General features: G+C 39.9%; 102 protein-coding genes and 4 tRNA genes (2 of these 106 running past the window's edge). 42 read left to right on the forward strand and 64 right to left on the reverse strand.

Annotated features, from left to right (window positions below):
• The 9 genes from J9318_RS12810 to J9318_RS12850 form a co-directional block, all read left to right on the forward strand.
• Window positions 1-680 carry the 3' portion of an HDOD domain-containing protein gene (locus J9318_RS12810; RefSeq protein ID WP_210560279.1) on the forward strand. 466 nt of this gene lie to the left of the window's left edge, so the window shows 680 of its 1,146 coding nt (coding positions 467-1,146); the start codon falls outside the window, past its left edge; it ends in the stop codon at window positions 678-680.
• 353 nt (window positions 681-1,033) lie between these two features.
• Entirely contained in the window at window positions 1,034-2,239 is a 1,206-nt protein-coding gene (locus J9318_RS12815; protein ID WP_210560280.1) for an aspartate aminotransferase family protein, read from the forward strand.
• 66 nt (window positions 2,240-2,305) lie between these two features.
• The gene (gene astA / locus J9318_RS12820) at window positions 2,306-3,331 is read left to right on the forward strand and encodes an arginine N-succinyltransferase (protein WP_210562458.1); all 1,026 of its coding nucleotides are present in this window, start codon (window positions 2,306-2,308) and stop codon (window positions 3,329-3,331) included.
• 9 nt (window positions 3,332-3,340) lie between these two features.
• Entirely contained in the window at window positions 3,341-4,834 is a 1,494-nt protein-coding gene (gene astD / locus J9318_RS12825; protein WP_210560281.1) for a succinylglutamate-semialdehyde dehydrogenase, read from the forward strand.
• A gap of 81 nt (window positions 4,835-4,915) precedes the next feature.
• A complete protein-coding gene (locus J9318_RS12830) occupies window positions 4,916-5,722 on the forward strand; it encodes a DUF1338 domain-containing protein (protein ID WP_210560282.1) in 807 nt (268 codons plus the stop codon).
• A gap of 34 nt (window positions 5,723-5,756) precedes the next feature.
• On the forward strand, window positions 5,757-6,107 hold the full coding sequence (locus tag J9318_RS12835; RefSeq protein WP_210560283.1) for a DUF3802 family protein: 351 nt from the start codon (window positions 5,757-5,759) through the stop codon (window positions 6,105-6,107).
• Window positions 6,108-6,118: 11 nt separating this feature from the next.
• A complete protein-coding gene (locus J9318_RS12840) occupies window positions 6,119-6,523 on the forward strand; it encodes an OsmC family protein (protein WP_210560284.1) in 405 nt (134 codons plus the stop codon).
• Window positions 6,524-6,667: 144 nt separating this feature from the next.
• Window positions 6,668-7,462 (forward strand): adenosylmethionine decarboxylase, encoded by a 795-nt coding sequence (gene speD, locus J9318_RS12845; protein ID WP_210560285.1) that lies wholly within the window; start codon window positions 6,668-6,670, stop codon window positions 7,460-7,462.
• Window positions 7,463-7,523: 61 nt separating this feature from the next.
• Window positions 7,524-7,937: an acyl-CoA thioesterase gene (locus J9318_RS12850; RefSeq protein WP_210560286.1), complete on the forward strand. Its 414-nt coding sequence runs from the start codon at window positions 7,524-7,526 to the stop codon at window positions 7,935-7,937.
• Here the strand turns inward: J9318_RS12850 and J9318_RS12855 are convergent.
• The 5 genes from J9318_RS12855 to J9318_RS12875 form a co-directional block, all read right to left on the reverse strand.
• Window positions 7,926-10,178, reverse strand: coding sequence for a putative bifunctional diguanylate cyclase/phosphodiesterase (locus J9318_RS12855; protein ID WP_210560287.1), 2,253 nt, complete (start codon window positions 10,176-10,178; stop codon window positions 7,926-7,928). The two genes, J9318_RS12850 and J9318_RS12855, sit on opposite strands and share 12 nt — an antisense overlap.
• A gap of 69 nt (window positions 10,179-10,247) precedes the next feature.
• Window positions 10,248-10,661, reverse strand: a complete 414-nt coding sequence (locus J9318_RS12860; protein ID WP_210560288.1) for a hypothetical protein — start codon at window positions 10,659-10,661, stop codon at window positions 10,248-10,250.
• 1 nt (window position 10,662) lies between these two features.
• On the reverse strand, window positions 10,663-11,823 hold the full coding sequence (locus J9318_RS12865) for an MFS transporter (RefSeq protein WP_210562459.1): 1,161 nt from the start codon (window positions 11,821-11,823) through the stop codon (window positions 10,663-10,665).
• 132 nt (window positions 11,824-11,955) lie between these two features.
• Entirely contained in the window at window positions 11,956-12,879 is a 924-nt protein-coding gene (locus J9318_RS12870; protein ID WP_210560289.1) for a manganese-dependent inorganic pyrophosphatase, read from the reverse strand.
• Window positions 12,880-13,061: 182 nt separating this feature from the next.
• Window positions 13,062-14,042 (reverse strand): class 1 fructose-bisphosphatase, encoded by a 981-nt coding sequence (locus J9318_RS12875; protein WP_210560290.1) that lies wholly within the window; start codon window positions 14,040-14,042, stop codon window positions 13,062-13,064.
• 297 nt (window positions 14,043-14,339) lie between these two features.
• Here J9318_RS12875 and J9318_RS12880 point away from each other — a divergent pair, with 297 nt between their 5' ends.
• The 10 genes from J9318_RS12880 (at window position 14,340) to J9318_RS12925 (ending at window position 28,026) form a co-directional block, all read left to right on the forward strand.
• Window positions 14,340-16,736: a zinc-dependent metalloprotease gene (locus tag J9318_RS12880; RefSeq protein ID WP_210560291.1), complete on the forward strand. Its 2,397-nt coding sequence runs from the start codon at window positions 14,340-14,342 to the stop codon at window positions 16,734-16,736.
• 16 nt (window positions 16,737-16,752) lie between these two features.
• On the forward strand, window positions 16,753-18,138 hold the full coding sequence (gene mpl / locus J9318_RS12885; protein ID WP_210560292.1) for a UDP-N-acetylmuramate:L-alanyl-gamma-D-glutamyl-meso-diaminopimelate ligase: 1,386 nt from the start codon (window positions 16,753-16,755) through the stop codon (window positions 18,136-18,138).
• 7 nt (window positions 18,139-18,145) lie between these two features.
• Window positions 18,146-18,793 carry a flavin prenyltransferase UbiX gene (locus J9318_RS12890; protein WP_244731708.1) on the forward strand — a complete coding sequence of 216 codons (648 nt, stop codon included), beginning with the start codon at window positions 18,146-18,148 and terminating at the stop codon, window positions 18,791-18,793.
• 27 nt (window positions 18,794-18,820) lie between these two features.
• Entirely contained in the window at window positions 18,821-19,756 is a 936-nt protein-coding gene (locus J9318_RS12895; protein ID WP_210560293.1) for an ABC transporter ATP-binding protein, read from the forward strand.
• Window positions 19,756-20,523, forward strand: coding sequence for an ABC transporter permease (locus J9318_RS12900; RefSeq protein ID WP_210560294.1), 768 nt, complete (start codon window positions 19,756-19,758; stop codon window positions 20,521-20,523). The genes J9318_RS12895 and J9318_RS12900 overlap by 1 nt, the downstream gene beginning before the upstream one ends.
• A 176-nt stretch (window positions 20,524-20,699) precedes the next feature.
• Window positions 20,700-22,319, forward strand: coding sequence for a methyl-accepting chemotaxis protein (locus J9318_RS12905; protein WP_210560295.1), 1,620 nt, complete (start codon window positions 20,700-20,702; stop codon window positions 22,317-22,319).
• 123 nt (window positions 22,320-22,442) lie between these two features.
• On the forward strand, window positions 22,443-23,546 hold the full coding sequence (locus J9318_RS12910) for a phosphoribosylaminoimidazolesuccinocarboxamide synthase (RefSeq protein WP_210560296.1): 1,104 nt from the start codon (window positions 22,443-22,445) through the stop codon (window positions 23,544-23,546).
• A 155-nt stretch (window positions 23,547-23,701) separates the two neighbouring features.
• Complete coding sequence (locus tag J9318_RS12915; protein ID WP_210560297.1) at window positions 23,702-24,382, forward strand: methylamine utilization protein; 681 nt, start codon at window positions 23,702-23,704, stop codon at window positions 24,380-24,382.
• The gene (locus tag J9318_RS12920; protein WP_210560298.1) at window positions 24,369-26,783 is read left to right on the forward strand and encodes a bifunctional diguanylate cyclase/phosphodiesterase; all 2,415 of its coding nucleotides are present in this window, start codon (window positions 24,369-24,371) and stop codon (window positions 26,781-26,783) included. Before J9318_RS12915 ends, J9318_RS12920 begins: the two co-directional genes overlap by 14 nt.
• Window positions 26,776-28,026, forward strand: a complete 1,251-nt coding sequence (locus J9318_RS12925; RefSeq protein WP_210560299.1) for a hypothetical protein — start codon at window positions 26,776-26,778, stop codon at window positions 28,024-28,026. Before J9318_RS12920 ends, J9318_RS12925 begins: the two co-directional genes overlap by 8 nt.
• Before the next feature lie 134 nt (window positions 28,027-28,160).
• On the opposite strand, the gene recA is transcribed toward J9318_RS12925, so the two are convergent.
• On the reverse strand, window positions 28,161-29,201 hold the full coding sequence (recA, locus tag J9318_RS12930) for a recombinase RecA (RefSeq protein WP_210560300.1): 1,041 nt from the start codon (window positions 29,199-29,201) through the stop codon (window positions 28,161-28,163).
• Window positions 29,202-29,309: 108 nt separating this feature from the next.
• Window positions 29,310-29,810, reverse strand: coding sequence for a CinA family protein (locus tag J9318_RS12935; protein WP_210560301.1), 501 nt, complete (start codon window positions 29,808-29,810; stop codon window positions 29,310-29,312).
• Window positions 29,811-29,913: 103 nt separating this feature from the next.
• Here J9318_RS12935 and mutS point away from each other — a divergent pair, with 103 nt between their 5' ends.
• Window positions 29,914-32,529, forward strand: a complete 2,616-nt coding sequence (gene mutS / locus J9318_RS12940; RefSeq protein WP_244731711.1) for a DNA mismatch repair protein MutS — start codon at window positions 29,914-29,916, stop codon at window positions 32,527-32,529.
• Window position 32,530: 1 nt separating this feature from the next.
• Here mutS and J9318_RS12945 read toward each other — a convergent pair whose 3' ends face one another.
• From J9318_RS12945 to J9318_RS13065, 25 genes are all read right to left on the reverse strand, one after another.
• Window positions 32,531-33,955, reverse strand: coding sequence for a hypothetical protein (locus tag J9318_RS12945; RefSeq protein WP_210560302.1), 1,425 nt, complete (start codon window positions 33,953-33,955; stop codon window positions 32,531-32,533).
• 170 nt (window positions 33,956-34,125) lie between these two features.
• Window positions 34,126-35,100, reverse strand: coding sequence for an RNA polymerase sigma factor RpoS (gene rpoS / locus J9318_RS12950; RefSeq protein ID WP_210560303.1), 975 nt, complete (start codon window positions 35,098-35,100; stop codon window positions 34,126-34,128).
• A gap of 56 nt (window positions 35,101-35,156) precedes the next feature.
• On the reverse strand, window positions 35,157-36,005 hold the full coding sequence (locus J9318_RS12955) for a peptidoglycan DD-metalloendopeptidase family protein (protein ID WP_210560304.1): 849 nt from the start codon (window positions 36,003-36,005) through the stop codon (window positions 35,157-35,159).
• A gap of 2 nt (window positions 36,006-36,007) precedes the next feature.
• A complete protein-coding gene (locus tag J9318_RS12960; protein WP_210560305.1) occupies window positions 36,008-36,589 on the reverse strand; it encodes a YqaA family protein in 582 nt (193 codons plus the stop codon).
• The gene (locus J9318_RS12965) at window positions 36,589-37,224 is read right to left on the reverse strand and encodes a protein-L-isoaspartate(D-aspartate) O-methyltransferase (protein ID WP_210560306.1); all 636 of its coding nucleotides are present in this window, start codon (window positions 37,222-37,224) and stop codon (window positions 36,589-36,591) included. Before J9318_RS12965 ends, J9318_RS12960 begins: the two co-directional genes overlap by 1 nt.
• A gap of 4 nt (window positions 37,225-37,228) precedes the next feature.
• Window positions 37,229-37,978, reverse strand: a complete 750-nt coding sequence (gene surE / locus J9318_RS12970) for a 5'/3'-nucleotidase SurE (RefSeq protein WP_210560307.1) — start codon at window positions 37,976-37,978, stop codon at window positions 37,229-37,231.
• Window positions 37,959-39,023, reverse strand: a complete 1,065-nt coding sequence (gene truD, locus J9318_RS12975) for a tRNA pseudouridine(13) synthase TruD (RefSeq protein ID WP_210560308.1) — start codon at window positions 39,021-39,023, stop codon at window positions 37,959-37,961. Before truD ends, surE begins: the two co-directional genes overlap by 20 nt.
• On the reverse strand, window positions 39,024-39,503 hold the full coding sequence (ispF, locus tag J9318_RS12980) for a 2-C-methyl-D-erythritol 2,4-cyclodiphosphate synthase (protein WP_210560309.1): 480 nt from the start codon (window positions 39,501-39,503) through the stop codon (window positions 39,024-39,026). It abuts the gene before it with no gap.
• Window positions 39,493-40,227, reverse strand: a complete 735-nt coding sequence (gene ispD, locus J9318_RS12985; protein WP_210560310.1) for a 2-C-methyl-D-erythritol 4-phosphate cytidylyltransferase — start codon at window positions 40,225-40,227, stop codon at window positions 39,493-39,495. The genes ispF and ispD overlap by 11 nt, the downstream gene beginning before the upstream one ends.
• Window positions 40,224-40,511 (reverse strand): septum formation initiator family protein, encoded by a 288-nt coding sequence (locus tag J9318_RS12990; protein ID WP_244731714.1) that lies wholly within the window; start codon window positions 40,509-40,511, stop codon window positions 40,224-40,226. The genes ispD and J9318_RS12990 overlap by 4 nt, the downstream gene beginning before the upstream one ends.
• A 78-nt stretch (window positions 40,512-40,589) precedes the next feature.
• Complete coding sequence (locus J9318_RS12995) at window positions 40,590-41,237, reverse strand: hypothetical protein (protein WP_244731717.1); 648 nt, start codon at window positions 41,235-41,237, stop codon at window positions 40,590-40,592.
• 125 nt (window positions 41,238-41,362) lie between these two features.
• Window positions 41,363-42,655 (reverse strand): phosphopyruvate hydratase, encoded by a 1,293-nt coding sequence (gene eno / locus J9318_RS13000; RefSeq protein ID WP_210560311.1) that lies wholly within the window; start codon window positions 42,653-42,655, stop codon window positions 41,363-41,365.
• A gap of 57 nt (window positions 42,656-42,712) precedes the next feature.
• Complete coding sequence (locus J9318_RS13005; RefSeq protein ID WP_210560312.1) at window positions 42,713-44,344, reverse strand: CTP synthase; 1,632 nt, start codon at window positions 44,342-44,344, stop codon at window positions 42,713-42,715.
• A 256-nt stretch (window positions 44,345-44,600) separates the two neighbouring features.
• The gene (locus J9318_RS13010; protein ID WP_210560313.1) at window positions 44,601-45,731 is read right to left on the reverse strand and encodes a sodium ion-translocating decarboxylase subunit beta; all 1,131 of its coding nucleotides are present in this window, start codon (window positions 45,729-45,731) and stop codon (window positions 44,601-44,603) included.
• 4 nt (window positions 45,732-45,735) lie between these two features.
• Window positions 45,736-47,526 carry a sodium-extruding oxaloacetate decarboxylase subunit alpha gene (gene oadA, locus J9318_RS13015; protein ID WP_210560314.1) on the reverse strand — a complete coding sequence of 597 codons (1,791 nt, stop codon included), beginning with the start codon at window positions 47,524-47,526 and terminating at the stop codon, window positions 45,736-45,738.
• Between the two features lie 11 nt (window positions 47,527-47,537).
• Window positions 47,538-47,777, reverse strand: coding sequence for an OadG family protein (locus J9318_RS13020; protein WP_210560315.1), 240 nt, complete (start codon window positions 47,775-47,777; stop codon window positions 47,538-47,540).
• Window positions 47,778-48,501: 724 nt separating this feature from the next.
• A tRNA-Arg gene (locus J9318_RS13025) sits at window positions 48,502-48,578 on the reverse strand.
• Window positions 48,579-48,663: 85 nt separating this feature from the next.
• A tRNA-Arg gene (locus J9318_RS13030) sits at window positions 48,664-48,740 on the reverse strand.
• Window positions 48,741-48,762: 22 nt separating this feature from the next.
• Window positions 48,763-48,839: transfer RNA gene (locus J9318_RS13035), tRNA-Arg, on the reverse strand.
• Between the two features lie 21 nt (window positions 48,840-48,860).
• A tRNA-Ser gene (locus tag J9318_RS13040) sits at window positions 48,861-48,953 on the reverse strand.
• Between the two features lie 189 nt (window positions 48,954-49,142).
• The gene (gene csrA / locus J9318_RS13045; protein WP_155696319.1) at window positions 49,143-49,334 is read right to left on the reverse strand and encodes a carbon storage regulator CsrA; all 192 of its coding nucleotides are present in this window, start codon (window positions 49,332-49,334) and stop codon (window positions 49,143-49,145) included.
• 118 nt (window positions 49,335-49,452) lie between these two features.
• Window positions 49,453-50,712, reverse strand: a complete 1,260-nt coding sequence (locus J9318_RS13050; protein ID WP_210560316.1) for an aspartate kinase — start codon at window positions 50,710-50,712, stop codon at window positions 49,453-49,455.
• Window positions 50,713-50,723: 11 nt separating this feature from the next.
• Window positions 50,724-53,348 carry an alanine--tRNA ligase gene (gene alaS / locus J9318_RS13055; protein WP_210560317.1) on the reverse strand — a complete coding sequence of 875 codons (2,625 nt, stop codon included), beginning with the start codon at window positions 53,346-53,348 and terminating at the stop codon, window positions 50,724-50,726.
• A 30-nt stretch (window positions 53,349-53,378) separates the two neighbouring features.
• The gene (locus J9318_RS13060; protein WP_210560318.1) at window positions 53,379-53,861 is read right to left on the reverse strand and encodes a regulatory protein RecX; all 483 of its coding nucleotides are present in this window, start codon (window positions 53,859-53,861) and stop codon (window positions 53,379-53,381) included.
• Window positions 53,862-54,605, reverse strand: coding sequence for a hypothetical protein (locus J9318_RS13065; protein ID WP_210560319.1), 744 nt, complete (start codon window positions 54,603-54,605; stop codon window positions 53,862-53,864).
• A 134-nt stretch (window positions 54,606-54,739) separates the two neighbouring features.
• Between J9318_RS13065 and J9318_RS13070 the strand changes: the two genes are divergently transcribed.
• A complete protein-coding gene (locus tag J9318_RS13070) occupies window positions 54,740-55,951 on the forward strand; it encodes a GNAT family N-acetyltransferase (protein WP_210560320.1) in 1,212 nt (403 codons plus the stop codon).
• A gap of 42 nt (window positions 55,952-55,993) precedes the next feature.
• On the opposite strand, the gene J9318_RS13075 is transcribed toward J9318_RS13070, so the two are convergent.
• A complete protein-coding gene (locus tag J9318_RS13075; protein ID WP_210560321.1) occupies window positions 55,994-56,890 on the reverse strand; it encodes a methyl-accepting chemotaxis protein in 897 nt (298 codons plus the stop codon).
• Between the two features lie 339 nt (window positions 56,891-57,229).
• Here J9318_RS13075 and J9318_RS13080 point away from each other — a divergent pair, with 339 nt between their 5' ends.
• Window positions 57,230-58,462, forward strand: a complete 1,233-nt coding sequence (locus J9318_RS13080) for an EAL and HDOD domain-containing protein (protein WP_210560322.1) — start codon at window positions 57,230-57,232, stop codon at window positions 58,460-58,462.
• Here J9318_RS13080 and J9318_RS13085 read toward each other — a convergent pair.
• Window positions 58,459-58,797 (reverse strand): ComEA family DNA-binding protein, encoded by a 339-nt coding sequence (locus tag J9318_RS13085; protein WP_210560323.1) that lies wholly within the window; start codon window positions 58,795-58,797, stop codon window positions 58,459-58,461. The two genes, J9318_RS13080 and J9318_RS13085, sit on opposite strands and share 4 nt — an antisense overlap.
• Window positions 58,798-58,890: 93 nt before the next feature.
• The gene (locus J9318_RS13090) at window positions 58,891-59,760 is read right to left on the reverse strand and encodes a hydrogen peroxide-inducible genes activator (protein ID WP_210560324.1); all 870 of its coding nucleotides are present in this window, start codon (window positions 59,758-59,760) and stop codon (window positions 58,891-58,893) included.
• Between the two features lie 162 nt (window positions 59,761-59,922).
• Between J9318_RS13090 and J9318_RS13095 the strand changes: the two genes are divergently transcribed.
• Window positions 59,923-60,195: a hypothetical protein gene (locus J9318_RS13095; RefSeq protein ID WP_210560325.1), complete on the forward strand. Its 273-nt coding sequence runs from the start codon at window positions 59,923-59,925 to the stop codon at window positions 60,193-60,195.
• Window positions 60,196-60,201: 6 nt separating this feature from the next.
• Entirely contained in the window at window positions 60,202-60,381 is a 180-nt protein-coding gene (locus J9318_RS13100) for a DUF2970 domain-containing protein (RefSeq protein WP_210560326.1), read from the forward strand.
• Between the two features lie 26 nt (window positions 60,382-60,407).
• Here the strand turns inward: J9318_RS13100 and J9318_RS13105 are convergent, their stop codons facing one another.
• From J9318_RS13105 to J9318_RS13145, 9 genes are all read right to left on the reverse strand, one after another.
• Window positions 60,408-61,235, reverse strand: a complete 828-nt coding sequence (locus tag J9318_RS13105) for a Dam family site-specific DNA-(adenine-N6)-methyltransferase (RefSeq protein WP_210560327.1) — start codon at window positions 61,233-61,235, stop codon at window positions 60,408-60,410.
• A gap of 8 nt (window positions 61,236-61,243) precedes the next feature.
• On the reverse strand, window positions 61,244-62,731 hold the full coding sequence (locus J9318_RS13110; protein WP_210560328.1) for an AAA family ATPase: 1,488 nt from the start codon (window positions 62,729-62,731) through the stop codon (window positions 61,244-61,246).
• On the reverse strand, window positions 62,728-63,795 hold the full coding sequence (gene aroB / locus J9318_RS13115) for a 3-dehydroquinate synthase (protein ID WP_210560329.1): 1,068 nt from the start codon (window positions 63,793-63,795) through the stop codon (window positions 62,728-62,730). Before aroB ends, J9318_RS13110 begins: the two co-directional genes overlap by 4 nt.
• 20 nt (window positions 63,796-63,815) lie before the next feature.
• On the reverse strand, window positions 63,816-64,334 hold the full coding sequence (aroK, locus tag J9318_RS13120) for a shikimate kinase AroK (protein ID WP_155696334.1): 519 nt from the start codon (window positions 64,332-64,334) through the stop codon (window positions 63,816-63,818).
• Between the two features lie 135 nt (window positions 64,335-64,469).
• Window positions 64,470-66,530 (reverse strand): type IV pilus secretin PilQ, encoded by a 2,061-nt coding sequence (locus J9318_RS13125; RefSeq protein WP_210560330.1) that lies wholly within the window; start codon window positions 66,528-66,530, stop codon window positions 64,470-64,472.
• Window positions 66,531-66,560: 30 nt separating this feature from the next.
• The gene (locus tag J9318_RS13130) at window positions 66,561-67,088 is read right to left on the reverse strand and encodes a pilus assembly protein PilP (protein WP_210560331.1); all 528 of its coding nucleotides are present in this window, start codon (window positions 67,086-67,088) and stop codon (window positions 66,561-66,563) included.
• The gene (locus J9318_RS13135; protein WP_210560332.1) at window positions 67,085-67,693 is read right to left on the reverse strand and encodes a type IV pilus inner membrane component PilO; all 609 of its coding nucleotides are present in this window, start codon (window positions 67,691-67,693) and stop codon (window positions 67,085-67,087) included. Before J9318_RS13135 ends, J9318_RS13130 begins: the two co-directional genes overlap by 4 nt.
• Window positions 67,690-68,259: a PilN domain-containing protein gene (locus J9318_RS13140; protein WP_210560333.1), complete on the reverse strand. Its 570-nt coding sequence runs from the start codon at window positions 68,257-68,259 to the stop codon at window positions 67,690-67,692. The genes J9318_RS13135 and J9318_RS13140 overlap by 4 nt, the downstream gene beginning before the upstream one ends.
• Complete coding sequence (locus tag J9318_RS13145) at window positions 68,247-69,290, reverse strand: pilus assembly protein PilM (RefSeq protein ID WP_244731721.1); 1,044 nt, start codon at window positions 69,288-69,290, stop codon at window positions 68,247-68,249. Before J9318_RS13145 ends, J9318_RS13140 begins: the two co-directional genes overlap by 13 nt.
• Before the next feature lie 189 nt (window positions 69,291-69,479).
• On the opposite strand from J9318_RS13145, the gene J9318_RS13150 reads away from it, so the two are divergent.
• Together J9318_RS13150 and J9318_RS13155 are read left to right on the forward strand one after the other, a co-directional pair.
• Entirely contained in the window at window positions 69,480-71,996 is a 2,517-nt protein-coding gene (locus tag J9318_RS13150) for a penicillin-binding protein 1A (protein WP_210560335.1), read from the forward strand.
• Window positions 71,996-72,175, forward strand: a complete 180-nt coding sequence (locus J9318_RS13155; RefSeq protein WP_210560336.1) for a hypothetical protein — start codon at window positions 71,996-71,998, stop codon at window positions 72,173-72,175. Before J9318_RS13150 ends, J9318_RS13155 begins: the two co-directional genes overlap by 1 nt.
• On the opposite strand, the gene J9318_RS13160 is transcribed toward J9318_RS13155, so the two are convergent.
• From J9318_RS13160 to J9318_RS13175, 4 genes are all read right to left on the reverse strand, one after another.
• Window positions 72,168-75,287: an efflux RND transporter permease subunit gene (locus J9318_RS13160; protein ID WP_210560337.1), complete on the reverse strand. Its 3,120-nt coding sequence runs from the start codon at window positions 75,285-75,287 to the stop codon at window positions 72,168-72,170. The genes J9318_RS13155 and J9318_RS13160 overlap by 8 nt on opposite strands.
• Window positions 75,288-75,290: 3 nt before the next feature.
• On the reverse strand, window positions 75,291-76,388 hold the full coding sequence (locus tag J9318_RS13165) for an efflux RND transporter periplasmic adaptor subunit (protein ID WP_210560338.1): 1,098 nt from the start codon (window positions 76,386-76,388) through the stop codon (window positions 75,291-75,293).
• 139 nt (window positions 76,389-76,527) lie between these two features.
• Window positions 76,528-76,902: an iron-sulfur cluster insertion protein ErpA gene (gene erpA / locus J9318_RS13170; protein ID WP_210560339.1), complete on the reverse strand. Its 375-nt coding sequence runs from the start codon at window positions 76,900-76,902 to the stop codon at window positions 76,528-76,530.
• Window positions 76,903-76,971: 69 nt separating this feature from the next.
• Window positions 76,972-77,586, reverse strand: coding sequence for a DUF6776 family protein (locus J9318_RS13175; protein ID WP_210560340.1), 615 nt, complete (start codon window positions 77,584-77,586; stop codon window positions 76,972-76,974).
• A gap of 233 nt (window positions 77,587-77,819) precedes the next feature.
• On the opposite strand from J9318_RS13175, the gene J9318_RS13180 reads away from it, so the two are divergent.
• The 4 genes from J9318_RS13180 to hemL all read left to right on the forward strand — a co-directional run bounded on the left by J9318_RS13180 (window position 77,820) and on the right by hemL (window position 82,415).
• Window positions 77,820-79,511, forward strand: a complete 1,692-nt coding sequence (locus J9318_RS13180) for a chloride channel protein (protein WP_210560341.1) — start codon at window positions 77,820-77,822, stop codon at window positions 79,509-79,511.
• Window positions 79,508-80,020 carry a CopD family protein gene (locus J9318_RS13185; protein WP_210560342.1) on the forward strand — a complete coding sequence of 171 codons (513 nt, stop codon included), beginning with the start codon at window positions 79,508-79,510 and terminating at the stop codon, window positions 80,018-80,020. Before J9318_RS13180 ends, J9318_RS13185 begins: the two co-directional genes overlap by 4 nt.
• A gap of 76 nt (window positions 80,021-80,096) precedes the next feature.
• Window positions 80,097-81,101 carry an aspartate carbamoyltransferase gene (locus J9318_RS13190; RefSeq protein WP_210560343.1) on the forward strand — a complete coding sequence of 335 codons (1,005 nt, stop codon included), beginning with the start codon at window positions 80,097-80,099 and terminating at the stop codon, window positions 81,099-81,101.
• Between the two features lie 24 nt (window positions 81,102-81,125).
• Complete coding sequence (gene hemL, locus J9318_RS13195; RefSeq protein WP_210560344.1) at window positions 81,126-82,415, forward strand: glutamate-1-semialdehyde 2,1-aminomutase; 1,290 nt, start codon at window positions 81,126-81,128, stop codon at window positions 82,413-82,415.
• Between the two features lie 49 nt (window positions 82,416-82,464).
• Here the strand turns inward: hemL and mrcB are convergent, their stop codons facing one another.
• The 8 genes from mrcB to J9318_RS13235 all read right to left on the reverse strand — a co-directional run bounded on the left by mrcB (window position 82,465) and on the right by J9318_RS13235 (window position 94,675).
• Window positions 82,465-84,729, reverse strand: coding sequence for a penicillin-binding protein 1B (gene mrcB / locus J9318_RS13200; protein WP_210560345.1), 2,265 nt, complete (start codon window positions 84,727-84,729; stop codon window positions 82,465-82,467).
• 87 nt (window positions 84,730-84,816) lie between these two features.
• Complete coding sequence (gene hrpB / locus J9318_RS13205) at window positions 84,817-87,330, reverse strand: ATP-dependent helicase HrpB (protein ID WP_210560346.1); 2,514 nt, start codon at window positions 87,328-87,330, stop codon at window positions 84,817-84,819.
• Between the two features lie 81 nt (window positions 87,331-87,411).
• Window positions 87,412-88,470, reverse strand: coding sequence for an MJ1255/VC2487 family glycosyltransferase (locus tag J9318_RS13210; RefSeq protein WP_210560347.1), 1,059 nt, complete (start codon window positions 88,468-88,470; stop codon window positions 87,412-87,414).
• A gap of 13 nt (window positions 88,471-88,483) precedes the next feature.
• Complete coding sequence (locus J9318_RS13215; RefSeq protein ID WP_210560348.1) at window positions 88,484-89,017, reverse strand: phosphatase PAP2 family protein; 534 nt, start codon at window positions 89,015-89,017, stop codon at window positions 88,484-88,486.
• 126 nt (window positions 89,018-89,143) lie between these two features.
• A complete protein-coding gene (locus tag J9318_RS13220) occupies window positions 89,144-90,106 on the reverse strand; it encodes a Ppx/GppA family phosphatase (protein WP_210560349.1) in 963 nt (320 codons plus the stop codon).
• Between the two features lie 44 nt (window positions 90,107-90,150).
• Window positions 90,151-90,984 (reverse strand): UDP-2,3-diacylglucosamine diphosphatase, encoded by an 834-nt coding sequence (locus tag J9318_RS13225; RefSeq protein WP_244731724.1) that lies wholly within the window; start codon window positions 90,982-90,984, stop codon window positions 90,151-90,153.
• 8 nt (window positions 90,985-90,992) lie between these two features.
• Entirely contained in the window at window positions 90,993-92,705 is a 1,713-nt protein-coding gene (gene olsF, locus J9318_RS13230; RefSeq protein ID WP_210560350.1) for a bifunctional ornithine lipid synthase OlsF, read from the reverse strand.
• Window positions 92,706-93,079: 374 nt separating this feature from the next.
• Window positions 93,080-94,675, reverse strand: a complete 1,596-nt coding sequence (locus tag J9318_RS13235) for an isocitrate lyase (protein WP_210560351.1) — start codon at window positions 94,673-94,675, stop codon at window positions 93,080-93,082.
• 138 nt (window positions 94,676-94,813) lie between these two features.
• Between J9318_RS13235 and J9318_RS13240 the strand changes: the two genes are divergently transcribed.
• Both J9318_RS13240 and J9318_RS13245 read left to right on the forward strand, forming a co-directional pair.
• Window positions 94,814-95,746 (forward strand): LysR family transcriptional regulator, encoded by a 933-nt coding sequence (locus J9318_RS13240; RefSeq protein WP_210560352.1) that lies wholly within the window; start codon window positions 94,814-94,816, stop codon window positions 95,744-95,746.
• A 108-nt stretch (window positions 95,747-95,854) separates the two neighbouring features.
• On the forward strand, window positions 95,855-98,086 hold the full coding sequence (locus J9318_RS13245; RefSeq protein WP_210560353.1) for a malate synthase G: 2,232 nt from the start codon (window positions 95,855-95,857) through the stop codon (window positions 98,084-98,086).
• A gap of 82 nt (window positions 98,087-98,168) precedes the next feature.
• On the opposite strand, the gene pepB is transcribed toward J9318_RS13245, so the two are convergent.
• Window positions 98,169-99,455, reverse strand: a complete 1,287-nt coding sequence (pepB, locus tag J9318_RS13250) for an aminopeptidase PepB (protein ID WP_210560354.1) — start codon at window positions 99,453-99,455, stop codon at window positions 98,169-98,171.
• Between the two features lie 199 nt (window positions 99,456-99,654).
• Here pepB and J9318_RS13255 point away from each other — a divergent pair, with 199 nt between their 5' ends.
• From J9318_RS13255 to panC, 8 genes are all read left to right on the forward strand, one after another.
• On the forward strand, window positions 99,655-100,596 hold the full coding sequence (locus J9318_RS13255) for a DUF808 domain-containing protein (protein ID WP_210560355.1): 942 nt from the start codon (window positions 99,655-99,657) through the stop codon (window positions 100,594-100,596).
• 4 nt (window positions 100,597-100,600) lie between these two features.
• Complete coding sequence (gene sfsA, locus J9318_RS13260) at window positions 100,601-101,344, forward strand: DNA/RNA nuclease SfsA (RefSeq protein ID WP_210560356.1); 744 nt, start codon at window positions 100,601-100,603, stop codon at window positions 101,342-101,344.
• 133 nt (window positions 101,345-101,477) lie between these two features.
• Entirely contained in the window at window positions 101,478-101,918 is a 441-nt protein-coding gene (gene dksA / locus J9318_RS13265) for an RNA polymerase-binding protein DksA (RefSeq protein ID WP_210560357.1), read from the forward strand.
• A 30-nt stretch (window positions 101,919-101,948) separates the two neighbouring features.
• The gene (gluQRS, locus tag J9318_RS13270) at window positions 101,949-102,908 is read left to right on the forward strand and encodes a tRNA glutamyl-Q(34) synthetase GluQRS (RefSeq protein WP_244731727.1); all 960 of its coding nucleotides are present in this window, start codon (window positions 101,949-101,951) and stop codon (window positions 102,906-102,908) included.
• Window positions 102,909-103,200: 292 nt separating this feature from the next.
• Window positions 103,201-104,595: a polynucleotide adenylyltransferase PcnB gene (gene pcnB, locus J9318_RS13275; protein ID WP_210562466.1), complete on the forward strand. Its 1,395-nt coding sequence runs from the start codon at window positions 103,201-103,203 to the stop codon at window positions 104,593-104,595.
• A gap of 3 nt (window positions 104,596-104,598) precedes the next feature.
• A complete protein-coding gene (folK, locus tag J9318_RS13280) occupies window positions 104,599-105,081 on the forward strand; it encodes a 2-amino-4-hydroxy-6-hydroxymethyldihydropteridine diphosphokinase (RefSeq protein WP_210560358.1) in 483 nt (160 codons plus the stop codon).
• 21 nt (window positions 105,082-105,102) lie between these two features.
• Complete coding sequence (panB, locus tag J9318_RS13285; RefSeq protein ID WP_210560359.1) at window positions 105,103-105,897, forward strand: 3-methyl-2-oxobutanoate hydroxymethyltransferase; 795 nt, start codon at window positions 105,103-105,105, stop codon at window positions 105,895-105,897.
• A 20-nt stretch (window positions 105,898-105,917) separates the two neighbouring features.
• Entirely contained in the window at window positions 105,918-106,775 is an 858-nt protein-coding gene (panC, locus tag J9318_RS13290; RefSeq protein ID WP_425314339.1) for a pantoate--beta-alanine ligase, read from the forward strand.
• Window positions 106,776-106,808: 33 nt separating this feature from the next.
• On the opposite strand, the gene panP is transcribed toward panC, so the two are convergent.
• The 4 genes from panP to J9318_RS13310 all read right to left on the reverse strand — a co-directional run bounded on the left by panP (window position 106,809) and on the right by J9318_RS13310 (window position 110,339).
• Window positions 106,809-108,461, reverse strand: a complete 1,653-nt coding sequence (panP, locus tag J9318_RS13295) for a pyridoxal-dependent aspartate 1-decarboxylase PanP (protein ID WP_210560361.1) — start codon at window positions 108,459-108,461, stop codon at window positions 106,809-106,811.
• A gap of 96 nt (window positions 108,462-108,557) precedes the next feature.
• The gene (trmB, locus tag J9318_RS13300; RefSeq protein WP_425314340.1) at window positions 108,558-109,244 is read right to left on the reverse strand and encodes a tRNA (guanine(46)-N(7))-methyltransferase TrmB; all 687 of its coding nucleotides are present in this window, start codon (window positions 109,242-109,244) and stop codon (window positions 108,558-108,560) included.
• Window positions 109,244-109,825, reverse strand: a complete 582-nt coding sequence (locus tag J9318_RS13305; RefSeq protein WP_210560363.1) for a PhnA domain-containing protein — start codon at window positions 109,823-109,825, stop codon at window positions 109,244-109,246. The genes trmB and J9318_RS13305 overlap by 1 nt, the downstream gene beginning before the upstream one ends.
• 85 nt (window positions 109,826-109,910) lie before the next feature.
• Window positions 109,911-110,339 (reverse strand): DUF5665 domain-containing protein, encoded by a 429-nt coding sequence (locus J9318_RS13310; protein WP_210560364.1) that lies wholly within the window; start codon window positions 110,337-110,339, stop codon window positions 109,911-109,913.
• A gap of 225 nt (window positions 110,340-110,564) precedes the next feature.
• On the opposite strand from J9318_RS13310, the gene metJ reads away from it, so the two are divergent.
• Window positions 110,565-110,882, forward strand: coding sequence for a met regulon transcriptional regulator MetJ (gene metJ, locus J9318_RS13315; RefSeq protein WP_210560365.1), 318 nt, complete (start codon window positions 110,565-110,567; stop codon window positions 110,880-110,882).
• A 65-nt stretch (window positions 110,883-110,947) separates the two neighbouring features.
• Here the strand turns inward: metJ and J9318_RS13320 are convergent, their stop codons facing one another.
• The 3 genes from J9318_RS13320 to J9318_RS13330 all read right to left on the reverse strand — a co-directional run bounded on the left by J9318_RS13320 (window position 110,948) and on the right by J9318_RS13330 (window position 113,271).
• The gene (locus tag J9318_RS13320) at window positions 110,948-112,186 is read right to left on the reverse strand and encodes a malic enzyme-like NAD(P)-binding protein (RefSeq protein ID WP_210560366.1); all 1,239 of its coding nucleotides are present in this window, start codon (window positions 112,184-112,186) and stop codon (window positions 110,948-110,950) included.
• Between the two features lie 377 nt (window positions 112,187-112,563).
• Window positions 112,564-112,776, reverse strand: coding sequence for a 50S ribosomal protein L31 (rpmE, locus tag J9318_RS13325; protein ID WP_210560367.1), 213 nt, complete (start codon window positions 112,774-112,776; stop codon window positions 112,564-112,566).
• A 153-nt stretch (window positions 112,777-112,929) separates the two neighbouring features.
• Window positions 112,930-113,271 (reverse strand): hypothetical protein, encoded by a 342-nt coding sequence (locus J9318_RS13330; RefSeq protein ID WP_210560368.1) that lies wholly within the window; start codon window positions 113,269-113,271, stop codon window positions 112,930-112,932.
• A 138-nt stretch (window positions 113,272-113,409) separates the two neighbouring features.
• Here J9318_RS13330 and priA point away from each other — a divergent pair, with 138 nt between their 5' ends.
• On the forward strand, window positions 113,410-115,343 hold the 5' portion of the coding sequence (gene priA, locus J9318_RS13335; protein ID WP_210560369.1) for a primosomal protein N'. It continues 292 nt past the right edge of the window; only the first 1,934 of its 2,226 coding nucleotides appear in the window; its start codon is at window positions 113,410-113,412; its stop codon lies beyond the right edge, outside the window.

Consider the following 115,343-nt stretch of genomic DNA (forward strand, 5'->3'; position numbering starts at 1 on the left):
ATGTTGGTTTAGCCATTAGGTATGTTGGAATTGACAATATAAAAGCGCCACTGCTGGCGATAATTGCAAAACAGTGGTTGCCACACAGCACAGATCCTTTTTCAGACTTTAAACTAAAATTGTGGCAATACTCCATTGCAACAGCAAATTGTATGGAAACCTTGGCACCACGTTTTAATGTGAACCCTCTTCACGCTTTCACTCTTGGTCTCTTGCATAGTTTTGGGTATGGTTTAGTGATGAGAATGTACCTTAGGGCTTTTGATAAAATTAGGCTTGAAGAAATGCACAAGGCGCGAAACTCTGGTCGTAGTGATATTGAAAAGGTTTTAAACTCTTTAGTATTAGATGGTGAGTTTGCGAGTCAATTGGTGCTTAACCATGGGTTAGATGTGAGTCTTTTACTACTGCAACACTTAGAATTAAAATTTGCTCCACTAGCTCCAGCAATGGAGCAAATTGTTAATAATGAAGCGATTGATTCGCTTACGCCGATAGCGTCTCTATTATTGAAATCAAAGACTTATTCTCAATACAAGTTATTGCAAAAAGCTAGACTGATTGAATTACCAGAAGCAAAACGCTTTCTTACTGGCTGTAAAATCAATAATGACTTTGTCACTATCCTTAATAAAATAAATCTAACAAAACTGAATTTATCGAATAGAACTAGCCAATAATTGCAAAAAACACATAAAAATCCCTCTAATCTAAAATTTTGTTGATTTTTTTTATGACAATCTATTCATCGGTAATTTTGCACCACTATGAGGCAATAATTAGACATTTTATAGTTAATGTCTAATTTTAAAAGCGTGCAGATAGGCACAATAATTCCCCTTTAAAAATCGTACTAAATAAATATTCACTAATTATTCATAACTTGGCTATCCAGCCCTAATAGCAACTCCTCAGATGTTTGAAATGGAGACATTTGCGTCTAAATCTGCAATAATTGGCGGGTATTTACTTTTAAAATCCTGTTTTGAAATTCTTCGATTTGTCGAGATAGGTTTAACACAAGGAAACAAAAATGACTGTAACACGCGCTTTATTTGATGACGTAATGGTACCTAACTATTCTCCTGCGGCTGTGATTCCTGTTAGAGGACAAGGCTCTCGCGTTTGGGACCAAAACGATAAAGAATACATCGATTTTGCCGGAGGCATTGCGGTCAACTGCCTTGGTCATTGTCACCCAGCTTTAGTTGGTGCATTAAAAGAGCAAGGCGAAAAAATTTGGCATCTAAGTAACGTAATGACAAATGAGCCAGCACTGCGTTTAGCGAAAAAACTAACTGATGCTACTTTTGCTGAAAAAGTCTACTTTGCCAACTCAGGCGCAGAAGCAAACGAAGCGGCGCTAAAACTAGCACGTCGCTGGGCTATTGATGTTCACGGTGAGCACAAAACGCAAATCATCTCATTCAAAAAAGGTTTCCACGGTCGTACGTTCTTTACGGTAACTGTTGGTGGTCAACCGGCGTACTCAGACGGTTTTGGACCTAAACCAGGCGATATCGTTCATGCTGAATACAACAACTTAGAAAGTTTAAAAGAAATCATTTCAGATAAAACTTGTGCGGTAATGCTAGAGCCGATTCAAGGTGAAGGCGGAATTATTCCACCAACAAAAGAATTTATTGAAGGCGTTCGTCAGCTTTGTGATGATAACAATGCCTTGTTAATATTTGATGAAGTTCAATCTGGCGCGGGTCGCACAGGTGAGTTATATGCGTACATGGGTCTAGGCGTCACTCCAGACATCCTAGCTTCAGCGAAAGGCCTTGGTGGTGGTTTCCCTATCGGCGCAATGTTAACAACTACAGAGTTAGCTAAACATCTTAAGATTGGTACTCACGGTTCAACATATGGCGGTAACCCGCTAGCCTGTGCTGTTGCTGAAGCAGCATTAGATACTATTAATACTCCAGAAGTATTAAATGGCGTTAAAGAACGTGAAGCTATCTTCAAAGCGAAACTTGAAGAAATTAATAACAAATATAACGTGTTTAAAGATATTCGTGGCCAAGGCATGTTAGTAGGTGCAGAACTTACAGATGCTTTTGAAGGTCGCGCAAAAGAGTTCGTAAACGCAGCGTTAGAGCACGGCACTATGATTTTAGTTGCAGGCGCAAACGTAATTCGTTTCACACCTTCTTTAATCGTTCCTCTAAAAGATATTGATCAAGGCATGGCTCAGTTTGAACAAGCCGTTGCAAGCATCGTAAACGCTTAATTTAGCGCTCGTTAAGTATAAATAGCCAATTTTTTATTGGCTATTTTTATAAAGGAAGAAGATGTGATGTTTGTAATTCGTCCAATCCAAGAAAAAGACTTCCCTGAACTTCTGAAAATTGCAGAAGAGTCAGGGCATGGTTTTACATCGTTACCGGTTAATGATGAGCTAATTGCCAAAAAAATCCAGCGCGCAGAAGCGTCATTTAAGTCAAAAGTGTCTGACAAAAAAGAAGAACACGGGTTTCTCTTTGTTATGGAAGACGTGGCGTCGGGTAAAATAATGGGCACTAGTGGCATTGAGTCATATGTAGGACTTGATGATGCCTTTTACCATTATCATTTAGGTAAGGTTGTTCATAATAGTCGACAGCTCAATATTTATAACACAGCGGATATATTAACCTTGTGTAATGACTATACGGGTGCGAGTGAATTATGCACATTATTCTTAAGAGAAGAGTTCCGTAAAGGCTGTACAGGTCGTATTTTAAGTAAGTTTAGGTTCTTATTTTTAGCTCAACACCAAGAGCGCTTTTCCAATACCGTTATCGCAGAAATGCGCGGTGTTTCTGATGAAAATGGCGACTCACCATTTTGGAAGTGGTTAGAAGAGCACTTTTTCTCAATGGACTTTCCTACGGCTGACTACCTTACGGGTATAGGCCAAAAAGTATTTATTGCTGAACTTATGCCTAAATACCCAGTTTATGTAAATCTTTTGTCAAAAGAAGCGCAAGCGGTCATAGGTAAAGTTCATAAAAATACAGAGCCTGCACTAAAATTACTTAAATCTGAAGGCTTTACTTATAAGCAGTACGTAGACATTTTTGATGGTGGCCCTACTGTAGAAGCGGATATATCTCAAATCCATACTGTTCAAAACAGCGATTTATTTACAGTGAACATTGTAGAAAAGCTTGAATCCGACAAAAACGTCATCATTGCTAACTTATCTGTTGAAGAGTTTAGAGCAACTGGAATAAAAACCACGTTAGATCATGAAAATATGACGGTTCTATTAACTTCGGATTATGCTGATTTATTAAATGTGAAAGCCGGCGATCAAGTACGCGCTGCCCTTTTAAAATAGGATTATTTTATGTCAAATAGTGAAAACAAATATATTAATGGCCAATTTATAAACGGCGAATGGGTTGCTGGCGAAGGACACCTAATTGGTTCTCTTAACCCTGCAACTGACGAATTGCTATGGGAGTCGTTAACCGCAACTGAAGAGCAAGTAGACCAAGCGGTTAAGGCTGCACGAGCGGCATTTTTACCATGGGCAGACAAAACCGTAGAAGAACGTTTAACTATTATCAAACGTTTTGCTGAATTACTTGGTGAATATAAAGAGCCAGTAGCACTTGCAATTGCCAAAGAAACGGGCAAACCGTTATGGGAAACTCGCACTGAAGTTGGCGCCATGATTGGTAAAATCGCCATCTCGGAAAAAGCGTACAATGAACGTACTGGTACAACAGAAAACCCAATGCCTCAAGGCCGCGCTATGTTACGTCACCGTCCACATGGTGTTGTTGCAGTTTATGGACCTTACAACTTCCCAGGCCACTTGCCAAATGGTCATATTGTCCCTGCCCTAATTGCCGGTAACACGGTTATCTTTAAGCCAAGTGAACTAACACCAATGGTTGCTCAAATTACTGTTGAGTTATGGCAAAAAGCTGGCTTACCAGCAGGCGTATTGAATTTAGTTCAAGGCGAAGTAGAGACTGGCAAAGCATTAGCAAACCATCCACAAATTGATGGCTTATTCTTCACGGGTAGCTCTGGTACAGGCCATTTGTTGCATAAGCAATTTGCTGCACAACCAGGCAAAATTTTAGCGTTGGAAATGGGCGGTAATAACCCACTAATTATCCAAGACGCAAAAAATACCGATGCCGTTGTTCATGACATTATTCAGTCCGCATTTATATCTTCAGGTCAACGTTGTACATGTGCAAGAAAGTTACTTCTACCTAAAGGTGCTGAAGGTGACGTAGTACTTGCTAAGTTAATTGAAGCAACAAACTCAATTGTTGTTGGCGACTCTTTAGATGAAGCTTCTGAGCAACCGTTCATGGGATCAATGATTTCTGACAAAGCAGCGCTTGGCATGGTTGCAGCACAGCAACAGCTAGTTGAATTAGGCGGTAAGGTTCTTGTTGAACTTACTCACTTAAAAGAAGATACCGGTTTTGTATCACCAGGTATTATCGACTGTACTGATATTGCTGACTTCCCAGATGATGAACATTTTGGTCCGTTATTAAAAGTTTTCCGTTTTGATGATTTTGATCAAGCAATTGAAATCGCAAATAATACAAACTACGGCTTATCAGCTGGTCTACTAAGTGATGATCAAGAACTTTACAACAAGTTCTTAAGTCGAATTAGAGCAGGTATTGTTAACTGGAATCGACCAATTACAGGAGCAAGCAGCGCTGCGCCATTTGGTGGTATTGGTCAATCTGGTAATCACAGAGCAAGTGCATACTATGCCGCTGATTATTGTGCATACCCTGTTGCATCGGTTGAGCTTGAACAAGTCACCATGCCAGAAACCTTAAGCCCTGGCCTAAGTATTTAAAATAAAGAAGCGGCTTAGCCGCTTTTTTTAAACAACAAATTTGTTTTATCAACATCAAGTAAAAAGATTCAAGGAATTGTCATGCATACAAATGTAAACGCTCTTTTTGATAACATGTGGGAAAAATATCTAACCGTTACTCCTTCAGCAAAACAAATCCACGCTTTATTGGGTGAAGGGAATGGCAAAGACGTTATCAATGATCATATTGCATTACGCACATTTAATTTAGAAAAAGTGAGCTTAGATAAACTCGCACAACACTTTTTATCACTTGGTTACAAAGACGGTGGTGACTATGATTTTGAGGCGAAGAAATTAAAAGCGAAACACTTCGAACACGCAGATCCAACTTTGCCAAAAGTGTTTATTAGTGAGCTATTAGTAGAAGAGTTTTCTGAAAATACCCAGCGTATTATTAAGGACTTGGTTGAACAGATTGATGAGTCTTCTGTGACTGCAGATAACTTCTTGTACTCAGGTACGCAATGGAAAGTTAGTTCTAATGACTACAAAGTGTTACTAGAAGAAAGTGAGTATGCGGCTTGGATGGCAGCTTGGGGATATATTCCGAACCACTTTACCGTAAGTGTAAATCAATTAACAAAATTTGAAACTCTTGAGCAAGTAAACCAAAAGCTTAAAGATGCAGGTTTTGTTTTAAATGCGTCTGGTGGCGAAATAAAAGGTTCTGCGGAAGTATTATTAGAGCAGTCTTCAACTATGGCTGATAAAGCTACAGTTTCTTTTATCGATGGTGATGAGTTAGTGCCAAGTTGTTTTTATGAGTTCGCAAAGCGTTACGAAGTAAAACCTGGCGAGCTTTATTCAGGATTTGTTGCAGCTTCTGCTGATAAGATCTTTGAAAGTACTAACGTAAAAGGTTAAATTTATGCTTTGAGTTGTAAAAAAGGAAATTTTTATGGTCACAGACAAAACCGCCTACGTAGAACTAATGAACTATCTTACAAGTAGTAAAGATATTTTTGTTCAATCAGAGAGTGAAACTCTTTCTGATATTACATTAGAGGTGTTAGTTGAAAATGAAATTTCCACTCAAATTATAAACCTTTGTAGCCAGCATGAAGACCTAGAAACTAACCATAGGTCTATCATAGTTCGTGAAGTAGACGGCATAGTTTATGACATGCAACAAGTGCTGGCTGAATACTGGGATAAACCAGTAAATCAAACACAGATAGAATTCATTACCGAATTTACCTCTCTTATTAAAAATGTATTCGACAGCGCTATCGCTGACCTACTCGATTAATGGAATTAGCAATGAAAGCAAATGTATCATGGCGTGAAGGTATGGCCTTTGAAGGTCAAACGGAGTCAGGACACAAAATAGTGTTAGACGGCAGTAACCCTGGTAGTGGTCCAAGTCCGATGGAAATGGTGCTATTGTCAGCGGCAACTTGTAGCGCGATTGATGTTGTGTCTATTCTTGAAAAAGCACGTCAAACTTTCAAAAATGTTGAAGTTGAAGTCGATGCTGAACGAGCGGAAACCGTTCCTAAGGTATTCACTAAAATTCACCTTAAATTTATTGTGACAGGCACTGCGGTTGCAGAAAGCCATGTAGAACGAGCAGTTCGTTTATCTGCTGATAAATATTGCTCAGTTGCGAAGATGCTTGAGGCTAGCGTCGCTATTTCGCATGACTATGAAATAAAAGAGCTTTAAGCTTTTTGATTAAGAAATATTAACGATATCTATGTTGATATTTCTTAATTCCCTTCTATATTTTGAAAAATAATTTTGTGAATGGGTCGGATTGATTTATCATCCGCCCTTTCGTTAATCTATTTTGTTTTGAGGAATTGTTAGTTGCAATCTAAACTTAAACTTCACGGTTTTAACAACTTAACAAAGAGCTTAGGCTTTTGTATTTATGACGTCTGTTATGCCCAAACCGAGGCTCAACGCCAACAGTATATCGAATATATCGATGAGCAATACAATGCTGATCGTTTAACAGATATTCTTACTGAAGTGTGCGACATCATAGGTGCAAACATCTTAAATGTTGCTCGTCAAGATTATGATCCTCAAGGTGCTTCGGTTACTATTTTAGTAAGTGAAGAAGAAATTAAGTCTCCAGATGAAGTGGATCAAAGTGAAACGCCAGGACCTATCCCAGAGAGTGTCGTAAGCCATTTAGATAAGAGCCATATTTGTGTCCATACTTATCCTGAAATTCACCCTCACGATGGTATTTGTACCTTTAGAGCTGACATAGAAGTATCAACTTGTGGCGTTATCTCTCCACTTAAAGCCTTGAACTATCTAATTCATGCATTAGAGTCAGACATTGTTACTTTAGACTACCGTGTGCGCGGTTTTACCCGTGATACGGAAGGCAACAAACATTATATTGATCATGAAATAAACTCTATTCAAAACTTTATCGGTGATGACATTCTTGACCAATACAACATGATCGACGTAAATGTATATCAAGAGAATATGTTCCACACCAAAATGATGATCAACAATAACGACTTAAACAACTATCTATTTGGTTTAAGTACAGATGATTTGAGTGAAGAAGAACAACAAGAAATACGTGATAAATTACAACGAGAGATGCAAGAGATCTTCTACGGTCGTAATATATATTAATCTACAGTTCACAATATAAAACGGCTTAAGTGCCGTTTTTTTTTGAGCCTAAGGAAGTTAAATGTTTGCTATAAAAATCCAACCCCGATTTCAAGAGACGGACGCACTAGCACATATCAATAACACTGTGATACCCGTTTGGTTTGAAAGTGCACGCCCTGGTATATTTAAAATTTTTAATCCAACGCAAGACTTAGATAATTGGAATTTAATTATTGCCAAAATTGAGGTTAATTACGTAGCACAGATTCATTACAAACATGAAGTCGAGATACGGACTCATGTCAGTAAAATAGGCCGTTCTTCATTAAATATTTTGCAAGAAGTGTGGCAACAAGGCTCGCGAGTCGCTTGGGGTGAATGTGTAATGGTCAAGTTTGACTATAAGACCAACACATCGTCAGCTATCACAGACAACGAACGAGACCAATTAACCGAACATTTAGTAGATAAAGATGAGTTGTTAAAAAGCTAATAAATTGTTCTTATGCCACTGTACGTAGTCTTCAAACTGCAGTGGCTTAGAAAAATAATAACCCTGCAGAATATCAACATCTCTTCCTTTTAGTACAGCGACTTGTTTTTCATCCTCAACACCTTCAGCAACCACACGCATCTCTAAGTTTTTTGCTAGGCTAATGATGGTTTCGACTATGCTCAAACCAGAACTATCTAATATTCGATCGACAAATGATTTATCTATTTTCAGCTCTTGAACCGGATAAGCATGTAAATTCGATAAGTTTGAATAACCCGTGCCAAAATCATCAATTGAAAATGTAAAACCTGTTCTAGCGATTTCATTCATTTGTTGAACTGTTTGTGAAATATCATGAGAAAGCATGCTCTCTGTGATTTCAAGAGTGATAAAGCTAGGATCCACATTAAATTTATCTAATGTATCCATTAACAAACGTCTGAAATTTGTCGACTTGAATTGTGAGTGGCTAATATTTATTGAAACCTTAAAGTCTTGAGGAAGAATAGCTTCCACTTCTAGGGTTTTAATTAGCTTACATATATCTTCAAGAACAATATCTTGTAAACTTTGTATCAAGCCAAATTGTTCTGCTACTGAAATAAACTCATCTGGAGGAATCATGCCTTTGTCAGGGTGAAGCCACCTTATAAGCGCCTCTGCACCGCATAATTTGCCATAACGGTCGACTTGAGGTTGAAAAAAGGCACAAAATTGTCGATTTTCAATAGCAGAAACAATGTCAGATTCGAAGGTTAACTGCCTATCTAGTAGCGTTTGTTTTTGAGGATCATAATAACTATAACTATTCCCCCCTTGCCGTTTTGAGTTATACATCGCGGTATCGGCAAATTTCATAATGTTTTGCGCGTTTGTTGTGCCATCGATAACGCAAATGCCAATACTACAAGATACTTGAAAGACTAATTCTTCAATTTCAAACTTAGCTGTAAAAGCGTCTTGAACTTTATTTGCAACAATTGATATTTCTAACTGCGCCTGTTCGAGTGTTTTTCCGACATTCTCTACCAAAATAACAAACTCATCACCACCAATGCGGGCTAAGATGTCGCTTTTTCTTAATGTAGAACGCAATCGCTCGGATACATCTTTTAGCAGCTTATCACCCGCTGAGTGCCCTAACGAGTCGTTAATGCGCTTAAATTCATCTAAGTCTAAAAACAAAATAGCCCCAAACTCTTGCGACATCGCTTTGCTATCAACGGTAAGCTCTAAACGTTCATTAAACATTCTACGATTTGGTAGCTGCGTCAGAGGATCAAAATAAGCTAATTGCTTTACTTTCTTTTGTGTTTTTTTTGCCTCAGTTACGTCTCTGGCCATCCAAAGCACATGCTTGGCTTTTTCTGACTCATCGGTATTATAATGAATGGGCGTAATACGACCTTCAAATATAGCTACTCCAGAGTCACCTTGAATGGAGTATTCATATTCTTGGGTTTTGTCTGTGGCTAATGCAGCACCTATAACTGACATTATTTTTTCCGCGTCTGCTGGCGGAAAAATATCATTTACATTTTGGTTAATAATCTCTGTAGCGGAAATATAAACTAAGTTATCTGGCGAGCCGTGAACATCTTCGTACAAACCAGTTTCGTCAATGATCAAAGCTAAGTCTGGCATTACTTTGGTGAATGCTCGAAATTTTTCATTACTCTTTTTTAACGCTTCAATTTTTAGTTCGTTGTCTCTCGATGCAGTTATAGCCGTTAGTATCGCTGATGTAAAATGGCTAAAAAACTTTAAAAACTCTACTTGCCTTCGATTAACAGCTAGCTCCTGATTAGAAAAAAGAACCATAAGTCCAATCAAACAATTGTCATCATTAATAATAGGCACGCCAACAGTATGTAAAATGTTTGTTGGAGAAGAAGGTGTTGCAGTTGGCTCACTCGGAGTCTGTATATTAGACTCAAGTTCAAAGGAGCGGTATTTCAAGTCGAAAGACGCTGGCCTATCAGGTTTATACCCAAAATAAGAAAGAGGGACTTCATCAATGTCATTTAATCTTTCGATTTTATTGCTCGGAGCGGCTATAAAATAAAAGTTGTCGCCTATTTTCTCAAAAATTGCACACTGTGCATTCGGAATAGAAATCGTATTCTCTAAATCCAGGCACACTTGATCCAATTGTTCGTGACTAGCTTGACCACTTGCAATTGACGATAGTGTATTTGCCTTTTCAAATAGCAGTTTGTTCAGATGTTCTATATTCACGATCTAACCGCGGTTCCGCTCCCTGTAATCGTTATCTGATTGTAAGTAACTGAAAGCTTGTGTCAATGCTTAAAAACGAGCATTGTCTATTTGTTCGCTTGTACCTATTTCTAGAGCTAATGTTCGTTCTTCTTCTGTTAGAATCCCTACACAAGGCGTTCTACGACGATATTTTCGCATTTGAGGAGAGTCTTCTAACATGCCCTTAATAAAATCATCAGAGTTGCCAATTATTTCTAATAGACTTTGCCATGTTAGGTATTCGCCATATTTCATTCGACCTTCATCACGGCGTTTATTCATCGTTTCTAACATTTTAATTTCATATTGATGATCACCTTGCTGATGACATGCCACTAACTTTTTCGCAATTGCTTGATGAATGATTAGTACTTGCTGGTCGACTAACGCTTCACGTAACCCCCCCTTCTTAACCATATAGTTTTTGTTTCGTCTGAAGCCTAAGCCTTGTCGTTTAAACATTTTACTTTGCATTAAAGTCTATTGGTTTTGGTTTTGGGCTTGTGCTAAATCTAAATGGTTTATCCTCACTAGGTTGATCTGGGATCAACTGACTAATAATAAGGCTACAGATTGCAAAAGACGCTCCAATCATAAACACTAAAGTACTTGAATATAACCATACTAAACCTAACATCACGGGTATTATTACTGCCGCAATATGGTTAATTGTAAAGCTAACAGAGGCTGTAGCGGCTATATCCTTTTGATCAGCAATTTTTTGAAAGTACGTTTTTATGGCAATGGCCAACGCGAAAAACATATGATCAATGACATACAAGGCTGCGGCAATTTCTGCGGTTTCGACTAATGCATAGCCGACAAATACAAATATAAGTCCAACATATTCAAAGGTTAACGCTCGACGCTCACCGATTTTTCCAACCCACTGCCCTATTTTACTGGCAAATAACAAGTTAAATATGTAGTTGACGCCAAACAGCAAACTAATTTCACCAACACTGTAACCAAACTTTTCAACCATCATAAAGCCGGCAAAGACCATAAAGATTTGTCTTCGAGCGCCACTTAGAAAAGTTAACGCGTAGTAAAGCATGTAGTTCTTTTTAAGCACTATTTTTTTAGTTTGCACATGAGGTTGTTCGTACATAGGAAAGCCAAAAAATAGCAATAATGCCACCGCAAAACCAACACCACCTGCAATTAAGTAAGTCGTTTTGTAGGTTACCTCAAGCCATTCCATTAACACCCAAATGCCGCCAAAAGCCAGTAATGATGCAAATGACTTCATCGCTAAGGCTTGTCCTAAAAAATGTGCAGACTCTTTTTTATCGACCCATTGCAAAGTGAGGCTCTGCTGCGTTGTTTCGTAATAATGAAAGCCGATAGACATTATAAAGGTCGTCACGTACAAACCGTACTCAGTAGGGAAATAACCGGTAAATGCGACGCCTATACTCAATACCGCTATTGAATATATTGCAAATCGTTGCTCTTTTATAAAAAGCAAAATATAAATAGCCGTGAACGCTAAAAATCCTGGTATCTCTCGGATTGACTGCAACATACCAATCTCGGCACCGGTAAAAGCCGCTTTTTCAATGACGAAGTTATTGAGCAAGGTAGCCCAAACCGCAAAAACAAACGGTAAAATAAAGGCCATCGCTAGTAAAAAAACCTTAGGACTCAAACGCGTCACATCTACACTCCAAATTATTTGTTTTATTAAACAAAAAAGCCGCGATAACAATCACGGCTTAATGTTTTACGTAAGACCAAATCTTACACTAGGAAACTAAGCAACAAAGCTATCTTGTAATGGTGGCACTACCTGTTTTTTACGGCTTAGAACGCCGTCAATCCACACACGATTGTTAACCAAAGTTACATCAAATGCTTTTTCTATTACGCTTGGATCGTCTGAAACGACTAAAAGTTCTGAACCTTCTTTCATAATATCTGTTAGCAATAAAATTACGGAATGACGATTGCCTTCCTCTTTTAATGCTTGAAGGTCAGCATGTAAGTCGTCTTTCATTTCATCTAGCATGGCAAGGTCAATCACTTCTAACTGACCAATACCAACCAACTGTCCTTTCATGTTAAAGTCTTTAAAATCACGAAGCACAAGGTCACGTGCAGGCGTACCTTCTACGTCAGATTTTACTTTAAACATTTCCATGCCTAAATCCATGTAATCTTCAACACCTGCAATTTCCGCTAGTGCTTCAACGCATTTTATATCTGCAGTTGTACACGTTGGCGATTTAAATAAAACAGTATCACTTAAAATAGCCATCATCATTGCACCAGCTATATCTTTAGGGATAGCGATGCCTTCGAAGTCATACATCATTTTAATGATAGTATTTGTACAACCAACCGGACGAATCCAACACTCTAATGGTGTAGATGTGGTGATGTCGCCAAGTTTGTGGTGATCAATAATGCCTAAGATAGTCGCATCGTCGATATCGTCTGGACCTTGTACACGATCTGAGTGATCAACAATATAAAGGCTTTCTCCAGCATAGCTTAATTTAAGCTCAGGTTGCTCAAAGCCAAAACGATTTAAAATGAACATAGTTTCAGGTGACAACTCACCTAAACGTGCAGGCACAGTTTCTTGACCAAGTTCAGTTTTTAAATAAGACAACGCGATGGCAGAACAAATAGAGTCTGAATCTGGAACCTTATGGCCCACTACATAATTTGGCATATCACACCTTTGATAAATTAATTTGGCTACGTACCTAGGCACGTTTATAAATAGTAAAAATGATGGCGTGAATTATAACCAAATCAATTAAAAATTCGAGCAACAAATATCGATAATAAACAAATGAATAGTACGAGGAGAAGGTGCGCCACATTCAATGATGAACATGACGCTGATATTACTTATTGATTGTGGTAATCAAGGCAGATTTTAACTTCTTGTTTGGAGCCTAAAATAACCGGTACTCGTTGATGAAGTTCCGTAGGCTGAATATCCAAAATATTCTGCTCGCCCGTCGAAATCAGGCCACCAGCTTGCTCAACTAATAAACCCATAGGGTTTGCTTCGTATAATAAACGTAATTTGTTTGGCTTGTCAGGATTGTCAGTATGGCGAGGATAAGTAAAGATGCCTCCACGACATAAAATTCGATGTACGTCACCAACCATGCAAGCTATCCAGCGCATATTAAAGTTTTTGCCTCGAATACCCGCCTTGCCATCAAGGATGTCACGAATATAACGCTGCATTGGGATATCCCATTTATGCTGATTAGAACTGTTTATGGCAAACTCTTGCGTTTCTTCAGGTATTGCGATGTCTTCGCGTGTTTTCAAAAACGAGCCATGGGTTTTATCTAACGTATAAAAATGTACACCTTTGCCAGTAGTCAGCGCTAAAATTGTAGATGGGCCATACATAACATAACCCGCAGCAACCTGATTACGTCCCGGCTGTAAAAAGTCTTGTTCGGTAATTGGCGCTCCATCTAACTTATCTTCTGGTACCGGAAGAATTGAAAATATCGTACCAGTTAAGCTATTTACATCTATATTAGAACTGCCATCTAACGGGTCAAATGCTACTAAAAACCGACCACCATGCTGACCTTCAACAATGTAATCTTCCTCTTCTGACGCGATCGCCCTTACAAAACCAGACTCTAACAACATATCTTTGAGAAGTTGATTAGACAATATATCTAGTTTTTTCTGTGTTTCACCTTGAATGTTTTCATTTAAGGTAGAGCCTAATACACCAGACAAATCCGCTTGCCCTACTCGAAAAGAGATATCTTTACACGCCGCTAATATGGTTCTAATTAAAGAAATCAGGTCTAGTTCAACGCCTTCTTTTCGTAACTCAGGAGCTAGTCTTTTCATTGTATTTAAAGCCTTTTATGGATTTGATCAGTTAACAAGCCAAACTTATCAACAATTAAGTCAATATCGTGCCTGGACAAAATCAATAAATCCAAGCGTAACTTTTAGATGGCGCTATTCTAACCATTTTTTTACGTGAGTTGCAGTTTTTTGGAATTATTTTATGAAAACTTTCAACCTCACTTTCATAATGGTTTTCAGTTGTGAGTTATTGGTTCACATAATTCATAAACTACGGCACACTTAAACGTAAATTTTGCCAACCTTCTAAAAACTATAAAAGTTTAAGGATGACCAATGAGAATGAGTCGCTACCTACTTAGTATAATCACTTTGTTTGCTTTTTTTATGACAAGCGTGACATTTGCTGAGATTAAGTCCGTTAAGGATTTCACATCCGGCATGTTGAAAGTTGAAGGATACTTCACATTTTTCTACGATAAAAAAAGTGACAAAATTTATTTACAAATTGAAGAGCAAAAAGAACCATTCCTGTTTCAAAGTAGCTTGCCTCATGGCTTAGGCTCAAACGATATTGGTCTTGACCGAGGCCAACTGGGTGACACACGAGTAGTGCAGTTCGAAAGTTACGGCAATAAGGTTTTACTGACGCAACTTAATACAGATTACCGAGCAAATAGTGATAACCGCGCAGAGCAAAAAAGTGTTGAAGAGGCCTTTGCTAAGTCTGTTATTTTTGGATTTGAAATAATCGCCAAAGACAGAGGCACGTCTCTCATCGACTACACGCCATTCTTATTAAGTGATATTCACGGCGTTGCGCGTAAATTAAAAGCACAAAAGCAAGGTAATTACTCGGTTGTTAAAAACCGCAGCGCTGTAAATTTTGCTCGAAGTAAGTCATTTCCTAAAAATACAGAACTAGAGTCCATTGTTTCATTTAGTGGGAGTTCACCAGGCCAATACGTTCGTCAAGTTGCTCCTGATGCGCATAATATTACCGTCCATATGCATCATTCTTTGGTTAAACTTCCAGATGATAACTATCAGGCACGCGCATTTCATCCGTTTAGCGGTTACTGGAGCATTAGCCACAAAGATTATGCGGCCTCATTAGATAACAGCATGAATGTAAAAGTTATCCCACGCCATCGACTTAATGATAAAGAACCTATCGTTTATTACCTTGATCCAGGTACACCTGAACCAGTTCGCACGGCTTTACTCGAAGGCGCGAGATGGTGGACAGAAGCATTTGAAGCAGCCGGCTTTAAAAACGGTTTTCAGGTTAAAATGTTACCCGAACGAGCGGATCCAATGGATGTCCGTTATAACACAATTCAGTGGGTACACAGAGCAACTCGTGGTTGGAGTTATGGCGCATCAGTCATAGATCCTAGAACTGGCGAAATAATAAAGGGACACGTTACGCTAGGTTCATTGCGCGTTAGACATGATTACCTGCTAGCACAAGGGTTAACTGGACCATTTAAGAACTCTGTAGATAACGATACCAGTAAAATAAAAGACATGGCCTTAGCTCGAATTCGCCAACTTGCGGCTCATGAAATTGGTCACACTCTCGGTATTGCCCATAACTTTGCTGCGTCAGCAAATAATAGAGCCTCGGTAATGGACTATCCGCATCCTTATGTAAAGATAGTAGATGACAAAATAGATTTGTCTGATGCCTATTCCGAAGGCATTGGCGAGTGGGACAAATATGTTATTAAGTACGGTTATCAACAGTTTTCATCCAAAGAAGAAGAAACCACAGCGCTTAGTGAGTTAATTTCAAAAACAAGAGCGCAAGGTTTGCTTTATATGTCTGACTCTGATGCTCGACCGTTAAGTGGCGCGCACCCTAGTGGACACTTATGGGACAACGGAAAAAACCCGGCTGCAGAACTAGATAGAGTAATGGCAATACGTAAGCTTGCGCTTGCGAAATTTGGTCTAGATAACTTAGCTCCTAACCAACCCATATCGGATCTTGAAGAAATATTAATGCCTATTTATTACTTCCATCGTTATCAAACAACAGCTGCAGTGAAGTTAATTGGTGGGCTTGAATATAATTATGCGATAAAAGAGCCAAATAGTGTTTCCGATGTAAGTCCGGTAAATGTTGAGCAACAATCACAAGCCTTAGCGTCGTTACTGAAGACTCTACATGCTAAAACTCTGACATTACCAACCTCTATTATTGATGTCATTCCGCCTAAAGCATACGGTAGTTATCGTAATAGGGAGAGCGGCCCAAATAAAACTGGGCTAGCATTTGACCCCGTAACCCTAGCTGCGGCGAGTGCAAACCACACCTTGTCTGGATTGTTACAGCCGGCTCGTCTTGCAAGAATTGCCCAGCAAGCAAATCTAAATAGCGGATACCTAACGGTAGGTGAGTACCTACAAACAATAATTGCAACTACAGTTAAAAGCAAAGCTTCTGTAGGTCTAGAGTCTGCTGTTCAACAGAGAGTTGGCGCACTAACAATTGAAATATTAGTCTCTACTCTTAACTCAGATAAAACCCCTGTTGAAGTGAAAGCCGATTTGTTTAATGAATTATCACAGCTTAATAGTTGGTTAAAACAAGTCTCTTTCGATGTTAGCTCAGGTCAGCGAGGCTATTATCGTTTGTTAAGTCATCACTTGTCTTGGTATTTTGAACACAGAAAGTGGCTACCACTAGTGGATATCAGTAAACTACCTCCTGGCTCTCCAATTTAACGAACAGATTTTATTTATGCATATACATATTCTAGGCATTTGTGGCACCTTCATGGGCGGTATTGCAGCTATTGCTAAACAACTGGGTCATCACGTGACTGGTTCAGATTTAAATGTTTATCCACCCATGTCTACACAGCTAGAGCAGTTAGGTATTGCTTTAACGACGGGTTGGGATGAACAACAGTTTAAGCCAGAGCCGGATCTCGTTATTATCGGTAATGCAATGTCGAGAGGCAATCCCGCTGTCGAATATGTATTAGCTCGTAATTTGCCTTATACCTCCGGACCAGAATGGTTGAAACGAGAAGTCCTCCAACATCGATGGGTAGTTGCAGCCTCTGGTACTCATGGGAAAACTACTACCGCCGGTATGGTTGCATGGCTGTTAGAGTCTTGCGGAATGAACCCTGGTTATTTAATTGGTGGAGTGCCTGGAAATTTTGACGTGTCAGCGCGCTTGGGCGACAGTCCATTTTTTGTTATCGAAGCTGACGAATACGACACGGCATTTTTCGACAAACGCAGTAAATTTGTTCATTACCTTCCTAAAACACTTATTATCAATAACTTAGAATTTGACCACGCAGACATATTTAAAGACATTGATGCCATAAAAACTCAGTTCCATCATCTCGTGCGCATTTTACCAAATAATGGTTTATTGATTTCTAACCCAGACGAAACACACATTGAGTCTGCACTAAAATTAGGATGTTGGAGCCCTCGAGAAACCATTAGCACTTCAGGTTTGTCCACCAACGGTGACTCCGATTGGCAAGTTTCGATAAAGCCAAATGCACTAGATTTATATGACGGTAGTAAGTTCGAGGTATACCTTAAAAGCGAATTAATTGGGACGGTTGAATGGCAGCTCACCGGCCTACATAATGTTCACAACGGTCTCGCTGCACTTGCTGCGGCTAGGCACTGTGGTATGGATATTAGCGCCTGCATCAAGGCTTTAAGCTCGTTTACCAATGCTAAGCGCCGTATGGAAGTGTTGATGCAACACAATAACATAACCTTGTATGACGATTTCGCTCATCACCCTACTGCAATTAAAACAACACTTGCTGGGCTTCGAGCCAACGTTGGCAATCAACGTATTATCGCCATTCTAGAGCCAAGATCTAATACCATGAAAATGGGCGTGCATAATCATACTCTCGCGTCCTCTTGGCAGGATGCTGATGAAGTATTGATATTTAACAGTGATAGCACTTGGCAGTTAGATCAGTCGCTAAATCATACACCAACCAAAATCTTCAGTAGTATTGATGCTATTATTGAACGTGTGGTTGAACTAATTAAACCCAATGACCATATAGTGGTGATGAGTAACGGCGGTTTTGGTGGTATTCACCAACAATTAAAACAAGTGATAACGCAAAAGGGTTAATTTTTTCATGTCTCAAAATAATGCTGAATCCTATATGGATAATTCTTTCAAACGACGAATTACCATTGCTATGACAGGTGCGTCCGGTGCGCCATATGCAATAGAGCTTATTCAGCAATTAATTAATCAAGATATTAAAGTATTTTTACTGTTATCGTCCGCAGCCAAGGTCGTTTTAAAGACCGAAATGGAACTCGATATTCCAGGTAGCCCAAGTCAAGCAACCGAATGGTGTACAAGCTATTTTTCAGCTAAGCAACATCAAATTGAAGTTTTAGGCAAGGAGCAATGGTTTAGTCCTCCTGCATCTGGTTCAGCTGCTCCTAAGCAAATGGTAGTATTGCCCTGTTCAACCGGCACATTATCGGCTATCGCAACAGGTAGCTCAGATAACCTCATTGAACGTGCGGCTGATGTTGTAATTAAAGAACGCGGACAACTAATTTTGGTACCAAGGGAAACACCTTTCTCTTCTATCCATCTAGAAAACATGCTTAAGCTGTCTAACATGGGCGTCACTATTATGCCCGCAGCTCCAGGCTTTTATCATCACCCTAAAAGCATCAATGATCTTGTACAATTTATGGTTGCTAGGGTGTTAGACCACTTACAAATCGAACAAACATTAGTGCCTCGTTGGGGCTATACTCATTAATCGACAATATTGAGAATAATTACGTCTATGTACGCATTAGAAATTAAAGATTTAAAAAAGACTTACCACTCGAAAAATCGAACCGTTGAAGCGTTAAAGGGCATTACACTAAATGTCCAAGAAGGTGATTTTTTCGCACTGCTTGGACCAAACGGAGCGGGTAAATCAACCACCATTGGTGTCATCAGTTCATTAGTCAATAAGTCTTCAGGTACGGTTAAAGTATTTGGCCATGATATTGATTCAGAGCTTGAACTTGCAAAATCTCATATTGGCTTAGTACCGCAAGAGTTTAATTTTAATCAGTTTGAAACGGTTTTGCAGATTGTTGTTAATCAAGCAGGTTATTATGGAGTAGAACGAAAAATAGCTCTGGAACGTGCTGAGAAATATTTGAAGCAAACTGATCTTTGGGAAAAACGTGACTCTCAAGCCCGAGCGTTATCGGGAGGCATGAAGCGACGCTTAATGATAGCCCGTGCACTCATGCACGAACCAAAACTTTTAATATTAGATGAGCCGACCGCTGGCGTGGATATTGAAATTCGCCGCAGTATGTGGGAAGCCTTACAACAGTTAAACGATGAAGGCATAACTATTATTCTAACCACACATTATCTGGAAGAAGCGGAAATGTTGTGTCGTAATATCGCCATTATTGATAAAGGCGTTATTGGTGAAAATACATCAATGAAAAACTTACTCGCCAAACTTAATGTTGAAACCTTTGTATTAGATACATCTGAGTTTAATGACGCACCAACTATTGAAGGTTTTACTTCAAAAACAAAAGACAACCACACCATCGAAGTTGATGTTATGAAAGGGCAAGGCTTAAATAGTGTATTTACGCAACTGACAGAACAAGGCATTCAAGTATTAAGTATGAGAAACAAAGCCAATCGTTTAGAAGAGCTATTTGTACGACTAGTGGAAGATGGTAAAAAAGGAGCGAACGCATAATGGGCAGTTATTCAGTTGCATTAAAGGCAATTTTAATAAAAGAGTGCACTCGATTTTTACGTATTTGGGTTCAAACTTTAGTGCCACCGGCCATTACTATGACCCTTTACTTTGTTATTTTCGGTAATTTAATTGGATCTAGAATTGGCGAAATGGGTGGGTATGATTACATGTCATTCATTGTCCCGGGCCTTATTATGATGTCGGTAATAACCAATTCGTATTCCAATGTCGCTAGTTCATTTTTTAGTGCTAAATTTCAGCGCAATATCGAAGAAATGCTTGTAGCACCAGTGCCTAACTTCGTTATTGTATTGGGCTTTATTGGCGGCGGCATGCTACGCGGCTTGCTCGTTGGCTTAATTGTTACCTGCGTGTCCTTATTGTTTGTAGATATTCAAATTCACAGCATCCCGATTCTAATTATTACCGTATTAATGACTTCTATGGTGTTTTCATTGGCTGGATTAATAAACGCAATATTCGCAAATTCGTTTGATGACATTTCAATTATTCCAACCTTTATTTTAACGCCGCTAACTTATTTAGGCGGCGTATTTTACAGCTTAAGTCTACTACCAGACGTTTGGCAAACTGTTTCCAAAGCTAATCCAATTGTTTATATGGTTAACGCTTTTAGGTATGGCTTTTTAGGCGTGTCTGATGTCAATCTATCTGTTGCGATAAGTATGATTGTTATTTTTGTAATTATATTTTTTACTGTCGCAATGACATTGATTAATAAAGGCATTGGCATTCGAAGTTAGATATTTATTTGCAGTTTGCCTTGTTAGATCAAATTCTTTGTCTAAACTTAAGTCGTTACAAGCAGTTATGGTCAAATTATAACCATAGAAACATTATTCAGCTCTTTATTGTTAAAGAGCTGGCGGCTTAAGCCGATATATTTAATGCTTTCGATAAATCTATAGGTAGATTAAGTGTGAATAAATTCCAAAATCTCAGTGTTTTCATAAAGATCAATGTTATTACCTTGATCGCGCTAATCGCTCTGATCGTCGTTATTGTTTTAAATGCGCTCGCTAGCCAAGAAAATAATAAAAATATTGACGACCTAAAAGACCGTCGTTATCAAATAGCAAAAATCTCTACGGCTAATTCATTTATCATCAACAGAATTGACGAATTTTATAGCCAAGCCGTCTCCTTCGGTGACGAAGAGCTTATCAGCAAAGCTGACGCGGAATATGAGATATTAAAAAAGAACATTGAAAGCATTCTTAAACTAGATAAAGCAAATCGTTCTAAATTAGAACAATTCGAGCAAACGTTAGAAAAATACAACATTACAGCAAAAGAAATAGTAACCACGTTCTTAAGTGGCGATGCTGATTTTTCAGTTATTCAACAAAAGTCTTCTGAAAAAGCTGAGTTGTTCAAGCAACTAAATGACAACCTCGAGCAATACAAGTCTCAGTCAGATCGTGAGTACGTAGAACTCGCTGAAAATGCGAAAGCACGTTCTGAAAACACCATCATGCAAAGTATTATCGTATCGGTTGTGCTGGTTATTTTAATCGTTATTCTTGGTGTCTTTATTGGTAGAGTCATTCGCCAAGCCGCGTCGGATGCGGCCGAGACTCTTGGTGAGCTTGCTAAGGGCGACGGCGATTTAAACTCGACCCTGAATGTGACAAGCGAAGACGAAATTGGTCAAATGTCGAAGAACTTCAATGGCTTCATGGAAGTCTTACGTGCGGCCATTAGTGATGTTATGGCGGTTGTTCAACCTCTGCTTGATAACTCAACACGCCTGATTCAACGTATGGAAGTTGCTGAGTCTGCGATGCATAAGCAAAGCGAAGACTCAGAAATGGTTAAACAGTCCATGGAAGAGATGAATCAAAGCGTAAATGAAATATCTAACTCTGCAAACGAAGCAGCGGTTGCTACAGAAAACGCAGAGAAAGAAGCGAACCAAAGCTTAGACATTCTTAACCAGTCTATGGCAGTTTCTCAAGCATTGAACAGTGAAATAAAGGGCGCATCTTCAGTTATCCATAAATTGGCTCAAGATACTCAAAACGTTAATCAAATTCTTGACGTTATTACTTCTATTGCTGAACAGACTAACCTGTTGGCATTGAATGCGGCAATTGAAGCAGCACGTGCTGGCGAACAAGGCCGTGGTTTCGCAGTTGTTGCCGACGAAGTTCGAGAGCTTGCATCAAGAACATCAAAATCAACTACTGAAATCCGAGAGTTGTTAAACGCGCTAACAGAAGCTGCTACCGCCTCTGTTGACTCAATGGAAAGTGCTAGCGCCCAAGCGGAGCGAAACGAAGAGTATGCCGCTCAAACGGGTGAGTCTGTTAACAAAATCGCAGGCCATATCAACACAATTAATGGCCTTAACACTCAGATTGCTACGGCAACCGAAGAACAAACCTCAGTTGCTAATACTGTAATGATGAATGTTAATGACATGAATAAATCAATCGGCAGTTCATTAGAGGCACTTGATGGCATACGTGATGTCTCGAAAAGCCTACATACATTATCTGATGACTTACTTGAGGCCGCTTCTAAATTTAAACTTTAAGCGACACCAAGATAAATATATGAAAAAGGTCGATTATCGGCCTTTTTTATTTTCTATTTCTTGACGCATTTTGCTAAACTTTAAAGCCAAATTTGCTTCCTCACCTAAATGGAAACTATTCCAATGAATTTGGCTCAATCAGTATTAGCGGTAAACGATGATCTTCCTATAAAAACCAATCTTCCTGTCCATAGTGGAAAAGTGCGCTCTGTGTACTGGCTTACGGCCGAAGATAGTAGCCGATTAATTAGAGATAAAGGATACGACGTAGCCGAAGACACGCCATTAGCTATTATGGTAATAAGTGATCGTATTTCTGCCTTTGACTGTGTATGGCATGGAGAAAACGGACTAAATGGTGTGCCTGGTAAAGGTGCCGCTCTTAATGCGATTTCTAATCATTGGTTTAAATTATTCAAAGAGAATGGGTTAGCTGATAGTCATATTTTGGATATTCCCCATCCATTTGTTTGGATTGTGCAAAAAGCTAAGCCCGTTATGATTGAAGCAATCGCTCGCCAATACATAACCGGCTCAATGTGGCGCAGCTACGAAAAAGGTGAACGAGAGTTTTGTGGCATCACCTTACCTGAAGGCCTCACCAAAGACCAAAAACTAGATCAAATTTTAATAACACCTTCTACTAAAGGCATACTTAAGGGTATTCCAAACGTACCTGAAGCGGATGATGCGAATATTAGCAATGCAGATATAGTTAATAATTACTCATCTTTTAATTTTAAAAGTATTGAAGATGTGTCTTTATACCAAACGCTTTTAAAAGATGGATTTTCATTAATTACTGATGAGCTTGCTAAAATTGGACAAATATTTATCGATACGAAGTTTGAATTCGGTTACGTAAAAGATTCACAGCAACAAGAAAAGCTTATATATATGGATGAAGTTGGCACGCCAGATTCATCTCGCATTTGGGATGGGGAGGCATATCGCAATGGCAAGGTTGTTGAAAACTCCAAAGAAGGTTTTCGTCAGGTATTGCTAAATTATTTCCCTGATGCAGACATCCTGTTAAACAAAAATAGAATGGATGAACGTAACGCTCTTGCTAGAAATAATTCACTACCTACCAGTGTACTAATGGACGTGTCGAAAACTTACCTAAATATTGCCGAAAAAATTACTGGAACAAAGCTGATATTGAGCAATAACCCCAAACAAGAAATCATAGATATACTTCGGGAAAGTTACGACCTTATTGTGTAAACGCAGTTTAATCATATTACTCAAACTAGATAAAGGCATGTTTTAATTAATAATAAAATTTAAATCGTGCCTTAACATATTTCATATCAATTATTTTTTGCCTATCGTAAACAATATCCGTACACTGAAATTATTGCTTTTTTGATGAGGTCATCATGTCGTTCAACTCTTTTTCCTATAAATGTATAGTGCTTGCGACAAGTGTATTTATAATTTTATTAGCGACAACTTTTAGCAGTAATACTTTTGCTAATAAGGTTGATATTTTAGTACTGTCTAATAAACACCAGTCTGTTCCAAACGTTGGAGTTTCCTTAACATTATTAGGTAAAAATCACGACAAAGACAAAGAACCAGTGCCTCAGGTAATGAATCAAATTGATACACAATTTTCGCCTCACATCTTAATGGCGCAAAAAGGTGCGAACATCAGTTTTCCTAATTCAGACAATGTTAAACACCATGTTTATTCGTTCTCTGAAGCTAAGACATTTGAGCTAAAACTGTATAAAGACCAAAAACCTGAGCCTCTGCCATTTGAACAAGCGGGCACAGTTACGCTAGGCTGTAATATCCACGACTGGATGCTAGGCTATGTATATGTTGTTGATACTCCGTACTTTTCTAAAACAAACGAGTCTGGTTTTTTACAACTTGAATTGCCAGACGGTGATTATGAAGTTCGTCTCTATAATCCTTTGCTACAAAAAAGTGATCTACAAAGGGTTGATAAAGTATCCATATCTGGAAATAAAAACATCACCATTCAATTAAAACATGCAATGTTAAATGCTACCGATAGTTTTGAAGAAGGCGACGAATTTGACGCGTATTAACTTTCGTTCTTTACAAAATCGCAATTTTTTTCTTTTTTTATTCGCACTTATTGTTACCGTCAGTGCTGTACTTGCGGTTACGTTAAAACAAACATACGGTCACTCTACCAAGCAAATTGATAATCAATTTGAGAGCTCATACTCGGTACTGTTATACCGATTAGAAGCCGAAGCGTTAAACTTAGATGGCGGACTTGAGACGGCGAGTAAAAACTTTAATTTAAAAAGTCTAATACTAGGCGGTAAAAAAGATCCTAACTCGCTTAAACTAGCTTTAACAAACTACCAGACACGGCTAGGCTCCGATTTTATTTCGGTATTAGACCAAGATAAAACTCCGGTTGTTAGTACCCTGCCATTAAATGAAGAGATAGTGACTGGATCAAAAAGCGGAAAATTGCGATTTGGTTTAATTAATCAACAGTTATATTTAATTTCGATTAAAGGAATTAAAGAGGTTGAAAGAATACCTAAGCCCAACGCATATATTGTTACTGGCATAAATGTATCTCGTCTTTTTTCTGCTGATATTAGAAAAATAACTAACTTTGAAGTCAGTATTCGATTTAACAAAAGAGTAATGGCTAGCAGCATTGAAGGGCTCACCGCAGAGCAGCTAGACCAAGGATTTTCAAGTGTTCCTTCTATAGAGGAAGAGCAAAAACGTAAGCTTCAACAACTTATAGTTCTAGATAACCAAAAATATATAAGTTATCAAGCCTTCTTGTCTCATATCAACCAGCAACCAATAAACGTTTTTTTTACATTGCTAGAATCAGAGGCACATTTAAATTACGACAACTTAATACTTCAACTGTCGGTGGCTATTGCCGTCATTATGATCCTTATTTCATTTTTGACGTTTTCATTTTCTAAAAGTATTGCTAAACCTCTTCGTATTCTCGCTGATGTCGCCAACGAAATTAGAAAAGGCAAGTACCCTGATATTCAACATGATAAAACACTCTACGAAGTAGAAACATTATCGTTAGCATTAGGAGGCATGCAAAGTGCGATTCAAAAAAGGGAAAAGGAAAATCATCAACTTGCGTACTTCAGTTCATTAACAGGTCTTCCAAACAGAACCTACTTTATGTCGCAGGTTAAAAAGCAAATAGCACAGCATGAAGCGCAACGCTTTGCCGTATTGTGGATGGACGTGGATCGATTTAAAGACATAAATGATACATTAGGTCACGAATTTGGCGACGACGTCATCAAAGCGATTGCTCACCGTCTCGAGGATAATGCCCAGCGAAACACATTTATTGCCTACCTAGATGGTGATGAATTTGCGGCTTATATCAATGTGAATAATGAACAGGAAGCGATGCTTGCCGCAGGCCAAATTGAAAACTTATTTGAACAACCATTCCTAGTTAATGAAATAGCGCTAGATGTATCAATCAGCATAGGTATCTCTTTGTACCCCGATGATACAAAACTAGCAGAACAGTTAATGCAATATGCAGACATCGCTTTGTATGAATCGAAGGAACAACACCACAGTATTGCTCGTTATATCGCATCTAATAATAAATATTCTGTTGTTCGTTTAAGCTTAATGACTGAGCTCAAAAATGCCATAGAAGAAGGACAACTCACTTTAAATTACCAACCTAAAATAGATATAGCGTCAGGTAAAGTTGTTAGTGTTGAGTCGCTTGTTCGTTGGCGTCACCCAGAGCATGGTTTCATTTTTCCTGATGACTTTATTCCTTTGGCTGAGCAAACAGGTAACATTCGTCATTTAACACACTGGGCAATTGAGCAAGCACTAATCGAGCACGTTCGTTTAAAACAGCTTGGGTATGACATCAAAATGGCCGTAAACATATCGGCTGTAGATTTGTCTGACTTAGAGTTACCTCCTTTTGTTGGCTTACTGTTGGCAAAGTATAAGGTGACACCTACGTCGCTCATTTTAGAAGTTACTGAAAGCGCCATTATGGCTGACGCTGATAAAGCAATGAAAGCGCTAAACATGCTAAAAAGTATGTCTATTAAATTATCCATTGATGATTTTGGAACGGGCTACTCATCAATGGAGCAACTTAAACGTGCGCCAGTTGATGAACTTAAGATAGACAAGTCCTTTGTATTAGACCTAGCTAGCAACAAAGATGACTTTATCATTGTAAAATCTATAACAAGTTTGGCACACAACCTTGGAATGACTATAGTTGCCGAGGGTGTTGAAGATTTAGGTAGCTTAATGAAATTAAAGCAACTAAATATAGAAACAGCACAAGGGTATTTTATTAGTAAACCCGTTGATTCTTTAACTTTAGAAACTTGGTTAGATGAAAATAAAGGAATTTACGCCCCACTCCATAATGTCGACATGCAAGTAACTACTACCGAAGATAAACTTGGTAACGGCAAGAGTGACGGTGATTAAAATTAAGCAACTATTCGCTATTAAAACGGCATTATTGATCAGTCTTCTTTTCAATAACGTCGCGAACGCTGGTTTAACAACCAAGGGTGTTATAGACGCAAGCATACTTTACAACGAAACACCTGAGTCTTGGTTAAAGCCATGGTTTGAAAATGGTGTTGGTGTACACAGATACGACGATGAAATAACCGCGCGCCTTAATCATGCCTTGCTTGAAATCGACTATGAATTAACTAATGACTTATCGTTTTTTGCTGTTGCTCAATACACCCCAGATGGCGATACACACCTTGGTGTAAATGAAGCCTACATAAAATATAAGCCTCTAACAAACAAGATTAAACACGAGTTAAAGGTTGGTTATTTTTATCCACAACTTTCACTAGAGAACTCAGATATTGGCTGGACTAGTCCTTATACCTTTAACTTTTCGTCGATTAACAGCTGGGTTGCAGAAGAAGTAAGACCTTTAGGTATAGAATGGCAAGTCAAGCGGCCAGGTCGAGCACACAACAGCAATTTTACCTATACGGGTGTTGTCTCTGCCTACGCTCAAAATGACGGCATAGCATCACTATTAGCTTGGCGCGGTTGGGCCATTCATAACCGTCAGACACTTATCGGGGAGAAAGTTCGGTTTGCCAATTACTTTCAGTTTCAACCTGTTGAGGCACCCAACCCGACCTACGTCGACATTAATGACGAAACCGATCATAGGGTAGGTTATTATGTTGGCCTTCACGTTCAGTACCAAAGAAAAACGGATCTCCGTGCTTATTACTACGATAACAATGCCGATCCGCTATCTATTGAATCAGATATGCAATATGGTTGGGATACACAGTTCTTCTCTTTGGCTTTGCTACATAAGTTTAATCGTGAGTTTAGACTTCTTGCGCAAGTAATGACTGGTAAAACTAAAATGGGCGATATTGAAAACGGCGTTTTTAACGACTTTAGAGCCTGGTACGTCATGCTAAATTATAAACTCGCACAACATAGATATTCTATTCGCCACGACGCTTTTAGAGTTTTAGACAAAGATAATAATGAATTTGATCCAAATAGTAGCGACGGCAAAAGCGTAACGTTAAGTTATCGCTATGAATACAGCGATAATTGGCAGCTAGGTACGGAGCTAACCATTACAACTAGTGATAATACAAACAGAACACTTTGGCTGAACTGGACACCTAAACACACACAGAAGTCTTTTGCGTTAACCGCGCAGTATCGTTTTTAGTCAGTGTCACATTGTTATGTGGCGTTAGTCGTAAATAGTGGTTAATTAATACTACTTTTTATTTACATAAAAAAAGCCGCCTTGAACTGAGGCGACTTTAACAGGGTCAATCTTACTAAATGAAAACCTAAGAACTAACCTTCTAAGGTCGCGTCTTTATCTTCTGGTTCTTCATCTTTTATTGTTGCTTGTAACAACAACATATCTCTTAATTTTGTTTCAATTTCTTCCGCAATATCGGTATTTTCTTTTAAGAACTTAATACAGTTTGCTTTACCTTGGCCAATTTTGCTGCCGTTGTATGCATACCAAGCACCTGCTTTATCAACCACGTTATTTTTAACGCCAAGATCGATAAGTTCGCCTTCTTTAGAAATACCTTTACCGTACATGATAATAAATTCAGCTTGTTTAAACGGAGGTGCAACCTTGTTTTTAACAACTTTAACCCGAGTTTCGTTACCAATAATCTCGTCGCCTTCTTTAACCGAACCGATACGACGGATATCTAAGCGAACTGATGCGTAGAATTTTAATGCATTACCACCAGTAGTGGTTTCTGGATTACCAAACATAACACCAATTTTCATACGAATTTGGTTAATGAAAATACAAAGTGTGTTTGAACGCTTAATATTACCTGTTAGTTTACGAAGCGCTTGAGACATTAAACGAGCTTGTAGACCCATGTGCGAGTCACCCATGTCACCTTCAATTTCAGCTTTTGGCGTTAACGCGGCTACAGAGTCGACAATAAGAACGTCTACAGCACCTGAACGAACTAGCATATCGGTAATTTCTAAAGCTTGTTCACCTGTGTCTGGCTGTGAAACTAATAACTCATCAACATTAACACCTAATGCAGCTGCATAAATTGGGTCAAGTGCGTGCTCAGCATCAACGAAAGCACAAGTTTTACCTTGCTTCTGTGCTTGCGCTATAACTTGTAGCGTTAATGTTGTTTTACCAGAAGATTCAGGACCGTAAATTTCGATAATACGACCACAAGGTAATCCGCCTATGCCTAATGCAATATCTAATCCTAGCGAACCTGTGCTCACTGATTCTATATCTAGTGCTTTGCTATCGCCTAGCTTCATAATTGAACCTTTACCAAATTGGCGTTCAATTTGTTGCAACGCTGCACCAAGTGCCTTTTCTTTATTTGCGTCCATTTAACTCTCCGGAATGACTTTGTTTGGGCTTCCACCAAAATTTATGGAATGAGTATACTGTATAATTAAACAGTATCAATACTGTATAGAATCTTTTTTATATTATTTTTATAATAAAATCGTAACCAATTGATTTAATGAGAATTGCACTGCCTTATTTCTTACTGCAAGTCGATCTCCATCGAACTGTTGTCTGTGAGTGTATACCGTAATTTCCTTATTATTTTTAGTTACAGACACTGCAAATGCAAACCAAACTGTTCCAACTGGTTTAGATTCTGTACCGCCACCTGGTCCAGCTATTCCACTCACCGCAATTGCTATATTTGCATCGGCGGCTTTTAAAGCGCCTGTCGCCATTTCTGCAACCGTTTCTTCCGAGACCGCTCCATAAGTATCCAATGTATTCCTACTTACGCCCAATAAACGATGTTTCGCCTCATTACTATAGGTAACGTAAGCCTCGTTAAAATATGCCGAGCTACCTGCTAAATCTGTAATTGCCGAAGACACCCCACCAGCAGTGCATGACTCGGCCGTAGTGATGGTCCATCCGTTTTCCAATAAATGCTCTGCTAGTAAACGTCTAGCGTTGGTAAAGCCGTTCATTTTTCACTCCTCAAGCCGCTAAAATCAATTTTTACAAGACACTCGTTAACTGATCTGTGACAATATACGATATTAATAGTCAACCGTCAGTCCATACTTTGTAATGATAGATTTATACAGCGATGCAAGCATTGCAGCTCAAACGCCAATGATGCAGCAATTTTTAAAACTGAAAAAAGACCATCAAAATGTGCTTTTATTTTATCGAATGGGCGACTTTTATGAGTTGTTCTTTGATGATGCTAAGCGCGCCTCTGAACTTTTAGATATATCACTTACAAAGCGAGGCACAGCACATGGTCAACCCATCCCTATGGCGGGTGTACCGTATCATGCGGTAGATAATTATTTATCAAGGCTGGTGCAAATGGGGCAGTCGGTTGCAATCTGTGAACAAGTAGGTGATCCGGCCACGAGTAAAGGCCCTGTTGATCGTAAAGTAGTTAGAATTGTTACGCCCGGCACGGTAACTGATGAAAATTTGTTACCTGACCGACAAGATAATTTAATTGCGTCTGTATTCGAGAAAAATGGCAAAACAGGGGTTTTGTTTGGACTTGCATATTTAGACATAAATAGTGGTCGTTTTTTACTTAACGAGTTTGAACAACTCGCAGACTTACAAGCAACGTTAACAAGAATATCACCTGCCGAACTACTATACCCAGAGTCGTTTTCACATACGTCTTTTATAGATCGAGATAAAGGCGCTCGCCGTAGACCCGATTGGGAGTTTGATCTGCAAAGTGCGCATCGTGTATTGAACCAACAGTTTAATACTAAAGAGCTAACTGGTTTTGGCGTAGTAAATTATTCAGCCGGTTTATCAGCTGCAGGTTGCTTAATGCAATATGTAAAAGATACCCAGCGTACTGCATTGCCTCACATTCGTAATATTACTATCGAGTCGTTACACACTACTATTTTGATCGATTCGGCTACTCGTAAAAACTTAGAGCTAACTCATAATTTATCTGGTGGTAACGACAACACTTTAGCGAGTGTACTTGATAAAACATCAACGCCGATGGGATCCCGATTATTGAAACGATGGATCCATATGCCCAGTCGCGAGCAACTTGAAGTTTCAGCACGTCTAGATGCAGTAGATGCACTGATGCAAGGCGGTATTTTTGAAGATGGTCAAAACTATTTAAAACAAATCGGTGATATTGAACGAATTGTCGCTAGGCTTGCATTACGTTCGGCAAGACCTCGAGATCTAGCTCGTTTAAGAAATTCATTAGCCGTCATCCCTTTACTGAAAGCTTCTCTGAATCTGGCAAAAGCAAGTCGCCTTAGTGCACTGATAAACCAAGTCGAAGATTTGCCAACTATTGTTGAATTATTAAATAGTGCAATTATTGAAAACCCTCCTGTCTTAATCCGAGACGGTGGTGTCATTCGAGAAGGGTTCAGCCCAGAACTTGATGAGTTAAGAGAGCTAAGTGCAGGTGCTACTCGGTTTGTTGAAGAGCTTGAAGCTAGAGAGCGCGAACAAACTGGTATAGCAACGTTAAAAGTAGGGTATAACCGGGTACATGGCTTTTACATCGATGTAAGCAAAGCAAACTCGGCACAAGTACCAGAGCATTATATTAGACGTCAAACACTAAAAAACAACGAACGCTATATTGTTCCAGAGTTAAAAGAACATGAAGAAAAAGTATTAACGAGTCAAAGTCGTTCGCTAGCCCTTGAGAAGAAGTTATATGACGAACTTCTCACTTCGTTAATTGAAGTGATTCAACCTCTGCAACGCACCGCCGAAGCAATCGCGCAATTAGATGTATTATGTAACTTTGCAGAACGTGCAGAGTCATTAAATTACAATAAACCAACTTTAGTTCGCGGTAGAGTCATAAATATTACTGAAGGTCGTCATCCTGTTGTTGAGCAAGTCATGTCAGAGCCATTCATCTCAAATCCGGTTGATTTGCGTGACGAGCGACGTTTGGCAATCATAACTGGACCAAATATGGGCGGTAAGTCGACGTACATGCGTCAGATTGCCCTAATTACTTTAATGGCAAATATTGGCTCATTTGTACCCGCGAGCCAGGCTGAGATTGGTGAAATTGACAAAATCTTTACTCGAATTGGGGCGTCTGATGATCTGGCGTCTGGTCGTTCAACCTTTATGGTAGAAATGACAGAAACAGCAAACATAATGCACAATGCGACACCAAACTCTCTAGTTTTGATGGATGAAATAGGACGAGGAACCAGTACTTATGATGGTTTAAGCCTGGCATGGGCAAGTGCTGAATATTTAGCGACAAAACTACGGTCGCTTACGCTTTTTGCAACCCACTACTTTGAGCTAACCGAGTTTGCACATACACTTGAAGGTGTGATTAACGTCCATCTTAATGCTCAAGAGCACCAAGACGACATTATTTTTATGCACGCCGTACAAGATGGTGCAGCAAGCAAGAGTTTTGGTATTCAGGTGGCAAAACTCGCGGGTCTGCCGCAAGAAGTGTTGAGTTTTGCGAAACAAAAGTTAGTCCAATTAGAGTCCCACGGCGAGCTACCAAATGGCCCTAGCGATAGCTTACGCAGTGCCACTGTCAATAACTCAGTAACACCTGTAATGTCGTTATTAGAAATGTCTAAGTTACAAGCTGCTGATATTATTGCGAGCACCGACCTAGATGAACTTTCACCAAGGCAGGCATGGGATTTACTTAATCAATTAAAGAATATGATTCGTTAAATTAAAGAGGTTTTATCCGAGCATGCTTATAGTCTTCAAGTGAGATGAAATGCTTGGATAACTTATTTTTTCTGCTCGCTTCTTCAATACCCTTATCAAACTCCATCTTTAACCATCGACCTTTATCGTTATTTTGAAACATGATAAATAACGGTAACGACTCGTAAAACTCCATCGATGGGTACTGATCAAAAAATGACGAGACGTTGTAAGGATATTCCACAATCACATCAACACGTTTTTGTAAAAACAATTGTTCACATAGAAAAAAGTCCGCTCGGTAGATTAATGCCTTGTCAGATAGCTGTTTTTTTACTAATTCATAGGTTTCTGCTGCGCAAATATTTAGTTCTAAATCGTTATTTTTTAAACGGTTAAGTGTTTCTAAATCTTGGGTTAAAGCAACAACTGACGCCTCGTAGTCTATATGATACTTTGATGTCAAATAGCCCTTTGGCATACCCATATATGTACCCACTAATATGTCAGCTTTGTTTGACTTAAATTGTCGCGTTGCACGAAGCCATGAACTAGCCTCTTTCTGTAGCATAATGGATTTAGGCAAGCCTTCCTCTAAAAGCCCCCAATAAACACCGGTGCCATCTGTCTCGGTATAAGCTTCCCAATGACCACTAACAGCCTTAACTGTTAAGTCTTTCGGTTGCTTAGCGACTTGTTCTTGAAAGTCATGAATACCAAATTGTGCTTTTAATTTTTCTAACTCACCACTCTCTTTTAAACGCCGGAGTTCTCTTTCAATTAAGGGCTTCAAAAAAGCATTTTGCGGAGATAAATAATGATAGTCGGGCCGAACATCCAATACATGCTTAACAATATGTGGGCTTGAATCTAAGTTCGCAGAATAATCAATGTTCACCGTTAAAAACGCAGGCAGACGTTTTTTTAATACCACCTCTTCTACATCATGGGTATTAGTCAACGCAATAACATTGGGTTTATTAAAAAATCGCTCTATTATACTGTCAAAGACCACTAAGCCTCTTGGGTAACCGACAGAAGTAATATTTTCTGGTAAGCAAAAGCCACACTCCCTTCTATCTCCGACCAAAATAACCTGATATTCAAGCAGGGAAATATCGACTCTAACCAGATCAGGAAATGAAGATTCAACCACTCTATCTCTTGCTAATACACCCGATAAATTTGAAGCTGCCGCTAGTTGTAATTCCCTGACTCCCGGGGTATTTATAAACGATACTTCGTAGCCGAGCTTGTTATAAATGATAGTTAACACTTCTGATAAGTAGTAACCTTGAGCGTTAGCTGGCGGGGTTCTTAATGTAATTATTTTGCCTGGTTCAGACGCTATACCCAGCACTTCTTTTTTATACGCGACACCGTATGCACTAGTGAAAGTGAGGCAAAATATAATTAATAAAGCTATGCGTTTGGGTAGAATTTTCAAATGGCTATGTCTTTATTGTGGCAATGTTTTAAATTACTAACGAACTCTATTTTATGCAGATTTGTAAATAAATTACTACCAAATATTGAAACAAAAAAAGCCAGTAATCTACTGGCTTTTCTATCTATTCAAAATAAAAGTTATAAAACTTAAATTTGTTGTATGACTCGTTAATGCTCTTCAACCTGAAATAAAGATTCCATGTTCAAACCTTCATGTAGCGCCATGTCTTTTAGTCTACGTAAGGCCTCTACTTGTATTTGTCTTACTCGTTCTCTGGTAAGTCCTATTTCTGTTCCTACATTTTCAAGCGTAGAAGGCTCATACCCTAATAAACCGAAACGTCTTGCTAATACTTCGCGCTGTTTAGGGTTTAGCTGCTCTAACCAATGCACTATGTTGTCATTAATGTCATCATTTGTGGTCTTAAGCTCAGGTCCTTTCATTCGGTCATCAGCGATGACATCAAGTAAAACTTTATCTGAGTCTCCGCCAATTGGTGTATCTACCGAGCTAATACGTTCGTTTAGACGTAGCATTTTCGATACATCCTCAACTGGACGATCAAGTTTTGCGGCAATCTCTTCAGCTGTTGGTTCGTGATCAAGTTGCTGTGCTAATTCTCTAGCCGTTCGCAAGTAAACGTTTAATTCTTTAACCACATGAATAGGTAGACGTATCGTGCGGGTTTGATTCATTATCGCACGTTCAATGGTTTGTCTAATCCACCAAGTCGCATAGGTAGAAAATCGGAAGCCTCGCTCTGGGTCAAACTTTTCTACAGCTCGGATTAAGCCTAGATTGCCCTCTTCTATTAAATCTAGCAGAGCAAGACCTCTGTTGTTATATCGACGCGCTATTTTTACTACTAATCGCAGATTGCTTTCAATCATTCGTTTGCGTGAAGCATCACAACCTTTGAGAGATTTACGAGCGAAGAACACTTCTTCTTCCGCGGTAAGCAGAGGAGAAAAGCCAATTTCGCTTAAGTATATTTGCGTAGCGTCAAGATTTTTCGGTTGTTCCGCTTTTAGAACAACCTCATCTTCCTCAACGGTATCATCTGAATCGTCTAGTTGCGCTTCAATAAGCTCAACATCGTCTTTTGCGTTTTCTTCAGCTTCAGATATCAGTTCTTGACCCATAGTGTGACTCCTATCGACGTTGTATTAACAACGTTTTTCAGGTTAACAATCTATGCTTATCGCTTTTTAGGTAGGTATTTAAGAGGATTAACAGTACGGCCGCGAAATCGAATTTCAAAATGAAGTTTGACTTTATCGGTTCCAGAGCTGCCCATTTCCGCAATAACTTGACCCGCCTTTACCCAATCTTGCTCTTTAACCAACAAAGCACGATTGTGAGCATAAGCACTCAAATAATCATTGTTGTGTTTGACGATAATTAAATTGCCAAACCCTCTTAGCGCACTACCTGCGTAAACTACTTTGCCGTCTGCTGCAGCAATAATAGGGTCGCCGGGTCTTCCTCCGAAATCGATGCCTCTGTTACCGTTTTCCTTGGTGGAATAGGTATCGATAATTTTACCATCACTAGGGTATTGCCATTTGCGTACCTTGTGAGGAAACGAATCATTGTCACTCTTTTTAATTGGTTCTTTTTGAACTTGTTTTTTTACTTTTTGATTCGTCTGTTTTTTACCGTACTCCTCTGAATTTTCTTTTGCAATAGTTTTTTTATTATTTTTTTGTGTTGTATTTATTATGGTAACAGGCTGTTTTTGCGATCGATTCTTATTATCAATAACTGTGTTTTTCGTTAACGCTAACTGCTGCCCTGGAAAAATATCATAGGGCTCAGAAATGTTGTTTATTTGAGCGAGCAATCGATAGTCGATTCCGGCGCGCCAAGATATGGAATATAAAGTTTCACCCTTTTGAACCTCATAAACACTTTGTGTTAATGAGGCTTTGTTTCGTTCTGTATATGACGATCCAGCTTGGTCAATTTGCACAATAGGGGCTGGATATTTTCGAGTTGCACACCCGAATAATATAAAACACAACAAAATAGTAGAAAGTAACTTCATATTTAAAATTGCTTATATCCTACATAAAACACAATGAGGCCAATAACGAGCCAACCCAATACATCAACATACTGGCGAATTTTTTGTTCCATTTTCTCTCCGCCAAAATATAAGATACCGGCCACTAAGAAAAAGCGCATTCCTCGCCCAACTCCTGAGGCTAAAACAAACGGCCAAAACGTCATAGACAGCATGCCCGCACTAACAGTAAATAACTTATACGGAATTGGGGTAAATCCGGCAAGGAAAACGATCCAAACACCATATTTATCAAAATAGCCCACAATTGTTGCGAACTTATCTTGATAGTTCATCATTTCGATGAAAGGTAAGACAACTGGCTCGTATAAGTATGCTCCAAGCATATAACCGACAATCCCGCCAATAACAGAGCTTATTGTGGTAATTAGAGCTAATGTCCATGCTTTTTCGCGCTGACTAATTACCATAGGCGCTAACATAACGTCTGGTGGAATAGGAAAAAATATAGACTCAGAAAAGGTAAGTAGTGCCAGGTAATAAGTGGCGTATTTATGTTTAGCCCATCGGATACAAGCATCGTATAGCTTTGTAAACAACTTCATTATGCTGTATCTCCCGACACTAAAGGTACGAATTTAACGGCCTCGTGATGAACTTCTAAATATTCATCTCCTTGCCTTGTTACTGTCACTAATGTTTGATTTTCTGTTCCTAAAGGCAATACTAAAATGCCGCCATCTTTAAGTTGTTCTTTTAGCGCTGCAGGTATAGAACTTGGCGCTGCTGTAACAATAATAGCGTCAAAGGGAGCTTTAGACTCCCACCCTAACCAGCCATCACCATGCTTCATTTGTACGTTGTAAATGTCCAACTTTTGAAGGCGACGTTTAGCAATAAGTTGAAGCTGACGTATACGCTCAACAGAAAATACATTTTTAAATACGCGCCCTAAAATAGCAGCTTGATAACCTGAGCCTGTGCCGATTTCCAGTACATTGGATGTAACTCCATGCTCAACCAATATCTGAGTCATTTTACCGACTATGTACGGCTGAGAAATTGTTTGTCCTTGGCCAATTGGTAAAGCTGTATTTTCATAAGCTTTGTGAGCTAACACTTGTTCGACAAAAAGGTGGCGTGGAATTGATGCTAGTGCATCTAGTACAACAGGGTTCGTAATGCCCAGTCCTTTGACCTGATTAGCAAGCGCAGCTCCGCTACGAGTAAATTGATTCATATCACTACTTAATTTTATCAACCCAAGAGGACACCGTTTCCAAACTTGAATATGCGGTCATATCAATTTTTAACGGTGTAATTGATACTTCATTATTGTTTACTGCAAAGAAGTCTGTACCTTCACCGGCATCGAGTTCTTTTCCTAAGGTACCATACCAATATATCTCGCGTCCCCAAGGATCTTTTTGTTTCGTCATCATTTCCGCTTTGTGACGTTTTCCTAGTCTTGTTACTGAAAAACCATTTAGCGCCTCAAATGATACATCGGGAACGTTTACGTTTAATATTTGATCTGACTCAATAGGATGGGCTATTAAATGCTCTACCACCTTTTTCGCCACTTGTGCTGCACAAGATAAATTAGTTTCAGACCGACTCGCTAATGACATCGCAATGGCCGGGAGGCCAAGATGACGCCCTTCTGCAGCCGCAGACACAGTTCCAGAGTAAAATGTATCATCACCTAAATTGGCGCCATGGTTTATTCCTGCCACAACAATATCTGGTGGCTCTGGCATCAATTGATTAATTGCCAAATGCACGCAGTCTGTCGGCGTACCGTTAACACTATAAAATCCGTTTTTATGTTGCTGCAATCTTAAGGGATTTGTTAATGTGAGTGCACTACTCGCGCCGCTCAAGTTTCTATCTGGTGCAACAACAGTAACCTCAGCAATAGTGCTCAGCGCATCATATAAAGCCTCTAAGCCTGGTGCAAATACCCCATCGTCATTACTTATTAGTATTTTCAAATTGTTGCTCCCTAAAGTTTACACACTCTCTTAAAACCGATGTTGCAAATGCTCCACTGGGGAGTTCAAACTTTACCACCAAGTCGTCGTCCTGAGCCTGACAAATCAGATTTTGTGGAGTTAGATGTATTACTCTTCTTTGTTGCTCTAAACCTTGCTCAGCCAATAACGATAACCAACTTTTATGCTTGGCAACAATCGGATCTTCAAACTCTGCCGCTGATGCAATAGAAATAGACTGCCCTTTACCTATCATTGGTGCTGACAGCATTATGTCTTTCTCAGCCAAACGAGTGTCTATCGAGTCATCTAATACTGCGGTAAAGTAGGAGTTACTTCCCGCTAAAACAAATACATCTCCGTCAACTGGAGTCGAAAAGATTCCTTTTTCGATACGGGCACTAACTACTTCATTAAATACGTATGATCTTGCCGCCGATAACGCAAAGCCTTTGATCTTTTTATCTCGAATAGACTCGCCATCTGCCCAGCGATTTGCCCAATTTAAGTTGTTGCCTTTAAAGCCAAAACGTTGCAACCCAAAATAATTTGGAACCCCTAGTTCAGCTACCGTTTTTAGCCTGTTGGAGAGTTCTTCAATATTTGAAACATTACGTAACCTAATTGAAAAGTGGTTTCCTTTTAACGCACCTACTTTTAACTTTTTTTGGTGACGTTTGGTCTTAACAATTCTAACTTGGTCAGTATCTACACCGCTAAGATCTAGTTCTTGTGTGACATTTGACTGGACCGAGAACCATTGTTGACTTACTGACTGCTTATCTTTAAGACCCGCATAACCTACGTCTCGTAAACGTTTGCCCAATACTTTTGCTAAATGTTGACATACTTGTTGGGTATTTAATTCACGCTTCTCAATCAACATGTACAAGTTTTCGCCATCACCTGTTAGCTCAAACGGTAAGCTTTCTGTAACAACAAAGTCTTCTGGATATAACTTAAAATCGGCTTCACCTAGCGGTTTACCATGTAAATACTGCCAATGAGATAAATCCCAGTCTTGAAAAAAGTTCGATTCGCTCATTTATTTGCCTTGTAATAAAACGACTGCTTGCACGGATATACCTTCTTTACGGCCTTCAAAACCTAACTTTTCTGTTGTTGTTGCTTTCACAGAGACATAACTAGGATCTATTTCTAGGTCGTTTGCTAGTGTTTCTCTCATAGTTAAGATATGCGGAGCCATTTTTGGAGCTTGAGCGATAATAGTTAAATCACAGTTACTTACTACATAACCTTTTTCAGCAATTAGTTTATTAACATGGCGTAATAAAATTCTGCTATCGATATTTTCAAACTCATCGGCATTATCTGGGAAATGCTGACCAATATCACCCATCGCCAAGGCACCTAGCATAGCGTCGCATAACGCATGAATAGCTACATCGCCATCAGAGTGCGCAATAAAACCCTGCTCAAAAGGGATCTTTACACCCGCTAGTGACAATGGTCCAACGCCACCAAACTTATGGACGTCATAGCCCATACCAATTCTAATATTCATTTTTCTCACTTCTCAAATAAAATGATGCCAATTCGATATCATCTTGATGGGTTACTTTTATATTTCGAGCACTAGATTCAATGATATCTACATTAAACCCAGCTAACTCCAGCGCTGATGCCTCATCTGTAACTAACTTGCTGACTAAACCGTCCACTCCAATTTGAGCTGATAACGCCTGTATTAAGTCGTCTGTTTTACAGCACTGTGGCGTAAAAGCATGCCATAAGTCATCGCGGCTAACTGTAGACTTTATGATATTACTAGCGCTAAGTGTCCGTTTCATCGTATCGCGGACTTTACTACCAAGTATTGTGGCTTGCTGGGTTAAAAGCGCACTCTTGTAAAGAACTTCAATGTCTTGTGTGAGAACACATGGGCGAGCGGCGTCATGAACCATGACCCAGTCAAAACCAAGTTCCGTTGCGACCTTTAAACCGTTGAGTACAGAATCAGCACGCTCTTTACCGCCAATGACAACTTGTATATTTGCATGCTTAGAAATGGCTAAAGACGAAAACCATTCATCATTATTTGCTATCACAACAATGATCTTAGATACAAAAGGCAGGTTTATGAATTTTTCAATTGTGTGCGCTAAAATGGGTTGACCAAGCAGTGGGATGTATTGTTTAGGGATCGAAGCGCCAACTCGGCTACCAACACCTGACGCTGGTATAACTACCGCTAGTTTTGGTAAGGCTACTTGTTCATTCAAGTTCATCGTTTCTCTTCAGTATTTGGTACTAGTCGGAAGAAGGTTTCATTTTGTCGAATCATACCAAGCTCATTTCTTGCCCTTTCTTCAATTCCTTCCAGACCTACCTTGAGATCTTTTACGTCAGCGGCCAATAGTTCGTTGCGTTTTATTAATTCATCGTTGTCACGTTTTAAACTATTCACTTCAGCTCTATTGTCGGCATAGAATTGCATACCGTTATGTCCAGCTATTAAACGAACAAGCAATAGCACTGAACAAATTACCATTAATATATTGAGCGGCTTCACGTGATTTCCTTCCAAATTAATACATGGTTATATTATGCAAATCTCCAACTCATAGATAAAGGAGAATCTTAGAATTTACTACTTTGCTGCAACTAATTTTGAAAAATTATGCCAATTAACGCGTGTCGCTAACAGCAGTTCACGAAGACTGAGTGCTCTTGCACTGTTTTTTTGAAGATTTTTCCACTGATGCCCGCAACATGCCGCCGACATAACTGGTTTACCTGGTTTTAACAATAATTTCCTTTCACCACTTATTGGATCTAGCTCGCTACCATCGTAATTAAACCAACCGTGTTGATTGCAGTGTACCCTGTTATTTTTAACATCGATTTCATCAATACTATCTAATACAACACATTCAATCCCGTAAATATCAATAGAGATAGGAACAACTAGCGCTATTTGGCTGGAGTTTTGGTAAAACTCAACTGTTTTTTCAGCATTAGCTTTCACACTAAAGGGTTGTGGTGATTGACGACTTAACCAACTTGCGTTGCTACTATCCAAGTCAAGAGGTGAGTAAGTATTAACTACATTTTCTGCTGCTCGCCCTATATAAAACGGTAACGAAAGCATTGTCCTCTTTAATTTTACCAAGGTTATGTCTGGGTCTTTAGCTAATCGCGCCAATTCACGTTCGTACAAAACATTACACAGCTCTGCCTTTATTTGCAGATTGTCTCGTTGTTGCCAGAGTGTGTTTTGTAAATCATTTTGTGACATGGCGTTAACTTATTTAATCAATATCAAAAATTAGTAACTGCAACTTTTTGTATAAAAAAGGAGCGTTTATTCGCTCCTTTTGTTTATACACTTTTTAATCAATTAATTCATTAAAAGTACAGAAATTAAGCCTGACCTTTAATTTCAGCTCGACCTCGATAAGCAACTTCACCAAGTTGCTCTTCAATACGTAACAATTGATTATATTTAGCTACGCGATCTGAGCGACATAAAGAACCTGTTTTAATCTGGCCGGCTGCAGTACCAACTGCTAAGTCGGCAATTGTTGAGTCTTCTGTTTCACCACTGCGGTGTGATATTACAACCGTATAGCCCGCTTCTTTAGCCATACGAATCGCTTCTAATGTTTCCGTTAACGATCCAATTTGGTTAAATTTGATAAGGATTGAGTTACCCACACCCTTCTCAATTCCTTGGCGAAGAATTTTTGTGTTAGTAACGAATAAGTCATCACCAACAAGCTGAACTTTGTTACCAATTTTATCAGTAAGCAGCTTCCAGCCATCCCAGTCTGACTCGTCTAAGCCGTCTTCAATAGAAACAATTGGGTAGCGCGTCGATAAGTCTGCTAGGTAATCAACAAAACCAGCTGAGTCAAACTCTTTGCCTTCGCCTTTAAGGTTATACACACCATCACTGTAAAATTCAGATGCCGCGCAATCTAGTGCCAAAGTAATATCTTCATTTAGTTTGTAACCAGCACGCTCAACTGCAATTTCAATCACAGATAATGCTTCTTCGTTTGAAGCTAAGTTCGGAGCAAAACCACCTTCATCACCAACAGCAGTACTTAGGCCTTTTTCACTTAATACTTTTTTCAAGCTATGGAATATTTCTGCACCCATACGTAGCGCTTCTTTAAAGTTTGGCGCTGATACCGGCTGAATCATGAACTCTTGAATATCAACATTATTGTCAGCATGCTCGCCACCATTCAAGATATTCATCATAGGTACAGGCATAGAGAACTCACCCTTAGTACCATTTAAATTTGCTATGTGTTGGAATAAAGCAATACCATTTTCAAGTGCAGCTGCTTTTGCATTGGCAAGTGACACAGCTAAAATCGCATTTGCACCAAGCTCGGTTTTATTTTCAGTGCCGTCTAAATCTAGCATTGTTTGGTCGATCAAAACTTGTAATTGTGCGTCTTTACCAAGTAAAGCTGGTGCAATTTTATCGTTAATATTTGCAACAGCCTTTAAAACGCCTTTACCTAAGTAACGAGCTTTATCTCCGTCTCGTAATTCAAGTGCTTCACGAGAACCGGTAGATGCACCAGAAGGCGCTACCGCTCGACCAAATGCACCTGACTCTAAGTAAACGTCAGCTTCTACTGTAGGGTTACCTCGTGAATCCATGATTTCACGACCAATTATTTTTACAATTTGAGACATTCTCAATTCCTTATTTTAAATATAAAAACGCAGCCATAAGCTGCGTTTAAACTAATTTTATTTATTTTTATGATATTGGCCAGCTGCACCGACAAAACCAGAAAATAGAGGATGGCCATCTCGCGGCGTTGAGGTGAACTCCGGATGGAATTGACCAGCAACAAACCAAGGATGTCCCGGTATCTCTATCATTTCGACCAGTTTTTTATCCGCTGATAAACCACCAAATACAAGGCCGGCTTTCTCAAGTTGGTCTATGTAGTTATTATTTACTTCATAACGATGGCGATGGCGCTCTGTAATCCACTCACTGCCATAAACCTCTTTCGCTTTAGAGTTCGGTTTTAAGTAGCATTGCTGTGCACCTAAACGCATTGTCCCACCAAGGTCAGAGCTTGCATTACGCATTTCAACCTGACCATCTTCGTCAAGCCATTCAGTAATTAAACCAACAACAGGGTGAGGCGTATTAGCATCAAATTCGGTTGAATGGGCATTTTCTAATCCCGCCACATTTCTAGCAAATTCAATCAACGCGACTTGCATACCAAGGCAAATACCAAGATATGGCACTTTATTTTCTCGAGCATACTGCGCAGCAATAATTTTTCCATCTGTACCGCGTTCACCAAACCCGCCAGGTACCAATATCGCGTCTAAGTCTGCTAGTATTTCCGTTCCCTTAATCTCTAAGTCTTGCGCATCAACATACTGAATATTGACAGTTAAACGGTTTTTCAATCCTGCATGTTTTAAAGCTTCATTTACCGATTTATAGGCGTCGGGTAATTCAACATATTTACCAACCATACCAATTGTAACTTCGCCTATCGGATTGGACTCTTCATAAAGAACCTGTTCCCACTCACTCAAATCCGCTTCAGGCGGATCAATGTGGAAACGACGACAAATAAGCTCATCGAGGCCTTGTGATTTTAATAACGCTGGGATTTGATAGATTGAGCTAACATCTTTAAGACCAATAACTGCTTTTTCTTCTACGTTTGTAAACAATGCAATTTTTGCTCTTTCATTAGCTGGAATAGAACGATCAGAACGACAAACAAGAATGTCTGGTTGAATGCCTATTGAGCGAAGCTCTTTAACTGAATGCTGAGTTGGTTTTGTTTTAATTTCACCTGCAGCACCTAAATACGGAACTAAAGTTAAATGCATATACATTGCATTTTCACGACCTAACTCAGTACCTAACTGACGCAAGGCCTCAAGAAACGGTTGTGATTCAATATCACCCACTGTGCCACCAACTTCAACAATCGCCACGTCATGCCCTTGCGCACCTTCTATTACTCGACGCTTTATATCATTTGTAATGTGAGGAATGACCTGAATTGTAGCGCCTAAATAATCCCCTCGTCGTTCGCGAGACAATACGTCTTGGTAGACACGACCTTGAGTGAAGTTGTTTTTCTTAGTCATTTTGGTGCGAATAAATCGCTCATAGTGACCTAAGTCTAAATCGGTTTCTGCACCGTCTTCTGTAACAAATACTTCCCCGTGTTGAATTGGACTCATGGTACCAGGATCAACATTTATATATGGGTCGAGTTTAAGAATGGTCACGTCTAATCCACGTGCCTCTAGAATTGCTGCTAAAGAAGCCGCCGCTATGCCTTTACCTAGTGAAGAAACTACACCACCGGTGACAAAAATATATCGAGTCGTCATACAAACCTTTACAAGTTAGATTGCTATTCGTGGTTACATACAGTGCCAACACAATACAAAAACCTTCGCTAATAGGAACTACAGCAAAGTGAGTGTTAAAAAATTAAATTGGATGTACATAGGACGGGATAAAAGTATAACAAACGAACACTATTCCAACAATGAAGATGTGATAGTTTATTTGCAAAAAAAAAGCCCATTCATTTTTCAATAAATAGGCTTTTGTTTTTATAATGTTACGATTTTATCCAGGCACCTAGCCAACGAGAGCTAAAAGAATACCTGCTGCCACTGCTGAGCCCAATACACCCGCAACATTTGGTCCCATCGCATGCATTAACAAGAAGTTATGCGGATTTGCTTCCAGACCAACTTTATTGACGACTCGCGCTGCCATTGGAACTGCTGAAACTCCAGCGGCACCAAGAAGTGGGTTGATCGGTTTGTCGCTAAATTTAGACATCACCTTAGCCATTAAGACTCCAGTACCGGTACCAATACTAAAGGCGACAGCACCAAGCCCTAATATACCTAGCGTTTCTAGCGTTAAAAATTGTTCTGCACTAAGTTTAGAACCAACCGCTAATCCTAAAAAGATGGTCACTATGTTGATGAGTTCATTTTGTGCTGTGTTACTTAAACGATCTACTACTCCCGACTCTTTCATCAAATTACCTAAACAGAACATGCCGACTAACGGAGTTGCTGCTGGTAAAAATAGAATTGTTAACATAAGAACGGCTAGCGGAAAAAGGATTTTCTCTTTTTTGCTGACAACTCGAAGTTGCTCCATTTTTATTTGTCGTTCTTCCGGTGTAGTTAGCGCTTTCATAATAGGCGGTTGAATAATAGGAACCAAAGCCATATATGAATACGCCGCAACAGCAATCGCCCCTAATAAGTCCGGGGCAAGTTTAGAGGCAAGAAAGATAGCTGTTGGACCATCTGCACCGCCTATGATGGCTATTGCCGATGCGTCCTTTAACGTGAATTCAAACCCTGGTACCAAATTCAGTGCAATGGCGCCAAATAAAGTGGCAAATATCCCAAACTGCGCGGCAGCACCAAGAAGCAACATTCTTGGATTAGCTATAAGCGCACTAAAGTCCGTCATTGCACCTACGCCCATGAATATGAGTAATGGGAATACTCCAGTTTCTATACCCACATAATAGATATAATAAAGCACACCACCTGGCTCTGTGAAACCCGCAAGCGGAATGTTTGCTAATATCGCGCCAAAACCAATCGGCAATAACAATAGCGGCTCAAAACCTTTTTTAATCGCCAAAAATAACAGTAAACAGCCAACCAACATCATTATAATTTGACCAATTTCAAAGTTAGCCAATGCGGTTGACGCCCACAAAATTTGTAAGCCTTCCATATAATTATCCTATGCTTAACAATACGTCGCCGGTTGACACTGCATCGCCTTCTTTACATTCAACCGATACAACCTCGCCAGCATGCTGCGCCCGAACTTCTGTTTCCATTTTCATTGCCTCTAAGATAATAACTACATCGCCCTCTTGAACGACGTGCCCAGGCTTAACTAGTACTTTAAATATATTACCGGCCAATGGCGCTTCTAACGGCGTAGAGGAAGCTGGGCTTGTAGCTTGAGCTGGCGATGCCTGCTTAGATGAAGATGGTGCAGGCTGTATGCTTGCTATAGTGCCTGACGGTGCGACAACAACCTCGTAGGCCTTGCCGTCTACAGATACTGAATAAGCTTCAACCTCATTACCTTTAGATTTGCTATCTGCTGGTTCCGATGATTTAGTTTCAAGTCCCGTCGGCGCTGGTTCAAACGCATCTGGGTTATTTCGATTCTCTAAAAACTTCAAGCCGATTTGTGGAAATAGTGCATAAGTCAGTACGTCGTCAACAACATCTGTTGCCAATTCAATACTATTCTCTTTGGCTTTAGCCGCTAATTCTTCAGTAAGCTTTTCGAGTTCGTCGTCTAAAACGTCTGCTGGTCTACAGGTAATCGCCTCGGCACCATCAAGAACCTTGGCTTGTAGCTCTGAATTCACCGGCGCTGCAGTTGCGCCGTATTCACCTTTTAATACACCGGCAGTTTCTTTAGTAATAGATTTGTATCGCTCGCCAGTTAATACATTAAGAACCGCTTGTGTTCCTACAATTTGTGACGTTGGTGTAACTAAAGGTATGTAACCAAGATCTTTTCGAACAATTGGAATTTCTTTTAATACATCATCAAGTTTATCTTCTGCGCCTTGCTCTCGTAACTGATTTTCCATATTAGTTAACATTCCGCCTGGCACTTGCGCTAGCAATATACGTGAATCAACGCCCTTTAAGCTACCTTCAAACTTTGCATATTTCTTACGAACATCACGGAAGTAGGCAGCGATTTCTGCTAACAACTCTAAATCTAAACCAGTATCGCGATCGGTTCCTTCAACAATAGCAACCATAGTTTCAGTTGCACTGTGACCATAAGTCATACTCATTGAAGAAACAGCGGTATCGAGCATATCTATGCCTGCATCGATCGCTTTTTGATAAGTCGCTGTTGATAAGCCGGTTGTTGCATGACATTGCATCGCTATCGGTAGATCAACTGTTGCCTTTAATTCTGTAATTAACTCTTCACATTCGTATGGTCTTAGTAGACCAGCCATATCTTTAATACATATCGAGTGACTACCCATGTCTTCAAGTCTTTTCGCCATGTCTAACCAAGTATTTAGGTTATGAACTGGCGATACGGTGTAAGAAATCGTGCCTTGCGCATGTGCCCCGACATCAACCGCCGATTTAATTGCGGTCTCTAAGTTTCGGATATCATTCATAGCGTCAAAGATTCTAAAAACATCAACTCCATTATGGTGGGCACGTTCTACAAACTTTCGTACTACATCATCGGCATAATGACGATAACCTAATAAATTTTGTCCTCTCAACAACATTTGTTGTTTTGTATTTGGCATTGCCTTTTTTAGTTCTCGAATACGGTGCCAAGGGTCTTCACCTAAATAACGAATACATGAATCAAACGTCGCCCCTCCCCAAGATTCCATTGACCAATACCCAACTTTATCGAGCTTATCAGCAATAGGGAGCATATCTTCAAGTCGAAGACGGGTAGCGAGAAGAGATTGGTGGGCGTCACGTAATACTAATTCTGTTAGTAATAAGGGCTTTTTCATTTGACAGTCCTTTACTTTTTATTTTGTTTATATTGATAGATGGCGGCACTGATTGCGGCGATAACAGGCTCTGGTGCATTTAATTTAGTGCGCGGTGCAGAATCTGGAGCTTTTAAGTTTGATGTATCACCAACCGCAAATTTTGATAACAATTTTGTTGCAAAAATTAGCAAGGTCAAAAACACAAATACGACAACCATGCCTACTAACATTAAAATAGCAGCTTCGTACAATAACTCTGATACAGACATTACTTTTCCTTACTTAATACAAGCTTTTGAATATAAAACCAAGAAATTGGAATTAAAATACATGAGCTTTTTTCTCTTACTTTTAGAGCTTTAACTCTTAATTAACATAAAACACTATAAAAACAAAAGTTTTATGAAGATTTTGCAACGGCATTTTGTAAACAAATACAGTTAGAACAAAACAAGTTTATGAATAAAATTGTTTTGAGGTGCGTTTTTGTTGCTGGGTAAGTTTAGGATATAAAAGAACTAAAAGATAATATTCAAGTCTGAAAACGGAGGTTCTCATCCGACCCGACCCGAGTCTGACTTTTATGACGATATTTATTTAAGTTTTTAGATTGTTTGTTTTGAAAGAATGGCGCGCTCGGGAGGATTACTTCGTACATCCTGTACTTCGCCCTTCGGGCCGCCTAAAGGCGTTTAATTTTGTTCCATACAAAATTATCGAACCTAACGGAGGTTCTCATCCGACCCGAGTCGAGTCTGACTTTTATGACGATATTTATTTGAGTTTTTAGATTGTTTGTTTTGAAAGAATGGCGCGCTCGGGAGGATTACTTCGTACATCCTGTACTTCGCCCTTCGGGCCGCCTAAAGGCGTTTAATTTTGTTCCATACAAAATTATCGAACCTAGCGGAGGTTCTCATCCGATCCGAGCCAAGTCTGACTTTTATGACGATATTTATTTAAGTTTTTAGATTGTTTGTTTTGAAGAAAGAATGGCGCGCTCGGGAGGATTCGAACCTCCGACCGCCTGGTTCGTAGCCAGGTACTCTATCCAGCTGAGCTACGAGCGCGCAATAATCTTTAGAAACTAGTTAAACCTAGATTAAAATTCCGTTTTTGCAGGGTTTATTTTGAATAATTTTGAGGGTATTTAAATGGCGCGCTCGGGAGGATTCGAACCTCCGACCGCCTGGTTCGTAGCCAGGTACTCTATCCAGCTGAGCTACGAGCGCGCAATATTTAAAATTTTATGAATGGCGCGCTCGGGAGGATTCGAACCTCCGACCGCCTGGTTCGTAGCCAGGTACTCTATCCAGCTGAGCTACGAGCGCGCAATACATAAACACAAAGAATGGCGGAGAAGGGGGGATTCGAACCCCCGATAGGGCTACAAACCCTATACTCCCTTAGCAGGGGAGCGCCTTCAGCCACTCGGCCACCTCTCCAATCAATGCGGGGTGTATAGTAATGATCTACAAATATAAGTCAAACAAAAATTTGTAAATTCGCGTTTGTTTGCGTTGATTTTGACCAATTTAAATTAAACAGGATCAAATTTAAGCATTACTAAATTATAAATATAACTATCAGATAAAAAATAAACATAAAAAAACCGGCGCTAGGCCGGCTGCTACTTACTCAGCTTCCGAAGGCGCTCCGCCTTTTTCTGCTTGAATTCGCATATAAATTTCTTCACGATGAACCGCTACCTCTTTAGGGGCATTAACACCAATTCTTACTTGGTTGCCTTTCACTCCTAAGACAGTCACGGTAACTTCATCACCGATCATTAACGTTTCACCAACACGACGAGTTAGTATAAGCATTCTAAGCTCCTTAATATGCTTACTTAGGTTTCTTTCATAAAGTGAAAGCTACATACCAGCACAAGGCTGATCTTTGCTATTCTACCTACAGTTAAAGCATCTTACAATTGAATTGATTTTACATGTGTAATTCAAAGGCATTATGAAGTGCCCTTACACCAAGTTCCGTATACCTTTGATCAATCAGTACTGAAATTTTAATCTCAGAGGTGGAAATCAACAACACAGGAATATGTTCTTTAGCTAATGTCGATAATACTTTTGATGCAACACCAGCATGAGTTCTCATTCCGATTCCAACTACAGAAATCTTAGCAACAGTTTCACTACCTTGCATACTTTCAGAACAAATATTTTCATTTTTTTCAACATATTGCCGTAAAAGGGACATAGTCGCCTTAAAATCGTCTAGTCCTACAGTAAATGCAAAGTCAATTTCTTTGTTGTCAAGCTTAGAATCCAAGCTCTGATTAATCATATCCACTTCGATTGACTTATCGGATAACAAAGATAAAACATCTGCACCACTAAAGAAATCTACGCTAACATTTGAGAAAGAGATCATTGCTTCATCTTTTGTCGCTGCAATTCCCGAAATTAACAACTCTTCCAATTCACTCTCCTCGTAGGTAATTAATGTGCCTTGATCGGACGTATCTTTGTTAAATGGTATAAAACTAGACAGAACTCTAAGTTTGACATTAAATCGCCCAGCTAGCTCAACCGATCGCTTTTGCAATACTTTTGCACCTAAACTGGCCAATTCAATCATTTCTTCAAACGCAATCGTTTTAAGTAATTTTGCATTCGGTTCAAGTCTTGGATCTGTAGTGTAAACACCCTCAACGTCTGTAAATATTTGGCATTCATCGGCATTTATTGCTGCAGCTATTGCAACAGCTGACGTGTCTGTTCCACCGCGTCCCAACGTTGTAATATTGTTTTCTTCGTCACGTCCTTGAAAGCCAGCCGCTATAACAATTCGACCATGCTGTAAGTGTTCTCGCAAAATATCAGCTTGAATTGAGACGATACGGGCCTTACCAAAAGCAGATGTAGTTCGAATACCAACTTGATCGGCTAATAAAGAAATTGCGGAAAAGCCTCTCGAAACGAGAGCAATAGATAAAAGTGACGCACTAACTTGCTCACCTGAAGACATTAAAACATCAAGCTCGCGACTTGCCGAGCTCGCAGAGTCCGGTGCGACTTGATGGGCTAAATTGATAAGCCGGTTTGTTTCTCCGCTCATTGCGGAAACCACAACCACGACTTGATGTCCTTGTTGGACCGTATGAATTATTCGATCAGCGACAGCATTGATACGTTCAATAGAACCTACCGATGTGCCGCCATATTTTTGTACGAATAGTGCCAATGCACAAATGCCTAGCTAAGTTTATTTTGTAAAAACTCATCCGCAGCTTTAATCGCATGCTCAACGTTGTCTGGTTGTGAACCACCAGCTTGGGCCATATCAGGACGACCACCACCTTTACCACCAACCTCAGCAGCTGCAACGTTAACTAGCTCGCCAGCTTTAACTTTACCAACAAGGTCTTTGGTTACACCAGCAATTAAACTTACTTTGCCATTTGCCGTAGCAGCAAGCAATAACGCTACAGAGCCAATTTTATTCTTTAAATCATCGACTAGACCGCGCAATGACTTAGGATCTGCCTCGCCTAAATTAACAAGCAAAACATTAACGCCATTTACAACTTTAATTTGCTCAGACAAGTTACTACCTTGCGCACTTGCCATTTTATCTTGTAACCCACGGAGCTCTTTTTCTAACGTTTTAGTGCGTAAAATTGACTGCTCAACTTTTTCTACCAGCGCACTTGGTTCCGACTTCAGAGCAGCTGCAGCGTTTGCAATTACAGACTCTAAACCATGAACATGCTCGATCGCAGCTAAACCGGTCACCGCTTCAATCCGGCGAACACCAGCAGCAATACCTGCTTCACTAATAATTTTGAACAACCCGATGTCACCTGTACGACTAACATGCGTACCACCACAAAGCTCAATGGAATAATCGCCCATTGTGACTACTCGAACTTCGTCGTCATACTTTTCGCCGAACAACGCCATAGCGCCCTTTTCTTTAGCTGCATCAATCGCCATTACTTCAGTATTAAGTGGCAGGTTGCGTTGTATTTGTAAGTTTACTTGTAACTCAACTTCTTTAAGTTGTTCAGCTGTCACGCCTTCATAATGCGAGAAATCAAAACGAAACTTATCCGCTTCAACTAATGAGCCTTTCTGTCCAACATGCTCACCTAAAACATTTCTTAATGCCGCATGTATTAGATGTGTCGCTGAGTGATTTTTCTTTATCGCATTTCGGCGTGTCGCATCAATTTTACTGCTAACGTCGTCGCCTATTTTAATGCTGCCATTTGCAGTGCCGTAGTGCGCTACTGCATTACCTAATTTTTGCGTATCAGCAACAACAAAAGTACCACCAGAAACTTGAATTTCGCCCTTGTCACCAGACTGACCACCAGACTCAGCATAAAAAGGAGTGCTGTCCAATATTACTATGCCTTGATGACCATCAGTAAGTTCATTGACAGAAGCACCGTTTGCAAACAGTTCAACGACTTTGCCGGCAAATTCTTCGTTGTCGTAACCAGTAAACTCACTCTGTTGTTGTGATGTTAATTGGTTATTGTAGTCAGCTTTAAATGATGAAGCGGCTTGTGATTTTTTACGTTGCTCTAACATGTGAGCTTCAAAACCCGATTCATCAATTGTTAGTTCTTTTTCTCTCGCAATGTCTGCAGTCAAGTCAGCAGGGAAACCATAAGTATCGTAAAGACTGAATACTACCGAACCTGGGATTTCACTACCTTCAAGAGTCAATAACTGCGACTCTAACATTGCTAAACCTCGCTCTAAGGTTTTTGCAAACTGCTCTTCTTCAATTCTCAACATTTTTTCTACTACAGCTTGTTTTTGAGCAAGCTCTGGATAAGCATCGCCCATTTGCTCTACAAGCGTTGAGACTAATTTATTGAAAAACAGTCCATTAGCACCTAATTGATGTCCATGTCTTACCGCTCTTCGAATAATTCGGCGTAGAACATATCCACGCCCTTCATTCGATGGCATGACACCATCCACGATTAGAAATGAACATGAACGAATGTGATCAGCAATTACTCGCAAAGACTTATTTTCTAAATCTTCTACGTTTAACAACGTCGCTGTCGCTTTGATTAAATTTTGGAAAATATCAATTTCATAGTTTGAGTGAACGCCCTGTAATATTGCGGCAATTCGCTCAATGCCCATACCTGTATCAACAGAAGGCTTAGGCAATTTAGCCATTTCACCATCAGCAGATCGGTTAAACTGCATAAATACAATATTCCAAATCTCGATAAAACGGTCACCATCCTCTTCTGGAGATCCTGGAGGACCGCCCCAAATATGCTCACCGTGATCGTAGAAGATTTCTGAACATGGTCCACAAGGACCCGTATCACCCATAGACCAAAAGTTGTCTGACTCGTATTTTTTATCTGCAGACTTATCACCAATGCGAATTATTTTTTCTGCTGGAACACCTATTTTTTTGTTCCAAATTTCAAATGCTTCATCATCCGTTTCATAGACAGTCACTAATAATTTATCTGCCGGTAGGCCAAGTACTTGGGTTAGAAACTCCCAAGCATACTGAATTGCATCATGCTTAAAATAGTCACCAAAACTAAAATTACCTAGCATTTCAAAGAAAGTATGGTGGCGAGCGGTGTAGCCTACATTTTCTAAATCATTATGTTTACCACCCGCTCTAACACAACGCTGAGAACTAGTCGCTCGAGTATAAGGACGCTGTTCCGCACCTAAAAACACATCTTTAAATGGCACCATACCCGCATTGGTAAATAATAGTGTTGGATCGTTACCTGGCACTAATGAACTTGAGGCCACCACTTGGTGTTGCTTTGAGGCAAAAAAATCTAAAAAAGCCGTTCTTAAACTGGCAGTTGTATTGTACATGTGCGTTACCTAAAAAGTTGTATTGGCCGCTCAATCTTCATTTGGCGACATTGCATAATTGATTTGATCAATCGAAAAGCCTCGATACTGCATATATCGGAAACGTTTCGCTCGTTCTTTATATTCTTCGATGGTGGTTTCACCATATTTTCTCTTGTACGTTGCTTTGGCTTGTTCAAACCAGTCTACAGACTGCTCCTCAATACAAGCTTTAGCATCGCTGTCCTTAATTCCATGCTGTTTCAAGTCATTAATAATTCTAAACGCACCCAATCCAGTGGATATTTTGCTTCGAACAAATGCTGCGACGTAACGTTTTTCACTTAACCAGTCATTTTCAATTAAACGTACAATTAAGTCGTCTTTCATTTCTTGTATAAGACAAACTTTATCCAGCTTTTTTGAAAAGTCTGCGATCGAATAATCTCTTTTCGACAACCAGTAAAGTGCTCTGTTGTAGAGCTTTTTGGGATCTGTTATTGGATCGTATTGTACCGGTTGTTTAAAACTCATTTATTGTTCTATATCACTATCCGATTTTGATGAAACAGTATTTTCTACAAACGCGTCATCCATTGCAGGTTTCACCGGCTGGTAAATATCTAAAAATGCCTGTAAAAATGCAACTGTTGTGATCGAATAGGCGATTAACCAACCAAAAATGATTAACGGCATACTCACCATTACAATTAACAACACGACTAAACCAAATACAGTCAGTGGCATTGCATTTATCCAACAAGCTTTAAAACTATTTTTTAAAATAGTAGACAAAGGTGTTTCAGGCGCAACCCATGCAGTAGGGGCCGCAAACGCCGTTATCATTGCGTTAATAAAAAATAATATAGCCAATAGCAATACATCAGAAAATGACGGTAACTTTTGCTCTGCAAATAACAACTGCATATCGCTCGCTACCATGGTAATCGGTATAGATAATATTAAGGTTACCGCTGCAATTCTTAATAACACGGCATATTTAGGTATCTGCCCTAAATACTGAAATATATCTTGCACATCTGTTGGTTCGTTGTGCTCTATATTTGATGTTACTTGATAAAATCCTAGTGTTATAAACGGCATTAAGAACAATACTAAAAAATTAGCATATGGAATAAATGCAGGAAGAATTGAAATAACTATAATAATGGCGCTCATCGCCATAAAAACCGCTGGTTTTAGAGTAAAGATCTTCCAAGCCTGTTTTATCCAAGTGAATCCGGCAAAGGCTTTAGCTCTTGTTACTTCTAATTGCATATTTTAAAGTCTACTCTAGATAGTGGGTTTAAAAATTTAATTTACAGATTATATAAAATTAAGCATCAATAATACCCTAATCAATATCTATTTCCATCAACTAAACTACGAATAACATGACATTGAGGCAATTTGTGCAAGAAGTTAAAGCTAATGAAAATTTAATATTGCCCAAATCCTGGCGTGTCTTGTCTTCAATCAACGATTTAACAGCAAATCAAAGGCATATTCTATTTGCTGGTGTGACCTGCCCTTTTCACTCTTTTGAATTTTTAGCCGCATTAGAAAATAGTGGTAGCATCGGTCAAGGTACAGGATGGATTCCAGAATATTTATTGTGCGAAGAAAGCGACGATAAATATGGTTTACTAATCGGCTATCAAAAGACTGATTCCTATGGTGAATACGTTTTTGATTGGGCATGGGCAGATGCTTTTCATCGAAATGGTATTCATTACTATCCCAAATATACTATTGGCATCCCCTTTTCTCCTATTCCTTGCCGCAAACTTATTGGCAACTTAACGCTAAGTATAAATGAAGCTTTATGCATTGCGCTCCAACACGCTGAGTCAAATCAATATTCCGGTGTTCACTTATTATTCGCAGAGGAAAAAGTAAATGTTGCGAAGAACTTTATTACCCGTAAAGGCCATCAGTTCCATTGGTTCAATAATAGGAATATCGCGAAGTTAGATTCAATTGATGAGTGTTTAATGCAAAACGAAACCAATCAATTTGAAAGCTTCACAGACTTTTTATCGATATTGACCGCTCGCAAGCGAAAAATGATTTTAAAAGAGAGAGGTAAAGTTAAAAGTCATTTTTCATTTAGTTGGAAAAGCGGCGAACAAATTACTAGTGACGAGTTAAATGCATTTTATTTGAGTTATCAAAGTACTTATATCAAACGTGGTCGTTCAGGCTATCTTTCACTTGCCTTTTTTCAAGAGATATTCAAATCATTAGCAACAAAAGTTAGACTACTCCTGTGTTTTAAAGAAGACGAAATCGTTGCAACGGCCCTTTACTTCGTAGATGAAGATACACTGTATGGGCGTTATTGGGGAGCGTTGGCGGAGTTTGATTATTTGCACTTTGAAGCTTGTTACTATCAAGGCATTGAGTATTGTATAAAACACAAAATAAAACGTTTTAACCCCGGCACTCAAGGTGAGCACAAGATCGCTCGGGGATTTAAACCGGTTGAGACAACTTCGTTGCACTCAATTTTTCTACAACCTTTTCACGACGCGATAGAACGATTTTGTAATGAGGAGTCTGTCCACAACGAGGCTTATATTAGCGCTTGTAGTGAAAGACTCCCTTATAAACTAGATTTATAAACGGCATCGTCAACAATCAATTGGCATTAAATAAAGTTCTTTTTACTTATTTTTTAACGATTCAATTAACTGAGTGCTTAACGCTAAGTTTTGCGAGGAGCCAGAAACGGTTTGCTCTGTTTCTTCTCTTATTTGCGCTAAATGATTCAGTATGTCTTGTGAGGACGTTAATTGATGCTGCACCATAGTGATAGTTTGTTCAACCGATGACTTGCTGGTTTCAGCAAGTTCCGCTAAAGCGCTAAGGCGAGATGTGGTTTCATCTGCAATGCTAACAGAGGTATCCATTAAGTTTTCAACTTCAGACTGTTTAGTAATAATGGATGAAGATATATCCATGATTTTTTTCATTTCAGTTTGAATTTGGTCTGCCGAACTATTGGCGGTATTTGCTAAAGAACGAACCTCATCTGCAACGACCGCAAAACCACGCCCATGTTCACCCGCTCGCGCGGCTTCGATGGCGGCATTTAGTGCTAACAAGTTAGTTTGTTCCGCGATACCTTTGATCGATTCAACTAAATGGTCAATATTTTTACTGTTTTCGTCTAATGACGATAATAACTGCGTGAATTCTGAGATAAAAGTTGCAGAGCTTTTAATGGTATTTACCAAACTCGCTAACTGTTCAATGGACTCTTGGCTCATTTGATAAGTTTCATTGGCACTTTCTTGAGAGCTTGAAGAGTTGATTTCTATTTCATTACTCTGGTCTAGAAACGCAGTAATTTCCTGAAATCCGGCATCTATTGAATGCAGCTTTTCTTCCGCTACCTCGTTTACACTTTTGGCAGTTTCATGAATTTTATGGGCAATTTCTAACGAGTTACTATTAGAGATACTGTCATAAGCAAGCGCTTTCTCTTTAAGTTCGTTTAATTCTCGTATACTTACCGTTGTGTGTCCGTCAGGGATAGACGGTTTCAAGAAATTCAACATTAGTGTAAACCTTTGGTTTTTTATCTAATTAAAGTGTAAAACAACAAACTGACTAACCTTAGTAGAAAATTTATTGCTATTCATTAGTAATTTTAGTTTAGACGTTATCGGACAAAATCGAAAAATCTTTATCTTTTACTAGTAACTTCGACTAATTATAGTATGTAATCAAAAAGTTATTAAAAATATATTTATGAATCTTCTAAAAATTTAAAAACAATCAAAATGAACCGCTAGCAACATGAATTTATTCATAAATAAGGTGAGTTTTTGTTAGATTACGTCTAAAATCAAACCAGCTAATGATTGAACTCCCCAACTAATTTCGGTGAATTTTTAATGTATTTTTACGCGGCGCGCCAACCCATTTTGGATGCTGACAAAAACCTTTATGCTTATGAGCTTCTTTTTCGGGACGGCGTAGACAACGTATTTCCTGATGTTGATGGAGACATGGCTACCTCAAGAATTATTGAGGGCGCGCAAATAAATTTTGGTTTAGAAGATTTAACCGACGGCAAACCTGCTTTTATCAACTTCACCCTAGAGACAATAGTCAAAAAATACCCCAGTATGATGTCTCCCAACTCGCTTGTTGTTGAACTGCTAGAGACTATTCAGCCGGGTAAAAAACTACTCGCGGAAGTTCAAAAGTTACACGAGTTAGGCTACACCATCGCACTAGATGATTATGAGCACAAACCCGTTTGGAAGCACTTTTATCCTTATATACAAATGATAAAAATTGATCTTCGTAGTATGCCTCAAAACGAAATTTTACAAGTTCTTGACGATCTTAAAGCATACCCAGAAATTATAATGCTAGCGGAAAAAGTAGAAACCCTGGAAGAATTTGAGTGGTGCAAAAGAGCCGGTTTTACTTATTTTCAAGGCTTTTTCTTTTCAAAACCTGAAATGGTAAAAACAAAAAATCTTTCACCGGCACAAATGACGTTAGCTGAATTATTATATGAAACTTCAAACGAAGACGTAAATATCCCTAAAATTACACAAGTATTTGAACGAGATATTAACCTTTCGTACAAACTGCTAAGATACGCAAATTCCGCCGCATTCTCAAGAGTTAGTGAAATATCAACGATTAAGCAAGCTATTATCGCTTTGGGTCATTTAGAGCTTAAGAAGTTTATCTCTCTGCTTTTTTCTACGCAGGTAAATAGCTCAAAGCCTGATGAACTGTTAAAAATGTCTATGGTCAGAGCGCGATTCTGTGAACAACTTGCTCTAGCAGAAAAAAGTCAGGATATAGGCAAAGCGTTTTTAACTGGAATGATGTCACTAATTGACGCAATTTTAGATGAAACAATTGAAAAGGTAATGGAACAGTTACCTTTAGCTAATGAAATCAAGGTCGCCCTAATTAATAATGAAGGTAAGTTAGCTGAATTTCTTAAACTGGCTAAAGCTTATGAGAGAGGCGATTGGGAGTCAGAGTCTGAAGCGGAAAAGGCGTTAGGTCTTGTGGGTGTGCAAGTGCCTGAGATTTACTCAAGTGCGCTAAATTGGGCGGATGAGCAAATCTCAGTACTTCAGAGCAATAGTGAACTCTAAACCTTTAATACAAGTTTAAGTTTGGCCAATGCTTTTTGGCCAATACCTTTCACTTCTATAAGCTCGTCAATTGTTTTAAACCCACCTATTTCACGTCTGTATTGAATGATAGCAGCAGCTTTTGATGGTCCTATACCTTTTACCGCAACAAGTTGCTCTGCCGTTGCTTCATTTACGTCTAGCTTTGAATTTGTAGACTGTTCCGCAACTTGTGTTTTTTGATCGATACCCTGCAACTGAACAGCTCTGTTTTCAGTAGATACTTCAGTTGAATGTACAAACTGAGCACCGAAAATACCAGCAAATATAAGCGATACAATAATTAAAATTTTCATAATTTCTCCTTGAGTGGGACTTATTTCCCACCCTAAGGTTTAACTAAGAACGTTTAATTTTCGAGTGCAGTTCAGTTCAGTTTTAAGTCCAGTTTACAGTAACTTATTATCTACCACAGCTTTAAACATAGAGCTTACAGCCACGTAAAACTCACGACGCTGACTAGTTTTTCGCCACACTAAGCTGAGGTTTCTAGCTGCATTTTCATATCGTAAAGGCTCTGAAACTAACTCAGAGTGATTCAATACGCCTGAGTTTATGGCAAGTTTTGGTAGGTACGTTTCTCCTTTATGTCCCTCAACCATAGCTAAAAGAGAATTTAGGCTACTTGCTTGAAATGGATGTATATGAGAGTTGTCAGTCAAATGACAGCCTGAAATTGCGTGATCAGATAAGCAATGCTCACTCTCCAATAAGTATATTTGTCCATTCGTGTTATCGGGATGTGAAACCTTAAAAAATGGGTCTCTAGCTAAGGTAAGCTCAACAAATTCCGTAGTGTCGTATGGTGTTGCTAACAGCACCATATCTAGTTGCCCACTGCGAAGCAGCGCTAAACTGTTCTCAGATGTGTCTTCGCGCAAAAAGAGCTTTAAGTTAGGGTAAGTTTTACTACTGTGACGGATTAGCTCAGATAACACAAACGGGGCAATTGTTGGGATAATACCAACGTGTAACTCACCTACAAACTCATCGCCATTGGAGGTAGACGTTGCAACAAGGTCTGAACTTAATTCAATTATTTTTCGCGCTTTGAGAACAACATCTTGACCTAACGCAGTGAAAACAAATGTTTTATGATCTCGCTCAACCAGTTGTGAGTCTAACTGCTCTTCCAACGCCTGAATTGCACTTGATAATGTAGATTGAGAAACAAAACACTTCTTAGCAGCCTGACCAAAATGACCAGTATCATGCAGTGCAACTAAATATTTTAGTTGTTGTAGTTTAGGCAATTTCATATGTTTACAAATCCCGTAAAATTATCTGTGCATAATAACACATATGAAAAATTAACTTTTTTCATATTTACCTCAAAAAGTTGGTGATTTATCGCACTAGTCATGTAAAGTAGCAAATTAACATTATGCTTATTACTCAAACTTGTTTAGGGAGGCAGTCAAATGATTAAACCCTTAAAATTTGTTGCCGCTTCGCTGTTTTTCGTCGGAATAGGATTATCAGTCAATGCTGACGGTATTTCGTGCCTGACTGAAAAAGAAGAAGTAACTGAGTGCTCACCTGTAGTTGTAAAAAAACCAACATGGTGGGGCTGGATTACTGACATCAATACAACACAGTTTCATTTTTTTGATTTAATAGAATTGATGTATGGTGAAGAGACCAACAAATACCCTGAGTTCTCTGACAACACCCCGAGTAAAAGCATAAGGTAATTCAATTTGAATTTAATTCAGGCGTTTAAAAGCGTAGCAGCGGCTTTCTTTGGCGTGCAAAAATCTGAGACACATAAAAAAGACTTTGCCACCGACACTCCTTTTCCTTTTATATTAGCCGGCGTTATATTAGCCGTGGGGCTGGTTTTATTACTCATCACTATCGTAAATCTGGTGCTATCTTGATCTGTTAAAACGCATGGCGTTTAAAATCAATCTGATTTAGCCGCGTAAAACGCAAAAATCTCACTGACTTTTTGTCTTCCCGCTCCATTTTGACTTATGCTTCTTGCTACCTTTACAAAACTTTGATCGCCTTGATCATATAACTTTCTCGTCAACTCAGTATCATGGTTACTTATTAAAACTGGTATATTTCTTTTAAATGCCGCTCTTTCCGCAACCTGAGCTAACTTAGCTTGTTCGTTGGCATCAAATCCACCAGTTGCGTAACTAGTGAAGTTGGCTGTGGAAGACAGAGGTGCATATGGAGGATCACAATAGATTACTGAGCCCTTACGTGCTCTAGAGAACGTCTTTTTGTAGTCTTCACAAACAAATTTTGCTTTTTTAGCCTTTTCGGAAAAAGCGAAAATTTCGTCTTCAGGAAAGTAGGGTTTGCCATAATCGCCAAATGGGACGTTAAAACCACCTTTTAAATTATAACGACACAAACCATTAAAGCCGTGGCGATTTAAATACAGGAACAACAAAGATCTTAGATAAGGATCGTTTGTTTCATTAAACTCTTTTCTAAGTCCGTAATACGCGACTTTATCGTTATTTTTAGGAACGAATAGCTTTTTTGCGTCTTTAACAAATGTAACAGGTCTAGCTTTTACATACTTATACAAAGTGATTAAATCTGGATTTACGTCGTTTAATAAGTAGTTGTCATAATCTGAGTTTAAAAATACTGAACCGGCGCCAACAAACGGCTCAATCAACTTTTTACCTTCCGGCAAACGGCTGTTTATTTGTTCTACCAAGCTATATTTTCCACCGGCCCACTTTAAAAAGGCTCTCGTTTTCTTTTTCATCTATAACTCTATTGGCTTATGGATTCATTAAATGACTTTATTTGTTGCTGTATGGCATCAACTGACTTTGCCCAAGCATTATTATCTATCTTCTTTGCTGTTTCCCTTGCTGAAGATATGGTATCAAAAACACCATAAGTCACGACTAACCAATCTGAATTATTTCTACTAATTTTATATATTCGAGTCTGAGTTGAATCTAAATTTCGGGCTTTTAAATAACTTTCTAACGTTGACTCTTGACTCACTGCAGTTAACTGCAACACGTATTTTGATGACGGTAAGCTCATCATTTGACTATTATTAATTTCATAACCTGCAACTTTTAATACTTCAATCGGAGGCAATACATCTGACGATTGTTTAGGTCCATTTTCGGGTTCGATAGTTTTGTTTTCTGTACTATCAATCGCAGCTTCAGAGACTTGAGTAAGGATTTGTGAGCCTTCATTTACCGGATTATTTTCACGATTTAGATGCTCTATACTATCAGGTGTATCTTCGGCAAAACTTGTATCAATAGGCGCAATAACCGCCTCTTTAACTGGCGTCTCTGGCTGCATCGACACTTGCAAGGCCGACACTATATCTTGCCGAGTTGCTTTATCAACGATGCCATCTTTTAGTTTAGCTTGATTTACTTGTTTCTTAACCTTAGCGCTGGACCAGTCTGAAACTATGGGCTCTGGAATAGATTTAACCGTGCTTTCTGATAACGGCTTAGGTAGCGTTTGCGAAGATGTTAAATATTGACGATAAACATATACACCAATTGCAAGAAGCAAGCTAACAAGCACTAAGCTAGACACCCAAAGCTTTAAGTTCATCTGTAAAGGGCTAACTACTTTAAAGCTGTCTGATGTATCAAAACCAAGTAGTTGAATAGGATTACCTTGAGAATTCTCAATCCATCGCTTTACTTTTGTACTATCTGCAGAGGGTAAATTTTCAAAGGACTGTTTTAATAAGGTATAGCTTTCTTTTTCATTGAAGCGTGGAATAGCCAATACACTTATCATAGCCGAAGTAATGCTAGCTAGCGTTTTTGATATTTGTTTGTCAAATGCGATTAGTACCGAAATGTTTAGACCACGCTTTTTAAACTCCGCGACAACTTGTAACAGCTCACCGACTAGCTGACCCGATAAAAAATGACCATTATCAATGGCAAGTAGTATCTGACTGTCACCAGAAAATTCTAGAAAGGCGTTTAACAATGGTTTTTCAGGATCAAATAAAACGTTTCCAAACAGCTGCTCGATAATGCGACTTCTTACTTGAATATCATTTAATGAGTTAGTAGCTGTTAAATAACATTTATTCGCGTTAGGAAGTGCTGACGTCAGTAACTCTTCAAGCAAGGTGGTTTTACCTATGCCCACAGCACCTTCCATCGCCACAATTCCCGTCTGAGCTAATAGCTCTTGAACAGTTTCCAAAAATTGAAGACGTGAAGGAGGAATATAAAAGCCGTTTGCTAATGTATTATTCGTCATTCCAGTATTTTTTGTAGTTCTTTTTCGCTGACATCTGAAACCAGTATCGCTTGACCAAGTGATTTGGGCAATATAAATCTGATCGTTTGAGATAGTACCTTTTTGTCTTTTTTCATATGCTTAAGATACGAGGCAAGGTTCATGTTGGCTGGACCTTCAACTGGTAAATTAAACAACTTTAACAAGTTAACGACTCTAGTGACGTCATCCTGAGATAACCAGCCTCGAGCTTTCGCAAGCGTTGCCGCTTGGACCATTCCTACAGCAACAGCCTCACCATGAAGCCAGTTGCCATACCCTTGCTCAGCCTCGATAGCGTGACCAAATGTATGGCCTAAATTTAATAGAGCTCTTACACCCTGCTCTTTTTCGTCTTGACTAACAATATCAGCTTTCAGTTGACAGCATTTTGCAATGACATATGACAGCACACCCTTATCTAATGACATTATGTGAGCTGCATTTGCTTCTAAATACTCAAAGAAGTCTCTATCACCTAATATGCCGTATTTTACTACTTCAGCTAACCCTGCTGATAATTCTCTTGCGGGCAAAGTTGATAGCGACTCGACATCTATAATCACCGCTTTAGGCTGATAAAAGGCCCCTATCATATTTTTACCAAGTGAGTGATTTACTGCAGTTTTGCCGCCAACAGATGAATCAACTTGGGACAATAAAGTCGTTGGTATTTGTATAAAATCGACGCCACGCATGAAGGTAGCAGCTACAAAACCGGTAATATCGCCAACAACACCACCACCTAGCGCAATTAAAGTCACATCTCGGCTAACCTGTTGCTCTAGCAAAAACGACATTATGCGCTCGTAGGTATCCAAGGTTTTATACTGTTCGCCATCTTCCATTTGAAAATAACGGACGTCATAGTTTTCGAGGGATAACGCGATAGAAGTCTTAAAAATCGGCAATACGGTTTCATTAGAAACGACGACGACTTGACGAGACTTGATATGAGGGGTGAGCAAGCTATTTAAATTATCAATACCTTGCTCAATATAAATTGGGTAGCTGTGTTCCGCCAGATTTACTGTAAGGCTTTTCATTCACAGCTCCCTAACAACGCTTAGAAATCTAATTTACTAATAATCTCGTTCGCTACCACACGAGCACTTTGCTCATCAGTTTTAACGACAATATCAGCGATTTCTTCGTAAAGCGGGTTACGCTCTTCCGCTAAACGGATTAATACGTCTCTTGCTGGCTCTTCAGTTTGAAGAAGAGGGCGACGCTTGTCTCGTTGCGTACGAGCCACTTGTTTTTCGATAGGTGTTTCTAAATACACTACTATCCCACGTGCCGATAACCTATTGCGGATTTCTTTGCTAACAACTGATCCACCGCCAGTCGCTAACACGATTCCCTGTTTTTCTGTAAGGTCGGTGATAACAGTTTCTTCACGTTGACGAAACCCTTCTTCACCTTCAATATCAAAAACCCAGGCGATATCTGCACCGGTACGACGTTCAATTTCCTGATCAGAGTCGACAAATTGTAAATGTAGTTGGTCTGCTAAGTGCCTACCAATAGTACTTTTACCTGCGCCCATAGGACCTACTAAGAAGATGTTACGTTTTTCAGCCATATTACCTAATTCAAATACATTTTTAGTGTGTTAACAAACAAGCCCAGACACAAAAAGTCGCGCCCCAAAAATAAGGCGCGAATTATCGCAAAAAAAGTAGCTAAAATGCAAGAAAGAGTTGGTGATTGGATGTTTTTATAACGCATCCGTCACAATTTTAGGTGTTACGAAAATTAGTAACTCTCTCTTTTCGTTGAAGGATGTGTCCGTCCTAAATACTCTTCCAATGAATGGTATATCACCTAATAATGGCACTTTACTAACACTATTAATTACTTGTTGTTGATAAATGCCACCTAATACGATGGTTTCACCATTTCGAGCTGTAACCTGAGTTTGTAGTTGTTGAGTGTCAATTGCTACCGCAGGACCAGTTGGTGTAGATACTGTATCACCACGAGCATTTTGAGTTATGTTTAAATCTAAAATAACGCTGTTATCTGGCGTAATTTGAGGTGTCACTTCTAAACTTAGCACAGCTTTTTTAAATGACACGGAAGTTGCACCACTTGATGCAGCTTGAACATAAGGGATCTCTGTACCCTGTTCAATTCGAGACATACGCTGATTTGATGCTGTAATTCTTGGTGTCGCAACGATTTCGCCTTTATTCTCACGTTCTAATGCTGACAATTCTAAATCAAGCAGAGTGCCATCAGCTAAGCGAGCAATTTGAACGGCGATACTACCTGCAGGGCTTGCAACAGGCAAGTTAACATTAAGACGTGGACCTGCATCAGAGCCTATAGAACCAACTCTAGTTTGACGAGCCCCTTCTAACGAGCCTGACACACCGGTAGCGCCATTACCGTCAGAACTATTCCCTGAGATTCCCCAACGGATACCTAACTGCTCATCGATATTATCACGAATTGTTACCATACGCGCTTCTATCAAAACCTGTTTGATAGGGATATCTAGTGTCTTAACCGCTTTTTTAACGGTCTCAATACCACTTGCTGTATCTTTAACAAGCAATGTATTAGTGCGGGCATCAACTGAAACTTGACCTCTAGGTGTCAAAATCGAAGTACCTTCTGACTTTAATAACGAAGCTATTTCAGCTGCCTTTGCATAATTAATTTGGATAAATTCAGATACAAGAACTTCGAATTCTTCTACCTTTTTCTTAGCTTCTAATTCTCTAGCCTCGCGTGCTGCTAACTCATCAGATGGCGCGACCATGAGAACATTACCTTCCATACGTTTATCTAAGCCTTTGGTGCGAAGCACGATATCAAGCGCTTGGTCCCAAGGTACACTATTTAAACGAAGCGTTAACGTGCCAGAGACGGTATCTGATACCACTAAATTGAAACCATTAAAATCTGCAATAATTTGCAATACAGTTCTAATTGGTAAGTCTTGGAAGTTCAAGGACATAGGTTGGCCTTGATACTCAGAGCCGCCAGCAAGTGTGCCTTGTTGTTCTGGCGCTTTGTTTACTGTTAACGTAAAAATGTTATCTAATTGTTGAAAATCGTATTCAAAATCACCTTCAACATCTATTACTAGCTGGCTATTATTGCCATTTTGGAATGTTTCCAAACCTGTAACAATAGTTCCAAAGTCAACTACATCCATTTTATATAAAAGATCTGTCAGGATGTCGGTGTTGTGAAATTGGATAAATATTTGTTGTTCTTTTGACGTAACGTCAACTGCAGCCATATTGTCTCTTAGGAAGACTAATACTCTACCTTCTGTAGCTGAATTAACTTCTGCGCCTCGTCTAAAGTCAAGGGCTTGAATTCGGTTAATTAGCTCTATGTTTGTGTCGTTATTAGACTGAGCTTCTGTAGTCGCGTTGTCAGATACTCGAATAAAAAACTTGTTTCCTTCGACCCTAGACTTATACAACTTTAGGTAGTCTAAAAGAATACTAACCAGTACGCCGTTATCTTGACGTTGTGTTTCAATATTGATAACACCTTCTTTTTGAATAAGAATATTTACTAAGCTTTCATCAAAATCCGTTTCTTCAAAAAATAGTTCTATTCGCGCAGGCTCATTAAATACCTGAATACTTGGGTCTGAATATAGATTTTCATCAAAAACAAACTCCAACTCGGTTTCGCCTTTTACGATAGGTGAGTATCTAATATCGTACAAAAGCGGCACTGACGCAGCGGTAAAAGTCAAAAATAGCGCAAAAAATGCCGTCAATACTTTATAAAACTTAACGTTACTTTTCATTGTATTTAGCAATCCATATTCTTATTAGTTTTATTCATTTGCCGAACTATCGGCTAACTGTACACGAGCAGTACGTTCTTTCCAGCAACCAGCGCCGTCCGGAATCAACTCTACAAGTACAACTCGGTTATCATTTACCGACGTAATACGGCCATTAAAGAGGCCAACAAAGTTCCCTTCTGTCACGCGGTGTAACGACCCATCTGAAGCTTGAATTAGTGCCCAAACTTCTTTATCTGTGCCTAGAGTACCCCTCATACTCAAATTGTCCAACGCAAATTTTTCTAGGGGCTGCTTGCGGCGGCGAGGATCTGGCGCCAAGCAGTTTTGTGCTGGTTCGTAGTTATCTTGAATTACTTCAGGTGATGGTAAATCAAATGGACTACGTGAGGACGTCATTGAGTATTCAATATGCTGAAATTCATTAACAGCGGGAATCGGTTCAATTTTTACCGGTGTTCCACTCTTAATTTTATTCATATATTGCTGAATATCTGAAACATCATCGTAACAACCGACTAACGTAAGAGAAAGAAGAATAACGACTAAACGGATCATTTTTCTGCCTCCTTGTAACGGTATGTTTTAGCAACAACATTTAAACGAAGTTTGTCATTATTAGCTTCGGTAATTGTAAAATCATGGAGGGTTACAATTCGCGGTAAAGCCGCTACCTGGCTAACAAACTGTCCAAATTCATGATAATCACCTAACACTTCAATTTGAATTGGAAGCTCAGTATAAAATTGTTTTTCAACTTCAGGTAACCAGTTAATTTTAATAAAAGACAGGCCCGATGTTGTACCAACATAGGTAATATCATCTAATAAACCAGGTGTTTCATGTGACGTAGGAAGCCTTTTTAATAATAATGAGAACTTGCCTTCCATGTCGACCATTTGTTTTTTATATGAGTCTAAATTAACAGCAGCACCATATTTAATACGGTAGTTGTTTTTTAATTGCACTTCCTGCAATTTTGCGTTGTCTAGCGCATCGACCTTGCTACTGACTAGTAGCATGTAACTTGCGATAGCAACAGCAATAGCAACAAATGCGGCCATTGCTATCTTGGCAGGCTTAGGCCATGACCCCATATTTTCGAAATCGATATCATTGATATCAAAGTCAGAGAAGTCAAAATTGAATTTATCTAGATTCATTTTTTCTTCTCCTCAGTTTCTGGCACATATTTCTTAACTGAAACAGTCATGGTGAAATCGCTAAGTAAGGCGGTGTCTTTTTCTCCGGCAATAATAGAATCAAGATCCGCAGCTTCCAGTAATTCTGAACGCTCAATATTTCTCATCATGTTTGATAAGCGGTTATTTGATTCGCTTTTGCCATTAATTAAAAGTGATGGCCCTTTTTTCTCTATTTTTGTTAAATATATACCTGTCGGAACCATTCCTGCTACTTCATTAAATATTTCTGTACCTAGGTTTCGACTTTCTTGAAGCTGTTCTATCAGCGCTATACGCTTGTTAAGATCACTCTTCTTATCATTCAAGTTTCGAATTTCATTAATACGTTGAGTGAGTATTGAAATTTCGCTTTGAAGATAATTATTTCTATATTCCTGACCCTCTAGTCGCTGACCATAATATATAGATAATAAAAACAATAAAAAAATGACGACTGCGGATATCGCCCCTAATATCGCAAGAAACTGTTGTTGCAGTTCTTTACGTGCGGTCTCTCGCCATGGCAATAAATTTATATATGGCATTCTGAAAAGCTCCTTAATGCTAAACCTGTCGCAATCATTAACTGTGACTGCACAAGTTCAATGTCTTCAGAATCTAATTCAGCCGCGATTTCTAGTTCAGCAAAAGGCTTGGCTACAACGGTATGAATTCCTAACTCATCGATAAGGAGTCTATCTAAACCTGATATCAAAGACGTACCACCTGATAAAACAATGTAATCAACATTATCTTTCTCACTTGTGTTCAAAAACATTTGAATAGAGCGGCGGATCTGTTGTAACAATGCGGTTTGAAATGGGGCTAATACTTCAAAAGTATAGTTTGGCGGCAAATCACCATTTACTTTCGCTTTTTCAGACTCTTCAAAAGAACGGCCATAGTAGGAAACAATTGAATTAGTAAATTGTTCTCCACCAAAAACCTGATCACGAGTATAAAGAGAGCGTTCACCTTGGATAATGCTAAGCAGGGTAATTTGAGCGCCTACATCTACAAATGCAACGACTTTTTCATTGGCGTCGTCAGGCAGTTGACCAATACATAATTGTCCAGCTCGGCTCAAAGCATAGCTTTCAACATCAAGCACCTTAGGTTCAAAACCACCTTCGGATACGGCGAGTGAACGTGCTTCTATGTTTTCAGTACGCGCGGCACTGAGCAATATATCGATTTTTGATGGGTCTGCTCGGTTCACGTCAATCTTTTCAAAGTCGAGACTAACTTCATCAAGCGGATATGGAATAAGTGAATCAGCTTCAATTTCAATTTGGCTCTCTAATTCAGAGTCAGAAAGCGTAACATCCATATAGATGATTTTAGTGATCACGCTAGATCCTGAAATAGCTACCGCTGCATATTTCACTGATTTTGGAATATGCTTTCTAATTTTGCTGATAACTCTAGCGACGGTTTCAATATCTTGAATTTCGCTATCCTTAATCATTCCCTTTGGCATAGCTTCGACAAGGGCTTCCTCTACTCTATAAACGCCGTGTTGTTCCGATAACAATACTGCTTTTACCGAGTGCGAACCAATATCAATCCCAACCATATAGGGAACACTTTTTGTAAATAACTTCCTAATTGTGTCTAACATGTCAAGTCACTGAGCTGCCTGTTATTTATCCTACAAACTAAAGATTAGACTTTTTTTGAGTGAATAAAAAGCCTTTTCTATCATCCTGTTCCGGTTATACTAGCTACATTATCCTTATAGCAGAATTTTTTCTAGGTTTATTCAATGAGTTGGCTCAAAAAATTAGTAACGTTAATGATTTTTGGAACGTTGCTATCTGTTTTCTTGATAGTTGCGTTTTATTTTTATGTAAAAGACGACTTACCAAATGAAGATTCTATTCGCGACGTCCGCTTTCAAATTCCGATGAGAGTTTACACTGCTGAAGGCGAGTTAATTTCCCAATTTGGTGAAAAAAGACGAGATCCCGTTTTATATTCAGAAATTCCACAAGCGCTTAAAGACGCAATCATTGCCACCGAAGACTCTCGTTTTTATGATCACTTTGGTATTGATCCAATTGGCGTTGTTCGCTCGGCACTCGTTGTCATTTCAACCGGTCGCAAAGCGCAAGGTGCCAGTACTATTACGATGCAATTAGCTCGAAATGTCTTTTTATCGTTAGATAAGCGCTGGATGCGTAAAATCAAAGAAATATATATTGCTCTGCATATTGAGCAAATCATGAGTAAAGAAGAAATTCTGACCTTGTACTTAAATAAGATCCCGTTTGGAAATCGTGCGTTTGGTATCGGAGCTGCTGCGCAAGTTTATTACGGAAAAGATATTAGCGAGCTGACATTACCACAATTAGCCATGATTGCAGGTATTCCCAAAGCCACAACTCGATATAACCCAATACGTAATCCAGATTTAGCAAAATGGCGCCGAAACGTTGTACTAGGTCGAATGTTTGCTGTTGGTGCCATTGATGAACAAACCTATGAAGAAGCCAAACAAGCCCCTATAACAGCAAAACTTCACGGCGCAAAAATTACAGCACCCGCTCCGTATGTCGCCGAACAAGTTCGTAAAGAAATGGTCGACCGGTATGGATTAGAAAAAGCGTACACGGAAGGGTTTAACGTATACACGACTATTAATGGTGACGCTCAAATTGCCGCTCGTAAAGCAGTTCGTAACAATATCCATAGTTACGATGAGCGTCATGGCTACAGAGGACCTACTCGATTTCTTTGGGACTCGGAAAATATAGACTCTACTTCTGAACAAAATGCAGCTTGGGATAGCGACAAAATCGTAAATTACTTATCTAGAATAAAAGATTACGGCGATGTCATTCCTGCCGTTGTCACTAATGTCATGGATAACTCTGTTTATGTTTTAGCAAAAGGTGGCAAAGTCGAAGTTTTAGATTGGGATAATTTGAAATGGGCAAGACCATATATTAATGATAACAAACAAGGCGATGCACCAGAATTTGCTGCTCAAATACTTAAAGAGGGCTCGTTGATTTGGCTACGTCAAAATGACGACTTAAGCTATCGACTGAGCCAAAAACCACTGGTGAGTAGTTCATTAGTGGCGATGAATCCAAATAATGGCGACGTAATAGCGTTAGTAGGCGGTTACGACTTTGCTCACAACCAGTACAACCGAATTACTCAAGCCAAACGCCAGATTGGCTCTAACATAAAGCCCTTCGTTTATTCAGGCGCTATAGAGAACGGCACCACACTAGCGACGTTAATCAACGACGCGCCTATTACTAAGTGGGAGCGAAATAGTGTGTGGCGACCAGCCAACTCTCCAGAGACATATAACGGGCCAACAAGAGTAAGACGTGGCTTAGCGGAGTCGAAAAACGTAATGGCGGTTCGCGTGATGAGAACCTTAGGCGTTGATAAAACGGTCGAATTTTTAACCCGATTTGGTTTTGCTAAAAGTGACTTGCCGGAAAACGAGACTATATCTTTGGGATCTGCGGCTCTAACGCCATTATCCGTTGTGACAGGTATTAGTACCTTTGCTAACGGTGGTTTTTTAGTTGAACCTAATCTAATCGAGCGCATAGAAACCGTTTCTGGTGAAGTAGTTTACCAAGCAACTAAAATGGTCGCTAATTTGGATGATAATGAATTAACCAATATGAATATCGATATGACCGAGCCAAACCCACAACCACGTAATGAGATGGCTGCTCCTAGGGTAATATCCACTGAGAATGCATTTTTAATTTCTGAGGCCTTAAATAGCTCTATTTGGGGTGGTGGTACTTGGTCTAAAGGAAATGGCTGGAATGGCACGTCATGGCGAGCTCAAAAGCTTAAACGTCGAGACTTTAGTGGCAAAACCGGTACAACCAATGATGCCGCAGACACCTGGTTCACTGGCTTTAACGACTCTATCGTTGCCACAACTTGGGTAGGTTTTGACGCACCAGGACGAGCGCTTGGCCGTACATCGTTTAATGCAAATTTGAGTAATGACGAACAAGAGTCCGGTGCAGAAGCTGGTGCGGTTACTGCGTTACCGGGCTGGATAGACTTTATATCGCAAATATCAGATAGCATCCCTGTTGCTAAACGAGAGATCCCAGAAGGCATTGTTTCCGTAAGAATTGACAGAAAAACAGGTCTGTTATCAAGAAAAACAGACCATACCACAGAGTTTGAGTATTTTATTAAAGGTACTGAACCAACTAAATACGTAGATGAGTTTTCACCTATTACCATTGATGAAGAAAAAGACATCATTGATGAAGAAGAAGGGATATTTTGATGATTAAGTTTTTCTTTTTTATACCGCTGTTATTAAGCCTTGTTTGGTGGCAATACCTGCGTATGAATGACTGGACAATAGAGCAAGGGAAACGAGGCTTTTATTATATTATTGCCTTTTCCGTTGCCCTTGCCGTATTTTTTGGTCTTATGTATGGTTTAAATCACTATATCAATTAACATTCGTCGCCATACTTGTTGGCTTGGTGCGCAAGGCGATTCTAACTCGCTCACCAAGCGCCAATAAACAAGGTGTTAAAACTAAGGTCAGCACGGTCGCAAACGTTAATCCCCCGGCGACGGCAATGGAAAGTTGCGACCACCATTGCGTTGATGGACCCCCAAACTCCATTACCCTATTGACTAAATCAATATTCATTTCCAACACCATAGGCATCAGACCTAATACCGTTGTTATTGTTGTTAACATTACAGGTCGCAAACGTTGAGCACCGGTTCGCAAAATAGCTTCTGTGTACTTCAAGCCCTGCTTGCGCAACACATTATATGTATCAATTAATACAATGTTGTTGTTCACAACAATACCGGCGAGCGATATTACCCCAATGCCGGACATTACAATACCAAATGGTTTTTGTACGATTAACAAACCTAAAAAGACACCAACTGTTGAAAATACGACTGCACTTAAAATTAATGCGGCTTGATAGAAACTATTAAATTGTGTGACCAAAATTATCGCCATTACAAATAATGCAACCATAAAGGCATTTTGCAGAAAGACTTGCGACTCTTCCTGATCTTCGTTTTCGCCTCTTACTTTTACCGCGATATTCGGACTCAAGCCTAATTGCGGTAACTTTTCTGTCAAAATAGGCAGTTGCTGCGACAATAATACGCCCGGTGCCATATCGGCAGCTATTTGTACGACTCTTCTACCATCTACGCGTCGGATAACATCAACCTTTGGCACGGCTTTTTGTTCAACAAAGTTACTGACAGGGACCATTCCTGATTGAGTTTTCACTCGAACGGATTCTAGTTGACCAATATTTCGTTTTTGTTCGGGATATCGAACACGAATGTCTAATTCATCGTCGACATCATCAGGCCGATATTCACCAATTTTTAAACCATTTGTTACCATAGAAATAGTACTGCCTAGCAAGGTTGCATCAGCACCAAAACGTGCTGCATTGCTGCGATCAATGATTAATTGCCATTCAATGCCATCTTTGTCCGCTGTATCTGACAGGTTGATAAAATTACCATTTTCTTCAAGCGCAGTCCGAATAGTGCGAACAGCATCATTTAATTCATCAGGAAATCGCGAACTAAGTTCTAGGACTAAAGCTTTACCACCACTTGGTCCATTTTCATCTTTTCGTACCTCTACTTCTACGCCTGCAATATCTTTAGTTAGCTCGTGTACGTCTTCGATAATTTCATTCGCTTTTCGGCGTAATTGCCAATCCACTAAGTTCATTCTCATATAACCAACTTGATCACTTCCGCCAGTACGAGCATACAACGTCTCAATTTCATCAAGAGTGACCAGGCGTCTTTCAATTTGCTGCATGATTTGGTCTTTCTCATATATTGATAAGTCACCATGTGAGCGAACAACAATACTTGCGCCCTCAGGCTCAACATCAGGAAAATACTCAGATCCTAAACCACTAAAATTAAACGCTGTGAAAACTGTCACTGCAATCACGATTGAAACAGCTAAACTTTTCAGTGGATTAGTAATCGCCTTTTCTAAAAAGCGAACGTACTTGCCAGTAAAGCCATCCAAAGTTCGAATATCGCCATCTTCCGCTTGTAGCAATTGTTCTTTTGTCTCTTTTGAAACGGGACGAACTTTACCGATAAGCGTGCCCATTGCTGGCACAAAAATTAATGCCATTACAAGTGAGGCCGTCAATACGGCAATAAGAGTAATGGGCAAATACTTCATAAACTCGCCCATTATTCCTGGCCAGAATATTAAAGGCGCAAACGCTGCTAACGTTGTAGCTGTTGAGGCTATGATTGGCCAAGCCATTCTCTTAGATGCAAGGCGATAGGCCTCCCGCTTGGTCTTCCCTTCACTCATCATCCTGTCGGCAAATTCAGTAACTACTATCGCGCCATCAACCAACATGCCAACCGCCATAATGAGTGAAAATAACACCACTATGTTGACCGTCATACCCATCAAAGAAATGACTAATATTCCCGTCAAAAACGACCCTGGAATAGCGATTCCGACTAACGTCGCAGAGCGAACGCCTAACGTGGCAATAATAACAATGACGACGAGTAACACGGCTGAGAGAACATTGTTTTGTAAGTCAGTAAGCATTTTTTCCACATCTTTTGATCGATCGCCTGTATAGGTCACCTCTATATGTTCAGGCCACATTGATTGGCCCGTAGCGACTATTGCCTTGACCTTGTCTATTGTTTCGATGATGTTCTCACCGGGGCGTTTTTTTATTTCTAATGAAACCGAAGGGTGATTATTTAATCTCGCAAAGCTACTAGGGTCTTTGTATGAACGACGAACCGATGCAACATCACCGAAGGTAATTACTCTATCACCCACGACTTTAATCGGTTGTTCATATACATCTTTTACTGTCTCGTAAACAGAAGGGACTTTTACTGCAAAACGCCCTGCGCCGGTATCTAAGGTACCTGCCGCAACCAGACGGTTATTTCTTTGTAATAAATTGAGGATATCGTTTTGGTCTAAGCCATAGCTCTCCATCAGTAAAGGATCTACAACAATTTCTACAATATCTTCGCGGTCGCCACCAACCTCAACTTCTAAGACTTCACTTAATCCCTCAATTTCATCTTTTAACGCTCGAGCAACGGTCACCAAACCTCGTTCTGGCACTGGCCCGGACAGCACGATGGTAATGACGGGTTGCTCGTCCGCCATGCTTACTTGTTTAACCACCGGCTCTTCCGAGTCTGCTGGTAACTTGGCTTTAGCAATGGTTACTTTGTCACGAACATCAGCGATCGCGTCTTTAGGATCAAAACCAGCAACAAACTCTATTTGCACCGAGCCATACCCTTCACTGGCTGTTGAGGTCATTTCTTTAACGCCTTCGAGTGACCGCAGCTCAATCTCCATTGGCCTGATTAACATTCGTTCAGCGTCCTCAGGGGAAATGCCATCGTGTACTATAGAAACATAGATAATAGGAATAGTGATGTCTGGATCAGACTCTTTAGGAATGTTCTTGTAAGTAATTGCACCTGATATAAGTAGCAATAAAAAGATCATCAAAACGGTACGAGTGCGGTCTAGCGCAGCGTCAATAATTCCTCGCATGATTTAGTTTCCTGCTTGCGTTATTGTTACTGCTACTTGGTCACCGGGACGAACAAAACCTTGTCCTCGCGTGATAACTTGAGTTTCACCAGAAAAACCAGCTAACCACACTCCGTCTTGTTCGGTTTTAATCATATCGATTGGAGTAAACACAACCCGCTCATTGACGACGGTTTTTACGCCCAAGTTTCCGTCTTTATCAAGCGATAACAAAGCTGGTGAAACCTTGATCGCTTGTTCTTGCGAAAACATGACGTCGATTTCAGTACTAATGCCGGCTTTCATTTTTTGGTCTGGGTTGTCAATTTCAATTTCAATCTCGAAGGTATTTGTACCTACTTCCGACATGCTGGATATGTAGCGCAGTGACCCTGGAACACGCTTGCCATTAACCAAAAGGACCTCAACTTGGGCGTTTTCATCAATTAGGTCTACATAGTTCTCTGTCACATGCGCTGTAACCACCAAAGGAGACAAATCCACTAATTCAAATAGTGCCTGTCCCTTGCTAACAACACTACCTATCTCAACACTTTGATTATTAATTACACCAGAAAATGGGGCGACTATTGTACTTTTTTCTAATTGGGATTCTCGTAGCTTCACAAGTGCTTTAGCTTCCGTAAGACCGGCTTTCGCTTGTGCTAATAACGACTCACCTTGTAAGCCTTTTGCTTGCAGTGAAATTGCGCCTTTATATTCAATTTCACGTTGCTCAACTAACGATTTCGCAAAATTGAGCTGTTCCAGTTTATCGTCTAGTGACAGTTTCAGAATGGCTTGACCCGCTTTAACTAGCTGACCTTCTTCTACTAAAATTTCAACAACACGACCATCAACTTCAGAGTCCAGCACTAAAACACGATCCGGTTCAGTGCGGCCATACAGCTCAATGCTCCTTTGCACTGGCTCTGTATTAAACACGGTGACTTCTACTGTGGGTAACTTTTCAGTTTCATTGCGGTCATCATTTGATAAGACTTTTTTGTCGTTGCTGATCATGCCAGAAGCCATCCACACAATAAGCAATACTGTAATAGCGATAGCTAAAATATAAGGTTTTCTCTCAAGTAGACCTGGCTTGGAGTTTGAAGTGCTCATGAATTTCCCAAATATAGCAAAACGTTATATTAGAATAGTAATTCAATGGTAGTGTGAAACCTACCCAAGCGCACAAAAAAAGGCCGATTTAATCGACCTTTTCTGTAACTATTTCTTTCAGTTGGTGAGAACGTTATCTTTAAACGCTAAAACTCGCACCACATCCACATGTTGTCGTTGCATTTGGGTTGTTGACAAAAAAACGAGAGCCTTCCAGTCCTTCCGTATAATCTACAATGCCACCAACGAGATATTGCAAACTCATTGGATCAATGACCATAGACACGCCTTGCTTTTCTATTTCCATATCACCGGCATTCACATCTTCGTCAAACGTAAAGCCATATTGGAACCCAGAACAACCACCACCAGTAACATAAACACGCAGTTTTAAAGCTGGATTTTCTTCTTCATCAACTAACTGCTTCACTTTGATCGCAGCGGCATCAGAAAATTGAATCGGTAATTCTGGCGTCTCTGTTGATTCTGCAGACGGTGTCACAATGTCAGTCATAAAAAATACCTCATAAAAACGGGGCGCGATTATCTAATACCTGACAAATTTAATCAAGTATTCTAGCGCCTATAAATCAGGCCAATCCCTCTTTTCCGTAAAGGCTTTATACGGTTGCCAACGCGTTTTGGGTTGCACCACTTTTATCTCAATGTTGGCTGGCACAAAACCTTCTGGAAGTTGGAATTTACCTTCAAAGTATTGAAAATAATGAAAACTAAATTTTAAATCTGATGAAGACAAGTTTGCAAGTTTAGCTAAATCTAACGTTGTTCGCTGCCCATTTTCATAACCCACAATATTAAGACTTATGTTGCCTTTGGCATTTCTTTTTTTACTATCAGTTTGTACTACCGCAAAATGAAGCGTGAATCTATTTTGGCCTTTGTCTTGCTCAATATTAAACTGCTCAATCGCTAAGCCATCTGCAACTAACTCTGGGGCCAATACTTTTTGATAGAAGCTGAGCTCTTTACGTAACTGAAATAACTCTTCACGCAACATCACCAATTCTTCTTGTGTTTGCTTTCCCGCTTTTTTTTCAACTTGCAGTTCAACGGTTAAATAGTTGTTTTTTCGTACATGTTGATCTATTTCTTGATAGAGGTTGTCTAGTCGAGCTTGCTGCTTAACTAGCTGTTGCTGCTGCCACTTGTTAACGCTGCCACCTACCTGGTAACTCATATATGATGTTATTGATATTATAAATATCAATAACATCAGAAATCTAAAGCGACCTAACCTTTCCTTTAGACCTTCAAAACTTAGCCAATAATTCATAGTTGATAATTTTTATTACATGTCATAGGTTTATGGTACACTTTGCGACCTTAGTTTGACTAGGTGTGTTTAACGAGAATAGTCACTTTTATATGGTTTGTTACCGTGGATGGTAACCATAGTATTTCGGAACATAGATGCTATCTAACAGTCTATATGCCCTGCGCAAACGATTAGCGATTCCTCAAACAAGTATACAACTTAGTATTCTAGGCTTGTTGGGCGGCATCGCAGCGGCATTACTCATCGTGGTGTTTCGCTTGGCCATTGAGTTCATTCAACAAACCTTCTCTACCGGAGGCGGCTTTGACGACCTACTAGACTATATTTTACCTACCTTACCTATTTTTGCTGCCATATTAATTGCTATTTTTGCCGACTTTACAGGGTATAAACACTATCGCTTAGGCATTCCTTTTGTTTTACACCGTATTAAAGCACATTATGGGAACATGCCATTTTGGAACACTGCTAACCAATTTGTCGGTGGTATTCTAGCGTTATCAAGTGGCTTTTCAGTCGGTCGAGAAGGCCCGTCTGTTCATATTGGCGCTACTGGTGCGAGTTACTTTGGCCGATGGCTACGACTACCTCATAACGCCGTTCGTACACTCACCGCTTGTGGAATCGCAGCGGGTATTTCAGCATCGTTTAACACCCCCCTTGCCGCGGTCATCTTTGTTATGGAAGTGGTGCTTCGAGAATACAAAATTCATATCTTTATCCCTGTCATGCTAGCGTCATCGGCAGGATCTATTATTACCCAATTTGTGTTTGGCCAGCATATCGAGTTTGCGCAACTGACTGTGTTTACCTTACCTGGCAGTCACTACCCTTGGTTAATACTATTAGGCATAACGTTAGGAATCAGTGCTTATATCTTTAATACTAACTTAATGCGCATCATTCGTACTTTCCGGTACGTAAATATGTTTCCGCGGCTGTTATTGGCTGGTGTACTTACAGCTATTGTCGGTTATTTTGTGCCAGAAGCCTTAGGTGACGGAACTAGCGCAATTAACCAGGCAATGATTTCACCAACCAACTTAGAATTATTGATTATCTTATTAGTATCTAAATTGTTTTTAACATTAGTTGCGATTGGACTCGGTGTTCCCGGCGGTATTATCGGTCCTGTTTTTGGGTTAGGCGTGTTAATAGGTCTTATTGTTGCTAACTTAGTGTTGCTCATCGATCCAAGTACCCACTTTATGGGCACGTACGCAGTATTAGGCATGTCTGGGTTAATGGCGGCGAGTTTACATGCTCCGCTTGCAGCATTAGTGGCGGTCGTAGAGCTCACTAACAATCCGGCGGCGATTACACCTGCAATTATCGTTATTGCAAGTGCCTATATCACAAGCTCGCAAGGGTTAAAAAATCGTTCTATTTTCCTTCAGCAGTTGGACTTCCAAGGTTTGATGTATCAAACGCCACCTGCGACTACGGTGTTGGAAAAAATTGGTGTGCTTGCGGAAATGGACACTAATTTAAAATTAATTAATTACGTTACCGAGCAAGATGTCCGTTTTCACTTGAACGACAAACAGCCCGAGCAATGGTTAATTGTTGCAATGAAACACGACTTAGGCGTGGACTATTCTTTAGCTGAATTTGATACAAGTTACTCTCGAAATAACGACAAAGTTAAATATACGCCACTACTAACAATCGATACCCGCTCAACGATGGCCCATGTTTGGGAACTTATTAAAGATCAGCGCGATGGAGCGACTCTGATAACCAGCACCAGTGGTGAAAAAATTGTTGGTATAGTCACTTGGGAGCAACTTCGCACAATATTAATGAACAGGAACGCATTATTATGACCTTACTTTGGTTTAAGGCTTTTCACGTTTTTTTTATGATCGCTTGGTTCGCTGGTATTTTTTATTTACCAAGGTTGTTTGTATATCACGCCGAAAACAACGGTATAGAAAATGACATTACTGATAAGAAATCCGGTAGTGAAAGCGGCATTAGCCCTAGTAATAATTTGAACATCAACACGGCCAAGCAGCATACGTCTGACACATTAAAAGTAATGGAACGTAGGTTGCTTTATTTTGTTACGCCATTTGCAATTTTCACGTTGATATTTGGCTTGTTGCTCATCCATAGTTATGGCCTAGCTTGGTTTAAAGTGAGTCACTGGCTACATGCAAAACTGTTACTCGTTGCTATTTTATATGTGTATCACGGATATTGTTTTAAATTGTTGCGTGACTTTAAGTACAATAAAAATACAAAGTCCGCACTTTTCTATCGTGTGTTTAATGAGATACCAGTATTAATTTTACTTGCGATAATTATCTTGGCTGTGGTTAAGCCTTTCTAATTGTCGAAGTCTGGGTTGGTCTGCTAAAATTGCCTTCCAACAATGTTCCACTCTTTATGAATAGGCTATCAAGCTGATGAACTTTACTGGGCAACACATTCTTTCTGTAAATCAATTTAATCGTGATGATCTACAAAATATCTTTGATATTGCGAGTCGCATGGAGCCTTACGCAAAACGTGAATTAAGGACAAAGGTGCTGGACGGTGCAATTTTAGGAAACTTGTTTTTTGAGCCTTCAACACGTACTCGAGTGAGTTTTGGTTGTGCCTTTAACTTGTTAGGTGGTGAAGTTCGAGAAACCACAGGCATGCAAAGTTCAGCATTAGCTAAAGGTGAATCACTTTACGATACCGCACGGGTTATTAGTAGTTACAGTGATGTCATTGCGATGCGTCATCCACAAGCTGGCTCGGTTGCTGAGTTTGCTGAAGGAAGCCGAGTTCCTGTCATTAATGGTGGCGATGGTGCAAACGAGCATCCTACTCAGGCTCTGTTAGATTTGTTTACTATTCAAAAAGAGTTGGCCGCATTTGACCAAACTATCGATGGCATGCATATCGCAATGGTTGGTGATCTTAAAAACGGCAGAACCGTACACTCATTGTCAAAGCTATTGGCCATGTATAAAAACATGCATATTAGTTTAGTCTCACCAGATGCTTTATCAATGCCAACGTATGTTATTGATAGTCTTGAGGACGCCGGTCATAAAGTGACAATTAGCGATAAGATGGAACACAATATAGATGCAGATATTGTTTACCAAACGCGTATTCAAGAAGAAAGGTTTGAGAGCCAAGACGAAGCTAATAAATACCGTGGTCAGTTCCGCCTAAACAATGAAATATATACAAAATATTGTAAGTCAAACACAGTTATCATGCATCCATTACCACGAGATTCGCGTGCTGATGCCAATGAGCTTGATAACGATTTAAACCAAAATCCAAACTTGGCGATATTTCGCCAAGCTGATAACGGTGTTCTTATTCGAATGGCGTTATTTGCGTTAACACTGGGTGTTGCCGATAAAGTCGACAAATACCAGTGTGATGTACCTTGGGTAAGCTCTAAATAAATTAATATAGGTAACTAACGTTTTATGACTAAATCAGCAGATCTTTTTGCACAAGCTAAACAACATATCCCTGGCGGCGTTAATTCTCCGGTTCGTGCATTTAATGGCGTAGGTGGAACACCGATCTTTTTTGAAAAAGCAGACGGTGCAATTGCTTATGATGTCGACGGTAAAGCTTATATTGATTATGTCGGTTCTTGGGGCCCTATGATTCTTGGCCACAACCATCCCGCTATAAAAGACGCAGTAATCGCTGCAGTTCAAAACGGCCTAAGCTTTGGTGCGCCCACTGAAATAGAAGTAACCATGGCGGAAAAAATTACTGAATTCCTTCCGTCAATCGAACGTGTACGTATGGTTAATTCAGGTACTGAAGCCACGATGAGTGCAATTCGTTTGGCTCGTGGTTATACAGGTAAAAATAAGTTACTCAAGTTTGAAGGTTGTTATCACGGCCATGCTGACTCGTTGTTAGTAAAAGCAGGTTCGGGTCTTTTAACGATGGGAGTTCCTAGCTCACCAGGTATTCCTGCCGATGTTGCTGCTCACACAATTACAGCAGAGTTTAACAACTTAGACTCAGTTCGAGAGTTATGTAAACAATATAGCGATGATATTGCTTGTATTATTGTTGAACCTGTCGCGGGCAACATGAATTGTATTCCTCCGGTACCAGGCTTTCTTGAAGGCCTTAGAGAAATTTGTGATGAGTACAATGCCGTACTTATTTTTGATGAAGTGATGACAGGTTTTCGTGTGCACAAAGGCAGCGCTCAAGGTTTATATAATGTAGAGCCTGATCTTACAACATTAGGCAAGGTCATCGGTGGTGGCATGCCTGTTGGCGCATTTGGTGGTAAAAAAGAAGTCATGGCGCACCTAGCGCCAGAAGGTCCTGTGTATCAAGCGGGTACATTATCTGGTAACCCAGTGGCGATGGCTGCGGGTTTAGCTGCATTAGCGGAATTGGAAAAAGATGGTTTTCATGAACAATTAACTGCGCAAACCGCCTATTTACTTGAAGGTGTTGAGGCAGAAGCTAAAAAACATGGCATTCCAGTCGCCACTGCACAAGCTGGTGGCATGTTTGGCATCTTCTTTACAGATGCGCCAAAGGTCACAACGTTTGCACAAGTTTGTGAGTGTGATGGTGAGCGATTTAAGAAGTTCTTCCATTTATGTCTCGACCGTGGTGTTTATCTGGCACCATCTGCATTTGAAGCCGGTTTTGTTTCTATTAAACATGACCGCCCGATGTTAGACAAAACAATCTCCGTTATAGGCGAGGCATTCGCTGAGTTGGCCAAGGACTAACGTCTACAAAGTCGATACATAATAAAAAAGCCACTTAATGTGGCTTTTTTTATAACCAATCAAACAATGATGGGCAGTCCTTTATTTTGGTGATTTTGTCTACTCTAATAGGCAGTTGAATATGCTCTCCGCATTCACCCGACAATATCGAGCCTGTTGATTTTTCTACGTAACGTAACTCAACATTATTAGGCTTTGGCTTATTAACCGATTCTGGAATGCGAGCTTGCTGTAATTGGCTAAATACAAATAGGGCGCCTTGGCTACCTGTTAGATTAATTGGCGAATTATCGTCTTTACCTACCCAAACACTGGTCACTTTATTTTGATCAAATCCGACAAACCAACTGTCTCTTAAATCATCAGTGGTTCCCGTCTTTCCACCAAATTGAATGCCTTTATGCTCATTCGCTAAACGCTTTGCCGTACCCACTTTTGTAACCTGTGTTAGTGCATACGCCAGTTCATAACTGGTGGCGTAATCAAATATAATTTGGCTATCTAAGTTACTCGTTAATAACTTAATGCCATTATTATCAGTCACATGCGTAATTGCCTGAACGGGAAATTTTTGTCCGAAGTTTGCAATTGGCTGGAACACTTCAGCGACCTGCAATGGCGACATTGGCAGTGCGCCTAATAACAACGATGGGTATTTATTGATTTGTTGATCAACACCCATTTTGCGCAGTGTGCTAATCACAGACGTTAACCCAACATCCATGCCTAAGTGAACTGTTGGCAAGTTTAGTGACTGACTTAACGCATCAAACAATAGCACCTCGCCCCTTAATTTTTTATCATAATTGGTTGGCTCCCAACGTTTGCCTTGATTACTCTGCATCGATATTTTTTCGTCCGGCAACAGGGTCCCTAAATGATAGTCTGGTTCATCAAGAGCAGTAAGGTAAACGGCGGGTTTTACTAACGAACCTATGTTTCGTTGGGAATCAAGCGCCCTATTAAATCCACCAGCTGTATTATTCTTATCTCCGACCAAAGCGCTAATAGTGCCATTTTCTAAACTAATAGAAACAATCGCACCGTTTAGATCTTTTTGTTTATATCCAGACTCCAACTGCTTAATGCTTTGTGCAAATAGTCTTTCGTATCTTGTTTGTAAAAGAGGGTCTAAACCAGTAAATACCATCAATCCGCTATTCAAAGGTGCGACAACATCTAATGTTTTTAGCTCTCGTTCAACTTGTTGTAAGTAGGATGGGAAGCGCGTGCGATATTTGCTTTTGTTCACCGTTAAGGCAAGTGGTTGGTTTACATACCATTGATAATCATCCTTTGAAATAACATTATCGGATACCATCAACTGAAGTACTAAGTCGCGTCGTTCTTGCGCGCGTTGCTTGTGACGAATTGGGTTGTAATAAGAGGGGCCTTTTACAATGGCGACTAGTAACGCAAATTTTTCAGGTGTTAAATCGGCTAGCCTTTGATTAAAGTAAAATTTACTAGCTAAGGCAAAACCGTGTACACCTCGACTGCCATTTTGACCAAGATAAATCTCATTAAAGTAAGCCTCTAATATTGCGTCTTTGCTATATCGATAATCAAGAATCAAGGCAATAATAGCTTCTTTAAACTTTCTAAAGTAAGACTTACGATTGTCGTTAAGTAGGAGGTTTTTTGCTAATTGTTGTGTAATGGTGCTGCCGCCTTGAACCTTTCTGCCGGCAGAGATATTGGCAAATAAGGCTCTAACAATCGCTAATGGTGCAACGCCATGGTGATGATAGAAGTTTTTATCCTCTACTACCAACAACGCATCAATCATCCATTCGGGAATGGTTGAAAGATCTAAAATCTCTCGGTCTTCATTACTATCAGTGGCTTGTCTCGAGATTAACAATGGCTCTAAATAAGTGATCGACTGCGGTAGCCATTGCCCATCCTTAAAACTCTCAACCGCGGCTACTCTATTTTGTTGAAAACCAATCCGTATTTTTTGCGGTGCAATCAAACCATCAAAACCAATATAACTTCGACGATAAATCTCGATAAAAGACTGTTTAATCGTAAATTGGCCTGGAGAGTCGGGTTGAGGAGCTGACTTATAGTTTAATAATTTGAGTTCGTCGATAACTTCTTGTTTAGGCAAGAATTTGTGACTGTAAATTGATAAAGGTCTGGCAAATACCTGAACAGGTGTATCCCACTTTTGGCCTGCCATGCGCTTTTGCACCCACGCATCCATATACAAGGTATAAAATGCCAAACAGACACAAATGAAGATCACTACCTTTAGAACTCGGTAACTGCCTGATTTTAATACTTGATTCGGATCTACATCTTGACTCATATAATTGCTTAATCTTTCTTTAATTTATTGAACTACTAGCATTAAACTATCAATTTTAACCTTACCTTTTCGCTCTAATTAAAGAAACTACTTAGCAGACATTTTTTTCTTCAATGAATGACCCGGCGTTTCGGTTTGAGGCGAATCCGGCCAGCGGTGTTTTGGATAGCGACCTTTCATTTCTTTTTTCACCTCGACATAGGCGTTGCTCCAAAAATGCGCTAAGTCTTGCGTTAGCTGAATCGCGCGACGAGCTGGCGAAAGCAATTCTATTAACAATGGTACTTTACCGTTGCAAATGGCTGGCGACGTCGGCTCACCGAACATCTCTTGAAGTCGAACCGATATTTTCGGTGGCGTAACCGTGTAGTCTATTTTGGCTTTAGTCCCTGCCGGCGTTTCGTAATGGCTTGGGCAGTACTCCTTTAGTACTTGTTGTTGACTCCAATCAAGCGTGCTATTGAGCATAGCTATTACATCTAATTTTTGTAAATGAGCTAAACTTCGAACGTTGTTCAAATAAGGCGTTAACCATGCTGATTTTGTATGCTTTAGTGTCAATTCGTTAATCGCAGGCCAAGTGTCAGGCAGACATTGTTGCATCAACGTCATCTTGACTAACCACTCGTTGATTTTTGCCTGTTCATTGCCAAAACTAGCCAAGCCATGTTGATCAAAATAATCTAACCACACTTGTTGCCACTGTTCTGCGTCAAGATTTACTTTTATTGGCGTTTGCTCAATAACCAGCTCACCTATTTTTACTTCATCAACGGCTGCTGGCGCTCGCTTTTGTTCAGACCAATATACTCGCTGTTTGCGTTCAACTAGACTTGCTAAATACTGCTCTATTTGCGATTTCGATAACTCTGCATAGTGGCGAACATAATGGCCATATTGGCTAGCGCTAAAATCAATCACAACAATAAATTCACTATTACTTGGTATATTTGAATGATGAAACTCGACGGCTCCACCATTGCTCATTTTCCATCGTTTACTTGTCTTTTTTGCAATGCGATCTGGAAAAGCATGCGCCAACAAAATCCCAAAAAGGTCGCTGTCGATGAGATTATTTTTCTGCCAATCACTTTCAGTCTGTAACGACAATGTACTTATGAACTTTCGAAACTGATGCTGGATTTTTTTTGGCATTTTTTGTGGTAGATTTTGAGGCTGCAACGGCAACTCGCTAATGTTGGAAGGGACGCTTATTTGAGCTTCATTTAAACCTACTTCTAACCATGCTGCTAAATAACATGCATTAATTGCAAACACGTTATCAAGACTTACTGCATAACTAAGTAACCGAGTTAATCTAAGATCAGTGCCGAATTGCTGATATTGCTCACACAAACCGGTACTCTGTAACCTGTTATTGCGCTTTTCTAAGTATTGTAGGCCTAATAACTTTTTTTCAGCGGCGCCTATCGAACTATAATCGGGTTTAGTTGCCCAAAATAACTCGTCAAATTCAGCGCCCCAAATAGTGACCTCTAATAACAATTGAGATAAATCACTTCTCTCTATTTCCGCAGTATCAAACTGGACTTTTCTTCGCCAATGCTCTTCACTACCTAATCGATAACACACTCCAGCCCTTAATCTACCGGCGCGGCCTGCTCGCTGTGTTGCTGACGCCTTTGATATGGATTGGTTAACAAGAGTATCTGCATTTACTCTTGGTTGGTAAATGTTTACTTTCTCTTGACCACTATCTACTACTACATCAATACCTTCTATGGTTAAACTTGTTTGGGCAATATTTGTTGCTAATACTATCTTTCGCCGCCCAGCAATTGCGGGCGCTATTGCTTTAACCTGATCGCTCATCGACAAGCCGCCATATAGCGGAAAAATATCGGTATCCTTTGGTATAGTTCCGTTGAGCTTAGCGTTTACCCGGTTAATATCTGCAATACCTGGTAAAAATACAAGTATCGAGCTCTGCTCATCCATTAAGGCCTGTTTTATAGCGGAAACAACATTATCAATTGTTGGTATTAACTCACTAGGCACATATCTATATTCGATGGGAAACTGACGCCCCTGTGCACTAATGACGCTGGCTTCTAGTTGTTTTGCTAGTTGTTGAGTATCTATTGTTGCGGACATGATGAGTAATGCTAAGGCCTCATTCAGCTGTTGGCTATCGATACTCAAGGCAAGTGCTAAATCAGAAGACAAAGAACGTTCGTGAAATTCATCAAAAATAATCAGACCAATATCGGTCAGCTCAGGGTCCTGTTGTAGCATTTTTACCAACACGCCATCGGTAATCACAGTTAATACTGTTTTTTCACTTGTGACATTTTCACCTCGCATTGCCAGACCAATGCGTTGTCCCACTGTTTCATTAAGTTGCGTTGCTAAAAAGTGGGCAATTTGCCGTGCTGCGACTCGACGCGGTTCCAGTATAAGAATTTGATTTTTATGGGAATAGACGCCTTGCGTATTTTGACCTTGTTGCAGTAACAATAATGGCAACCGTGTTGACTTTCCGGCACCAGGCTCTGCTTGCAACACCACTCTAGAATGGTGCTGTAAAAGCATATCTAATTCAGAAAATATATTATCTACCGGTAAAGCATGAAGACTCATTTAAAAACTCACCACAGCAAGAAGTGAGAGCATTATATGACAAGAGTCGAGTCTTAATAAGAGCGAATCGTCACTTCTCTTTTATTTAGACCAAACGCTCCTGGAAAACTGAGGTAAAGATATTGATTTCCACAATTGTTGGCAAAGAATTTCAGGTTTTGTATGGTCGCCACTGATAAGCCAATCCACCACAGGCATAGGATCGCTTGGGTAGTTAATTGCTTCATTAGCCGGTAATTCTAGCCAGCGCTCTAACTCCGACTCGTCTAAGCCCTTAATCACTGTTGCTAATCCCAAACTTCTAAGAGTTTCTGCATTAGACTCCTGCTCAAACTGGCCTTGTAATGGCTTTAATAGTAGTTTTTTTCCCGAACACAAGGCTTCACTGCTCAGCTCAAACCCCGCATTGGCGATGACACCTTTCGATCTTTCTAAATCGGATAAAAACCCTTGGCGACAGGCCACTCTATAAGTGATGTTGTTTATCGTTTGAGCTGCACTTATGCTTGGGTGATACAACACAAACTCCTGATCTAGTTGGGTTTCCAACAATTCAACGACCTCACAAAGCTCTTCAAATGGCATGTATACCAAAACATTGTCGGACTCAGACTTATTTACGGGCTCACGCTCAATAAAGGGTGGCATAATAGATTGCCCATAGTGAAACCAATGTACACCAAGTGCGATATCGCTCGGCGCAAAGTTTTTTAATATTTGTCGATTTAACCAGCTTAATCCTAATGATGGCACCTGATCTTTAGTAAACACCGCTTGGTGACTAATATTAATTACTTTTTTACCTGCACGAGTTGCCGCCCATGCAGAGATCGGCTCAAAATCATTGAGTACTAAGTCGTAATCATCCACGTTTAAAGCAACAATATCTTTGTATAATTGAAAAAGAGAAGCCTGCTTAACCGTTTTCAAATAACTAATAGAGCCATGTTCTGAGACAAAACTTAGTCCCTTATAAGTGCGATAATTACCAAACACTTCCATATCAAAATATTGCTCCTCTGGTCTTCCAGAAAAAACGTAATCTACCGTTATTCCTTTTTTGGCCAGCGCTTTTGCCATCACCCTTGCACGAGTAATATGTCCATTTCCTGTACCTTGTACGCCATATAAAATCTTCATGGTTCTATTCCTTCTACAAAAGCAGAAATGCATTTATCGCTACCTCGGCGCAAGCAATGCCTAACAAAGCGCCAATAACGGTATCACTTGGGAAATGCACGCCTAATAACACCCGTGATAACGCAATACCGGTGGCCCACGTATAGGCAAGCATGATTAATTCGGGATAGTAAAACGACACAATAGTTGCAAAAAGAAATGCGGCTCCACTGTGACCGGACGGCATACTAAATTTGTCTGATGGCGCAATATGCGATTGATAAGATGCTAGTTTGTCAAAAGGACGATGACGTTTAACTATATTTTTAAGTATTAAATAAACCGGCAATTCGATAGCAAACGCCAACAAAGCGGTTTTAAAAAAGCGAGTGTCATATTCTTGGAGCAGCACCGTTGCTATAGAAATAACAAGGTATAAATAGCCATCGCCTGACTTAGAAAGCCATTTACTTAATTTTATAATTGATGATTTGGAGTTTCGATTTAATTGATAAAAAAGCTGAGTATCTAACTGTTGTAGCTTATTGTCTTTTATTAATCCGGACATAATTACCTCACCTAATCGTGATATGCATTTTCTGCATATTTTGAGATTAGATGAGCTATGTTGCGTACATGTTACCTTTCGAAGACAAGTTAGTTAAATTTGCACACTATGCATCAAACTGCATAGCTATTGAGTCATTGTATCCAGAATATTAAACATTACGCCTTCTCGAAGTGCCGCGGAAACCACATTAAGTTCTTTAACCCCTAACACTTGAAAGGCTGCGATCATGATTGATAAACCGGCAGCAAAAACATGTTTTCTGCATTCATTCACTTCACCAATTGTTAGCCTATCGCTATCTTTGGTATGGATACATAACGCTTTTAAAATATATAAGTCGTCTAACGTCAAAGATTGCTTAAATAAGCTCAGTCCACTTTGTTGTGCAATCACACTAACCAGACTTTCTACAGAACCTGACGTGCCTAAACATTTATTCCAGCCCATCGCTTTAAAAGCAGATTGAACTTGCTTTAAATTATTTGACGCTGCTGATATTGCACTCTCAAATGCGAAGTCTGTCATCTGCCCATCTGCAAAGAACCGATTGGTATAGCTAACACAACCCATATCTAAGCTGGTCGCAATCTCGGGCTCTTTATGTTGGCCAATAACAAACTCTGTGCTGCCGCCTCCAATATCAATAATTAGTGTTGGCTTATCTAGCAAGTGTGTTTGTGCTACGCCGTTAAAAATCAGCTTAGCCTCATCTTCACCAGACAGTATTTCAATTGGGTAGCTACAGATGCTTTTCGCTCGCTGAATAAAGACATCAACGTTGGTGGCATTTCTTAGCGTATAGGTACCGACGATCTTAACGGAGTCGGGTTTGTAGGTTTGAATACGCTGTTCAATTTTTTCTAATGCTTCCAATCCACGTTCTATCGCCGCTTCTGAAAGCACCATGTGCTCTGACAGGCCGTCAGCAAGACGCACCTTTTGTTTTAATTTATATAAGATCTTCACTGAGTTGTTACTCATTTCGCCCACGACAAAGTGAAAGCTATTTGAGCCTATATCCAGTACTGCGATTTTGGTGGTATCACTAAATGCTAAATCGCCAGATCCCGGTTGGGAATTTGTCATCTACAATGTTGTCCAATAAAAGTATTTTTACCGTTTTATGACAGTTAAGATACCCATTTCCGGTCAACTTGTCGATTTTTGTTGTTCTGTTGCGGTTTGCTCCAATTTACTTGACCTAAAACTTCAATGTTATCAATGGCATCATTCCATTGAAGCAACTTCAGATCTCCTTGTTCTGTTTCAACTAAAAGGGTGCAGTTCTCAACCCAATCGCCATCATTACAATACATAATGCCGTTTTCTAAGCATATTTGTGGATGATGTATATGACCACAAACTACACCATCAACTTGCTGTTTTATCGCCTCATTTAAAGCGGCTAATTTATATCTTTCAATTGCCTCATTCGCTTTTTTCACTCTTGATTTTAAATACGATGCTAACGACCAGTATGGCAAGCCGATGGCTTTTCTAGCTTTATGTAATTGTCGATTTAAAAATAGCAATAAATCATAAAGCACATCGCCGAGTTTAGCGTGAAAACGACCAAAACAAACTTGTTGGTCAAACTTATCGCCATGTAATAAAAGCAATTTTTTACCTGTCACGGTTTCATGAATATACTCTTTATGAATTTGCATGCCGGAAAAATTAAACGACTGATAAGTTCTTATCACATCATCGTGATTACCTGGAATATAGATCACCTCAACACCTCGCTGCGATAATGTCAGTAACCTATTAAAGACCTTATTATGTGCTTCGGGCCAATACATCCGGCGATTTAACGCCCAGAAATCAACAATATCGCCGACTAGAAAAATTCTTTTGGCGGTACAACTATCCAACAATGACAATAAAAAGTCCGCTTTACAGTCTTTGCAACCTAAATGAATATCCGATAACCACATGCTTTCATAATGATGTTGAGAAGTCATAATCTGCCTTAGAACTTTAAATAACGACTGCGTTTCGCAGGTTTCATTTGGTTGATATCGATAAACACAAACCCATCAATACAATCAGCAAAGTCTGGGTCTATGTTAAAGCCTAAAAATTGGGTTCCGTTGTCATCACAAAGTTCGGTATATTGTTTAAACAAGGTTGGAATCGTTTGTTGCTTGGATTTCATGAATGCTTTTAACGCCACAAAGTCAGTCACGACATCAAGGCCTTCATATTGAAGTCCGACGCTTTCACTCAAAATATATGGATTTTTTGGTTGCACCCAATGTAATGGCCCACCAAAGTGCATTTTATAAAATCGTATTAAACTTGCTTTGCAGTCACTGGGTAATTCATTACTAATTGTCACAGGACCCATGAGGTATTGAATATCGCGGTTATTTTTTAAATAAGCGCCAACACCTTGCCACAAATAATCTAGACTGCGTTTTCCCCAATACTTAGGCTGAATAAAGCTTCTACCTAGTTCTAGTGTTTTCAAACGCACTGACTCGGGCATTCCTTCTAAGTTAAACAGGGTTTGGCTATACAGACCAATATCACTATGGTGGGCAAATACTTTCTTCAAGGATACCATTCGGTATGCACCAACAATTTCCAGTTGATTGTCATCCCATAAGATCACATGGTCATAGAACCAGTCGTAACTGTCAAAATCGCGAATTTTACCGGTTCCTTCACCCACGGTACGAAAGGTAAACTCTCGTAATCGCCCCAGCTCTCTCATTACCGACGACGAGTCGGTGTGTTTAGGCTGAAAACAGTAAATTTGTTTGCCGTCCGTCGTTTCACCCAGTCGCTGACTTTGTTTCAACTCTTCCCGAACGGCACTGGGCATTTCTGGATGCGCAATGCTTTCTAACCGAGAACTAAACTCTGGCACTGAACGACGTTTATTAAGCGCATAAACGTGTTTTTTGAATAGTTTAATTAGTCGCTTATTATCGATAGGAATATTATTGTAAGTACTTGGTTTTATAACCGCACCAATTCGAAGCCTTAGCTCTTGATCGTGTTGTTTAAACATTTCGTGAACTAACCAGATGGTGCTAAGAGGTTTAGCCAACATAGACAAACCATAAAAAAACGCTGAATTTTTGCCGTCAACATGGATAGGTAAGATATCGGAGTTTGTTTTCTTCGCAAATCTTAAAAAGCCGCTACGCCAGTTGCCATCTTTTATGCCTGTTGCCGATAACCTTGAAACTTCTCCCGCCGGAAAAATAAGTAATGCGCCACCATCAGTTAGGTGCTGCTCAATTGCCGCCATGTTTTCTTTTGCATTACGGCCACCCATATTATTAACAGGAAGCAACATAGGTCTGAGTGGCTCAATTGCCCAAAGTAACTCATTAGCGACCACTTTTACGTCTTTACGAACTTTGCTCAATAACTTAAGCAATACCAATCCATCTAAACTGCCTATCGGGTGATTGGCAATCGCCACCACTTTGCCCGATGTAGGTATGTTTCGGATCTCTCGCTCATTGGCGCTGTAGTCAAATTCAAAAAATTCTAGAGCTTGCTCTACGAAGTCGAGGCCTTTTAAATGTGGATAAGATGCTTCGAATCTTTGAAATTCGCGTTCATGAAAAATAAATCGCAAAAAGCGTAAAAACGAGTTTTTCAAAAATGGATTGCTACGTTCAATTGCTGGGAATTGCTCTGCTACCACACTTTCAACTGAAATCATGGAACTTACCTATTTAAGTTTGTGCGAACAGGAATAAACTTAAGTGAGTTTGATGACAGAAAGTTGAACAAACAATTTCAATTTGATGACAATTGAGCCCAACAATTTCAATTTCAATCTCAATTTCAATCTCAATTTCAACTAAACAATTTCAACTAAACAATTTCAATCTCAACTTCAATTTCAATCTCAACTTCATCTATATAAGTATCAACAGTTTTACCAAAAACAAATAAACGAAAATAAAAAAACGCCCGTTATTGCTAACAGGCGTCTTGTACCCAAAGAAAGGATAACTTTGGAAAGTTTGAACTTACAGCTCAGTAAGGTCATTGCTGGTTATTAACCAACAATTAACCATTAATAATCAGCAATTAACCAAACTGGTTCATTGTATTGTCTTTACCGCCAGCTTTAAGCGCTGCTTCACCAGCAAAGTATTCTTTGTGATCATCGCCTATATCAGAACCAGCCATGTTTTGGTGTTTAACACACGCAATACCTTGGCGAATTTCTTTACGTTGAACACCTGCTACATAACCTAACATACCCGCATCACCAAAGTACTCTTTCGCTAAGTTGTCTGTAGACAATGCCGCTGTATGGTAAGTTGGAAGCGTAATTAAGTGGTGGAAGATGCCCGCTTGTTGCGCCGAGTCCGCTTGGAACGTACGGATACGTGCATCAGCTTCAAGTGCTAATTCTGTTGCATCATACTCTTCGCTCATAAGCTGTGCGCGGTCATAAGACGCTAGGTCTTTACCTTCTTCTAACCATGCATCAAATACTTGCTGGCGGAAGTTAAGAGTCCAGTTAAAGCTTGGGCTGTTGTTGTAAACAAGTTTTGCATTTGGAACTACTTCACGAATACGGTCAACCATGGCACCAATTTGTCCAATGTGTGGTTTTTCCGTTTCAATCCATAGTAAGTCAGCACCGTTTTGCAGTGACGTAATACAGTCTAGAACACAACGATCTTCACCTGTACCAGCGCGGAACTGGAATAAGTTTGAAGGTAAACGCTTAGGACGCAATAGTTTGCCTTCGCGATTTAGTACTAAGTCACCGTTGTTTAAATCTTGTGGAGCTACTTCTTCACAATCTAAGAAGCTGTTGTATTGATCACCTAAATCACCAGGCTCACGAGTAACCGCGATTTGTTTTGTAAGGCCTGCACCTAATGAATCCGTACGAGCAACGATAACACCGTCATCAATACCTAATTCTAAGAAGGCATAACGTACAGCTCGAATTTTCGCTAGGAAGTCTTCGTGAGGAACCGTAACTTTACCATCTTGGTGACCACATTGCTTTTCATCAGACACTTGGTTTTCAATTTGAATAGCACAAGCACCAGCTTCAATCATTTGTTTAGCCATTAAGTACGTTGCTTCTGCATTACCAAAACCAGCATCAATATCAGCAATAATTGGCACAACGTGTGTTTGGTGGTTGTCGATTTCGTTTTGTACTTTTTTCGCTAATACTTCATCGCCCGCTTCACGTGCATCGTCTAGTTGACGGAATAAACCGCCTAACTCACGTGCATCAGCTTGACGTAGGAAGGTGTAAAGCTCAGCAATTAATGATGCAACAGACGTTTTTTCATGCATTGATTGGTCAGGTAAAGGACCAAACTCAGAACGAAGTGCGGCGACCATCCAGCCTGATAAGTATAGGTATTTTTTCTCAGTGGTTTGGAAGTGCTTTTTAATGGAAATCATTTTTTGTTGGCCAATAAAACCATGCCAGCAACCTAAAGACTGAGTGTACTGTGAAGAGTCACGGTCGTAGTCAGCCATGTCTTTACGCATGATCTCAGCGGTATACTGAGCAATGTCTAAGCCCGTTTTGAATTTGTTTTGCGCTCGCATTCTTGCTGCATACTCTGGCTCAATTGCAGCCCAGCTTTCACCGTGGCGCGCTTTAATTGCATTCAATAGTTCTATTTCGTTAGTATATGCAGACATATGCACTTCCTCTATTCACATCATTTATTATTAGTTGGAGAGACTAATTTGTATCCCCATGAATTTTTCTGCTGACAACTCTATGCCATTCGACTAGGATTCATGAAATAAATAATTTCCATACATGGAATTCACGAAATGAATATTAGTAAGATCGACCTCAATCTTTTGGTATACCTTGATGTATTATTACGAGAAAAGAATGTAACTCGAGCTGCAGACAAGCTGTCAATTACACAACCAGCTATGAGTAATGGCTTAAAAAGACTTCGGGAATTATTCTCAGACCCAATATTAATAAGAACCTCAGAGGGGATGGTGCCAACTGCAAGAGCACTTGAGTTACAACCCACAATACGTAATATTCTTTCAAAACTGGAAGAAACCCTTCAAAAAGAAAAGAATTTCGATCCGTTAGAATCCAACAGAACCTTCAGAATTATGGCAAGTGACTATGCAGAAACGACTTTGTTGGCACGGGTTATAGGTAGACTACGCAGCCGCGCACCCGGTGTAACACTTGATATTGTTACTCCTTCAGACGTGAGCTTCCACGATGTTGAGCTAGGTAAAGTTGACATGGCCATTAACCGGTTTGATGACCTACCTTTATCATTTCATCAAAAAGTGATTTGGTACGATACCTTTTCGTGCATGGTCAGCGCGAAACACCCTTGCCTTCCCAATTTAGACTTAGATACATATTTAAAGCATAAACACGTATGGGTGAGTAAAACCGGCTTTGGCGTTGGTGTTGGCATTGACCCTACAGAGGTTCAAAAGCTAGGTTGGGTAGATAACGAATTATCTAAATTTGGTAAAAAACGAGATATCAGTGTGTTCACTCGTCATTATCATATGGCGATGTGGCTAGCTAAAGAACAAGGTCTCATTGCTACATTACCCACTAAGGCTGCCGAACTCTACGCTGACAACCCAGATACAGTTGTAGTTGAACCTCCATTTGACATACCACCTATCGCACTAAAAATGGCTTGGTCGCCGCTACTTCACCATGATACTGGTCATATTTGGTTGCGCAGATTAATCGTTGATGTCGGTGCAGAGTAGTACTATTCATAATAGTTATGATGAAAATATAAATACAAAGGTATTTTTATATAATGGTTCGGATCTAGAATTACCGCGCTAACTTTTTTAAACAAATGCGAGTCAGTTATGCCAAACACATTGCGTAAAGAATTGAACAATAAAGACGTACAGATTAATCAGCTTACAATAGATGCTGGTTTTTACGATTTTGTAAACTCATCTGTATTACCACAAATCCAGTTACCGCAAGAAGTATTTTGGCGTAAAGTCGAAAGTATTTTTGAAACATATATTCCTGTTAATAAAGCCTTGTTGCAAAAACGTAGCGAATTGCAGCGCCAAATAGATGAATATCACGTCGAAGGTCGCTCCACAGACTTAAAAGAATACAAAGCATTCTTAAAAGAAATAAACTACCTTGTTGAACCACCAGCACCATTTAATATTGAGTCTACAAACGTAGATGATGAAATTGCTACCATGGCCGGTCCTCAGTTGGTTGTTCCGGTTATGAACGCCCGATATGCACTTAATGCAGTAAACGCTCGCTGGGGCAGTTTATACGATGCTCTTTATGGCACTGATGTAATCAGTGAAGAAAACGGAGCCGAAAAAGGCAACACCTATAATCCGGTTCGTGGCAATTTAGTTATCGCTTACGCACGTCAGTTTCTAAATCAAAACTCGCCAATTGATGGCAGTTGGACTGACGTTAAGTCGTTTAAAGTAGAAGGTGAGCAATTGGTCATCGTTCTATCTAACGGCAATACCACTTCTTTATTGGATAGCCAACAGTTCATTGGTTTTCAAGGTAAATCCGATAGCCCTACAGGCCTAATCTTTAAACACAACAATCTTCATTTTATTGTTCAAATAGATGCAAACCACCCTGTTGGTAAAACCGATGACGCCTTTATTAAAGATGTATTAATGGAGTCGGCATTAACAACAATTATGGACTGTGAAGACTCAGTTGCAGCCGTAGATGCCGAAGATAAAATTGCCGTATATAAAAACTGGCTTGGTTTAATGCAAGGCGATCTTTCTGAACAAATCAATAAAAACGGCAAAGTGTTTGAGCGCAAAATGAATGCGGATGTCGACTTTATAAGCAAAGATGGTTTTGCACAGACATTACCAGGACGAGCACTTATGTTTGTTCGTAATGTTGGCCACCTAATGACAAATCCAGTGATGCAGTTTGCTGGTGAAGATGTTCCTGAAGGCATTTTGGACGGCATTATTACCGCAGCCATTGGCAAAATTGATGTTAACAAACAACCAACTGCCGATATTAAAAATAGCCAACAAGGTTCTATTTACATTGTAAAACCTAAAATGCACGGTCCAGAAGAAGTTGCCTTTACTCAAAGTTTATTTGATGCCATTGAAGATGCGTTAGGTTTAACCAGATATACCCTAAAAATGGGCATCATGGATGAAGAGCGACGCACTTCTGTTAATTTAAGAGCCTGTATCAAAGAAGCAAAAGAACGGGTTGTATTTATCAATACTGGCTTTTTAGACCGAACAGGCGATGAAATTCATACCAGCATGTTAGCGGGCCCATTTAAACCAAAAGCAATTTTAAAAACCATGCCGTGGATTAGTGCGTACGAAGAGTCAAATGTGGCCAGTGGCTTAACTAGTGGTTTCTTAGGCAAAGCACAAATAGGTAAAGGTATGTGGCCAATTCCGGACAATATGGCCGATATGATGGAAGCCAAAATTGGCCATCCAAAGGCCGGCGCCAATACCGCCTGGGTTCCTTCACCAACAGCGGCGACTTTACACGCACTTCATTACCATCAAGTATCGGTACCTTCGATACAAGACAACTTAATTGCACAAGGCAGTGAAAGTGAATTGTTAGCCGACGAAGCGAAACGTTTAGATAGTATTTTAACCATTCCGTTGTTAAGTAAAGATGAGCCGTTAACTCCTGGAAAAGTAAACCATGAACTGGATAACAATGCCCAAGGCATTTTAGGGTATGTGGTTCGCTGGGTTGATGCTGGTATTGGTTGTTCAAAAGTGCCTGACATTAACAATGTAGGTTTGATGGAAGACAGAGCAACGTGTCGAATTTCGTCTCAACATATGGCGAACTGGTTAACACATGGCTTGTGTAGTGAACAACGTATCGTTGTTGTTATGAAAAAAATGGCTGCTGTGGTTGATCAGCAAAACCAAGATGTTGAAGGTTATGAACCAATGGGGCCAGATTTTGACAACTCCATTGCTTTTAATGCCGCACTTGATTTGGTGATTAAAGGGAAAAACCAGCCAAGTGGTTATACAGAACCACTATTACACGCTGCACGACTTGCTAAAAAGGCGTCTTTAAGAACAAACTAATTGTTCGTTAACACAGCCCCCAATGGGAAGGCCGGTATCTTTGTTATAATTAACGATACCGGCCTTTTTATTTTACTTACTATTATTCAGATATTAATTTTGCAATCGTTCTTACACCCATTGCCGTAGCACCAGCTGCGTATTTACCCGTTGAATTGTTGTTAAACGCGCCAGCTAAATCCATGTGAAGCCAATTGCTGCCTTCTTCATTCACAAATCTAGACAGAAAACCTGCTGCATTTGAAGCGCCTCCCATGCCACCACCTTTTTGCGGACGACTATTGGCAGTATCAGCATAAGCCGATGGGCAATTGTTGCGGTGAAACTTAGCAAGCGGTAATCGCCAAGCGCCTTCAAATTCCTCAGCAGCAGCGGCTAAACCACGGTTTGCCATCGAGTCATCAAGCGCAAACATGGCATTGTAATCTCCACCAACAGCCATCATTGCGGCACCTGTTAACGTTGCAGCATCAATAATATTTTTCGCGCCCAACTCATTGGCATGTAATAAACCGTCGGCTAAAACCAAACGACCTTCTGCATCGGTATTTACCACTTCGACTGTTAAACCGTTTTTGTAAGTAATAACGTCACCTAAACGGTAAGCATTGCCCGCAATCATATTCTCGGCACAACATAAAATTAAACGGACACGCTTATTGAGTCCACGTAATATTGCCAAACCTAGGGCACCCGTTACAGTAGCTGCACCGCCCATATCGCATTTCATCGTTAACATGCCTTCCGATGACTTAATAGAATAACCACCGCTATCAAACGTAATACCTTTACCAACGAGCGCGTATTCTATTGGCGCAGACTCATCGCCTGTTGGGTTATAATCTAAACTTAGTAATACTGGCGGATGAATGCTGGCTCGGCCTACCGAATGAATGCCCATCCAACCAGCTTCTTGTAAATCATCACCGATGACCAAAGAGTGACTAACCGCATCACCAGCCAATTCTTTGATGAACTTTACCGCTTGATTTGCTAACTCTAGCGGGTACATCTCCGCTGGTGGCATATTAGTCATTTCTCGAGTCCAGTCGAACGTCTTTTTACGCGCGTCTAGCTCTTTTACATCTTGTGCTAACCATGCCACTGACTGACCACCTTTTGCAGTCACTAAACCTTGGTACAGCGACCACTGTTGCTCGATGTCCCAGTCTCCTTCGATTGCGAGCTGGTTTACTCCCATACCTTGAATTTTTCGCGCTGTACTTTGAATAACACTTAAAGAATCTTGCAGAGATAGGTCGCCGATGTGAATTGTAAAGCCCTCTGGCGCTACACTTAATTGATTATCTTCGCCCCAAGCTTGAGGAGCGGGAGTCGTAGAAAGTTTTATACTGAGTAATTTTGTCATAACGCCTATCTCTTTGTTTAAAGTCTATATCCATCATAGAGAACTAAATCTCTTTCGTCAGTTCAATATGGGACTTAATTTTGAACAAACAAGTAAAATCCTATCGTTCATCAATCATTTAATTCTTATCTAGCAAGTAAAGCGATAATCTTTAATAATGGCTATACACGGATAAAAATAATAAATTTTGGAGTATGCTATGCCTTCTGCTAGTTTTTTTGCGTTATTTGATGATATTGCACTATTGCTTGATGACGTGGCTGCCATGTCAAAGGTTGCTGCTAAAAAAACGGCAGGTGTATTGGGCGATGATCTCGCTGTAAATGCAGAACAGGTAAGCGGCGTAAAAGCCAATAGAGAACTTCCCGTTGTTTGGGCCGTCGCCAAAGGAAGTATGCTTAACAAAACCATATTAGTGCCCGCAGCATTACTCATTAGTGCGTTTTTGCCTTGGTTAATTATTCCGTTATTGGTTTTAGGTGGTTTATTTTTATGTTTTGAGGGCGCTGAAAAAATTATTGAGATTTTTCAGACTAAAACTGAAGACAAGCAAAAGCACCACGACGAGTTACTAGAAAAAGTAAAACAAAGCCCGGAAGAACTGTTAAATTTTGAGAAAAACAAAATAAAAGGCGCAATCCGCACCGACTTTGTATTATCCGCAGAAATTATCATCATTGCACTAGGCAGCTTTGCAGGCGCAACGATGACCAACCAAATTGTTGCTTTATCCTTTATTGCCTTTGTTATGACCGTAGGTGTGTATGGTCTTGTAGCAGTAATTGTGCGTTTAGATGATGTGGGACTGCATTGGCAACAATTGAAAGGCGACGCATTAGCAATAAAAGCCTTGCAGCTTTTAGGTTCGGGCTTACTTTCCTTTGCTCCAAAGTTAATGAAAAGTTTGAGTGTCATTGGACTAATCGCGATGTTTTTAGTCGGTGGAGGTATGTTGACGCATAACATTGGCGCTGTGCACCACGTCTCTGAGTTGGTGTTGAACTACCTTGGAACTGATTTAGCATTGCCTTCTTTAATAACTTCTATTGCTAGCGTATTACTTGATGGTCTCTATGGCGTTGTGGCTGGTTTAATTGTTGCCGGCTTGATACATATATTACCTTTTGGTCATAAGTCTTAAACGAATGATTGAACAAACGCTACAACACGCAACGTTATTAAAGCGGTATAAACGCTTTTTAGTGGATGTAGAGCAGCTGGATGCCAATAAACACAGCCATGTTTTTACTATTTATTGTGCCAATACCGGTGCAATGACCGGCTGTGCTGACCCTGGCTTTAGCGCTTATTTTAGTGAAAGTAATAACCCTAAACGGAAATACAGATATTCATTGGAAAAGACAGTTAATCAATTTGGACATTTTATAGGCGTTAATACCTTATTGGCCAATACCCTTGTTAAAGAAGCCATTGAAAATGGCAAGATCCCTGAATTAGCTGATTACGCTCGCCTGCAAACCGAAGTAAAATATGGCAATGAAAATAGCCGAATAGATATTTTATTATCGGACGAAGAAGAATTCACATCCACACACTTAAAACCGCCTTGTTATGTAGAAGTAAAATCGACCACCTTGTTACTCGATGAGAAAACTGGATTGGGGGCCTTTCCAGATGCGAAAACAACACGAGGACAGAAACATGTCCGTGAATTGATAGAAATGGTTGAGCAAGGGTATCGAGCTGTTTTAGTCTTTTTAGTTCAACACACTGGGATTAAAAAAGTGACCGTTGCACGCCATATCGATCCGGCTTATGGAAAATTAATTGACGATGCGGTGAACAAAGGGGTAGAAATTTTAGTATTGCATACCCATATAGACGCGCAACAAATATATGTAACTCACTCAAGCCAATTTGAACATTAATCTAGCTTTTAGTTGCGAAACAGTGTTATTTTTGCTATATGTAGCCGCCGTTTTTTGGCATTAGACACTGGTTGCTAATACAAAAATAATAAATTGTGCGCTAACCGGTTGAATTTTAGGAGAAAAGCAACGCATGGCAGAAAAAAAATCATTGGGATTACTAGCCTCAGCAGGCGTTGAGCCGTACCAAGAAAAACCAAACGAAGAATATATGAGCGATGAACAGCTTGTACATTTTCGTAAGATTTTGGAAGCATGGCGTAACCAATTGCGTGAAGAAGTTGATCGCACTAAGAACCATATGCAAGATGAAGCAGCAAACTTCCCAGATCCGGTTGACCGTGCATCTCAAGAAGAGGAATTTGCGCTTGAATTACGTACGCGTGACCGTGAACGTAAATTAATCAAGAAAATTGAAAAGACACTTGGTCTAATAGACAGTGATGATTTTGGTTTTTGTAAGACTTGTGGCATTGAAATCGGCATTCGTCGTCTTGAAGCCCGTCCTACAGCTGACCAATGTATCGACTGCAAAACCTTGTCTGAAATTAAAGAAAAACAATTGGGTGGTTAAGGCTTAGCCTTAACCCTCTTTTTCCCTTTCGTGACACCATCCCCATTTTTAAATCAGATTCAATTTAACAAGTCTAATACTCAGGTTAGAGGACGATTCGCTCCATCGCCGAGTGGTCCATTACATTTTGGCTCGTTATATGCCGCGCTAGGTAGTTACCTGCATGCAAAAGCAAACAACGGTTTGTGGTTTGTTCGTATTGAAGATATTGACACAACTCGAGTTCAGGCTGAGGCTCGCCAACAAATTTTAGATGCATTATTTGCATTTGGAATGGAATGGGACGTCGATACACAAACTCAATCTCAGCTTCGGCAAAGCGACGACGGGTGTCTAACACAAACTCAAAGGCTAGCGCGCTATCAACAATGTTTTGATTATTTAGCCAATAAATCAATGCTATACGGTTGTGAATGTACCCGCAAAGAAATAAAAGCGTCCGGCTCTAGTTACGCTGGTCAATGTCGACACAAACAGTTAACGCTCAACGATCACCCAGTCCGAATTAAACAATTAAGTCCGGTGCTTAGTTTTAATGATTTACACTTTGGCCATCAAATAGCGCCAGGATCGCTAAGTAAAGAAGATTACTTAATCAAACGCCGAGATGGCCTTTTTAGCTATCAATTAGCCGTTGTTGTTGATGATATCGATCAAGGTATTACGCATGTAGTGCGCGGTTCAGACATCATGCCACTAACGGCACGGCAGCTATCGCTATATCATGAGTTTGAAGTAACCGCGCCGCAATTTTTTCATCTACCCGTCATTTCAACAGCTGTAGGTCAAAAACTAAGTAAACAAAATCACGCGCCAGCAATCAATATTAATAACCCTCGCCCAGAGCTTTTAAAAGCGTTGCAATTACTTGGCTTACCCGTTGAAGATCATTCCAAATTACCGCATTTTAGCTGTTCAGAAATACTTGATTGGGCGATAGAACACGTCGATTTTAAGCGCCTTCCAACGTCGCAAGAAATAATCATTTAAGCTAATTACGCATTTATTTTTTATTTTGCTCATATTGCTGTAAAATGCGCCGCTAACACGCAATCGCAGGAGCGATTTGTGGTAATTGGATTTAATGTAGGTATATAAATACGTGGTTTTTAAAAAAGTAATTTCATGGTTTGGCAAAGATTCAAGCGCAAGCAAAAAAGAAGCGACAAAAGCGCCTCGCAAAGAATTCGAAGGTAAACGTCGTGAGCCAGCCAAACATTCATCCAGCAAGCCTCGTCCAAAGAAGCCTCAAGCGCCGTTTCTTGATAACAACGCGACGTTAATTCCACGTGAATCACACCCTATTTCTCGTAAAGACATCAGTCCAAATGCCCTAAAGGTGCTTTATCGTTTAAAAGATAATGGCTACGAAGCGTATTTGGTTGGTGGTTGTATCCGCGATATTTTATTAGGCCTACAGCCAAAAGATTTTGACGTCGTTACCAATGCAACACCTGAACAAGTAAAAGCAAGCTTTAGTAATTGTCGTTTGATTGGCCGCCGCTTTCGTTTAGCACACATTATGTTTGGCCGAGAGATAATTGAAGTAGCAACCATGCGTGGTCATCACGATACACCTGATGATAACGATAACGGTGTTACAAAAGCCAATGATGAAGTCACGCAAGCGAAAAAGGTCTCTCGTCAAAGTGATGAAGGTCAGTTGCTACGTGATAATGTATATGGAACGATTGATGAAGATGCCGAGCGCCGAGACTTTACTATCAACGCGTTATATTACGATATTCGTAATTTCTCGATATTAGACTTTGCCAACGGCATGGCCGATATCGAAAAAGGCGTTGTCGATTTAATTGGTGATCCAGAAACTCGCTATCGTGAAGATCCCGTTCGAATGTTACGTGCAATTCGTTTTTCAACTAAATTAAGAATGAAAATCGCTGATCGCACTAAACAACCAATTTATGAGTTAAACCATTTACTAATTAATATCCCACCAGCGCGCTTATTTGACGAAGCGTTAAAGCTATTTTTAGCGGGCAAAGCGGTTGATAACGTGGCGGCTCTTCGAGAATTTGGTATATTCCGCTACTTTTTCCCGGTTGCAGAGCAAGTACTAACTGGTAATCCTCTTGATAAAGAAGAACGCTTGTTAGCAACTATGCTAGCCAATACAGATGCACGCATTAATGCAGAGAAAAGTATTTCGCCAGCCTTCGTATTGGCTGCATTGTTTTGGTATCCACTTGAAGCCCACGCCAGTGAATTAGAGCTAGAAAGTGGCTTGTCTCCATATGATGCATTCCAACTTGCCATGAATGACATTCTACAACGCGCGGTGCAAACCGTTGCAATTCCAAAACGTTTTACCGCGACGATGCGTGATATTTGGAGTTCACAACACAGATTATTGAAAATGCAGGGTAAACGCCCAATGCAAATGGTTGAAAACCCTCGCTTCCGCGCTGCTTATGACTTTTTATTATTAAGAGCAGAAGCCGAAGGTGGTGAGCTTCATGACATTGCGCAGTTCTGGACCGATTATCAGCAAACGGATGAAGCTAAGCGCGCCATCGCAAAGTCGATAAAAGCGCGAGCTAGTAACACAGCCCCTTATGGCGACAAAAACGCCCCAAATGACGATAAAAGCGGTGTAAAGCCTAAGTCAAAGCGCAGTAAATACCGAGGCAGCCGTCGCCGTAAAAAAGAGCAATAATCAATGTCTGAACTTGTTTATATTGGCTTAGGGGCGAATTTGAATAACCCTTACGACACAATTCGTTCTGCGATAACGGCACTTTCTACGCTTGCTGATTGTGAATTCGTTGGGCAATCAAAAATTTATGCAAGCAAGCCAATGGGCCCAGCTGACCAACCAGATTACGTAAACGCAGTTGTCGCACTTAAAACATCATTATCTGCACATGATATTTTTTCTCTGACCTGTCAGTTAGAGCAAGCCCACGGACGCACTCGTAATGGCGAACATTGGGGGCCGCGCACGTTAGATTTAGACATTTTGCTTTATGGTGATAACCTCATAAACGACGACCAACTAACAGTACCTCATTATGGTTTAAAAGAACGTGAGTTTGTTGTTTTTCCAATGTTAGACATAGACCCACTGTTAGTTTTACCTTGTGGAACAGCACTTTCTGACATCGCAAAAACATTAGCTTTTAACGATATGAACGCAATTTAGATAATAATTCTGGATAGAAAAATGAGTAAAATCACTACCTCTAAGCTATTAAAGATGAAGCAAGACGGCGAAAAAATTACGGCGATTACGGCCTATGATGCCAGCTTTGCAGGCTTATTTGATCAACAAGGCATTCATGTAATGCTTATTGGTGATTCTATGGGTATGGTTCTGCACGGCCAGGATAGCACGCTAAGCGTTACCAACGAGCAAATAGCCTACCACACCAAGTGTGTACGTGCGGGCACGGAAAATGCGCTTGTAATAGCGGATATGCCGTTTATGAGTTATAGCTCTGCCACTGAAGCACTAAAAAATAGTCATGCGTTAATGGCCGCAGGTGCCAACATGGTTAAAATTGAAGGCGGAGAGTGGCTGTACGACACGATTACTCAGTTGACCCAAAACGGTGTACCTGTTTGTGGCCACTTAGGCTTAACTCCACAATCGGTTAATGTTTTTGGTGGATTTAAAATCCAAGGCCGTGATGCTGAAAAAGCCAAAGAAATGATTGAACATGCAAAAGGCTTGGAGCGCGCAGGAGCACAACTTCTGGTACTAGAATGTGTACCTGTTGATTTAGCAAATGCAATTACACAAGCTATTAATATTCCAACTATAGGCATAGGTGCCGGTGCTGGAACCGACGGTCAAATTTTGGTAATGCATGATATTTTAGGTATTAGCTCAGGTTATATTCCAAAGTTTTCAAAAAACTATATTGAGTTAACTGGCAGTCTTCAAGAGGCTGTTCGTTTATATATTGATGAAGTCCAAAGCGGCGTATTCCCAGACGAAGCCCGCTGGTTTAAATAGAATCCTCTTATATGCAAATTATTCAATCACTAACTGAGCTACGTTCATGGCGTCAACAATGCCATAAAGACGGTAAAACCGTCGCTTTTGTGCCAACAATGGGCAACCTTCATGAAGGCCACATTGAGTTGGTAACACAAGCGCATCAATATGCTGACTATGTTATTACGTCGATTTTTGTTAACCCAATGCAGTTTGGTAAAAACGAAGACTTAGACGCATATCCACGCACGTTTGAAGCAGACTGTGACAAATTAAAAGCAGTAAATAACCACGTAGTCTTTTACCCAAGCGTTGAAGATATGTACCCAAGTGGACTATCAGCGCAAACCGTCGTTTCTGTGCCAAACAATGAGTTTGAATTTTGTGCAGAAGCGACACAACGCCCAGGTCATTTTGACGGCGTCGCCACTGTAGTTACAAAGTTATTTAACATGGTACAACCAGACACCGCCTTGTTTGGGCAAAAGGACTATCAACAAGTTCGCTTAATTCAAACTATGGTAAAAGATCTTAATTTACCAATTAAAATCGTTCCGGTTCCAACGGTTCGGGAAAAATCAGGGTTAGCAAAAAGCTCTCGAAATGGTTATTTGAATGATGATCAAAAAGCGACCGCTGCAATTATTTTCCAAGCTTTAACGGCTGTGGGAGAAACGCTACAAAATGGCGCAAGGAATATCTCAGAGATACAGACCTTTGCCATAGAAATGATTGAACTTGCGGGACTGAAGCCTGACTATCTAGAAATACGTGATGCAGCCAGTTTTGCGCCTGTAAATGACAAGACGACAGAAGCTGTCATTTTGGTGGCCGCCTTTATTGGCAAAGCAAGATTAATTGATAACTTAGTGGTAAAGCTAAATAACGCTAAATAATGATTAAACTAAGTCGATAGATAAGTCGCTAGCTTACAAGCAAGCGACTTTTTTCATAATTGCAGGCAAACTTCTCCAACTCTCTTTCGCTATCTCTTTTTGCTCAGCCAAAATGTCCGCTAAAATTTCTTTTGTCGTTAATGGATTTGCTAGTACACAGCGAAATACTGTTATTGTTTGGCCATTGTGAGATTTGGGTGTCAGACGTGTACGTGATACAAAAGAACGACCTGACTCACGCTGCTTCTTCTGAATAAACTTAGTTAAGTCATTTAAAAGCTCATTGATAATTTGCTTCTGTTCAGCATCACACGTCGCCATATAGTCTTTCACAACTTTTGGTACATAGCGATACGTTAGCAAACAAAGTTCTGGCTCAGAAACCAATTCAAAGTCTTCTTCTTGCTTTATAAGTTCGGCAAAATATTTGGCTGTGTCGATACTTCTATCTATTAGCATCTCGTAACCACTGCGGCCCATAACTTTTAAACAAGCATAAACCAGCATAGACATGCCCGGTCGACTGCCTTCTAACGTATGTGAACCTAAGTCTTTAGAGCCTTTACGCAGAATATATTCAGCATGATGCTCAATGACATCCGTAGAGTGTGCGTCTTTAAATAGCACCATGCCAGCGCCCATAGGCACATACATTTGTTTGTGAGCATCAACTGTAATCGAGTCAGCACGCTCAATCCCTTTTAATAACGGACGTTGCGTATTCGACATCATAGTTGCACCACCCCAGGCTGCATCTACATGAAAGTGTATGCCTTCTCGTTCCGCAATATCCGCCATTTTGTCCAATGGGTCAATATTGCCAGTTTCAGTGGTTCCAGCAACACCGACTAAAGCTAAAATGCCTGCATTTTCAGCTTTTAATTCAGTTATACGTTGCTCTAATGCGTCGATACAAATTTTATTATTTTCATCAGTCTTTACCGAAACAATATCTTGTCGGCCAAGGCCAAGTACATCTGCTGCTTTGCCCAAAGAGTAATGACCGCGCTCTGATACCAATACAACTAAGCGTTCATAACCATAGTGGCTCATCGCTCGGAACAAACCGGCCTTTGACACACCTTTAAAATCGCCGTCAGGCCCTAACAACGTATTTCGAGCAATCCAAAGCGCACTTATATTAGCGACGGTTCCACCAGAGCAAAATGCGCCAAGAGAGGTATCTGCGCTGTGCATAACACTTTGATAGTAACTATCGTTTTCTGCAGTGCTTCTAGTTTCACCATAGGCAATACGGTGCAACATGCCAATGACTTGCCGTTCTAGTGGCGTAAACGCTTTAGACGTTTCTATTTTTACTAGGTTCTGGTTTAAACCCACCATTAGCTTTGACAATGGTAACAAAAAATAAGGTAAAGCAGATGTCATGTGACCTATAAAGCTAGGCGATGAGGTATGAACCGATTGCGCAACCAACTTATCTAATAGTTCATCAGCTAACGCCGAAACAAACTGCGGATGTTCAGGCACCACTGAGTCTTGAAAGTCTTGTTCAATTTCAGAAAGTGGCTTTTCCACTGCAACTATATTGTCACGTAAAAAACCATCTAGATTTTGAGATACTTCCTGTTCAATTCGCGCCAGTGTTGAATCTGGTGCTTCAGGAATAGTAAAGATCCTAAACAAATTTTCTTCCGACGCTGCGGCTAAACGTTTATCTGCCATTTTAAATAATTGGTTGTCTATAAATTTTTCGGTACTTTACTGGAAGTTAAACTTAAAGTCTGTAGTTAAGCAGACAAAAAGCCTTCACGCAAAGTGCTATTGGTTAAAGCGACAGGTTAATTGAAAACTCTGTTGCCCACTCGCCCAGTACTTTCGTTCAAAAGGCGTCATTGCTTCATCGCTCTTATATTCCGCAACTTGCGGCTCAAACCCCGCTATAACAAGCGCTTCTGCAAATTCGTCGACATAAATTGACCAGTTGCTGCGAACGGTTATCTGCTCAGCAATACATGGAATACTGCTAAATACCGCTGATCCATGCCAACGTCGTTGTAAATGTTTTGCTTTAGGCCAAGGGTTTGGATATAGCAAGAAGTGTTCTTTTACCTGCCATTCTGCTTTGGCAATTAATCGCCAAAGATCATTTAAGTCGCCACGTAAAATAATAAAATTAGAAACCTGATGAACAAGGTGATGTTCAATTTTCTCAACTCTATGCTCAGACTTATCAATACCAATAACTAAAGCGTTAGGGTGATTCGCCGCCAGGTGCACTGTACTTTCACCAACTCCACAGCATGAGTCTAAAATAATGTAACGACTTGAATCTTGCGCTAAAAAATCGATAACCTGCTGATTTAATTGTGCAAATGTTTCAAGCGAAAAAGGTGCATACGGCTTTTTAAATTCGTGTGTTAAGTGTTTAACAACAACTTTATTTAAGTCCTCATGCACACCCGTTTGATTACTGGTGATTGAACGAGAATTGCCAGTGTTATCCATCATACTTTTTTAACAAACTTAGTTAAGATAACAATCTTCTGTCCATTAACGCGCCCTTCTATATGTTCAGGGTTATTTGTTAATGAAATGCCGCGAACTGTAGTACCTTGTTTTGCTGTGAAGCCCCCACCTTTTACTGGTAAGTCTTTAATCAAATACACATTATCACCGGCAGACAAGCGGTCGCCATTAGAATCGATATGTTCTGCATCGCCACCAGCGTTTCTGTGCGCCAAACCTGACTCCGCCCAAGATGTAGTTTCTTCTTCTAAATACATCATGTCTAAAAGGTCTTGAGCCCAAGTTTCACCCTGATTCGTTAATAGCTTAAGCTGTTGCCAGGCCAGTACTTGTACCGCCGGTACCTGACTCCACATGCTGTCATTTAAACAACGCCAATGTGTAACGTCTAACGTGTCGCTGGAGTTAAGTTCAGCATCACACTTTTCGCATACCAACACACAATCATCGGAATTGTCGCCAGCCTTTGGCAGCACCGCATAAACTGATAAGTTTTCTGAGCTTGTGCAAAGTTCACAGGCATTGTTGCCGCGTTCTTGAAGTGTTGATTCGATAGACATTAGATACTCCATTGAGCCTTTAAAATTTAAGGCCGGCATTATGCCTATTTTTATCGATTAAAAAAAGTAAAAGGACGCTAACGCATCAATTTGCTTCAGGGCCTTTTACAACCTCTAATATTGCCGATACCCACTCCCCAATAATAGGAATGAATTCCATTTGAGAAAGAATATAAACAAGAAATGACAGCACAACCGTCGCGCCTAAGACACTGCCTAAACCCACAGCAATGCCTTTCACAAGACTAAACCATATAAAACGAGGTAAAGAGTTATATGTTTGAACAAGTTTGTGGTTATTTAACTGAAGAAGTTGCTCATTAATTTGTTTAGTTTGTATGTGCAGCTTTTTCCACATCTCTTGCATACTAATGTCGTCTAATTTAGGTTCTGCATCTGAACCCTCACTTTGTGGCACATGGCTGAGTTTATTTGAATCATCGGTGCTCTTTGCATTTTGGGCGTTCTTTTTTACCGTTAATGCCGTTTTCATTTTTTTAAACTGATTTCGCATAATAATCACTTTGGCGAGAAGTCTTTTCTCTAGCTTATGCATATGCGTAATCAAATGAAAGGGTTAAATAAATTTATATGCAAAAGCAAATCCCGACTTTAAAGCCGTCTAGAAGTTTTTCCATATAGCAATCGATCGTTTGACTAATTTTGTTAATACAATACAATTTCATTAACTAAATGCGACGTTATGTCGTAGATGCAATAACTCATGAACAGGTGTTTTATGGCCAAGTGGAACGGGGAATACATTCATCCCTATGCAGAACATGGAAAAAAGGCGGATAAAGTTAAAAAGATCACAGTATCGATCCCGCTAAATGTATTAAAAGTATTAACCGATGAACGAACTCGTCGTCAGGTTAACAATCTCAGACATGCAACAAATAGTGAATTATTGTGCGAAGCCTTTCTTCACGCATTCACAGGACAACCATTGCCTTCAGATAATGACTTGAAGAAAGAGAACCCAGATCAAATTCCAGAAGAAGTTCGTAACATTCTCACAGAAATGGGCAAGGATATTCCAAAAATAAAAGATTAAATCGATTGTGAGGTGCCATACCTAATATTGACCATGACACCTCTACTCTTCGCCTAATAACGTCACTATGCCTTAGGTATTGGCATACCAAGCTTTGCGACACCGCTCTCTATAGCAGCCGCAGACACTGCACTTGCAACTTTTTCTAGCAAACGCGGGTCCATTGGTTTTGGAATAATGTAATTCTTACCAAAACTTAATTCAGACATTCCTGATGCTGTTAATACTTCTTTTGGCACAGGCTCTTTTGCCAAACTTCGAATCGCCTCAACCGCTGCAACTTTCATTTCATCATTAATTGCGGTTGCTCTTACGTCTAGCGCACCTCTAAAAATGAAAGGAAAGCACAGTACATTATTCACTTGATTAGGATAATCAGAACGTCCCGTTGCCATGATTAAATCATCGCGCACTTTGAGCGCTAGTTCTGGTTTGATTTCAGGGTCTGGGTTTGAGCAAGCAAAAACCACTGGATTTGACGCCATCAGTTTTAATGATTCAGGTGCCAATAGGTTTGCTCCGGACACCCCAACAAAAACATCGGCGCCGTCAATTACGTCTTCTAATGTTCGCTTGTCGGTATTATTCGCGAATAACTGCTTATATTCGTTTAAATCATCACGTCTGGTGTGAATCACACCTTTTCTATCTAACATGTATATGCGTTCTCGCTGAGCACCACATTTAATAAGTAACTCCATGCAGGCAATAGCAGCAGCACCGGCTCCTAAACAAACAATAGTGCAGTCATGTAACTCCTTGCCTTGAATTTCAAGCGCGTTTAACATCCCTGCGGCTGTCACAATGGCTGTACCGTGCTGGTCGTCATGGAAAATAGGAACGCTACATCGCTTTTTGAGCTCTTGCTCAATTTCAAAACATTCCGGGGCTTTAATATCTTCTAGATTGATACCACCAAAAGAATCGGCAATATTAGCCACCGTATTGATAAACTCATCGACGGTACGGTGAGTCACCTCAATATCAAAGGAGTCAATATTTGCGAAGCGCTTAAATAGCAATGCCTTGCCTTCCATTACCGGTTTTGAAGCTAATGGGCCTAAATTACCCAAACCTAAAATTGCTGTACCGTTGCTAATTACCGCTACAGTGTTGCCTTTTGCTGTGTACTTGTAGGCATTGTCTGGATCTGCTGCAATTTCTCGTACCGGCTCTGCTACGCCAGGGCTGTAGGCTAAAGATAAATCATCTACCGTTTCGGCCGCGGTAGTTAGTGCGATGCTAATTTTTCCTGGGGTCGGTTGGCTATGATAATCGAGTGCGCGTTGCTTAAAATCTGACATTAAGTTACTTCCAGTAAGGTGACAAAACGTCGCCACTGTACTGGATTAAAAAGCCTTTAACGATAAGAAGTTACCGCTTAGGGTAGAACTCATACCAGTTGGTAAAATAATAACAACATCTAGCGTCAGCCGGTACTTTTCATAAGTCTAGGGAGTTAAAAGCTATTGGTGAGAGATTGCGACAGAAAGCGTTTTTTATGTCTAAATCGATACAAATATAAGGTCTAACTTTGCTTTTTGAAATGCGATAACAAAAACCAACTGAAAGATAATTACCACGTTATCCATTTACTAACTAAGTGTGCGTTTTTGTAAACCGACAAACTACAGGCATAAAAAAAGCACCCGAAGGTGCTTCTTTTAGCAAGATGGTAAAATTACTTTTTACCAAGCATGCTGAAACGTTTCTTGAAGCGATCAACACGACCACCAGTATCAACGTTACGTTGTTGACCTGTGTAGAACGGGTGACACGCAGAACAAACGTCTAAGTGTAAATCTTTACCTACTGTAGAACGAGTTACAAACTTGTTACCACATGAACAAGAAACGTTAATTTCTTCGTATTTAGGGTGAATATCTTTTTGCATGGGATTACCTCATTGGGCCGTATCGCCAAACGGTCACTTATTAAAAAATAATGCCGAATACCATACGAGATTTATATAAAATTAGGGCGCGAATTATAATGAGTATCGGGTAAAGATCAAGCAATAAATAAAGTCAAACCGCTTTTTATGTAACTATCGACGAGCTTGTCTTTGCTTCTCTCTTGCTTTATCAATTTGCGCAATTTGTTCTGGGCTTAAATATATACTACTACCTGGATATGGTTGACCAAATTGGTAGTCCCACTTGGCTGGCTGAAACTCAGATACTAATCGATTCACTCTATTACAAAGCTTATTTTTCGGTCGAAACCCTAAGCGCTTTTCATAGTTAACTAAGAACTCACGATCCACTTGCTCAAACGCGAGAATACAGTATCCTTCTGTAGAATAAACGCGAGCTTCTTGTGCGTGTGTAGCAAACGCTAACATAAAAAAAGAACTCGAAAACAGAATACTAAATATTAGATGACGCATTTTAACCTTACTTTGATGTCTAAAAATTTTAATCATGTTTGTTGAAAGATGAATAGTCGACAAACACTATAAATTACAACATTAAAAAAGTAAGTGATTGTTCACTTGTTGTCAAGAGAAGCAAAGGTCTGCTAATTAATGGCGCTATTTTCCCAAGTTATTTTGCATATTGCATTGCCGGTTCCCTTAAGAAGGCTTTTTGATTACTTATTGCCTAGTGAGCTGGAAACTGATGCTATAGATGTCGCTAACACGATTGAAAAAGTTACGATAGGACAGAGAGTTGTTGTACCTTTTGGACGACAAACATTAGTCGGCGTGGTTTTAGCTGTCGACACCCACACTGATCAGGATGTAGCAAAATTAAAACCTGCATTGTCATTTGTAGAAAACCAAGCCAGTTTTGACGCCGCACAACTTCAACTATTAAACTGGGCTGCAGAATATTACCAACATCCAATTGGTGATGTATTTTCGATGGCTTTACCTGGTGCCCTACGAAGCCCAAAAACCATTGATGAACAACTACCCAAAGTTTTACAAAAATGCGATGAACTTCCAGACAAGCAAGCACTGCCTAAAAACGCCAAACAAATACATAAATTATATGATGTTATACGTTCTGGAAGTTTTACGCGGGACGAGCTAAACAAAAAAGACATCACTAGCACCACTATCAAAAAGTTTATCGATAAAAATTGGGCGGAGTGGACTACTAGCGGTCAAGGTAGTAGCGCAGTAACAGCAAGTCATATCAATGAAGGATTAGCGCTTAATACCGAACAAGCTATTGCTGTGGCTGCAATCAATGCTGTTAATCACCACCAATGCTTTTTGATTGATGGCGTAACGGGTAGCGGAAAGACCGAAGTATATCTGCAAGCCATTGAACACCGCTTACTAAATCAGTGGCAGGTCCTAGTGTGTGTTCCAGAGATTGGCCTAACGCCGCAAACGATAGCAAGATTTAAACAACGATTTGATGTCCCTGTTGCGCTTTGGCACTCAGCAATGACCGACAAACAACGTTTTGATACTTGGCAACAAACTCGTAGCGGTAAAGCCCGCATCGTTATCGCAACTCGCTCTGGTATTTTCCTGCCGTTTAAATCACTTGGTATGATTATTATTGATGAAGAGCATGATGCGTCATTCAAACAACAAGATGGTTTTAAGTACCATTGCCGTAGTTTAGCTTTATATCGAGCCCATCAAGCCAACATTCCAGTAGTACTTGGTTCTGCGACGCCTAGCTTAGAAACCTTATATAATGTTGAGCAAGGTAAGTTTAGCTATTTACAGCTTCAACGACGAGCCGGTGGCAGTCAGATGCCAACAACTCACTTGTTAGATCTTAATCGCTGCCAAACTCAAGCTGCATTAGGCCAACCTTTAATTGATGAAATCTCCAATCAATTAGATAAAGGCCGCCAAGTTATGCTGTTTATTAATCGTCGAGGTTTCGCTCCGGTTCTTATGTGTGAAGAGTGTCATTGGCTGACAGAGTGCGGTCGTTGCAGTAGTTTCACCACTTATCACAAAAATAGTAATCTATTGATTTGCCACCACTGTGGTTTTCAACACCCAACGTTGCATCAATGTTTAGGGTGTGGCTCAACAAGAATGACGCCCGTTGGTACCGGCACTGAGCAAATAGAATCAAATTTAGCTAATTTATTTCCAGCCACGGAAATAGTCCGATTAGATCGCGATAGCACCAGTAAAAAAGGCGAATTCGACGATAAACTAAATAAAATTAACGCCGGCCAGCCCATGATTATTGTTGGCACCCAAATGATTGCCAAAGGTCATCATTTTCCTAACGTGAGTTTAGTGGGTATTGTTGATGTTGATGGGGCTTTGTTTAGTAGCGATTTTAGAGCCGCTGAAAAACTCTCGCAATTGGTGGTTCAGGTTGCAGGTCGAGCTGGCCGAGGATCAATAAAAGGCCAGGTCTGGCTGCAAACTAAGTTTCCTGAACATCCTGTTATTCAAGACTTAGTGAATAATGAATATAAAGACTTTGCTAAATACGCATTAAATGAGCGAAAAATGCTCAGTCTTCCACCCTA

This window comes from Psychrosphaera aestuarii (assembly GCF_017948405.1).
Taxonomy (GTDB): Bacteria; Pseudomonadota; Gammaproteobacteria; order Enterobacterales; family Alteromonadaceae; genus Psychrosphaera; species Psychrosphaera aestuarii.

Bases quoted from the DNA above. Each gene is read 5' to 3' on its own strand.
- J9318_RS12815 (WP_210560280.1), top strand. From the start codon at position 1,034: ATGACTGTAACACGCGCTTTATTTGATGACGTAATGGTACCTAACTAT.
- astA (WP_210562458.1), top strand. From the start codon at position 2,306: ATGTTTGTAATTCGTCCAATCCAAGAAAAAGACTTCCCTGAACTTCTG.
- astD (WP_210560281.1), top strand. From the start codon at position 3,341: ATGTCAAATAGTGAAAACAAATATATTAATGGCCAATTTATAAACGGC.
- J9318_RS12830 (WP_210560282.1), top strand. From the start codon at position 4,916: ATGCATACAAATGTAAACGCTCTTTTTGATAACATGTGGGAAAAATAT.
- J9318_RS12835 (WP_210560283.1), top strand. From the start codon at position 5,757: ATGGTCACAGACAAAACCGCCTACGTAGAACTAATGAACTATCTTACA.
- J9318_RS12840 (WP_210560284.1), top strand. From the start codon at position 6,119: ATGAAAGCAAATGTATCATGGCGTGAAGGTATGGCCTTTGAAGGTCAA.
- J9318_RS12850 (WP_210560286.1), top strand. From the start codon at position 7,524: ATGTTTGCTATAAAAATCCAACCCCGATTTCAAGAGACGGACGCACTA.
- J9318_RS12860 (WP_210560288.1), bottom strand. From the start codon at position 10,661: ATGTTTAAACGACAAGGCTTAGGCTTCAGACGAAACAAAAACTATATG.
- J9318_RS12865 (WP_210562459.1), bottom strand. From the start codon at position 11,823: ATGGCCTTTATTTTACCGTTTGTTTTTGCGGTTTGGGCTACCTTGCTC.
- J9318_RS12870 (WP_210560289.1), bottom strand. From the start codon at position 12,879: ATGCCAAATTATGTAGTGGGCCATAAGGTTCCAGATTCAGACTCTATT.
- J9318_RS12875 (WP_210560290.1), bottom strand. From the start codon at position 14,042: ATGAAAAGACTAGCTCCTGAGTTACGAAAAGAAGGCGTTGAACTAGAC.
- J9318_RS12880 (WP_210560291.1), top strand. From the start codon at position 14,340: ATGAGAATGAGTCGCTACCTACTTAGTATAATCACTTTGTTTGCTTTT.
- mpl (WP_210560292.1), top strand. From the start codon at position 16,753: ATGCATATACATATTCTAGGCATTTGTGGCACCTTCATGGGCGGTATT.
- J9318_RS12890 (WP_244731708.1), top strand. From the start codon at position 18,146: ATGTCTCAAAATAATGCTGAATCCTATATGGATAATTCTTTCAAACGA.
- J9318_RS12895 (WP_210560293.1), top strand. From the start codon at position 18,821: ATGTACGCATTAGAAATTAAAGATTTAAAAAAGACTTACCACTCGAAA.
- J9318_RS12900 (WP_210560294.1), top strand. From the start codon at position 19,756: ATGGGCAGTTATTCAGTTGCATTAAAGGCAATTTTAATAAAAGAGTGC.
- J9318_RS12910 (WP_210560296.1), top strand. From the start codon at position 22,443: ATGAATTTGGCTCAATCAGTATTAGCGGTAAACGATGATCTTCCTATA.
- J9318_RS12915 (WP_210560297.1), top strand. From the start codon at position 23,702: ATGTCGTTCAACTCTTTTTCCTATAAATGTATAGTGCTTGCGACAAGT.
- recA (WP_210560300.1), bottom strand. From the start codon at position 29,201: ATGGACGCAAATAAAGAAAAGGCACTTGGTGCAGCGTTGCAACAAATT.
- J9318_RS12935 (WP_210560301.1), bottom strand. From the start codon at position 29,810: ATGAACGGCTTTACCAACGCTAGACGTTTACTAGCAGAGCATTTATTG.
- mutS (WP_244731711.1), top strand. From the start codon at position 29,914: ATGATAGATTTATACAGCGATGCAAGCATTGCAGCTCAAACGCCAATG.
- rpoS (WP_210560303.1), bottom strand. From the start codon at position 35,100: ATGGGTCAAGAACTGATATCTGAAGCTGAAGAAAACGCAAAAGACGAT.
- J9318_RS12955 (WP_210560304.1), bottom strand. From the start codon at position 36,005: ATGAAGTTACTTTCTACTATTTTGTTGTGTTTTATATTATTCGGGTGT.
- J9318_RS12960 (WP_210560305.1), bottom strand. From the start codon at position 36,589: ATGAAGTTGTTTACAAAGCTATACGATGCTTGTATCCGATGGGCTAAA.
- J9318_RS12965 (WP_210560306.1), bottom strand. From the start codon at position 37,224: ATGAATCAATTTACTCGTAGCGGAGCTGCGCTTGCTAATCAGGTCAAA.
- truD (WP_210560308.1), bottom strand. From the start codon at position 39,023: ATGAGCGAATCGAACTTTTTTCAAGACTGGGATTTATCTCATTGGCAG.
- ispF (WP_210560309.1), bottom strand. From the start codon at position 39,503: ATGAATATTAGAATTGGTATGGGCTATGACGTCCATAAGTTTGGTGGC.
- ispD (WP_210560310.1), bottom strand. From the start codon at position 40,227: ATGAACTTGAATGAACAAGTAGCCTTACCAAAACTAGCGGTAGTTATA.
- J9318_RS12995 (WP_244731717.1), bottom strand. From the start codon at position 41,237: ATGTCACAAAATGATTTACAAAACACACTCTGGCAACAACGAGACAAT.
- eno (WP_210560311.1), bottom strand. From the start codon at position 42,655: ATGTCTCAAATTGTAAAAATAATTGGTCGTGAAATCATGGATTCACGA.
- J9318_RS13005 (WP_210560312.1), bottom strand. From the start codon at position 44,344: ATGACGACTCGATATATTTTTGTCACCGGTGGTGTAGTTTCTTCACTA.
- J9318_RS13010 (WP_210560313.1), bottom strand. From the start codon at position 45,731: ATGGAAGGCTTACAAATTTTGTGGGCGTCAACCGCATTGGCTAACTTT.
- oadA (WP_210560314.1), bottom strand. From the start codon at position 47,526: ATGAAAAAGCCCTTATTACTAACAGAATTAGTATTACGTGACGCCCAC.
- J9318_RS13020 (WP_210560315.1), bottom strand. From the start codon at position 47,777: ATGTCTGTATCAGAGTTATTGTACGAAGCTGCTATTTTAATGTTAGTA.
- csrA (WP_155696319.1), bottom strand. From the start codon at position 49,334: ATGCTTATACTAACTCGTCGTGTTGGTGAAACGTTAATGATCGGTGAT.
- alaS (WP_210560317.1), bottom strand. From the start codon at position 53,348: ATGTACAATACAACTGCCAGTTTAAGAACGGCTTTTTTAGATTTTTTT.
- J9318_RS13060 (WP_210560318.1), bottom strand. From the start codon at position 53,861: ATGAGTTTTAAACAACCGGTACAATACGATCCAATAACAGATCCCAAA.
- J9318_RS13065 (WP_210560319.1), bottom strand. From the start codon at position 54,605: ATGCAATTAGAAGTAACAAGAGCTAAAGCCTTTGCCGGATTCACTTGG.
- J9318_RS13075 (WP_210560321.1), bottom strand. From the start codon at position 56,890: ATGTTGAATTTCTTGAAACCGTCTATCCCTGACGGACACACAACGGTA.
- J9318_RS13080 (WP_210560322.1), top strand. From the start codon at position 57,230: ATGTATTTTTACGCGGCGCGCCAACCCATTTTGGATGCTGACAAAAAC.
- J9318_RS13085 (WP_210560323.1), bottom strand. From the start codon at position 58,797: ATGAAAATTTTAATTATTGTATCGCTTATATTTGCTGGTATTTTCGGT.
- J9318_RS13090 (WP_210560324.1), bottom strand. From the start codon at position 59,760: ATGAAATTGCCTAAACTACAACAACTAAAATATTTAGTTGCACTGCAT.
- J9318_RS13095 (WP_210560325.1), top strand. From the start codon at position 59,923: ATGATTAAACCCTTAAAATTTGTTGCCGCTTCGCTGTTTTTCGTCGGA.
- J9318_RS13105 (WP_210560327.1), bottom strand. From the start codon at position 61,235: ATGAAAAAGAAAACGAGAGCCTTTTTAAAGTGGGCCGGTGGAAAATAT.
- J9318_RS13110 (WP_210560328.1), bottom strand. From the start codon at position 62,731: ATGACGAATAATACATTAGCAAACGGCTTTTATATTCCTCCTTCACGT.
- aroB (WP_210560329.1), bottom strand. From the start codon at position 63,795: ATGAAAAGCCTTACAGTAAATCTGGCGGAACACAGCTACCCAATTTAT.
- aroK (WP_155696334.1), bottom strand. From the start codon at position 64,334: ATGGCTGAAAAACGTAACATCTTCTTAGTAGGTCCTATGGGCGCAGGT.
- J9318_RS13125 (WP_210560330.1), bottom strand. From the start codon at position 66,530: ATGAAAAGTAACGTTAAGTTTTATAAAGTATTGACGGCATTTTTTGCG.
- J9318_RS13130 (WP_210560331.1), bottom strand. From the start codon at position 67,088: ATGATCCGTTTAGTCGTTATTCTTCTTTCTCTTACGTTAGTCGGTTGT.
- J9318_RS13135 (WP_210560332.1), bottom strand. From the start codon at position 67,693: ATGAATCTAGATAAATTCAATTTTGACTTCTCTGACTTTGATATCAAT.
- J9318_RS13140 (WP_210560333.1), bottom strand. From the start codon at position 68,259: ATGCCATATATAAATTTATTGCCATGGCGAGAGACCGCACGTAAAGAA.
- J9318_RS13145 (WP_244731721.1), bottom strand. From the start codon at position 69,290: ATGGTTGGGATTGATATTGGTTCGCACTCGGTAAAAGCAGTATTGTTA.
- J9318_RS13150 (WP_210560335.1), top strand. From the start codon at position 69,480: ATGAGTTGGCTCAAAAAATTAGTAACGTTAATGATTTTTGGAACGTTG.
- J9318_RS13155 (WP_210560336.1), top strand. From the start codon at position 71,996: ATGATTAAGTTTTTCTTTTTTATACCGCTGTTATTAAGCCTTGTTTGG.
- J9318_RS13160 (WP_210560337.1), bottom strand. From the start codon at position 75,287: ATGCGAGGAATTATTGACGCTGCGCTAGACCGCACTCGTACCGTTTTG.
- J9318_RS13165 (WP_210560338.1), bottom strand. From the start codon at position 76,388: ATGAGCACTTCAAACTCCAAGCCAGGTCTACTTGAGAGAAAACCTTAT.
- erpA (WP_210560339.1), bottom strand. From the start codon at position 76,902: ATGACTGACATTGTGACACCGTCTGCAGAATCAACAGAGACGCCAGAA.
- J9318_RS13175 (WP_210560340.1), bottom strand. From the start codon at position 77,586: ATGAGTTACCAGGTAGGTGGCAGCGTTAACAAGTGGCAGCAGCAACAG.
- J9318_RS13180 (WP_210560341.1), top strand. From the start codon at position 77,820: ATGCTATCTAACAGTCTATATGCCCTGCGCAAACGATTAGCGATTCCT.
- J9318_RS13185 (WP_210560342.1), top strand. From the start codon at position 79,508: ATGACCTTACTTTGGTTTAAGGCTTTTCACGTTTTTTTTATGATCGCT.
- J9318_RS13190 (WP_210560343.1), top strand. From the start codon at position 80,097: ATGAACTTTACTGGGCAACACATTCTTTCTGTAAATCAATTTAATCGT.
- hemL (WP_210560344.1), top strand. From the start codon at position 81,126: ATGACTAAATCAGCAGATCTTTTTGCACAAGCTAAACAACATATCCCT.
- mrcB (WP_210560345.1), bottom strand. From the start codon at position 84,729: ATGAGTCAAGATGTAGATCCGAATCAAGTATTAAAATCAGGCAGTTAC.
- hrpB (WP_210560346.1), bottom strand. From the start codon at position 87,330: ATGAGTCTTCATGCTTTACCGGTAGATAATATATTTTCTGAATTAGAT.
- J9318_RS13210 (WP_210560347.1), bottom strand. From the start codon at position 88,470: ATGAAGATTTTATATGGCGTACAAGGTACAGGAAATGGACATATTACT.
- J9318_RS13215 (WP_210560348.1), bottom strand. From the start codon at position 89,017: ATGTCCGGATTAATAAAAGACAATAAGCTACAACAGTTAGATACTCAG.
- J9318_RS13220 (WP_210560349.1), bottom strand. From the start codon at position 90,106: ATGACAAATTCCCAACCGGGATCTGGCGATTTAGCATTTAGTGATACC.
- J9318_RS13225 (WP_244731724.1), bottom strand. From the start codon at position 90,984: ATGACTTCTCAACATCATTATGAAAGCATGTGGTTATCGGATATTCAT.
- olsF (WP_210560350.1), bottom strand. From the start codon at position 92,705: ATGATTTCAGTTGAAAGTGTGGTAGCAGAGCAATTCCCAGCAATTGAA.
- J9318_RS13235 (WP_210560351.1), bottom strand. From the start codon at position 94,675: ATGTCTGCATATACTAACGAAATAGAACTATTGAATGCAATTAAAGCG.
- J9318_RS13240 (WP_210560352.1), top strand. From the start codon at position 94,814: ATGAATATTAGTAAGATCGACCTCAATCTTTTGGTATACCTTGATGTA.
- J9318_RS13245 (WP_210560353.1), top strand. From the start codon at position 95,855: ATGCCAAACACATTGCGTAAAGAATTGAACAATAAAGACGTACAGATT.
- pepB (WP_210560354.1), bottom strand. From the start codon at position 99,455: ATGACAAAATTACTCAGTATAAAACTTTCTACGACTCCCGCTCCTCAA.
- J9318_RS13255 (WP_210560355.1), top strand. From the start codon at position 99,655: ATGCCTTCTGCTAGTTTTTTTGCGTTATTTGATGATATTGCACTATTG.
- sfsA (WP_210560356.1), top strand. From the start codon at position 100,601: ATGATTGAACAAACGCTACAACACGCAACGTTATTAAAGCGGTATAAA.
- dksA (WP_210560357.1), top strand. From the start codon at position 101,478: ATGGCAGAAAAAAAATCATTGGGATTACTAGCCTCAGCAGGCGTTGAG.
- folK (WP_210560358.1), top strand. From the start codon at position 104,599: ATGTCTGAACTTGTTTATATTGGCTTAGGGGCGAATTTGAATAACCCT.
- panB (WP_210560359.1), top strand. From the start codon at position 105,103: ATGAGTAAAATCACTACCTCTAAGCTATTAAAGATGAAGCAAGACGGC.
- panP (WP_210560361.1), bottom strand. From the start codon at position 108,461: ATGGCAGATAAACGTTTAGCCGCAGCGTCGGAAGAAAATTTGTTTAGG.
- trmB (WP_425314340.1), bottom strand. From the start codon at position 109,244: ATGGATAACACTGGCAATTCTCGTTCAATCACCAGTAATCAAACGGGT.
- J9318_RS13305 (WP_210560363.1), bottom strand. From the start codon at position 109,825: ATGTCTATCGAATCAACACTTCAAGAACGCGGCAACAATGCCTGTGAA.
- J9318_RS13310 (WP_210560364.1), bottom strand. From the start codon at position 110,339: ATGCGAAATCAGTTTAAAAAAATGAAAACGGCATTAACGGTAAAAAAG.
- metJ (WP_210560365.1), top strand. From the start codon at position 110,565: ATGGCCAAGTGGAACGGGGAATACATTCATCCCTATGCAGAACATGGA.
- J9318_RS13320 (WP_210560366.1), bottom strand. From the start codon at position 112,186: ATGTCAGATTTTAAGCAACGCGCACTCGATTATCATAGCCAACCGACC.
- rpmE (WP_210560367.1), bottom strand. From the start codon at position 112,776: ATGCAAAAAGATATTCACCCTAAATACGAAGAAATTAACGTTTCTTGT.
- J9318_RS13330 (WP_210560368.1), bottom strand. From the start codon at position 113,271: ATGCGTCATCTAATATTTAGTATTCTGTTTTCGAGTTCTTTTTTTATG.